Origin of the sequence: Microbulbifer sp. THAF38 (assembly GCF_009363535.1) — a bacterium.
Classification (GTDB): domain Bacteria; phylum Pseudomonadota; class Gammaproteobacteria; order Pseudomonadales; family Cellvibrionaceae; genus Microbulbifer.
The window spans coordinates 2,930,905-3,046,247 of record NZ_CP045369.1; the positions used below are offsets into that span (position 1 = coordinate 2,930,905).

The window sequence follows — 115,343 nt, forward strand, 5'->3', positions numbered from 1 at the left end:
TACCGATTCACCTTCGCTATAGGAAAGCGCATTAATACAAGTTGCATGCAGGTGGCCCGCATCTATATTTTTTTGAATATTATTAAAATCGATTACGTCCCCGAGCAGCTTACGCAAAGGGGAATTATCGAGTAGTGCGAGAGGTTTTTGTCGACCCACCCCCTGGTTGAACAGTGACCGACTGATCGACAACAAGTTACTAAAAAGGCTAAACCAGCTGGTGCGATACACCCGCTCCACACTCAGGCTCATCCACACAGAGCACATGCTCTCAATCGCTTCTTTAAATGTGCCAGGATGGGCCGCCAACATCATGGCATTCATAGCGCCAGCTGATGTACCACAAATGATTCTAAAAGGCCGGGGATTATCTTCGGGCACCACTTCAGCCAAGGCTTTGAGAACACCAGCCTGATAAGCGGCACGGGCGCCGCCACCCGAGAGTACTAACGCACTGTTCTGAACAGGAACCAGGGACTTTTCGCTACCTTTAGACACTGTAATCTTCCAACAGAAACAGGCTATAAATCATGCTATTGGCTTTAAGGCTATTGAAAAGCACAAGCACAGACAAATACCATTACTTATATACAGTGACACAGGACAATCAATCACCCGCCCGGTCGCAGTTATCCAGGAAGCCTCTGAACTATTCCGCAATGTCTCTAAAGAGCCATATTGACAACGTAGCGACCAATACCATGCCCTCGGTGGAGCCGCGCAAGGAATTCCGGCGCCTGCTCTAGTGATATATCCTCAGCAATAAGTTTTAACTTGTCGCCGATATACCAAGGGCCAGCCAACTTTTGCCATACAGCGGATTTATTCTCTATTGGCAGCTCCACACTATCGACGCCCAGTAGGCTGATGCCGCGCAAAATAAAAGGGAATACGTTGGCATGAAACTGAGCACCAGAGGCCATACCACAGGCCGCTACGCCACCACCATACGCCAGAGATTTCACCACATTGAAAAGTGTTTCTCCGCCGACGGTGTCTATTGCCCAAGCCCACAAAGGCTTGGCCATAGCCTTATTGGCAAATGGCGCAAGAGTATCTCGGTCAAGAACCTTCCAGGCACCCAGTTCGGTCAGAAAGTCAGCCGCTTCAAGCTTGCCTGTAACCGCAGCTACACGAAAGCCCAACTTAGTGAGGAGAGCGACCGCAATTGAGCCCACCCCACCAGTAGCGCCCGAGACCAATACCTCACCATCTTCTGGTGTAGCACCGGCTTCCAAGAGACGATCAACACAAAGGGCAGCAGTGAGCCCCGCAGTGCCCAACGCCATTGACTCCCTATTGCTGAGTCCTTTTGGAAGAGGCAGCGCCCATTCGCAAGGGATAGCAATAATTTCCGAGAGCCCACCGGGCGTATTCATGCCCAAATCATAACCTGTGACCAGCAATTCGGCACCTGGGGCAAAAGTACCACTGTGGTCTTCTAGCACCGTGCCAACCGCATCTATCCCAGGAGTATGCGGATACTCTCTGGTAATACTGCGGTTGCCAAATGCAGACATGGCATCCTTATAATTCAAAGAAGAATAAGAAACGCTAAGTAACAAAGGATTGCTCGGTAAATCACGAATGTGTCGATTTACCAGAAACTGGTCAAATTTCCCGGCGGCAACCTCTTCCACACGAATCGCTCGAAACTCCCTGTCCAGAAAGTTTTTCATGCCTGCATTATCCTAATGACAGATATTCCGTTAGGTTGCCCTATCAGCATTCCATTACTGAGCGTGGTGACGCCAAGCGGTTAATTTTGAGAATAGACGTGTCAAGGCCGACTCTACACCTGCCTCAGCTGCCAATCCCATTTTCTTGGCGATATTTTTCTTTTCTTTATATTCCACCTGAAACAGGTCCGCATGTTTTGCACAATCTGTCAGGTATTCATCGGAGGTTTTCAGCTCATCCACTAGCCCCATTGCGAGGGCTTTTTGTCCGAACCAAACCTCTCCTGTCGCCACCTTGGCAACATCGAGTTTGGGGCGATATTCGCTGATAAAGTGCTGGAAAAGTACGTGTATTTCCTCCAGATCACTCTGGAACTTCTCACGTCCCTCTTCGGTATTTTCCCCAAACATAGTGACTGTGCGCTTGAATTCACCTGCAGTGAAAAGCTCATAGTCCACATCGTGGCGTTTGAGCAAGCGATTAAAGTTAGGCAGTTGCGCCAATACACCAATAGACCCGAGCATAGCGAAGGGCGCAGCAAGAATTCTATCTGCCACACAGGCCATCATATAGCCCCCACTGGCCGCAACCTTATCAACCGCAATGGTGAGCTGAATGCCCGCACTTCGGACCCGGGCCAACTGACTTGCCGCTAATCCGTAATTGGCCACCATTCCCCCAGGGCTTTCCAGGCAAAGCAATACTTCATCACCCGCTTCAGCCACTTGTAGAATAGCGGTTATTTCCTCACGCAAGTGCGATAGGCCACTGGCTTTAATGTCACCATTGAAGTGGGTTACAAAAATGCGTTTGCGTTCACCCATCGAGTCGGCAGCTTTTTCAGGCGCTTCAGAAGCTGTATCCGTCTGCGGCTCTTTTGTCTCAGCCACTGAGCCTCCCTTGGACGCTTTCTCTTTCGCCGCTGCCTTATGCCGCTTTACCAGCGCCTTCTCTTCAGCTTTTTTCTCTTTAGCAAGCTGTTTTTTACGCTGATTAAATTCGTGTTTTTCCATCAAAGCTTCGAGCAAAGTCTCTTTAAACTGCTCATAGCGATCATTCAAGCGAGTAACACTGATATGTCCCTGCACCCTTTCCTTCAGTTGCTCACGATTAGCAAAAATAAACCCCACCAATACCATTAGAGCTACGATAACGGTAACAATTTTTGCCAAGAAAAGGCCGTATTCAATTAAAAATTCCACTTATACTCCAGATTGCTGCCATGCAATTTTGATAATTATTAAGCCACCCTACTGCCAACCATCTAAGGCAGAGGTCGCCTGCTGATTTAATGGACGCGCCAATAAGCCACCGTGACTGATACGCACTTCGTAAACTGCACCGTCTTCCATGGGCAGAAAGGTTGCGCTTCCATAAACCGCGTCAACGAAAGGCAGATTTTTATCAAAGCCACGCACAAATTGCCAAATATCGACGCCATAATTGGTGCCATCAATTTGATGTACAGAGCGTTCACGAATTCGTTCATCTTGCAAAGTAAGGTAGCGGCCGCTCAGGCGATCCAATCGGTAAGCAGGCTCAATACCCCAGCGCGCCAAAGGCCCTTGCCACTTCAGCATACGGGCATCCAGCTGCCATTGGTCACCGTATAATTCAAACTTTTGCGAAATACCATCGGCATCAGAAAATTTCACTTCAAACTGCTGCTCAGCAATTTTTCTAAATGACACGATACCAACACTTTGCTCATTGGCTAGGTTTCGATAGCTGTATACATCTGCTGCAACCAAAACGATCCAGAGTGCTAAACCAAAAAAAACCAGCCCAACAGAACCCCGCAAAAACCCCATCACCCAAGTGCCCCCCAACAACACTCTCGCGCCCCAAAAAACGAGGAGCAGTGCCACTATAGCTATTAGGAAGGTAATCACGATATACATGTCGATATTTAACTCCTCTCTGCTAATTCTGTAGGAACAGAAGGTTTACGACTTCTTTCCAGTTGTCATTAAGTTGGAAAAGGTATGGATCAACTGTCCGGATAAAGTTTGCACCGGCGGAATGGCGGGTAGAGAACGATAATGAAACCACTGTGCCTCCTCAATCTCATTCGGATCGGGGCAGAGCTCGCCCCCCTGCCACTCGGCCAAATATCCCAACATCAACTGACCGGGGAAAGGCCAAGGCTGACTGCCGACATACTTAAGGTTTCCAACTTCAAGCCCAACCTCTTCCCTGACTTCCCGCTTCAAAGCTTGTTCAGCGCTCTCCCCCGGCTCGATAAATCCAGCCAGCGCGGTATAAGTGATATTTCTACGATTGGCATGACGGGCCAGCAGGCATTCCTCCCCGCGGGTCACCAACATAATGACGCAGGGAGAAATTCTCGGATAAACCGTCAACTGACAGCTTGAACAGGTCCTAGCGCGATCAATGGAATGGTAATGTGTTGGCGTACCGCAACGTCCACAAAAACGGTGATCGCGATCCCAGTAGGCGACCTGTAGTGCCCGCCCAGCCAGGGCAAATAAATGCTCCTCGGTAGCAGTGAGCAAACTGCGCAGATTGCGCCAGTTGTGCCCCCGAATCTCGAACTGAGCAGATAAAACTCGAACGCCGCAACTGTGGCCGCCTAACTCACCGAGATAGTGGCTTGAGATAACAGCCTCAGGCGGCAGCAGACCTGCCTCGTGAATAAACTGATCTCCAATACAGAGAACCAGACCCTCTGCCACAATAATTTGCTGGGAGAACTCCGGGGCTTCCCAAACATTTGCGGCGGGCTCAAAGCGATCTACCAAAAAGTGACTCCTTTCTCCAACTAGGCCGCTTCTACAGGGCAACCCAGTGCTGCCAAGCTTTCCACCGCAAGATTCAATGATTGAACATCTGCCTGACGATGCAGTTTTACTTCACCGAGATAGTATTCAAGGCTGATAATCGCATCGGCAAAAATATCCAGCAGCTGCTCAACTTCGGGAGCAGCATCATGCCGATCCACTACGGTTTCCACAAAATTCAGCAACCCCTCAACCACTGCTGCAGCACGGCGAAGATTGAGTACGATCAAGCCGCCCCGAACGGAATTCAGAGTGGTGGAGACATTGCGAATATGGCCGTGATCAAAGCCAGAATCCGCATAAGCAGCCAGCGCCCTCTTAATTAGGGCAAGTCCCGCTTCGGCCTCCTTAAGCACCGCAACCTCAGCCTCGGCCAGTTGGCTGTGCTCAAAAGCAATATCGGCGTGACCATATTCATCGAGGTCAATACTGGTGCTATGTTTCAAGGCTCGCACGGTGCTGTCCACCATCAAGACTTGGCCTGTGAGTTTCTGTAGCGCAGCGTCTGCAACAGAACCACCAGCACCGGCTGCACTTTGGTACTCGGCTACGGCGTTGCGCAGGCTCTCCCCAATTCGCCTGAAGTTAAGCATTTGCAATGTTCCGGCGACTCTCTGCAAGGTACTAGTGAGGCCATCATCCTCATCAAGACCTGATACGCCGATCATCTCGATATCATCCAGCATTCGTCGCACGCTGGACAACTCCTCATCCAGAGCACCGGCAACGGCTGAAATAGCAGTAGCACCGGGGCCGCCGAGGCTTGCCCGCTCTCTCTCCAGCTCATCCTCAGTGTAATCAAGCTCTTCCGCTGAGAAGGCTTTAAGCAACTTTTCCCCACTTTCATTGGGTCGAGAAAGGGCCAACCAATAGATACACTCTTTTAACAGGATCGGCGGTGCCGGTTGATCCAAAGCCGTATCACACTCTTTTTGCAATGCGCGCAACCAGCGATCAAACATGCTGAAGACCATTACCCGCGAACGGCTGATACGCATTTCAGCAGCAGCCATGCCGCCGAGGGCCGCACCGGCTACCAGCCATAGACGCCCATTGGGGCGGCCCGTGGTAATACTGGCGATGCGCTCCAGTGCCCGCGCCATCATGGTAAAAGCCGGCCCCCTGGGCTTGCCGCGCAATAGTGCCAGCAAACCCACTTGGTACATATGGCGAAACCTACGCACAAAACTGCGCAAATCCTCGGACATTACTGCCGATGCCCCTAAGCCAGGTAGCGAGGCACTGAGGTTACAGCGGTAAAAATGGCTCTCCGGCACAGGGGGCTGGGAGCGCGCTGCACGTAAATTATTAATAAAAGGTATTAGTAGTTCGGGGCGGGCGATCGCCCGGCTCTGTACAAAATCAAGATAGCGGCCGAGTACATAAAAGCCCGTACCCAGGGCTTCCATCAGTTCTTCCGTAGGCTGTTGGCGCCCCTCTAAAACCTCGGTTAAAGCGGCGATCTTTTCCTGCGTTAGTAATTCACCCGCGTGGAGTTGCACCATCTGCAAGACCCCACTCACTTGCCTGAGAGCAGAAATACACTGCTCCAGCGACTGTTTCTGGGTGGTATCTGCTGCAAATTTATCCAGGTGAGCGGCAGCATTGTCTATCGCAACAACCAGCTCGTCCTTGACTACATTGACAGAAGTGATGTTGATCTTGCGCAATTCACTTTTTGCCTGCACCACTGCATTCTTCCTGTAACCGAACAAAAAACAACCAACTCAAAAAGAGTAGGCCTAATAAACGGCAATTTATACCAATAGTGAAAAGAGTCCACCTTTCCTCAGACAATTTCCACCGAATATTCGACAAAACTTCTGGCAATAAGGCAACGACCCTTAAATTACTTGAATTTTCCAGAAAACCCAGTAGCGTTTGATACTTTGATATTTGCGTCTGTACGCATTTTGTTCTTGCGCACAAAAAACAACCAACACTAGAAATATTGCCGCAAGAGGAAGAGACATGGTAACCGGGCAGATCATTGCCATGCACCATTCCCTCCCAAGACTCCAATTTGGCCCAGAACTGGGTAAACCAGGGAAGTAAAAGATGAATACCTACAACAATGCAATTACGGCTTCCGGAAACGGTTTTGGGAGAGCCTTTGCTGAGAATTTTCTCGGCGAAGCCCCTGACTGGTACAAACTAACCATCGCCGCCTTCCTGCTGTTAAATCCACTCATACTCTATGTCAGCAGTCCCTTTGTCACCGGCTGGGTATTAATCGGAGAATTTATCTTTACCCTAGCCATGGCCTTAAAATGTTACCCGCTGCAACCCGGAGGCCTGCTTGCCATTGAGGCCGTCCTAATGGGTATGACCAGCACCGATGCGGTTTACCACGAAGTGGTAGAGAATATCGAAGTTATTTTGCTGCTGATGTTTATGGTAGCCGGCATCTACTTTATGAAGAGCCTGCTGCTGTTTGTGTTCACCAAGATCCTGATCCATGTAAATTCTAAAAGCCTGCTCTCACTATTATTCTGTGCCGTAGCAGCTGTGCTTTCTGCCTTCCTGGATGCGCTCACCGTAACCGCTGTATTGATTGCCGTTGCCGTGGGCTTTTACTCGGTCTATCACCGGGTTGCATCACAACAACCCCACCACCATCATGGCCACGACCACTCCAACGATGAGCAGGTTGTGGAGTATCACCGCGAGGACCTTGACCAGTTCCGAGCCTACTTGCGCAGCCTGATCATGCACGGTGCCGTAGGCACCGCACTGGGGGGAGTGTGTACTCTGGTAGGCGAACCACAAAACCTCCTGATTGCTGAGAAAGCCAGCTGGGATTTCGTACAGTTTTTCCTGCAAATGGCTCCAGTAACTATCCCCACCTTAATCGCGGGCCTTGTGACCTGTGTGCTTTTGGAAAAGATCAAACGATTTGGTTACGGCGCCCAGCTTCCCCTCGCCGTTAGGGAAGTTTTAGTGAATTTTTCACGAGAAGAAGAAAGCAAGCGTACCAGCGCACAAGTCGCCGAGCTCTGGGTCCAGGGCATTGTTGCCCTGATGCTAGTATTCGCCTTAGCGTTTCACGTTGCTGAAGTCGGTATTATCGGACTGATGATTATTGTTTTACTGACCGCCTTCAATGGAGTGGTTCAGGAAGCTCGTATTGGTCACGCTTTTGAGGAAGCTCTGCCTTTTACCGCGCTTTTAGTGGTGTTCTTTGCGATCGTTGCAGTCATCCATCAGCAGGAGCTGTTTGAGCCAGTGACTCACTTCGTATTGTCGCAAAAGCCGGAACAGCAGCCGGGTTTGTTATTTGTCGCTAATGGTATTTTGTCCATGATCAGCGATAACGTGTTCGTAGCCACGGTATATATCAATGAAGTTAAATCCGCTCTCCTTGCAGGCGAAATTACCCGAGAGCATTTTGACAAACTAGCCATTGCCATTAACACGGGGACCAACTTACCAAGTGTCGCCACTCCCAATGGCCAGGCAGCTTTCCTGTTTCTTCTAACCTCCGCTCTTGCTCCGTTAATTCGCCTTTCTTATGGCCGCATGGTTCTTATGGCTCTACCCTACACACTGGTGCTCAGCACGGTTGCGCTACTTTGTGTGATTTTCGCACTGTAGGGAGTAACTTGCCGGCTAATAACCAGATTAAACCGGCAGCCTCAAGATGGTGGCCCAATGAAGTGAAGACAGCCATCAATAAAAAAGCCCGCAAAGCGGGCTTTTTATATATCACCAGAAATGTTTTCCGGCGGATTTCTGCAATAGCTCAAGCATGGACAAATGTGCCTCCTGTTCTTGTGCCGAAGCTTGGATTACTGTGAGGCGGGGCCGGCTTTGGGATAGCCTGCGGATGACTGCGGACTTGACCTCCCCCTGTGCCTGCTCACCTTCCTCAGAATTCTGTCCATCACCTCCCTGAGCCAAACCTAGATCGGTTTGACCGCCAGTCATCATCAAATAGACGTCGGCGAGTATCTCCGCATCTAGGAGGGCGCCATGCAGATCACGCTGGGAATTATCGACAAAATAGCGCTTACAAAGCGCATCCAGGTTATTCTTTTGTCCTGGATGCTTTTCTCGTGCCAGAGCCAGGGTGTCAAGCACACTGCAATGCGCATTTACATGCTGCCAACGTGGACTGCCCAGCAACTTTAACTCGGCATTGATAAAGCCAACATCAAACGGCGCGTTGTGAATAACGAGTTCAGCGCCCTCACAGAAAGCCATAAAGTCATCGGCAATCTGGGCAAAGACTGGCTTATCAGCAAGAAACTCATTGGTAATGCCGTGAACTTCTATCGCGCCGTCTTCAACCTGCCGCTGCGGATTAATATATTGATGATAGTGGCGCCCAGTGAGCTTGCGATTTTCAAGCTCTACACAGCCAATCTCAATAATCCGGTGACCGTTCTTGGGATCTAGACCGGTAGTTTCAGTATCCAGTACAACCTGGCGCATGGTTCACTCCCCGTTAGAATTACAGCTCATCTATACCGCGGTTGGCCAGCTGGTCAGCCCTCTCATTACCGGGATGGCCCGCATGCCCCTTCACCCAATGCCACTCCACCTGATGCTTGGCAACACCTTCGTCTAACTGCTGCCAGAGATCCGCATTTTTTACTGGCTTTTTACTCGCTGTCTTCCAGCCATTCTTTTTCCAGTTGTTGATCCAACCGGTGATCCCCTGCCTCAGGTATTGAGAGTCGGTATGTAAATCAACCTGACAGGGCTGTTTCAGGGCTTCCAACGCCTTAATCGCAGCCATTAATTCCATGCGATTATTGGTGGTATGAGACTCTCCTCCACATAATTCTTTTTCGTGTTCCCCGTAAACCAGCAGGGCTCCCCAGCCTCCTGGCCCGGGATTGCCGCGGCAGGCGCCGTCGGTGTAGATGGTAATTTGCTTCAAAATCAATGCCAAAAATTGGAACAAAACGACTTCCAGGTGACCTCACCATGGTTATCGCTTCTGATGCTTTTCCCGTGCGGCCACACGAGGGCTTGTAGGTGTTGCCACCAGGGCAGGCTTTCGCTCAGTGCGCCAATCGATCTTGATTGCCCGCACCCGTGCCACTTCTTTGCGCGCGACTATGATGTAAAACCCCCCCCAAGGCAAGCGTAAGCGGGTGGCCAGCCGCTCCATCCAGGCAGTCTTGGCGAGGAGCTCGCGCTGCTGCAATGGCAGGCGAAAAAAGCCTCGATGCAGCTGTTCAGCCTGGAGATCCAGCAAATTCATCCAGTCGGCGACTCTGGCCGCGCGCAGCTGGTTACCCTTTTGATAGGCGCCACGGGAAAACAACAAGCGTGACAGACCCAACAGGGAAAAGGGGTTGAACCCCATCAACAGCATATGGCCACCAGGTATTAAAACCCTGGCCGCCTCGCGTAATACCTGGTGAGGATGAGTAGAGAAGTCCAACAAATGATGCAATACGACCACATCAATCGATTCAGAAGGAAGGGGTAACTGCTCCAACTCAACAATGGCCGCTCCCTTCTGCTCAGGGCTCACCGCCAAGCGGAAACAGTGATTAATCCGACTGGAAGCAGCAAAATCCACTGCATCGGTAACCCCCGCCTGCAACAGATGGTATCCAAAGAACCCCTCGATCAGAGGCTGGGTCAAGGCCAGTTGCTGGGAAAGGATTTCCTGCCCCAGACTGCTTGAAAACCAATGGGATAGAGCTGGACTGGCTTTGCCCAGTTGCGATGCTTCTATTGATACTCGAGATCTGGACTTATCAGTCATTCAGTCTCCTTATTTAATCTCCTTACTGACCAGGTAAAACCAAACTTACAATCCTGGGTTTTTAATAGCCATCTCTTATTAGTGAGTTCTGGGTGTCAGGGAGTTTAACATCACATCGAACTTTCATTTCCAAGTCACGAGGGAAAGCATATAACCTGGTAATTACCCCACTCCACATCTTTTCCTTAATATCCATGGTATCGTTCCAAGATTGAGTTGGCAGGCAGGACTAACATGCTCTCCGTAACCCCTATACCCGCGTTGAGTGATAACTATATCTGGCATCTTGAGAAAGATGGTGAGCACTGGGTTGTCGATCCAGGTGAGGCTGAACCCGTTATCGATGCCTTACAGGGTAAATCCCTTAATGGCATATTAATCACTCACCATCACTTCGATCACACCGGTGGGATTAAAGCGCTACAGAAACACTATGGATGCCCGGTATTCGGGCCCGAATCCATCAAGGGCGTGACCAATCCAATTGCCGGTGGAAATACTTTTTTACTGTTGGGACTCCCGATGGAGGTCTGGGATATCCCCGGCCATACTCTGGACCACCTGGCAATAATTCTGAAAGAAGAGTCTCCTGACGGCAGCCTGCAACCGCACCTCTTCTGCGGCGACACACTTTTTGCCGCCGGCTGTGGTCGCATATTTGAGGGAACCCCAAAGCAGATGCTCAACTCCCTACAAAAGTTAACCGGCCTGCCAGAACATACCCTCGTATATTGTGCGCACGAATACACTCTCGGCAACCTCCGCTTTGCCCATACCGTAGAACCGGGCAATAGCGCCGTTAGTGAACGGCTGGCCCAGAGCCAAATCCTTCGGCAGGCTGGTGAAGCAACTCTACCATCCACCATCGCTAAAGAGCTGGCAACAAACCCCTTCCTGCGCTGCCATATTGCCGAGGTTGCGCAAAGTGGCGCCCACCACCTAGGCCGGAATACACCTGAGCAACTCGATGAAGTCGAAATATTTGCTAGCTTGCGCGACTGGAAAGACCACTTCTAAAGGGGGAAGTAACGCCATCAATAAGGCCTGACAACTTATCAACACAAAAAACTGTCTGTTTTTTATCCATCTGCGTTGACCGAAACTATTTCCGCTAATTAGAATCAGAAGGCTATGATCCAATGCTCAGTGTTAGCAAAAAATAAGCGCCCCCGCGCGTGCTGAGCGGGAATTACAAGAATTACTCGCGGATACCAAACATGGTTCACAAGAATTTTGCCGTGGCATTGCTAGCCGCTACGGTTGGCGCCTGCTCGCAAATACCAGAGACGGGCCCATCTCCCGATAGCGAAAACCATCAGGCACAAGAAGCCAGCCCTGCGAACGACCTTGCGCCCCTCTCAGAGAAATCAGCAGAGGCAGCACTTCCCCCTACAGATATTTGGGATCGCCTACGCAGAGGATTTCGCCTCAACCACCGTATCGAGAACCCCAAGGTACAGGATTACATTGCCTATTTCTCCCGCAATGAAGGCTATATGTCTCGGGTTACCGAGAGATCACGCCGTTATATCTTTCATGTTGCAGAGGAGTTAGAACAGGCAAATATGCCACTCGAGCTCGCCTTGTTACCAATCGTGGAGAGCGCCTACGATCCTTTTGCTTATTCTCATGCCCAAGCTTCTGGAATGTGGCAGTTTATTCCCGCAACCGGCCGCTCTTTTGGCCTTCAGCAAAACTGGTGGTATGACGGCCGCCGAGATGTACACGAATCCACCCGTGCAGCCGTAAAGTACTTTAAATACTTATACGAGCGTTTTGATGGCGACTGGGAACTTACTCTGGCGGCCTACAATGCCGGAGAGGGCACAGTACGCCGTGCAATCGAGCGCAATCGCCGTAAAGGGCGAGGGACTTCCTTCTGGGAGATCAAGCTACCCCGCGAAACAAAACGCTATGTGCCACAACTACTCGCACTTGCCGAGGTAGTATCACGCCCGGACCATTACAAAATTCCTTTACATGATGTCGCCAACGAGCCCTACTACGCTCGAGTAAATGTTGGCAGCCAGATAGACCTTGCCCAGGCCGCAGAGCTCGCCCAGATCGAATTGGATGAGTTATATCTGCTCAACCCCGGCTTTAACCGTTGGGCGACAGACCCCAATGGTGATCACCACTTACTAATCCCGGTTAAAAGCCTTGAGCACTTTGAGGCAGCCCTAAATGACTTGCCGGTAGAACAGCGAGTTACCTGGGAGCGCTACACCATTGCCCGCGGGGATACGCTCTCTACCATCGCGCGACGCTACCAAACCACAATTACAGCCATCCGCGAAGCCAACAAGCTGCGGAGCAATAATATTCGCGCAGGTAAAACCTTGCTGATTCCCAGCGCTTCCGGCCCTTCAGGGCAATATGCGTACACTGTGGATCAGAGGGTAAAACAACGCCAATCCTCAGGCCGAGGACAGAAATCAAACTACACGGTACAGCCCGGTGACAGTCTCTGGGCAATTTCCCGCAAGTTAAAAGTGAGCGTGAAGGAACTTGCTCACTGGAACAGCATGGCACCCGGGGATACCTTACGCCCAGGCCGAACACTGGTCGCCTACAACGGCAGCTCAAGCAGTAGCAACCGTACCACTCGCAAACTCTCTTACCGGGTCAGAAGTGGCGACTCCCTTTACCGGATTGCCAATAAGTTCAGCATCAAAATCGATGATATTTTACGCTGGAACAAAATCCCCAAGTCGAAATATCTACAGCCCGGCCAACGCTTGACTCTATTCGTCGATAGTGCCCACAACAGCTAGCCCAACGATCTTAAGTACTAATAAAAAACCCGGCTTTTGCCGGGTTTTTTATTGGGCTAACTGCCAAATTTCACTCTGCCTGTCCTCACTCTACTCCTCCGTAGAACTAAGCTCCACTTTGGCTTGGTCAGACAGGTAGCGACGAATTGCAGCCAACTCTGCACCACCATTCACAGATGCCAATTGCTGCATCAAGGCCTGGCGCTGTTCCTTACTTTGTTGCGAGAGATCACCCGGGCGCACATCACGCAATGCCAGTACAACCTGATTACCACTACTCACACTAAATACCGCCAGCTCCTCAGAACCCGAAGCAGGCGCAGGCAAAGAGAAGGCCTTGCTATTGATCTCAGCGCGCTCTCCAAACCCTCCTCGGCGGGTCTTGTCGCTGGTCTCCAGGGTCAAGCCCTGCTCTTCAGCCAGCTCAGCGAAATCATTGCCAGAAGCCAGATTTTCTTTCATGCTTTCCGCCTTTTTGGCGAGCTGTTCACTGGCCTTATCGCGCTTCAGAACTTCGACAATCTGTTCACGCACTTCCTCAAGAGGGTAGGTGCCAGCAGGCTTAGACTCAGTCACTCGCAGTACTACGGAATGCTCGTTATTGAGATTCAGCACATCGGAAGTGTTGCCATCCTCCATCACTTCAGGTGAAAAAGCGGCTTCCACCACCTGGCCATTTGCCAGTACACCACTACCGTTTGAGCGAGAGAAAAGACCACTGGTTTGCAGCGGGACTCCCAACTCCTCAGCCGGCCCAGACAAACTCTCGGCATTGTACGCCAGGTCCGCCAAGCGGCTCAGGGCATCGAGAAACTCTCTTTCCGCTGCAGCAGTACGCAATTGATTTTCGATAGCAACCTTACGCTCCTCGAAAGTCGGCGGCTCACTCTCCTCTACCTCTAAGAGCTTGATAAAGTGCGTGCCACTATCGGTAGTAACTGGTGATGAAACCTGCCCCACTTCCAAAGAAGCAAGCGCCTCTTCGAAGGCTTGCGGGAATACATCGCCAGTAGTAAAACCGAGATCCCCACCCTCATCACGAGAACCTAGATCCTCAGAGTAGCTCTTGGCCAGCTCTGAAAAGTCCTCACCAGCATCGAGCTTCGCCTGAATTTCGTCCAGCTTTTCCTGATCCGCTTCTTCTAACAGAATATGCGCTGCACGGCGGCGCAGGTCAGAGCCAAAGTTGGCAAGCTCTAGATCATATTGAGCACGGACATCTTCATCTGAGATATCGATATTGGAAGCAAACACTTTTGGAGTCAGCTCAATATACTCAACCGCTACTTGCTCAGGCCGCTGGTATTGGCTTTGGTTTTCCTGATAGTACTGCTCAACCTCTGCCTCACTCACTTCTGTGGAAGCCAGCAATTCCTGTACAGGTAGCACTACGTAGGAGAAATCCCGCTCTTCCATGGAAGCAGCAACCACCTGCTCAGCATCCACTTTGGTGGTAAAGGCACTGCCGGTAACACTATCCGCATATTGCTGAAGGGACATATCGCCCTCTACAATTTGGGGGAAGCTGGCTGTGCTGTACCCCATGCGGCGTAGGGCATCACGATACAACTGAGTGTTAAAGGTGCCGTCGACCTGGAAAGCCTGAATATCGGTGATCGCTTTATTGACTGCAGCAGTACTCATCACCATACCACTCTCCTGAGCAGCCTGGCGCATTACTGCAGTGGAAATGAGTTGACGCAAAACCGGCTCGCGCAGCTGCTCATCACTGATCATATCCGCCGGAACATTCTCTCCGTATTGGCTCATGATCATACTGCGGCGGTTTTGTATGGCCCGCTGCAAATCCATATTAGTAATTTTTTCACCGTTGACCTCGGCAACCGCATCGGCGGCACCTCCACTGGCCCCGGTAAAAAAATCAATTCCCCCAATGACCATAATGAACCCAAAGAATGCTGCAACAATAATTGCCGCCGTTCCCTTCAGGTTATCGCGCATGGACTGAAGCATGCTCAGCTCCGAAATTTCACTCTAATTGTTCAATTGTTAGCAGATACAAAAAAGGCGCATCCAAAATGACACGCCTCTTTGCACTTCGACTTTTTACAAGGTCTCGAAGTTCACCGGAACTTAGTTCACGGCGTCTTTCAGGGCTTTACCGGCCTTGAAGTTGGGAATTTTTGCCGCAGCGATTTCAATCGGATCGCCAGTACGCGGATTGCGGCCAGTGCGGGCTGCACGCTCTTTAACGGCAAAAGTACCAAAGCCCACCAAGGCAACCTGATCGCCTTTTTTAAGCGCATCAGTAATGCTGTCAACCATTGCGTCCAAAGCACGGCCAGCTGCAGCTTTAGGAATATCTGCAGACGCGGCAATTGCTTCAATCAGTTCGGACTTATTCACGCTTAATCCCTCTGTTCTTTTAAATATGTTTAGGGCTTACCCTCAGGCAAGGTATCCCTACTCGTAATTTTCTAACCACCGACAATTTTAGCGCCGGCCAATAAGGCCCGTTTTATACCAACTGCCCGGTAGCGGGTCAAGGAACCATGCGGGTTTCCGGCCGACTTGACAAAACTCAGGCAGCAAAAATCAACTTTGTGGTTAGGTTTTGGTCTTGTAAATTGTTACGGGGTGACAAGTGTCACCCCGAATAAGATCAATGGGTTTGGATAGATCTTTGTGAGCGCTCTTCCGCCTGCTTTTGCAAGGCAGAATATTCCTCATCAGAGAGAGACTCAGGCTTGTGTTCAAGCGCCAACTCAAGCACTTGGTCGATCCATTTAACCGGCTTCACAACGAGATCCTGAAGAATATTGTCAGGAATATCTTTCAGGTCCCGCTCGTTATCTGCAGGAATCAGTACAGTTTTTATACCGCCTCGATGCGCTGCCAATAACTTCTCTTTGAGACCTCCAATTCGTAAAACTTCTCCCCGCAGGGTGATTTCTCCTGTCATGGCCACATCCGAACGAACCGGAATATTGGTCAACACGGAAACCAGTGCCGTGCACATGGCGATACCTGCAGAGGGTCCATCTTTTGGCGTCGCCCCTTCGGGAACATGAATATGAATATCCCGGGTCTCATGGAAATCAGGTCCAATACCGAGAGCCTGGGAGCGCGAACGCACCACCGTCAGGGCCGCTTGAATAGACTCCTGCATCACATCGCCCAGCGAACCGGTTTTGATCATTCGACCCTTACCAGGTACCGCAGAGGCTTCGATGTTGAGTAGCTCACCGCCAACTTCTGTCCAGGCCAGGCCCGTAACAATCCCGATTTTGTTTTCTTCCTCGGCGCGACCAAAGTCGAATTTGCGCACACCCAGTAACTCTTCCAGTTGCTCAGACTGAACGACAGCCTTTTGGTCAGACGGGTTGCGCACATGTTCGGTGACGACCTTGCGGCAAACTTTGGCAATTTCACGGTCGAGTCCCCGCACACCCGCTTCACGAGTGTAATAACGTACGATATCGCGAATCGTCTGGTCTGAAAGCTCCAACTCATCTTCTTTCAAACCATTCGCTTTACGCTGCTTTGGTACCAAATAGCGCTGAGCAATATTGAGCTTTTCATCCTCGGTGTAACCGGGGATGCGGATAACTTCCATGCGGTCCAGCAAGGGGCCAGGAATGTTCATAGAGTTTGAAGTACACACGAACATTACATCGGAAAGGTCGTAATCGACTTCGAGGTAGTGGTCATTAAACGTCTTGTTTTGCTCTGGGTCCAACACCTCAAGCAGGGCCGATGCGGGATCGCCGCGCTGGTCCATCCCCATTTTGTCGACCTCATCGAGCAAAAATAGGGGATTTTTAACACCGACTTTGGAAATCTTCTGCACCAGCTTACCTGGTAAAGAACCAATATAGGTACGACGGTGACCACGAATTTCCGCTTCATCGCGCACCCCGCCAAGAGCCATACGCACATACTGTCGGTTGGTTGCGCGGGCGATAGACTGCCCTAGTGAGGTCTTACCAACCCCAGGAGGCCCGACCAAACACAGGATCGGCCCCTTAACCTTTTTCACACGTTTTTGTACAGCAAGATATTCGAGAATGCGCTCTTTCACCTCTTCCAGGCCATAGTGCTCCTTCTCGAGAATCTCCTCGGCTTTCTTCAGGTCATGCCGCACGCGGCTCGCCTTTTTCCAGGGGAGACTCAACATCCAGTCGATGTAGCTTCGCAATACCGAGGCTTCTGCCGACATGGGCGACATCATCTTCAGCTTGGCCAGCTCGGCTCGGGTTTTCTTCTCCGCTTCAGCAGACATTCCCGAGTCGGAAATCTTATTTTCCAGCTCTTCAATTTCATTGGGCTCTTCGGTGATTTCGCCCAATTCCTTCTGAATCGCCTTCATCTGCTCATTGAGATAATATTCGCGCTGGCTTTTCTCCATCTGCTTCTTCACGCGGCCGCGAATACGTTTTTCCACCTGTATCAGGTCGATCTCAGAATCCATCAGGCCCAGCAAGTGTTCCAAACGCTCTTTTACATTGGAAGTTTCCAGCAGCTCCTGCTTCTGAGCCAGTTCCAGGGACATATGTGCGGAGATGGTATCTGCCAACCGGCCAGGCTCATCAATGCCAGACAAAGAGGTAATTACCTCGTTGGGCACCTTTTTGCTGATGGAGACATACTGCTCAAACTGAGACATTACCGAGCGAACCAAGGCCTCTGCCTCGCCCTCGGACAAATCAGTAGTCTCTATAGGCTCAACGCTGGCCTCGAAGTGGTTGTCATGCTCGGCAACATCAAGGATATTGACCCTTTCCCCCCCTTCCACTAGCACTTTCACAGTGCCATCTGGAAGTTTGAGAAGTTGCAGAACACTCGCAATGGTGCCAACGCGATAGATGTCCTCGGCGCCAGGGTCATCTTCCGATGCTCTTCTCTGGGCTACGAGTAGAACTTGCTTATCCCTGCGCATGGCTTCTTCCAGAGCCTCAATGGATTTTTCCCTGCCGACAAACAGCGGAATCACCATGTGGGGGTAAACAACAACATCGCGCAATGGCAACAACGGATATTCAAGTTTGGTGTCGGATGACTGATCCATAGAACTCCTCTCGGCCCTATCACTGGGTATTTGGCGCGGCATCATGCTGCTGTTGGATAATGACAGCTTAATTTGGGCCACCGCCCTTCAGTTGCTAGAGATGGGGGGGGAGAGCCCGGAATACAAGTCTAATCTCGCGACCAATTTGTGCCGACTTCAACTGAATACTGGCAAGCCGCTGGCGCTCAAACATGGCAGACAAGCAAAAAAGAAACTTTTAGATAACAATCAGCTATAAAAAAAGCCCCACAAGTGGGGCTTTTAGATAAGGAAGGTTATTCCTCTGGCGCAGCCTTCTGCGGCTGGCTTTCGCTCTCATAAACCAGCAGAGGAGCTGACTCTCCTTTGATGACCGCCTCATCAATAACGACTTTGGCAACATCGTCAGAAGAAGGGATGTCATACATGGTTTCCAGAAGCACCGACTCCATAATAGAGCGGAGCCCACGGGCACCCGTTTTACGCTCCATCGCTTTGGTTGCCACTGCATCCAAGGCATCTGGACGGAAGTCCAGCTCTACATCTTCCATCTCAAAAAGCTTTGCATACTGCTTGGTCAGAGCATTTCGCGGCTCGGTGAGAATCTGCACCAAGGCCTCTCGATCAAGCTCCTCCAGTGTCGCAGTCACCGGCAGGCGCCCCACGAACTCAGGAATAAGCCCGTAGCGGACCAGATCTTCTGGCTCAAGGTCCCGTAGAACCTCACCAAAGTTGCTGGTGCCATCCTTGGATTTCACCTCGGCACTAAAGCCTATGCCACCTTTCTCTGAACGATCGCGGATTACTTTATCCAGGCCAGCAAAGGCACCACCACAGATAAACAGGATGTTGGAGGTATCCACTTGCAGAAATTCCTGCTGTGGGTGTTTCCGGCCACCCTGGGGCGGAACAGAAGCCACAGTACCTTCGATCAGCTTAAGCAGTGCCTGCTGTACGCCCTCTCCGGAGACATCCCGGGTAATGGAAGGGTTGTCAGATTTGCGAGAAATCTTGTCAATCTCGTCGATGTAGACAATTCCCTGCTGAGCCTTCTCGACATCGTAGTCACATTTTTGCAGCAGTTTTTGGATGATATTTTCTACATCCTCACCGACATAGCCAGCCTCTGTAAGAGTGGTCGCATCGGCAATGGTAAAGGGCACATTGAGCAGTCGAGCAAGGGTTTCTGCCAGCAGGGTTTTACCGCTACCGGTAGGCCCTACAAGAAGAATATTGGACTTGCTCAGTTCAACTTCATCTTTCCCTTTAACACCGGCTTTGCTGCGCAGGCGCTTATAGTGGTTGTAAACCGCAACCGCCAGTACGCGCTTGGCTCTCTCCTGGCCAATTACATACTGATCGAGAATCTCAGTAATTTCTCGCGGCGTGGGTAGGCGCCCTTCAGGGCCCTCCGCAGTCTCCTGGACCTCTTCGCGAATGATATCGGTGCAAAGTTCGACACATTCGTCGCAGATAAAGACTGACGGCCCAGCGATCAGCTTCCGCACTTCCTGCTGGCTTTTGCCACAGAAAGAGCAGTACAGCAATTTGCCGCTGTCTTCTCCGCTGCTTTTGTCGGTCATCAAAATACTCCGTGGTCACTGGCCTACCAGGCCCTTTAATTCAGCTATTACAGCAAGATGCTGCCTTTTGGCGTTTATTTCAAGTCCCTCTAACTGAGAAAAGACTCACAAAGAACCCAAGTTCTAATTTCACGCCTTTAGCGAAATAATTTCGTTGAAACTATGACTTTTCCAGGGCCTGACGCCTGGAGAGCACATCATCCACAAGACCATATTCCTTCGCCTCATCGGCACTCAAGAAATGATCGCGTTCAGTATCTCTCTCAATATCACTGACCGGACGGCCGGAGTGGTGGGCCATCAGCTCATTCAGGCGATGGCGGATCTTGAGAATTTCCTGCGCATGGATATGAATGTCGCTGGCCTGCCCCTGGGCACCGCCACTGGGTTGATGAATCATTACCCGGGAGTTGGGAGTGGCAAACCGCTTCCCTTCCGCTCCCGCAGTCAGCAGGAAGGCACCCATGCTGCAAGCCTGACCGATGCACATAGTGCTTACATCGGGTTTGATGAACTGCATGGTGTCATAAATGGACATGCCTGCGGTCACAGACCCACCGGGAGAGTTGATGTAGAGGTGAATATCTTTATCCGGGTTCTCAGCTTCGAGAAACAGCAGCTGAGCTACGACTAAGTTGGCCATATGGTCTTCAACGGGACCAACCAGGAAAATAACCCTCTCCTTTAATAGGCGAGAGTAGATATCAAAAGAGCGCTCGCCCCTGGCGGTTTGCTCCACCACCATGGGTACCAAACCACTCGCCAGGGTGTCGATTGAGGCTTGGGGATAATCAATTCGTGCCATAGGTACCATTGCTTCCTTTTGTGGCGTGTTCGGCAGGCCAGCATACAAGCGCTTGGCGCCCGTGCTGAAAAATTAGGTTTTCAGAGCTTAACCGGTCAGGCGGGATAAAGCCAGCCGGTAAAAAGGAAGGAGATGCAACGACGCCCGACTGAAGCGGGCGCCAATGCATTCTTGTGAGACAGGGATAATCAGCTCTGCTTCTGCGGCTTGATAACGTCGTCGTAAGTGCTTTCAACTTCTTCGACTTTTGCAGATTTAAGAACAAAATCCACAACCTGATCTTCCAGAACTACAGATTCAACACCTGAGAGCAACTCGCGGTTGTTGTAGTAGTATTCAACCACCTCTTCAGGCTGCTGGTAGGTTGAGGCAAGCTCTTCAACCTTAGTTTTCACCAGGTCGGCGTCTACAGACAGCTCGTTCTTTTTAACAATCTCACCAACAACGAGACCGAGAACTACACGGCGCTTAGCCTGCTCCTCGAACATGGTGTCTGGCAGCATGCGCTCAGCATCTTCAGCCTTAATCTGGCCACCAAACTGCTGGATCATTTGCCCGCGCAGAGTGCGAACCTCACCGGCAACCAGAGCAGAAGGCAGCTCGACCGGGTGTTTCTCGAACAGCTGGTCCATTACCTGGGTTTTGACTTTATTCAGCGCAGCATTTTTCAGCTCGCGTTCCATATTGTTGCGAACTTCCTCACGGAACTTCTCTTCTCCACCCTCTTGAACTCCGTAAGCGGCAAAGAACTCTTCATTCAGCTCAGGAAGCTCAGGTTTTTCAGAGAAGGTTACCTTAATGTTGAAGGTTACCGCAGCACCACGCAGCTCTTCAGCCTGATAGTCTTCCGGGAAAGTCAGGTCCAGGTCTTTTTCTTCGCCTGGCTTCATGCCCAGAATGCCTTCTTCAAAGCCGGGGATCATCTGGCCTGAACCGAGAACCAGCTGATGGCCTTCCGCCTTTCCACCCTCAAACTCTTCGCCATCTTTACGGCCAACGAAGTTGATGGTAACTCGGTCACCTTTTTGAGCCTTGCGCTTGGTGTCCTTCCAGGAAGACTGCTGCTTGCGCAGCACATCGATCATATTCTCTACATCGGCATCGGTAACAGTGGCAACCGGACGCTCTACGCTGAGCTCTGCCAGGTCGGCCAACTCAACTTCAGGGTAAACTTCAAAAGTAGCGACGTATTCAAGGTTTTCGCCAGCCGCAGTCTGTTTGGCCTCAATGCTCGGCTGGCCAGCGGGCTTAACCTGCTCCTGCTGTACAGCGTCGTAGAAAGAGCGGCTCATTACCTCGCCGAGTACTTCCTGGCGAACGCCGGCACCAAAACGCTGGCGCACAACCTTCATTGGCACCTTGCCCTTGCGGAAGCCATTGACGCGAACAGTCTTCGCCGCCTGCTGCAGACGCTTGTCCACTTCTTTATCGACGATTTCCGCCGGCAAATTAACCGTTAAGCGACGCTCCAAGCCGGAAGTAGTTTCGATGGAAACCTGCATGTTTATCCTCGTGAGACTATCTCTTTAATCGCGCCGCAGCGCCAACGAATACCGGGCCACCGGGACTTAGCCAGTAACCTCATGGGCACAGCCATCAAAACCACGTAGAACTTTGAGCTGACGCCAAATGCACAAGAAGCCCGCACCCACCCCTCCAGGGCAAGTCACACGGACTTCTAAGCTTTTAATTTGGTGGGGACGGGGAGACTCGAACTCCCACACCTTTCGGCACCAGAACCTAAATCTGGCGTGTCTACCAATTTCACCACGTCCCCAAAATTTTCTTACCGCTAACCCTTTGATAAATATAGGGTTTCAGTCTTTAAAAGACCTCATTGCGACAAGGGGTGCAGATTGTGCCACAGCATTTTGAAGGCATCAACACTTTACTGAAAAAATTAAAAAAGGCGCCACGAGGGCGCCTTTTTTGAGGTGGCAGCTAGGGGTTAAACCCGCTCCACAATAGTGGTAATACCCTGCCCCAAGCCGATACACATGGTGGAAACACCCAGGTTTCCACCCTCGTTTTGCATAACGCTCAGCAAGGTGCCAGTGATACGCACACCGGAACAACCAAATGGGTGACCCAAAGCAATTGCACCGCCATAAAGATTGACCTTCTCGTCCATCTTGTCGAGCAGATCGAGATCTTTCAGTACCGGCAGCGCCTGAGCGGCAAAGGCCTCATTCAGCTCAACCTTGTCGATATCACCAATGGTCAGGCCTGCATTCTTAAGCGCCTTTTTGGTAGAGGGCACAGGGCCGTAACCCATAATGGAGGGGTCAACACCAGCCAGGGCCATTTCTTTCACGCGAGCGATCGGGGTCATACCCAAAGCCTGAGCGCGCTCGGCAGACATTACCAACATAACGGAAGCGCCATCGGTAATCTGCGAAGATGTACCTGCAGTAACTTGACCGTGCTTTGGATCAAATGCCGGTCTCAGCTGAGCCAGACCTTCCACAGTGGTATCTGGACGGATGGTTTGATCCGCCTCAACCAGGAAAGGTACGCCATCATCATCATGACCTTCAATGGCAATAATTTCGCGATTGAACTTGCCTGCTTTGGTAGCTTCTGCGGCACGGTGGTGGGAACGCGCACCAAACTCATCCATTTGCTGACGCTGGATGCCGTGCATCATCGCCAGGTATTCAGCAGTCATACCCATGGAGCCAGCGGCCTTGGCCATATAGCGGCCCAGCATTGGGTTGGGGCTGACGTGCTCCATCATGTTCAGGTGGCCCATGTGCTCAACACCACCCACCACATATACATCGCCAACACCGGCCCGGATATTGGCTGCAGCGGTGTGCAGGGAGGACATGGAGGAACCACACAAACGGTTAACGGTCTGAGCCGGAATGGTATGCGGCAGGCCTGCGCGCAACAGAATAAAGCGCGCTACGTTAAAGCCCTGCTCATCGCGCTGCATTACACAGCCCCAGATCAAGTCATCGATCTCGGCGGGATCCAGTTTGTCATTGCGCTGCATGAATTTTTTCAGCAGCTCAGCAGACATATCGTCGGCACGAACATGGCGGTATACACCATTCTTCGAGCGACCCATCGCCGTACGCGCGTAGTCGACGATTACGGCATCTCTAGGATTTAAACTCATCGCTATTCTCCTTACTTATTGCCGTAGTAGGTTTTGCCACTTGCGGCCATTTCACGCATGCGATCGGTCGGCTTGTACAGCTCGCCCAGGTCGGCGTACTTATCGGCAATCTTCACGAACTCATCCAGGCCAATGCTATCCAGCCATGCGAAGATTCCACCGCGGAACGGAGGGAAACCGATGCCGTAGATCAGGGCCATATCGGCTTCAGCCGGGGAATCAACGATACCCTCTTCCAAGCAGCGAGCCAGCTCGGTTGCCATAGGCACCATCATACGCTCAATAACTTCATCCTTTTCGAACTCGCGACGCTCAGCAACATGCGGCTTGAGCAGCTCGTAGGACTCTTCGGTAGCCACTTTCTTCGGGCGACCTTTTTTATCTTGCTCGTAGTTATAGAAGCCTTTGTCGTTCTTCTGACCGTAACGACCCGCTTCATACATAACATCGGAAGCGGCGGTGAAGGTTTTGCCCATGCGATCGGGGAAGCCTTCAGCCATTACACTCTCTGCGTGAACGCCGGTGTCGATACCAACAACGTCCATCAGGTAGGCGGGACCCATCGGCCAACCCCAGCGCTCCATAACCTTGTCAACGGCCTGGAAGTCAGCGCCATCGCGCACCAACATAGAGAAACCGGCAAAGTATGGGAAAAGAACGCGGTTAACCAGGAATCCAGGGCAGTCGCGCACAACAATGGCTTTTTTGCCCATCTTGTTCGCGTAGGCAACAACGCGGGCCACAGCGGTGTCGGAAGTTTTATCGCCGCGAATCACCTCAACCAGAGGCATTTTATGCACAGGGTTAAAGAAGTGCATGCCGAGGAAGTTTTCCGGACGGGACAGCGGCTCGGCCAGGTGATTAATGGAGATAGTGGAGGTATTAGAGGCGATTACAGTGTCTTCGCTTACCTTGGTCTCCACTTCCTTCAATACTGCGTGCTTCACCTTGGGATTTTCAACCACGGCTTCCACAACAACATCGATATCCTTGAAGCCATCGTAGCTCAAAGTAGGCTCGATACGGTTGAGCACTTCACCCATTTTAACGGGGGTCAGGCGCTTGCGATCAACCAGCTTGGAAAGCAGTTTGTTCGCCTCATTCAGACCAAGGTCGATACCCTTCTGATCGATATCCTTCATCTTGATCGGAGTGCCCTTATAGGCGGACTGGTAGGCGATACCACCCCCCATAATGCCGGCACCCAATACTGCCGCACGCTCAATCGGCTTATCGGCTTTCTTTTCCCAGCCCTTGGCAACCTTGCCGATCGCCTGGTCCGCCAGGAACAGGCCCACCAGGGACTTGGCGGTGCCGGTTTGGGCACAGAAGATAAACTTCTCTTGCTCGATTTTCAGCGCTTCATCGCGGGTCAGCTTGTAACCCTGCTCGATAGACTCAACCGCAGCTACCGGGGATGGATAGTTTTTACCGGCCTGTTGGCCCACAAAAGCCTTGGTGGTAAAGAAGGCCATCAGCGCTTCGGTGTCATTCAAAGGAATCGGAGATTTCTTGATTTCACGAACGGCCTTATAGTCCAGCTCGCCATTGATGGCGCGCTCAAGCAGCTTGATAGCCGCATCTTTGAGCTTGTCGGTGGGAACCACAGCATCAACGGCGTGAGCTTCCAGCGCGGCAGCCGGCTTTTGCTCCTTACCCGCTGCAATCCACTCAGCAGCAACGTCAACACCAACAACACGCGGCAGACGAACGGTGCCACCCCAGCCTGGAATCAGGCCCAGTTTAACTTCCGGAAGACCAACTTTGGCCTCTTCACCCATCAGGCGGAAGTCACAACCCAAGCAGACCTCAAAACCGCCACCGAGGGCATAGCCATTGATGGCTACAGCAGTCGGGACCGGCAGGTCTTCCAGGCGATTGATATTTTCATTGTTCTGATTCATCAGATCAGCAACACCCTCTGCGCCTGCAGAGAAAGCATCGCCAAACTCGGTGATATCTGCACCGACGATAAAGACGCTCTTGCCACTGGTCAGCAGTACACCTTTGATGCCGTCTGCTGCCTCTATAGCATCCAGAGCCTGAGAGAATTCGGAAACCGTCTGGCGGTTGAACTTGTTGACGGATTCGCCTTGCAGGTCGAATTTAAGCTCGGCGATGCCGTTATCCAGCACCTGAACCGTGAGCGCTTTGCCACTAAATAACATTGATTGACCTCTTTTATTCTGGGCCGCAATCCTGGACCCGGGGTCGGAATTTTTTTGCAACCATGGACCGCCCGCAACTGCGGTGACACTTGGGCCCATTACGGTCAGCCGTAGTATAGCCAGATTCAAACGATTGTTTGAATACTATTTCTTCCAAAAGGACTGGCACCAATAGCGCCAAAGTACAGAAAACAACCAGCAACATCTCACCGGCCAGTCGGGGCAGGCCGGGCCAGTCTAACGCGGATTAATCTGCCTGTTCAGCCCCGTGGCGCGATTCACCCTGTATTGCAAGCTCCTGTTGAACTTGCACTGGTAAGGGGGCCACATGAGGTTGAGATGCTGTCACAGCACTGATAACCACGCAGTCAGTACCCCCGGGATTGCGGAAGCGATGAGGACGCCGCGCGCTGAAATAATAACCATCACCAACCTCTAGCAAGGCGAAATCCGATCCCGCGGCAACTTCCAGCTCTCCGGCAATCACAATCCCCCCCACCTCTCCATCGAGAAGCTGTTGTTCAGGCCCGGAATCTTGCCCAGCGGGAAATACTTTGCGAAGAATTGACATGGAGCGCCCCTGCTGAGCACCACCGAGCAGATGACAGAGAACCCGGCCATCACCAATTTCCGGCATTTCACTGGCACGAAAGAAAATCTGCTCTGATTCGGCAAGATTCAAAGAGAAAAACTCAGCCAAGGACATAGGCACGCTATTCAATATTTTTTCAAGCGACCCCACAGATGGACTCACCCTGCCCTGTTCAATAAAGGACACGGTGGCATTGGTAACACCAGCTTGCCGCGCTAATTGCCGCTGGGAAATTCCATGAATTTTTCGCACCAGTTTCAGCCGGGCGCCAAGATCCCCGGCCTCGTTGACTTCACCACAAACATCCATGTCTGCCATTGAATTTTCCATTTAGTTAACAGCCAATAGGCGTTTTTATCACATCCCGCAATCCAAAAGAAAAACAAAACGGCAACGGCTTCCGGTACTTATTCAGTCATATCGGCAAACGGGTTATTAACATCAAGCTCTACCGGAGGAAAACCGGGGAGGACAACTTTATCGACAGCAAGGTCTATTTGATCCTCATCTATAAGCCCCTCACCAAAACGATAAATAGTTTGCAATTCCCCTTTGCTCGCCTTCACGTCGTAAGCCACAGCCTGCTCAACAACAGATTCATTTTTTCTATGGTGAGTGAGCATCGCTTTTTCCCCGTAGCGTTTTTCCAGCATATTACGAGTCACATGAGGAGAGAGCACTGCGGCGGTCGCATTATTGCCGCCAAAACCTTTAGAGTTCAGAAACGCGAGATCCAGAGAAGCGGGATCTCTTTCCACATGCTCGCAAGAGATCTGTAAGTTGTCCTGATGGACGTCGTCGGCCACTTTGTCAATTGTGACGATACCCGGCAATATCCCCCGGTTAAAAATTCCCAGCGCGGAAATTAACTGATCTCCACTGGCCACTGCCACCGTGTGGCCGACATAGGCTTTAACTGCACATACAGGCCATTCCCGCACACCAAAAACACCAGCCAGGCGATCGAGAATTGCGGACTCTGTCACTCGATTTTGTGGCGTACTCGACCCGTGGGCCTGCACAAAGCTGCGCCTCTTCAGGCTCTCGTCCCCGACAATAGCTCTCGACTCTGCCATTGCACGAGCCATCGTCAGATAGTTTCCAGGCCCCGGAGCGGAGATCGATTTCTTATATCCATCGGCATTGATGTAAACACCCGCAACTGAACCATGAATATTGGCCCCCAGCTCAACGGCTAGAGCATCGTCCATAAGGATCGCCCACTGAGTGCCCTCTCCCAGGGTAAAACCGCAGTTATCTCCAAATGGACGACTGGTGCGACGGAAATCCACATCACCCGAAAAGATTTTTCGCAAGTTTTCGGTCGTGGCGAGCGCGCCCATAGTGGAATAACCATCGACAATCTCAGGCACAAGAGGCGCCTCAGTGGCTCCAACTACAGCCACCCTAGCTCGGCCACTACGAATATCCTCAACCCCGGCCCGCAAATTATATAAATAACTGGCGCAGGCTCCGGTCACCGCTCCGGTAGACCCCACATTGCCCAGCACATAGGCATTCACGAAATCCGCGGGCATGCTATTTAAACCAAGCGCCAGCTGCTTGGAGCTTACCCGTGAGCCCCGCAGGCGGGACTGCATCAGTCCCCCATTGCCATAGGGGTCGAGCTGGCTCATGGCTGAAGAGGCATAGACAGAAATATTGCCGGGGCCCGCCGCAGCAACAACCTCATCCCAACCAATCCCCATAGAGAGAACTGCATCAGAGGCACCCAAAACCGCCAGTTGCAATCCCCGTGGGTGAAAGCGGGAGTTGTAGCGCTCACCTGGCTCAAAGCCTGTGGGAAGCTGGCCAGCCGCCCCTACAGGAATCTCGCGAAAGCTGTCCAACATGACAGACAGGCTCGTCGTGGTCACACGTACTCTGCCGCTGCCGATAGTTTCTACCTGCCAATCGCCCGGTAAGGGGTGGGGTAATTGACGGGTGGAAACCTCAAAAGAGATACCGGTGGGGTTAGCCAAATTCGCCGCCTGGTGATAATGACAGCGGTGGTAATCGTAAATACGCGCTTCCAGCTCACGCACCAAGGTACCCTTGAGTACCCTCTCCTCAAGTCCCGGCTCCAACGGGCCTATGGTACCGGTGCGCAACCCCATTAGCGCGGCGAGATCGGAGAGGGTATCAACCCGCTCTCTCTGCCCAAGCTTATCGAACACCATTCGGGCATAGCCACGGTGAAAGGAGCTTCGTCCTGCAGGGTTGAAACCACCAAACGCGGTAATTACGGGAAGGCGCTGCATCCTGACCTCCAGCCAAGCTAAACACTACAAATTTAATATTCGGGAGTGTAGGGGGTGGCGATTCCGCCCAGTTATGGGCATACTGGCCAGCAAAATTGAGTGTTTTGGCCAATGGCGCATATGCGCCTGAGTATGTAATGCGAACGGTTACCTTTCTTCTGATTGATCAAATGCTGGCTACCGGCACCGTACTACCCCTAGAGATGTTACGTGGGGCCGAGAGCCGTGCCCGAGTAGAAGGACTGGCCGAGCCCTTGCGCTTGGTGACGGCAAGCATCGACGGGCAAGCTGTTAAAACCCGCTGCGGCTTTACCTTTCAACCCGATGTGCCTTTGGATGAAGCACCAGACAGCGATTTAATCTATATCCCGGCACTTTGGCGTAACCCTCGACCCGCCTTGAAACGCAGCGGAAAGCTCTTAAACTGGCTGAGGACCCAAGCCGAAGGCGGAGCTGCCATCAATGCAGTGGGCACAGGTGTCTGCTTTCTGGCCGAAGCGGGCTTGCTCGATGGTAAGCCAGCCACCACCCACTGGCATTATTTCGACCAGTTCAGCTCTGACTATCCCAAGGTCAAATTGAAGCGCCAGTACTTTATTACTCAGGCTGATAAGCTTTTTTGCGCGGCCAGTGTGAATGCCCTGGCAGATGTCACCGTCCATATGATCAGGCAACTCTATGGGGCAGCTGTTGCCAGTCACGTTGAACGTAATTTTTCCCATGAGATTCGACGGCCTTTTGAGGAAATTGCCTATTCCGAAGGCGCTGTGCACCTGCATCCAGATGAAGATATTGTCCAGGCTCAAGCGTGGCTGAAAGAACACTGTAATACTGAGGTAAGACTTAGTGAGGTGGCACAAATGTTCGACATGAGCGTACGCTCTTTCAACCGACGCTTTAAATTGGCCACAGGACAGACACCACTGCAATATCTACAGAATGTACGCGTAGACATGGCCCGGGAATTACTTCAGTCCAGCAATCTATCAGTGAATGAAATTGCTGAAAAAGTTGGCTATCAGGATATGGGCCACTTCACTGCCTTGTTCAAAAAGTTTCTAGCCACTACACCAAGTGAATACCGAGCCACTGTCAGAGCCAAACTATTCCGGGTGAACACCTGATTTTTTTAAGAAAATCACATCGTTATCCACGAACATCAATTCAGCACCTAATCTCCGCGCCAGCCACCGGAAGGTTTCAGCACTAAAAAAGGAAATATGTGTTGGGTCGCGGATATAGTGCCAGTTGGCAAATCGCTCTGGGGAAATGACTAACTTAGTCATCAGTGCCATAAGGCCACCAACGCGTAATTGCCCCCATAGCTTTGACAGTTCATCGCCCGGAGAGCTCAAGTGCTCTATTACCTCTGTCGACACGATAAAATCGTAGGTTTTTTCGGAGGAGCGGCTTGCAGGAAAGTAAAAATGATCAAACAGTTCAACCTTATGACCATGCCCCTCTAAAATACTCGCCAACAATGGAGCAGGCCCACAACCAAAGTCCATTCCCTCACTAGCAGGCGGAAGCATTTTTAAAAGTGGGTTGGCACAACGGCTAAGGAAACGACGATAACCTTCATCTTCCATAGAGTTTTCATGAAGGTCGTAATAGGCATGTTCCTCTGCTGCAGTGAGATGATACTCGGAAGGGACAAATACCAAATCGCAGCTATTACATTGGTAATAACTGCGAAACTTATCTCGATGATAGAGCTGTGCCGCACTATGGCGGCACAGAGGACAAGAAAGGGACAACTTAAGCGGCTACCGTGTCAGGTTTTTTTCCTGCCTCGGCTTTTTCAGTCCGATCGTGATTTAGTAAATTACCTTCACTAATCTGGATTTTTCGAGGCTTCATCGCCTCGGGTATTTCTCGCACCAGCTCAATATGGAGCAAGCCATTAGCAAGCTTTGCATCGGTCACCTTAACGTGATCTGCGAGCTGGAAGCGCCGCTCAAAATTTCTCGCTGCGATACCGCGGTGCAGGAAATTTCTCTGCGAGGTATCTTCAGGCTTTTTACTACTTACACTCAAGCGATTTTGCTCAACCTGAATATCTAGTTCAGACTGCTCAAACCCCGCCACAGCCATTGTGATTCTGTAGCTGTCCTCACCGGTAAGCTCTATATCATAGGGAGGGTAAGAGGGTTGCTTCTGCTCGCTGGAGTTCATTGCATCCAACAGGCTAGCCATACGATCAAAGCCGATTGCAGAACGGTATAAGGGAGAAAAATCAAAGTTACGCATTGTTATATCCTCAATTCAGAGCAATATTAAATTTAGCTCGCCAATAAGCCCGAGCCTTTGCCGCGGAGGCGCTTTCATTCAAAGCCACCGCCCGCACACAATAAATATGGGTTACAAACTACTTTTCAAGGCGATTAAGAGGAAAAATGCAAAAAAAAGAAAGTTTGTCGGGGCAATCAACTTGTCGACTATTTATTGGCATACGACCTGACGATGCTTCGCAAATATTCCTAGAGGGCATAACCGATCTTTGCCGTGAGCAGCTTAAAGGAATTAGTGCCAGTCACATTCGTTGGGCTAACCCCGCTAACCGGCACCTAACCCTGGCTTTTCTGGGAGACACCCAAAAAGAAAAGATCCCACACCTGAAGCAAGGAATTATTGAACTCGCACATTCCGTGAATAGCTTTCAGAGCCGCATTCACTCTCTTAACCCGTTCCCGAGACCGCAATCCAGCTGTCTTGCTGTAGGATTGTTACCGAATCCTTACCTGACTGCGCTCAATGAGAAGTGCCAACAACTTATTAGTGAATTAGGTATGGAGCCAGAAAGTAAGCCATATCGGCCACATATCACTCTGGCGCGATGTAAAAAGGGATTTCGACAACTTGCACCACTTAGCTTGGACTTTCCTTTTCTGGCTAAAAATATCATTCTCTACCAGAGCACTCCCCAAGTAGAGCAAAGTCATTACCACCCCTTGCTGGAAGTGAATCTTTACGCTGAATAGCCTGCCACAACCACAAAAAAGCCCGCACAGGGCGGGCTTACGAAATACTATTTAAGAGCATCTAAAGCGTACTCTGGATACATCACCAACCGGGGTCGGGATAAGCGGCGCGCATCAAAAACAAAGACATAGCGCTCACCATCATCTTCGGCAGGAATTGTACGGCGAAACTTCCAGGTATTGATTTTGTAGGTCTGCCGACCCGCCTCAACCGTTGCGACCAGGCGATATTGATTTTTTCCCAGAAACTCAAAAGACTGGTACTCACCACCAGATGGTTTTAGAACTAAATTACGGAAAGTCTGCTTGTTTTCTCCCTCTTTATCGGAGAGCAAATCGTTTAAACGCTTCTGTTCACGCTTAACGTAAGCAAGTAGCTCGGGGTCGATATCCTTTTTGAGGATTGGGGCCGGTTCCGGCTCTACCTGCCGCTTTTGGGGCTTCTCAATTGCAGCCGTCTTCAATTTAGGCGGCTTTGGCTTCACCTCTTCGGCTTTAGCGCGTCTTGCTAAGGCCGCACGCCTTTCGGATGCTTCGGCCTTGGCCAGCATAGAGTCCACCACTTGGCCAATTTTGTCCTGCTGAGCAGAGATCTTTGCCTTGGTTTCAGCAATTACCTTTTTCTCTTCACCCAGTCTAGCCAGCAACTCCTGATGGTTGGTTTGAATAAACTCCAACCGTCGACTGCGGCTGTCCACGCCCCGTTCGGCCATGGCAAAACCGTGCTTAGCCTTGGTTAGACGGCGCTCTGAATCCGAGGTTCCATTGGATTCATGAATCCGACGCGCCTCTTCAAGTTCAACACGGCTCGCTTCATACTCCTTGCGAAGCTCAGCGAGAGACTCCCGTGCACGCTCGAGCTTATATTCATAGGAGAGCAGTTCGTTCTCAATATCTTCCAGCTCAACCTGCCTGTTTTCCAGGGACTGCTCCAGGCGTGCCAGTCGGTTTTTTTCCACTGTGAGGTTTGACTGCGCCTGCGCTGCCACCCCGCCAAAAACTACCAAGCCCGCCAGGAAGAGCGAGCAATACCGCTTTACCGCCATTGTCCAGAACCCGTTTTTCGATTTTTCGACATTCGTAAGATAAAAATGCGGAGGTTAAATTTTGTTCAAAACATTCAAGCCCCTGCCCATTACGGCCAATTTTACGCAGGCCAGCGCTCGCGAGCAATGACCTCGCGTCCACCTCTTGTCCCCATTTTGTTAAAAAATCCCTAAAAACTAAGAGTCAAAGACGCTCTAATGACGCTTCGCCGAATTTTATGTGACATTTTCTAGCGATAGCGCTTGATTTTTTTTTTAGCGGAAGCATTATGGGTAACAGGGAGACGATCGCTGGACACAGCGGAAAACCCGACCCGGACGTAAAACACCCAGAGCTGTACAGACAGCATTATTCGTTGCGCTACCGGCGACTCGGCGATTCAACTGCGGACCCGACCCCTCCCAACTAGGGCGCCCTACCTTCTTTGAATAGCAAACCGCTCAAGCGGCCTGCATGGTTTCCTATAACCGGAGGTATTTATCCATGAAATCTGCGCCTAACGATAACATTGTGTTCCGCGATATCGACAAATCAGCCGCCCTCTCAAACACGGTATCTAAAAAGTTACACAAACTGGAACGTTATTGTGGCGACATCATACATAGTCGTGTAGTTCTGGAAGCTCCCCACCAACACAAAAGCAAAGGCAAGCAATACAAGGCCTCACTTGAACTTGCTATCAGTGGCAATCCCGTGACCATCAGTAATGAAAATGAGTCTATCCACCGGGCCGTGAATGACACATTTGCCTCCGCCGAACGCTGCCTGAAAGAACGCAGCGAGCGCAGAAAAGCGCAGCGCCATCAGGCGCTTTACGAAGTAGTTGAGGAAGAGTAAGGGAGATTAATCCCTCAAAGACAAAAACGGCGCATTTGCGCCGTTTTTGCGTCAATCTGGGGATAAGGAAACTATGTGAATCCGCGTCCCAAACGACTTAAACGTAAGATACGGAAGTAACATCAACCGCCTACTGGTGTACGCATAGTGACAAATTCTTCTGCGGCCGTTGGGTGAATTCCGATAGTCTCATCAAAGACTCTCTTGGTCGCACCCGCCTTCAAAGCCACAGCCAGGCCCTGGATAATCTCACCGGCATCATCACCAACCATGTGCACGCCAATCACCTTGTCGGTATCGGCATCAACCACCAGCTTCATCAGTGTGCGCTCAGTATTTCCACTCACTGTATGGCGCATGGGACGAAACTCCGACTTGTAGACAGTAACCGAAACCCCAGAGTCTCTCGCCTCTTCTTCGGACAGCCCCACAGTACCAATGTTTGGTTGGCAAAATACTGCTGTAGGAATATTGTTGTAATCAATTTCTGCTGTCTTTCCGGTACGCCAATGCTTCACTAGAGCCATCGCTTCTGCAAGGGCCACGGGTGTCAACTGCGGTTCACCAGTGACATCTCCGAGGGCATAAATAGAGTGAATGTTAGTGCGAAAATTATCATCTACTGAAATAGTGCCATCTCTGTGCAGTACCACCCCCTGCTCTTTCAAACCAAGACCTTCGGTATTGGCAACCCTGCCTGTCGCGTAGAGAACCATGTCCACATTCAAACTGGAGCCGTCCTCGGCATGTACTAGGAAGCTGCCATCTTGCAATTTTTCAATGGCGCTCACTTGATGGTTAAATTTCAAATCGATGTTTTTCTTCACCATCTCATCGCGAACAAAGTGGCGAATATCACGATCAAAGCCCCGAAGGAATAAATCACGGCGGTAAGAAAGATGTGCTTCAGCTCCCAAGCCCGCGAAGATGCCTGCAAACTCAACGGCGATATACCCCCCGCCAACAACGAGTACTCTGCTGGGGAAGGTTTCCAGTGCGAATACATCGTTGGAGGTTAAGATGAATTCTTTGCCAGGAATTTCTGGGACAAAAGGCCAGCCGCCTGTCGCCACCAAAATTCTCTGGGCAGTATATTCACGGCCATTCACCAAGACAGTGTTGGGACCTATCACTTTGGCGCGCCCATCAATAACAGTCACATCAGAATTTGCGAGCAAATTGCGGTAAATATCGTTGAGCCGAGACACTTCACGCGCATTATTCTCACGTAAAGTTGGCCAGTGGAATTCAGCGGAGGAGTTTTCCCAACCATAGGCTTTAGCATCGGTAAAATCTTCACTAAAACCACTGGCATAAACGAATAATTTCTTGGGAACGCACCCCACGTTTACGCAGGTGCCCCCCATATAGCGATCTTCAGCCACTGCCACCTTCATTCCTTGCGCAGCGGCCATGCGTGAGGCTCGTACACCACCTGAGCCCGCCCCAATCACAAAAAGGTCAAATTCATATTCAGCCAAAGTAAACCTCAGTCTCTAATTTCAATTCCAGATCAAGCCTATAGCAGACAGCTCTCACAACACACCTTTTGCGTCATAGCTGCCATTATGTACTTAATAACCGTTGACTCCTTTTGGTCGCTTCGATATTCATGTGATAACTATCACAAAAAATACTTCGCCGAACAAAGTGTTAAAACATCCGAGCGGGTTTGGCGGATAGAATAACAGTCACTGGAAAGAGTAACCCATGGGCAAGACAATGAACTCTCCTTCTTTAGCCATTCTCAAAACATTGGGACTTTTGTCTTTGCTAATCACAAGCCACCCAAGCAATGCCAATACCCACCCCGCTTACCTCACTGAAAATTACTGTGACAGTGTGGTGGAGCAATTTGTAGGGTCAGGCATGCGCAGCTTGGACAAGTACGTGAATGAGCACTTCAATCCTGAGTATAAAGGCGGTATTCGCAATACCATCCGTTTTCTAGAGCAGCGCCTAGAGTGGTTAAATGAGTGCAATGCCTATTTGGTGGATACCAATAGCACCTACGTTTTCTACAGCCAGGATGACACTCAAAATATCTTTTCGGCGATCACTGAGTTAACCCGGGAACTGCAACACGTGCGCTCTGGTGTCGAATACCGGGACGATGCCGGAAATAACAACCCTGCCCCCTATATCAAGCGCCGCTTTACCACACTGGCAGAATTGGTTGATCGCCACCATACGCGTCTACTTATGAAAAAGCAGTTCCAATAAGATTCTGCCGCTGTTCACCATAAACTCTAACTCTCGGCCCGCAACGCCTTGCGGGCCCCTTCGATACGTTCAGCGCTTTCGTGAAAACTTCTCTCCAGACTTAGTGGGAGTATGCGCACCCCGACTGCCAAACCCAACCACAGAGAAAACTTCTGGCATACGCTCCTTTAACCCGATGCCAATGCGCTTTATTAACGCAGATAAACGCGGGCGCTGCTTTTCAGCAAAGGGGATAGGCCTACAGCTTTGCATGGCGGCGAGCCCGATCCGCGCCATAAACAGGCTTGCGCCTACACCCTGCCCGAGGCGCGCGGAAACCGTACCAGCGAGACTGTCTCCCACCAAGTCTGGCCACACCTCACTGATAGCGTATTCACTGGCACCACTATAGGCCACCAATGCTAGGACCTTCTTGAAAAGGCGCCAACGCACTACGATTGATGGCTGCACTCCATAAATTTGAGCTACGTCGTCAATCATTCGTAACGACTGGCGCAGAGCTACCAGAATATCGATACTGGCAAAAGGACTGAGGCCCACCAATGCACCCGTTGTCGTTGCATGGCGAACCACACGGCGCTGCGCTTCCTGGTCGAGAGCATTGAGGAAAGTGACTTCAAGGTGTTGCAGTAACTCACTGCTATCATAGTAATCCGGTGCGTCGTCCAATACTCGGTTGAGCAGCACCCCTTGAGGCTTCGCCGAGAAATGCTCCTGCAACTGTCGACGAAAAGATTCCGCCTCCTCGTGGCTGCGGCATTCCCGCATTTCAGCCGCCATGGCCTGTGTTTTTTGCAGCTTGCGCAGCGGCTGCCCAGCACGGAAAAATTCCCACAGAGCGCTGACAATTGCAGCGGCGAAGCTTGCAATCACTACACCGGCGAGAATACCGAGCCCCCAGTGTTTATCCGCGGCCCAGGTATATAACTGGCGTAATTCCCAAGCGAGGACAGCCACGATTAATGCAACAGATGAGAGCAGTGCCGGCTTTAACCATTTAAGGCGAAAAACAGGCAAGCGCAGTTCCGAGAAGGCAATCCTATCGGGTAGGGACTCTCCTGTAGTGATAGATCTTGGAATGTCCCCCTCTTCTTCGTGTAGGCTTTCTACACGGGTTGTATCCCTGTGAGGAGTGTCTCTCTCTGGCTCCTGTAAAGACTCTATTCGGGTAACTCGGCGTGGCGCCTCTTTATTCTCATCGCCCATCAAACCTTATCTCCAAGCAGCAAATTCAAAAGCGCATCGACACGGATATGTGGAATGGAGCCGGCATCCATCCCCTGCGGAGGGCGCAACTGAGGCGGAGCGGCACCGGTGTAATGACTCCAGCCACCCTCTTCACTGGGAAGATGCGAAGATATCTCGGCATTTTCAAAGCCCAAATAACGCCCATTTAGATCATGCCCCACCAGCATGCGCCGCCCATTGCGCTGATCCTCGCGGGAACACCGTACGGCGGCAATCGCTTCACTAAAAATCGGCAAGCCTCGGTGACGCGCTCCGGTAAATGTCTGCTGCAATTGCTGCCCAAGTAGCTGACGTAGGGCGTCGTGATCGGCAGCGAGCACCTGATCAACCTTGGTTGCGGCAAATAACAGACGATTCACTTTTGGTCGCCATAATTTGCTGAGCAGGCCGGACTCTCCGTAGCGAAAGGTATCGGCAATATGGGTAAACGCCAGGCGCATATCCTCCAGGGCCTGCTCGCCTGCAAACAGGGTACCGATCATATCTACCAGTACCAATTGCCGGTCGAGATGCTTGAAGTGACTCTCCAAAAAAGGGGCTACCCTGTCATGTACATAGGTTTCATAGTGGCGACGCAGAACCTGGTAATTACTGCTCTCAGGCAACTGCCTCAACTCATCGGCACTAAAGCCCCTAAGGTCCAGCAGGGGTAATACAAGGTATTCTTCATCATCCAATAGCGCGCGTCCTGGCTGCAAATAGCTGAGTTTGCGCTCACCACGACAGTCCAAGAGAAACTGGCGATAGTCACGCCACAGCGCTGCCAACTCGGACTCCTTTGCCTCAGCCTGAGGAGAAAGCGCAGCCAAACGCTGCAGAAGCTCCGGCGCCAACCCGGCACGCGTGTCGCCCCCAATAACATGGGCCTGATGCCGGCACCAATCGCGAAAATCCATTCGCATCATCGGCAGGTCCATTAACCACTCACCCGGATAGTCCCGCAGCTCCAGAATCAGGGTCTTGTGCCCACTGCCACGAAAACGGCGGTGGCGTCTAAGATGAATATGCAATTCCATTGCCGAAACATCGCGGGTACTCTGCGGCCACCTGGGCGGGTTTGACATCAAGGCCTTCAGGCAGCTTTCATAATCAAATACTGGCAGGCCGGAATCGAGGGCAGGCTTTAACTCCGCGCCCAGTAAGTCTCCGTTTAACGCGGGGGCAAAGCCAGGCAACTGTGCTTTCTGTGGGTGGCTCAGCTGATAAATGAGACTGGTGAGCAGGGTCGACTTACCCGCACCACTCAAGCCCGTCACCCCCACACAGACACGGCGATCCATGAGGCGCTCGGCAACCCAATGAGATTTTTCCTGTGCCCCCCGCCCCCAGTGGCGCAGTTTTTCCTTGAGGCGTCGACTGCGTTTATCTCTTTGATCTGAAGGGTCTTCCAGGCTCACCTGCCCAGTCCCTGTCACCTGCGATTCCATGGGGAGTTCACTTCCAAAATAGAAAATTAGGCCGAAGAAAATGAGGCCCTAAAAAGGTGGGCACTGTCTCATAGACAGTGCCAGCTATGAAGTTTGACGGCGGGGGTTAGTCTACCAGTGCAACGTCGCCCGATCCCATTACGGAAAAAGAATCTTTCTGCGGGCGCTTGAGGACGATATCCCCGGACCCCATCACAGAGCCACTGGCGTTATCTGCACGCAAGCTACGGCCGACAAAGTCACCAGAGCCCATGATTCGAATGTTAACGTCGGCTACACGACCGCCAACTCGCATATCCCCCGAGCCCTTGATCTCTGCTGTGAGCTTCTCTCCGGTGATTCCACCAAGGAAAATATCCCCCGAACCGCTGATACCTATTTCACTGCTGACAGATAATGCCTTATCCAGGATCAGGTCCCCAGAGCCAGTAACATAAGCGCTGAGATTCTCAGCCGCCGCTTTGGCAACGCGCACGGTGCCAGAGCCTGTAACTTTTAAGTCAAGCGTTTCACTTTCGAGGGTCTCCGCCACGGCCTGGCCGGAACCTGTCACCTCGATTCCCTCAACCTTTGGCATGGTAACCGTAAACTGTACCTTCTGATCCAGGTCCCGGGTAATGGTGATCACACCAAACCAGTTCTGAGTGTTGTCATCCACAGACAACTCCAACGTACTGCCTCTCACCTCCGCTTTAGCGTGAGGCATTACATCAGTTGGGCCAGTCGCATTTACGGCAAAATGGTCCCCCTGAATTACTTCAACATGGGAGCTACCCCGCAGGGAAACTCGGGTAAATCCACTGACATCGAAGTTTTTATTTTCCGTTTTTTCTGCCTCAGCGACGGCACTGCTAAAGGCAAAGAAGGCCAGCAGAGCAAACATCGGGGCTAAAAAAGCTTTTCTAGTGGTTGCCATTGTCAAATTCTCATCTTTATCACTGTCACGTATTACTTGACTACCCGAGTATACGAATTGGATGCAGTGCCTCCAGAAAAAATCTGCAGGCACAAAAGGGACTAACCAGTCAGCTTATGAGTCCAGGAAACTCATCAAGCGCACTCCGCCTCCGGACAACCCTGCTGCTTTAGGGCGCTACGGATCTTCTCTGCTTCGGCCGCTAGCTGCTCAGGTGTTGCACTCCTTTGCAAGGAGAAGTCGAAGTCAGTCAGCTCATTGACGGGAATCAGATGAATATGAGTATGTGGTACTTCCAAACCGGCAATCATTACTCCGACGCGCTTAGGGGAATACACTGCCTTCAGTCCTTTGGCGACTTTTTGTGCAACCAACATCAGGTGCGCAGCAAGCTCTGCAGGTACTTCGTCCCAATGATTAATTTCTTCAACCGGGATTACCAGACAATGCCCCGGTTTGATGGGGGAAATGGTCATAATTGCAATCGCTTTTTCATCCCTCCAAATAAAGTGTCCCGGTAAGTCCCCATTCAAAATTTGTGTAAAAATGCTTGCCATAATTCAATCCAATCAGTTGCAATTTTTTATTTGGTTCAATCGTGCAGTCTAACACCTGCCCTGAAAAACTCAGAATAAAGAGATAAAAAACACTAACATAAATAGCGTTTTTTTATTTGGCGTAGTTAAAAGCACGATGGGTAACTACCTGTCGAACAGAATGACAATTTTCTTAACGTACGTTGGCAGTCCAAGAGAATATGACTTACGCTGCACAGCAATTAATGTTGTACCGTATTTGAGCCAATGCATTCTGTGCATTTTTTCTATCACAATATTTTTTCGGCTCTGCGGAATTTTATATTTCAGTACCAACTGCTCACCGGGGGGAGAGATATGAACAGCCTGTTAGAACAGGTCGGTGGTGCTAAATTTGTCTGTCAAACAGTCAATGAATTTTACGAAACCATAGGCCGCCACCTTTCCAGTTACGAAACCTGTGATCACCGCAAACAACAAAGTCGCCAGGCACAATTTCTAAACCACGCCTTCTCTGAACAACCCGAGCCCGACCGCAGTAGTCGCGCCAGTTTTCTAGCCCGCGGTCTGAATCCAGCCCTGTTTGATGCCCTACTCGAATACCTCGAGGCCCGCTTTGAAGAGCTGGAGTTTCCATGGCAGCTTAGTACAAATCTCATACAGGCAGCGAGCAGTCTTTATGGCGGCTGCGAACAAGACCTCTCCATCGCTTGTTGATACTCCTTGCGCCGCACAAGTTGCGGCGTGTGTAACCTCTCAATACAATTACTCCCTCACAGCCTTTACCTACCGTTTTCCAGCGCAGCGGTAAGCGCTACTTCACTCACTCTTCAATCAGAGACTATCCATGAAGATTGCCAACCACACAGTTGTGGAAATCAACTACACCCTGAAAGATGCAGACGGAACAGTCATCGACTCCTCCGCCAATGGGGAGCCACTCAAGTACCTGCAGGGCGTGGGCAACATTATTCCTGGCCTCGAGCGGGAAATGCTGGAAAAGGCACCTGGAGACAAGTTCACTGCCGTGATCTCTCCTGAAGAGGGCTACGGTCAACAAAACCCTGAACTGATCCAAACCATGCCACGCAGTGCCTTTGGCGGCGTAGAAGAGCTGGAGGTCGGTATGGCTTTCCATGCCCAAAGCACCGATGGCCACCCTATCGAAGTCGAAATTATCGATATCGATGGCGATGAAGTCACCATTAATGGCAACCACCCTCTTGCCGGAGTAGAGCTGCACTTTGAGATCGAAGTCATCTCCGTACGCGAAGCGACTGCAGAAGAGATCGACCACGGCCACGTGCACTAAGCCGTTCGGCGGCCCTCTGGGTCGCCAGCTCCTCCCCGATGGCCCCTATACCCCCTTCTACACCAGAGAAAATCGTTCTTTTCGATAGCCAGTGCAATCTCTGCAACGGCTGGAGTCGCCTACTCCTTAAGTATGATCCGCATTGTCGCTTTACTCTCTGCCGTGTGCAGTCTCAAGCAGGTCAGTATTACTTGAGGAAGCTAGGTTTACCCCTACAAACCTATGAGAGTGTGATCCTGTTGGAGCGCCAGGGGAGCGCCTTCTTGCAATTTCATAAGAGCGAGGCGGCCCTGCGTATCTCCGCAGGCCTTGATGGCTACTGGCGTTACCTTACATTTTTACGCTACATTCCGCGCCCAGTGCGGGACTGGCTGTACGATCTTGTAGCGCGCAATCGCTACCGCTGGTTTGGTCGGCGCGATAGCTGCCTGTTGCCATCTGCAGCACAAAAACACCGTTTTCTGGAAGAAGTATCGGAAAAGAATCCCAATGAGTCTGTCTGAACAATACCTGCAACGCTTTGGCGGTATCGGCCGCCTATACGGTAATCATGCCCTGGAGATACTGAACCAGGCCCATATGGTAGTCATCGGTATCGGCGGAGTGGGTACCTGGGTCGCAGAGGCACTAGCCCGCAGTGGTGTAGGTGCCCTGACAATAATCGACCTCGACGATGTTTGTATCACCAACACAAACCGCCAGTGTCATGCCCTATCCTCTACCGTTGGGCAGATGAAAGTCGAGGTTATGGCCGACCGACTCAGGCAGATCAACCCCGAAATTAACATCTCTACTATCGACGACTTTATCGCTACGGACAATCTGGCCGAGTTGATAAACCCGGATAAAGCTCAGATTGATATTGTGATCGACGCCATCGACAATGCACGAGTGAAGGCCGCCCTGGTAGCCTACTGCAAGGCGCGCAAGTTGCGCCTGATAACCGTTGGCTCCGCCGGCGGAAAGCGCTCTCCACAGGCTATTGAGTGTGCAGATCTCGGCCGCACCATCAACGACCCCATGCTGGCCAAAGTGCGCCAGCACCTCTACCGCTTTCACAACTTTCAAAAAAGCAGCAAACGTCAATTCGGCGTGGACGCCATTTTTTCTCGCGAAGCGATGGTTTATCCAAAACCCGATGGTGAAGTTTGCCAGCAGAAAAGTGCCATGCAAGACGGGGTCAAATTAGACTGCAGTGGTGGTTTTGGTGCAGCCACCATGGTTACCGGCACTTTTGGCTTTGTGGCAGCCTCCCGAGCCATAGAGCGACTTTTACAGGCAAAAGGTTCGAGCTAATTCGGCTTAAGCCGAGCCTTGAGCAAATCCCTATAGCGTCGACTCACAGGGATTTGCTGACCACCTTTCAGGCAAATACGCGCATCCCCACTTTCAAGGGGAGTTATCTCGGCAATTGAATCCAAACGCACAATATAGGAGCGATGCACTCGCACAAACTCAACTGGGTCCAAACGTTCCAGTAACTTTGCCATAGTATCGCGAAGGGGATAAATTCTGTCTCCCAGGTGTAAATTTACATAATTCCCCGCAGCTTCCACCCACTCAATATCTCGCACATTCACCAAAAATTCTTTACCAAGTTTCTTTATTAAAAGGCGTTCGGGGCGCTCAACCGAGTCTGTTAGCCGCCCGTCATGCGAGCGTGGAACCGGCTCACTTTGCATACGACGCAGGAGAAAACGATAGAAATAGACAGAACCCAGTAGAAAGCCATAAGTACGGAAATCTTTCAGGTACTCATAGAAAAACTCGATTCCCCAATGACCAAAATTGTAAGAACCACCTTCGAGAGAGTAGATCACCGTACGCAGTGCCACCATGGCAACAACATGTAAAAGCGACCAAGGCAGAGTCAATAGTAGGTGAATAATTAAATGGCGAGCGAGTGTTTCCTTATTTAGGGGAAAGCGACGATCCCAGAATAAAATCAACGGGAATAATAACCCCACCACAAAAATGCTGGTCCCTTCCCAAACCAGAAACTCCCAGGGCTGAAACCTGGACTCCCCTCCGAGATGCTCCAGATACACCACTGTGAATTGCACCAGCCAAAGCACAATTAAAAACAGAATCCAGAGCACTATTTCAATCTGCCGTCTGCGCGCCAGGTACATCTGTACCGTCATTTATTCCTTCCCCATGCAGTTTCGCCTGTAGCATAGCCTCAACTCATCCCTGAAAACCACCATTCACACCTTTAGCAGTGCATCTCACGTCTTTTAGCTGGCTGGCAGGGCAATTCCCCACTGAACATAGCGGGACTCGATTCAAATCCAAATGAAGGAAGCTATGCAAAAAGTCATCCACCGCCGCCATGACATCGATGCCCTCCGCGTGTTGGCCTTTGGCCTACTGATTCTGTATCACCTGGGAATGGCCTACGTGGCCGAATGGGGCTGGCACGTAAAGAGCACTCACCAGAGTGAGTCTCTTCAGATCCTGATGTTGGCAGTCAATCAGTGGCGTATGCCACTGCTGTTTCTCATTTCTGGGGCCGCAACTTACTTCCTACTTGGTAGACTGGGGAGCGCTCGGTTTTTACTCCAGCGGTTGCGCCAACTGCTTATCCCACTTCTCTTCGGCATTTTAGTTGTAGTGCCACCACAAGCCTATTATGAGGCACTCTCCAATGGCGTTATAGAGCCAGGATACCTGAGCTTCCTCTGGCAATACTTTACGTTTCAACCCTGGCCGGCGGATAGCTTTGCAGGCAGCCATGTCGGCTTCACCTGGAATCACCTGTGGTATTTACCCTACCTGCTCTGCTACACGCTAGTCATTATCCCAGTGGCTTATTTTCTGCGAGCCTACCAAGCGAAAATGGACAACTGGATAGCTGGTCTCAAGGTATGGCAGCTTCTATTCATACCACTACTGCCCCTCACCTTATACGGTCTCTACCTCTTCCCACTTTTTGGTGGGATTAACTACGCCGTTGTTGGTGATTGGTATACCCATGCACAGTTTTTTACCTTCTTTTTACTTGGCTATCTGCTGGTAAGTAATAAAGACCCATGGAAGCTGCTCGTGCGCCTGCGCTTCTTCCTGCTGGTTGCGGCTCCGCTTTGTTTTTGCCTGTTCCTGCTGTTCGATCGGGGGTTGGAGGGGGATATATTTCCTGGGCAACCTTTAATTCAGTTGATTGTTATTTATGCAAACCGCTGGTTTTGGTTGCTGGCAGTATTAGCGTGGGGGCACTATTACCTGAACCGCCCCTTTAGATGGTTGCCCTATGCCACAGAGGCAGTTTACCCCTGGTATATCCTGCATCAGACCATTACTGTTACCGCACTCTTTGAGCTCAAAGGGTTATCCTTGGGGCCCGTTATTGAGCCACTACTGGTCTTTTTAATAACGGTGATAGGTTGTTTCACTATTCACGAATTTATAATTCGTCGGGTGTCTTTGTTGCGCTTACTGTTTGGCCTGAAAGCCAAAACTCTTAGTAAGCCCCCGATCCTGAGCCCGATTAACCAAAACTAATAACCCTATCACAATCGATTTTCACCGCTCTCTACCTGGTGAAAAGCTCGGCGCATTAAGGCGTAAAAGCCATTGCTGCGAGACTGACTCAAGTGCTTACTAAGCCCCAGCTCTTTAAACAGCAGGGGCAGATCCAGCGCTTCAATTTCCTCCGTAGTGCAACCATCTATCTGCGAGAGCAGTAATGCTCCGAGCCCTTTTACCACCCGGCTATCGCTATCGAGCCCAAAGAAATGACGCCCATCAATCTCCCGGTGTACCAACCAGGCTTCCGATTCACAGCCGCGCACGAGATTCTCGGGATTACGGATCTCCGGCTTGCGGGAAACCACTTTGCTCCACAGTAATAGCTCTCGATAACGCCCCTGCCAATTTCGATGGGAAGCCAGGCGCTCGAGTTGCAGCAGGGAGAAATCATCTCTGGTCCAGCTAGTGGGTTCTACTTCCTCATCTGATATGGCCGACTGCTGAACTTCGCAGTAATCATCTAAAGCCTGCAAAAAATCCCTGACGTCACTGTCCGTGTTGTAGGCAGCCACGGAAGCGCGCACCGTAACCTGATTACCACTAGTTCGCCCCAGTATTTGCGCACAATGATGCCCCACTCGCACAGCAATATCCCGTTCGTCCAGCCAATGCATTAAATCTGTAGCACTACCATGGACCGGTACAAATGCAATGATTCCCAGGTTGTGGTGAACCTGGCTGATCAGGCGAAAGTTTGGGGAGGCACTTAGCTCCCGGTGCAGCATGCGTGTCAGCCGTTGTTCGTGTTCGGCCATGGCGACACGATCCTGGCGGGAGAGAAAGTCCAGGGCAGCACCCAGCCCGGCAATAGCAGCGAGTGGTGATGTGCCCGCTTCAAACTTATGCGGTAATTCGGCGTAGCGGCTCTGCTGGAACTCTACCTCGGCTATCATCTCACCCCCACCGAGCCAGGGTGGCATCGACTCCAAAAGGATTTCCCGGCCATAGAGAAAACCTATCCCGCTGGGGCCGTAAAATTTATGCGCAGAACAAACAAAGAAGTCACAGCCAATTTTCTGCACATCAATTTCTTCATGAGCGGCTAACTGTGCTCCATCCACGACCCACATTATGTGCATGCGACGCAGTAATTGGCGTATTAACGAGAGATCAGGACGCAAGCCTATTGAGTTGGAACCCCCTGTCAGAGATACCACTCGGGTACGTTCATTTAACACTTCCCCCAATCGATCAAACTGGGGAACTCCAGCAGTATGTGGTACATAACGCAGAATCAGATTATGCCGCTTCGCCGCCATCTGCCAGGGTACGATATTGGCGTGATGCTCAGCCGTAGAAATCACTATTTCATCGCCGGGCTCTAACTCACTGCAAAGACAGTGAGCGAGTAGGTTCAGGGCCTCGGTCGCACCGCGACAGAAAATGATTTCTTTTCCACTCGCAGCATTCACAAACTGCCTGGCTTTATCACGCACCTGCTCAACCATTTCAGTAGACTTGCGCGCGAGTCGATGGCTGGACCTATGAGTATTGGCACTACTATGAATATAGTAATCCCGCATCGTATTAATGACCGAAAGCGGTTTTTGTGTGGTGGCCGCATTATCCAGATAGACAAGACCCGCATTTTCCTCCTGGGCAAAAAGTGGAAACTGCTGTTTGAATTGTTCTGCGGAAAAACTCATAGGGAAAATAACATCTCAGTATTTTTTCGGGTTGCAGTGGCAACTTCCTGCAGGGAAATATCTCGCAAGGCTGCTAGCTCAGCAGCTATTAATGGTAGATTTTCCGGGCTGTTTCGCTGCCCTTGCCGGCCTGACAACGGCATATCCGGCGCATCGGATTCTAGTATCAAACTCTCCAATGGTACCCGTGCAACCGTTCGACGGGTTTTCGCCGCGCGGCTATAAGTGATAGTGCCACCAACGCCCAGATAAAAGCCCATCTTCCAATACTCCATGGCCATCTGTTCACTACCGCTAAAAGCATGCACCACTCCTCCCCGAGGGAGGTGATATTGCTTCAATAGCTTGAGCACTTCGTTGTGCGCTCGATGCACATGTAGAATCAGCGGTAATTGTAAATCGCTGGCAACTTCCAACTGAATTTTAAATACAGCCATCTGACTTTCCAGGGGAGTCGCTATAGCCGCATCCAGGCCGCACTCCCCGACGGCAACACACTGGTTTTGCTTTAGGTGCTCAGCCAGCACCCTGCCCAGTTCGGCCTCGCCCCTATAATCTCGCTCTTCCTCACAATTTTTTGAGACCCACCATGGATGGACACCTGCAGCTGCATGCCATTGCGGCTGATTGTCGACCAAATGCGCAAGCCTTTGCCATTGCGATATACAAACACCGGGAATGATCAGTTGATTAATTCCTGCATCAGTACAGCGCTGCCAAACCTGGGCCCGATCCGGCTCAAAAATATCAAAATCAAAATGACAGTGGCTGTCGATCAATTTCACTTGTGCTTCTCTGGTTTTGCTCGCATTTTAGCATGATGCCCACAATGGAACCCGAGACCTCTTAATAGAAACGCTGTTGCCCATTGCCCTTTTTGTCTTTTCCATCAGTATCCCCCTGGCCCCAATAACTTAATGATTATGTCATCGGGGCTTAATCACGGTGCCAGCCGCTCATTGCAGTGGGGCTAAGGCTCAGCTCGCTATTCAGCCAGTTTCCCATTCCTCATGAAATTATCCGATGGATCGGCATAAGCTACCTACTTTATCTAGCTTGGCTTATCGCCTCCACTCGTGAGATAGACTCCAGCCGTTATCTTTTTTTCAAGCCATCGCCTTTCAATGGGTCAACCCCAAGGGCTGGATTATGGCTATAGGCGCACTCGCAGCATTTACCAGCCCAAATGGAGAAGTATGGAAAGACATTGTGCGGATCGCTTTGTCTTTTATTGCCATTGGCGGTCCCTGTGTCGCTATTTGGCTGTTCTTTGGGATAGGGCTAAAGCGATTCCAGACAGAGTCCAATCACCTACGGCGGTTTAATATCCTCATGGGCCTACTACTGGCGGCCAGCGTGGTTCCTTTGGGGCTAGAAGGTCTATATTGAGCCAGCGCTCTTTGGGAGAGAAAACAACGCAGGAACAAGGGACTACAAGTGCCAACTTGGAGTCCCCATCATTCTAGGAAAAGAAGTCGAAAAATTTAGCGCGATGCAGTCTGGGTAGCAGTCGCAGCCCGCAAGGCCGCAGAGTCCTCTAGCCAAACGATATCACTGGCATCGATCTGGCTTTCGGTGACATCGGATAAGGTTTGCCCGAGGCTCTGTAGGGTCTTCTCTTCGGAGGTGAAAGTTTCTATCGGCATCTCAACCCAGGCCTGCCCCTCTACGTCGGTTACCTGACGCACTTCGCCTCCGTCCAGGCTACTGACGTGACGGTCGATTACGGAGCTACTGCCCGGCGGTAAATAAATGGTGCCATTTGTGATATCCACCGCAAAAGCTACCACTCCGGGAATAATGCCAAACAGTAGTGCCGCCCCATCCAGTATCAATATGGCGGGGTCAACTCTCCCACCACTCTGCCCTTTGCGCTCAGGGTATAAAAAATAACCACAAGCACTCATATTGATCACCACGGTCAACAGACCGCTGAATACGATGCCACGCTTGAGATTTCTATTCATGGCCTACCTCTATTATTGACTTTGAAAATAGTATCCAGGCGGGTATATCCCCCTGAAATGAGTTCCGCCAAGCCTTTGAGCTTCCCCCAGTACACCTCAATCAACCCATTATCGGCGGGGCGAAAGATAAGTAAATTTACGCCTATCTGCACCAACGTACAACAATTGCTCAATGGTACTGCCTAAACTTTAACCAGCACTTGTTGCGGGATGTTAAGGAGAAGTATTCGATTTCTGACAGTGTGGAGTGACGCACTTGTGATCAGGCCGGGCAGTGAGCAGTCGCCAGGGGTCCGACACCGGAAATTTCAAGGAGCAGTAGTCGTAGCGGGTGCCGCCATGGAATGGCTAAAGCACGGTATCGAATGCGGTACCGTGCTTTTTTAATTTCAGAGAGCGCAAAATTGCACCCTCAAGTGGCGAAATCCCCCACTCTCCCCCTGAAAAAATCCCTCCAGAGCTGTATCCTGCGCCCAACAACAAGAGTGGAGCTCACTACATGTACATAACCAGTGCCTTTGACAGCGGCAATATCGAAGTGATCAACGCTGAAAGCAGCCCGATTGAGCTGGCTATACGCCAGGATAACAACTCCGATTTCTACCAGTGGTTTCACTTTCGGCTAGAAGGTGAGGTGGGCGCCAGCTATCCACTGAGTATTGTCAATGCAGGCAAATCCGCCTACCCGGAAGGTTGGGAGAACTACCGGGTATGCGCATCCTATGACCGCCAGAACTGGTTCCGTATCGGAGCCAACTACGATGGCAAAACCCTCGACTTTACCGTAACCCTGGATGAGCCCAGCATCTATTTGGCTTACTTCGCACCCTACTCCTGGGAGCGCCACCTTGACCTGCTGGCCTGGGCCCAGAGTAATGAGCGGGTGAAGATCCAAACCCTCGGTAAAACTCTCGATCAACGCGATATGACCATGCTCACAATCGGAGATGCTGAGAGTGCCAAACACCGTGTATGGATGATCGCACGCCAACACCCCGGGGAAACCATGGCGGAGTGGTTTGTGGAAGGCTTCCTCGAAGCACTGCTGGATGATGCCAACCCCCAGGCCCAGAAACTCCTCGCGGATACTGTTTTCTACGTGGTTCCCAACATGAACCCCGACGGCAGCGTTCGCGGTCACCTGCGCACCAACGCCGCTGGGGCCAACCTGAACCGTGAGTGGCTCAATCCAACCATGGAGCGCAGCCCAGAAGTGTTCCTGGTTAGAGAAAAAATGCTGAAACTCGGCGGGGATATCTTCCTGGATATTCACGGTGATGAGGCGCTCCCCTACAACTTTGTCGCCGCTTGTGAGGGTATTCCCGGCTATGACGAGCGCCACGCAAAACTGGAAGAAACCTTTAAACAGGCCTACGAGGCTATCAGCCCCGACTTCCAAACCGAGCACGGTTATGAGCTGGATAAACCCGGCGAGGCCAATCTCACTATTGGCACCGCATGGGCCGGCCACCAGTTCCGCACCCTAGCGTTGACCTTGGAAATGCCGTTCAAGGATAACGACAACCTACCGGACCCAGTGGAAGGTTGGTCTCCTGCACGAAGCCAGCAATTGGCTCGCGATATTCTCTTCCCTATCCGCGAAGTGCTGGAAACTCTGAAATAGCCTCAACCTCACTCGAAACATCCCGGCAAATTTTGCCGGGATGTTTTTAGAGCAATCAACAGCAAAGAGACAGGTAAAATTGTTAGGTGATTGTGCTGGCCTTTCAATGTACCAAGTCAATTTAACGGGTGTACAAGTTGCCCGATGACTTAGTTCACTCTAAACAAATATGCCTACCCCAAGAAGCGCGCTATTAAATCAGCCAGCCCTTTATTAGTATATTTATTTAATTCTATTATTCGTACACGACGACTATATTTAGTGGCATCAAAGGTAAAACTAAAAAGCGTGAGAGCGCTGTGCTTTTAGTAACAACAACGCTACTGCCACTAATAAAAGAAAGGTAAATACCACCAAGCCCCACATGACCGATTGGAATGCTTGAGCAAAAGAACGATCGAACATTTCGACTACTTGAGTATGCAACTGAACAGATACGCCCGCCGCACTGTAATCCACTCGCTCAGGGTTCATTAACATAGAGTTGATATATTTTTCAAATAACTTTGTGGTTTCCAGGCCCGCCTGTTTAATCTGCAACAATAGATTGTGCTTTTCCAATAGTCTAAAAACCGTACCGGTTACAGCCAACCCTAAGGCAGCGCCAATATTCTGAATACCCCACAACATTCCCGTGGCAATACCAGCACTATTCGCCGGCAGGGCACCAATAGCAATGGGCGCAGTGGCACTAAAGACAAAACCCCAGGCAATACCAAAAGGGACAAAAGCTAATAACAACGTAACAAGATTTGTATCAGTGGAAAATTGAGTCATCACAATAGCGGCGATCAAAATACATATCACACCAATCAAGATGGGTACCGCCGGTCTGGGGCTTGTCGCCATTCGCCCCGCTACAGGAGAAACTAGAGCCATCACCAGAGTGATCGGCAGCAAAATCAGGCCAGACATTACCGTGGTATCCTGACGCACAACATGCAGGTAGAAAGGTAGTAGAAAGAAAGCGGAAATCAGGAAAACCAGCAGGCTGAAATTAGTGAGTACACAGGCAGAAAAAAGCGGATTTTTAAAATAGGAGAAATGGATGAGCGGCTGTTCCAGCTTGACTTCAATCCGGTAAAGTAACCAAAAGCTAAGCACTGAGACCCCTAACAGAACCAGAATAGGCCAACTCAACCATCCAATTTGTGGTCCTTCTATCACCAGTAAAACCAGAGACCCCACGCTGAGTGCGAGTAAAATCATACCACGCCAATCGATATAGCTCTTTTCCCTATCCAGGTTCTGAGGACTCTTCATGACAAAGAGCCCTATTGCGGCACTAGCCAATACAAAGGGGATGTTGATATAAAAAATCGAGCGCCAAGAAAAGAAATGGCACATGAAGCCACCAATTACCGGGCCAAGGGCGAAGCCAATTGCCAAAATAGACATCCACCACCCCATGGCAAAGCCGGCTTCTTTTTCTACAAAGCTGTGGGATAACAGGGCAATATTATTCGGCACAATGATCGCAATCGCTACGCCTTGAAGGCCTCGCCAAACGATCAACCACAAAGGGTCATTTGACAGTCCCGCGAGTAGGGAACCAAGCGCGAGCAGTAGCCAGCCAATATTAAGCATCTTCAATGAGCCAACAATATCTCCAAGGCGCCCCATACTCGCCATCAGGATACACAGCATTAGCATGAAAATGTTGATAATCCATTGGGTCTGGATAAACGTAGCCGCAAGGCTCTGCTGAATTGTAGGAAGGGCAATACTGACAATGGTGTAATCCAGGCCCAGAATAAAGGTGGCGGGAAAGGAACCCAGTAAAATGGTCCACTTATTGAGTCTTTGCATGGTTCGCGACTCCTATCACTTACCTCACCCCCAAAAAGGGAGCACTGACCAACCAACCCCTAAAATATCTACTGGTGTTTGAATAAGTGTAGAGCTTATTTTTTTAGAAGAACCTCATCGCTTTCAACAAAGCTTTCAAGCTAAAGCCACCTCAACCAATCCTCGAGCAGGATAAATCACGCCAAAAACTATTACTCTGCGGCGCAATACGCCCCATGAAAACTAAAGGAGGCAATACAATCAGAGAAATAAAGTGGCGCAGACAAAAATCGAAACCTTCTACTACTAAACTCACAAGAAGGGGAATATTTTTTGCTTTAGCAGAAACATAAAAAAGAGAGTAAACCTCCACACAAAACATTCCCAACTCAATATTTGAACTTTCTATCCATCCAGACTGACCTTTAGACCAAAAACAATCGCAAAAACAAATAACATGCTCCACCCTCTATAGACAGAAGAACCTATCCATAGTAAAAAATAAAAAACAATAAAAACCCCACCCAACAATGCACCACCAATAATAATTAAATCAATAAAAATCAATAAAGCTTTTCCCTCATTTCAAATCACCAAACTAAAGGGAAAGGTTACTTACATTCAAAAAAAACCTGCGGAGAATAATAATGAAGCATACTATCAGGCAGTTTATTCAGGCGGTAATCTCTATCATTCTATTTGTCAGCACTCCACTTTGGGCGGATAGCATTTCCGATTTTCAAAATAGTTGGACCGGCCGGGCACTGGACCTGCAACGACAGATCGACAACCATACGCCCATGAGTGAAAACAATATCCTAGGCACCCATAATTCTTATAATTCAGAAGTCTATCGGGCTTGTAACTTTTCTGTAGGTTGTCGCTATCTCGATCCCCAACAGGAATATTCCATCAAAGATCAGTTGCGATTGGGGGCAAGATTTATTGAGCTGGACGTTCACTGGACAGCAAAGATGGAGAGTCTTTTCTCCTACCCCAAACGCCTGCTGCTCTGTCACGGGTTCTGCAGCCTGAATGACAAGTACGCTACCGAAGGCTTCAACGAGGTGAGGGACTGGCTAAATGACAGCGCCAACCAGGATGAGGTGATTATCCTGTATATCGAAGACCACTCCGATGGCCGCCACCAGGATCTCTACGATCAGTTAACCAGCAGATTCGGTGACAAAATCTATTACAGCGGCGGTTGCCACAGCATCCCCAGCACCCTCACCAAGAACCAGGTGCTCGCTGCCGGCAAACAGGTAGTACTCTGGAAGGATGGTGGCTGCTCTGGAAACACCAGCATGCAGAATATGGCCTTTACCGGACTCGGCGAAATCGGACGCGTCTGGGAGGACAGCACTACTATTGGCACTATTGGCGAAATCTTCAGTGGCGGCATCGAGAGAATTACCACTAACGATGTGCGCAATGGCTTCGCCCTGGGTCACAACATTATCAACCTGGATAATATGAACACCAGTGACGGCCGTATCGCCGCTGCCATCTGGTCCTGGGATCAAAACGAACCCAATAACCTCAATAATGAAGACTGTGCAATGCAGTGGGGTAATGGTCGCTGGAACGACTCCAACTGCAGTAATCAATACAGCTTCGCCTGCAAGAATATGAATGATGGCAGCTGGGTGGCTACCGCCTCTATCGGCCCCTGGGCTTACGGAAGCGCCAACTGCCAAGCCCTCGGCAGCCAGTATGTCTTTGAGGTGCCCACCAACAGTAAAGACAATCAAGCCTTGAAGGCGGCGAAGGAAGCCACAGGCTACGACAAGGTCTGGATTAACTATCAAGACCAATCGAATGAAGGGCAGTGGCTGCGCAGCGAGTAAACCCCACTCCAACCACTCCCAAATAAATGCTTATTCGGGCCCGTGTGAATCACGCGGGCTCTTCTCTCCTGCCAACTACCCCAACCTTTCAATACTCCCTAGCGTCTTTGAGAACTGTCGTTAGTTTGCTTTATATCGTGCATAATCCCCATCTGAGCAAGACTCACAGGACATAATTATGCAAATCCCTACTCTCTGGCGCCGCCTCGGCTTGGCCATTGCCGTCGGCAGTGCTCTGACCGCTTGTGGCAAAGGCACCACCGAAGCAGCCAAGCCGCACGCTGATCACGGCGCAGCCCATACTGATCACCAGCAAGCAACAGACACCAAGCTATCTCTCAGTGAAGCCGAACAGGCTCAGGTTGATGCGATTGCCGCAGACCTACACAAACATATTGCGATCCTCGCCTCCGACAAGTTCGAAGGGCGCGCACCTGCCACCAAAGGTGAAGAACTCACTGTCAATTACCTGGCGGATCAGTTCAAGGCCCTTGGGCTGGAGCCTGGGGCTATGGACGCTGCCGGCAAACCCAGCTGGTTCCAACAAGTCCCTATCGTGGAAATGGAGATAGAAACTACCCCCCTAACATTCAAGGGCGATGGTTTTGAGCAATTGCTGCAACCGATCGACGATATGGTGGCCTTCACCCAGAGACAAACCGCGGGCTCCTCCCTGGAGAGCAGCGAGCTGGTATTTGTCGGTTACGGCATTGTCGCTCCAGAGAATAACTGGAATGACTACGCCGGCCTGGATATGAAAGGCAAAACCGCAGTCATTTTGGTGAATGACCCCGGTTACGCGACCAAAGACGAAGCTCTGTTCAATGGCAATGCCATGACCTATTACGGTCGCTGGAGCTACAAGTTCGAGGAAGCCGCACGCCAAGGTGCCGATGGTGCGATCATCATTCACGAAACCGGTGCTGCCGGTTATCCCTGGGAAGTGGTCAGTGGCTCTTGGTCTGGGGCACAAGTCAGCCTCGAAGCCGAGAACAAAAACGCTGACCGGGTTGCCATTGAAGCCTGGATGACCAACCAAGCCGCCAACGCACTATTCCGTTCAGCAGGCCTGGATCTACAAAAGGAAATGGACGCAGCCAAAACCCAGGGCTTCAAACCCAAGGCTCTCGGGGTTACTGCTAGCGTAGAGCTGAAAAACAGCCTGCAGAAATCCAACTCCCGTAATGTGGTCGCCAAACTGCCAGGCAACAAGCATCCCGATGAGGTGGTTGTCTACACCGCGCACTGGGACCACCTGGGCGTTAACAAAAATGCGGAAGGTGAAGACCAGATCTTTAACGGTGCCGTAGATAACGCCACTGGCACTGCCGGCCTGTTGGCTATGGCCGCTGAGGCAGTAAAGCTGGATCGCCCGGAGCGCTCACTGCTGTTCGTTGCGGTAACCGCTGAAGAGTCCGGCTTGCTCGGTTCCAAGTACTACGCAGAAAAGCCCGTTGCCCCCTTAGAAAAAACCGTCGCCGGCATCAATTTTGACGCCATGAACGTATTGGGCCCGACCCGTGACATTACCGTCATCGGTTACGGCAGCAGTGAGCTGGAACAACTGCTGGAAGTTTCAGCCAAGGGACAGGGCCGCTACCTGGCTGCGGAAGAGCACCCGGAGCGCGGCTACTTCTATCGCTCAGATCACTTCAGCCTGGCGAAAAAAGGCGTACCCATGCTGTACTTTGACTCCGGCACAGACGATTTTGAGCATGGCCGCGAGTGGGCCCAGGCAAAAGGGGCAGAGTATGTCAGCCAGCATTACCATAAACCCGGCGACGAGTATGATCCCTCCTGGAACCTGAAAGGCTCAGCCATGGATCTGCAGCTTGGTCTCAAATTGGGTCTGCAGCTAGCCAATAGCCGCGACTGGCCAAACTGGTATGAGGGCAACGAGTTCCGCGCGATTCGCGACGCGAGTTCCGAAGCCCGCAAATAAATACCCCGTCGAATCTTCTACTGCGGCGATAACCCCAGCATCGCCGCAGTAGAAGCCCAATCTCTTTTTATCGATATCGCCTCTTGCCCTGAATATCCCGATTAATCTTTTTACTTTCCCTCCGTCGGTAAACGAATATCTCGATTGCGAGTAAAACAAGCCAAAGAAAAAAGCCCCACTGTTTTCAGCGGAGCTTTTGGGTAGCCCTCATACATGCACAGGGAAATCGCTCACCCGGCAATCAGTGAATAGATCTTTTTCGATGAGATAGTCGCCGAGGAATTGCTGACGCAGACAGGGGGAGTTTGTGGGGGATTTTAATGGACCAGGGCCGCTCAATTGACCGACAGCAACACATCCTTGTGTCGCAATAACCTGCCAAATATTTACAGGCTAACTATCGGTCAAGCGCCGACTGCATCCTTCTTCTTCAATTCTTCTTCGCGCAATTCACGGCGCAGAATCTTGCCAACATTCGTCTTCGGCAGATCTTCGCGGAATTCGACCGATCTCGGCACCTTGTAAGCCGTCATATTTTCGCGACAGAAAGCGATAACCTCTTTCTCAGTCAGAGAGGGGTCCGCCTTAATCACAAAAAGCTTAACCAGCTCGCCGCTCTTCTCATCGGGAATACCAATGGCCGCGGCTTCGGTCACCTTTGGATGGGCACTGACAATATCCTCAATCTCATTGGGATACACGTTGAAGCCAGACACAATAATCATGTCCTTCTTGCGATCCACAATTTTGATGTAACCATCGTCCTGGATCACCGCCATATCACCGGTATTCAACCAGCCTTCGCTATCGAGAGTGTCAGCGGTGGCCTCTGGGCGCTGCCAGTAGCCTTTCATTACCTGAGGACCACGTACACAGAGTTCACCGGGAGAATTGTTCGGCAAGTCGTTACCGTTCTCGTCCACAACTTTGACTTCGGTTCCCGGAACCGGGATACCCACGGTACCCAGCTGCACGCCATCAGTGGGGTTGAAAGACACAACAGGAGAGGTTTCCGTCATCCCGTAACCTTCCATCACCACACAGCCGGTCAGCTCTTCCCAACGCTTGGCGGTATCTCTCGTCAGCGCCATACCACCGGAAGCTGTTGAGTGCAGTTTACTGAAATCCAGCTCTGCAAAATCCTTATTCAGCATCAGGCCATTAAACAGGGTATTGAGACCCACAAAGCCCGTGAAGCGCTGTCCTTTCAGGGTTTTCACAAAGCCGGGAATATCGCGCGGATTGGGAATCAGCAGGGAGTGGTTGCCGGTGGAGAACAGACACATGCAATGAATGGTAAAAGCGTAAATATGGTAGAGCGGCAACGGAGCAATATAGAACTCCTCACCTTCTTTCATACCGCTGCCAAATGCTTCGAGCACCTGCTGCATATTAGCAACCAGGTTGCGATTGGTCAGCATTGCACCCTTGGCAACGCCGGTGGTGCCGCCAGTGTATTGCAACACCGCGATATCTTCTGGTGCGCGTTCAATATCTTCGCTGGCCTGTTGTGCACCGAGGGAGAGAGCCTCACGGAAATCCACCTGCTGGGAAAAGGAGAACTCCGGCACCATTTTTTTGATGTGCTTGGCTACGCCGTTAATCAAAACCCGCTTTAAAGGGCTGTGCAGGTCGGCGATCTCGGTAACGATCACTTTCTCGACGCTGGTTTCATCTACAACTACAGAAGCGGTATCGGCGATATTAGCCAGTACTACCAGCGCCTTGGCACCGGAATCATTCAGCTGATGCTTTAACTCTCGCGGCGTATACAGCGGGTTAGTGTTGACGACCACAAGTCCGGCACGCAGAGCACCAAAAACAACCACAGGATACTGCAGTACATTGGGCAGCTGGATAGCAATGCGATCGCCGGGCTTTAAATTAGTTTGGTTTTGTAAATAGGAGGCAAACTTTGCGCTCAGGGTATCGATATCACCAACGGTCAGGGTTCGCCCCAGGCAGGTGAAAGCCGGTCGGTCACTAAATTTGGCGCATGCGCCCTTAAATACATCGAGAATGCTGCGATCAATGTCCAACTCTCTTCTCCCATTCCTGATTGTTGTTATCGCTTGCTCACTTCTCCCGTCCTTATAGACGAAACCTGCCATCTTTCGGAGCCAGCGAGAAATTATTTATTGTTTGTAGTATGTTGCGAGACAATAAAAAAGAGGCTCATTCATGCCCCTCAAAGCCCGCTTACCTCTTTACTCTGCGCAGGAAACAAACCTGCCAGTGCAGCGGCCAACTCTGTATTTCCAGAGTATTGGACATCTCCCAACAAAAAGGCATGCCTAGCGTTTAAATGGCCATCCAAAATTGCACTCAAAGTGTGATTAGCCATTACCAATATTAGTGCCGGTTCTTCCGTTTGCCCGAACTCGGAAACCACTTCGAGATCATTCGGAGCTCCTTTTACGTAAACATAAAAGTCACAGGCATCCGGCAGGCTGAACTGTACCCGAGCAAGTGGGTATGAACAAGCTATGCGCCGCAGGCGCTCCTGAACTGAATCCGGCAATTGCATCGGAATCTCTCCGTCATTGGCCACTTCGGCGCCGGTAAAAAAAACCGCCGGTGAAAACCGGCGGTTTTTTGCTGAGGTTGGATTTAGAACGCGAAATGCTCTGCGTCCAGGTCCATCAGGTTGGCCGCGCCACTCTGCATAGTTTCAGCATGGCTAGCGGTACGCGGAAGGATGCGCTCGAAATAGAAGCGGGCAGTCTTCAGCTTGGCATTATAGAAATCTGCTTCAGCAGTGCCTTCAGCCAGCTTGTCGTTAGCGATTTTAGCCGCACGTGCCCATAGGTAACCCAGCACGGTGTAACCGGAGAACATCAGGTAATCCACGGAAGCCGCACCGACTTCGTCCGGATTTTCCATCGCTTTACCGCCTACATGCAGGGTCAGATCGCCCCACTGCTTGTTCAGCTCCTGCAGCTTGGTAACGAAAGGTGCAAGCGCTTCGTTGTCGATTTCCGCCTGGCAGAACTTGTGCACTTTCTTGGTGAAGCGACGCAGCAGTTCGCCCTGGCTCATCAATACCTTGCGGCCCAGCAGGTCGAGAGCCTGAACGCCAGTAGTGCCTTCGTAGATGGTGGAGATACGCGCGTCGCGAACATTCTGCTCCATGCCCCACTCGGCGATGTAGCCGTGGCCACCGAAGCACTGCAGGCCCAGGTTAGCGGATTCAAGACCGGCTTCGGTGATAAATGCCTTGGCGATTGGAGTCAGGAAAGCCAGCAGGTCATTCGCTTCCTTCTTCGCTTCGTCGTCACCTTTATGAGTGATATCTACCAGCTGCGCACAGGTAACAACCAGCATGCGGCTGCCTTCAGAGATAGCCTTCTGGGTCATCAGCATGCGACGTACATCGGGGTGCACGATAATCGGGTCAGCGGGACCCTCAGGATTCTTGGCACCGGACAGGGAGCGCATTTGCAGGCGGTCCTTGGCGTATGCCAGGGATTTCTGGAAGCCAATTTCTGAGTGGGCCAGGCCCTGCAGAGCGGTGCCCAGGCGCGCGGTATTCATAAAGGTGAACATGTAGTTCAGGCCTTTGTTCGGCTCGCCAATCAGGAAGCCTTTAGCGCCGTCAAAGTTTAATACTGCAGTGGCATTACCATGAATACCCATTTTGTGCTCGAGGGAGCCACACACAACACCATTGCGCTCGCCCAGGGAGCCATCGGCATTGGGTACAAACTTGGGTACGATAAACAGGGAAATGCCCTTGGTGCCCGCAGGGGCATCCGGGAGGCGCGCCAGAACGATATGCACGATGTTCTCGGTCATGTCGTGCTCGCCGGCGGAGATAAAGATTTTGGTGCCGGTAATCGCGTAGGAGCCATCCGCATTGGGCTCAGCCTTGGTGCGCAGGATACCCAGGTCGGTGCCACAGTGCGGCTCGGTCAGACACATAGTGCCAGTCCAGCTACCTTCAACCAGCTTGGTCAGGTAAACGCTCTTCTGCTCGTCGGTACCGTGCTCTTCCAGGGTGTTCATGGCACCGTGGGACAGGCCGGGGTACATACCCCAGGACCAGTTAGCGATACCCACCATCTCACTCATGATGGTGCCCAGAGAGGGCGGCAGGCCCTGACCGCCGTATTCGGGGTCGTGGGGAAGCGCCGGCCAACCGGCCTCTACAAACTGCTGATAAGCTTCTTTAAAGCCTTCTGGAGTGGTGACTTCGCCATCTTTCCAGGTGCAGCCCTGCTGGTCGCCGATCTGATTCAGCGGAGCCAGTACGTTTTCACAGAACTTGGCACCCTCTTCCAGGATGGCATCCACGACATCAGGAGTTGCCTCCTCAAAACCCAGAGACTCGTAATGCTTATCTGAGTCCAGCATCTCGCGCATTACGAAACGCATCTCACGCAGTGGCACTTTGATATCGGTCATCCTGATACCCTCAATTCGGTTATGTTAAGACCAGCCAGAAACTGCCTGGTCATAGTTGTGACTAATTACTAAGATTGGTTCATCATAGTAGTAAGGCTGCGGCCCCCTCTATGGCTAAATCCGTCCAAAGCGGTGACAAATCGAGGCGGGAATTCGAAAAAATGTGACCAGCCCAGTCAAATATCCAAGCCGGCAGCGGCGCGGCCGCCACGGCGATACTCGCCTGGCGTAATCCCAGTCCACTTTTTAAAAGCGCGGAAAAAGGCGCTGGATTCATCGAATCCAAGCATCTCGGCAATTTGCCCATTAGACAGATCCGGGCAGCTCAGATAATGGAAGGCGGCTTCCATACGGCACTCATCTTTCAACTTCTGGTAGGAAGTGCCCTCTTGCTGCAGGCGGCGGCGCAAAGTTGTCACCGACATATTGAGCCGATCCGCCACAGCTTCGGCGGCGGGCATAGATTCACTCACATCCCGATTGAGGATGGTTTTAACCTTGGTTTTGATACTGTTGGCACTGCCGTCGCTGATCACCAGGTGATAGGGCGCTGTGCGAATAAAATCCTCCACCATCTGGGGGCTCTGCACCACCGGATAGTCGAGATAGCGCGCGTCGTACTCGAGGGCATTGAAGGGCTGCTCAAAAGACAGCTCGTCCGCTTCGCTCTGAGCGAGGCTGCGGAACTCTTCCGGGCAGGGAAAAGAAAAATGTAAGCGTGCCAGCGGGATTTCACGCCCCGCCAGCCAGCAGTAAAAACGGTGCCAAACTGCCAAGGTGGTACGCACCACGCTGGGGCTTGTGGAGGCCAGCAGCCGGTCAAATTCCCCCGCTTCCAGGGAGCTGATACCGTGGATTTCCACTCGAACGCGGCCGGCTTCATCGCCCTGTAATTCCGGCTTTACCTTAAAACCACGGCAGATTTCCATAAACTCGGCACAGAGCGTAATGGCTTGGCGCAAAGTTGCGCAATTGACCACCGCCATACACAACAAACGGAAGGAGCCCGAGCGCACCCGCCCCCCGCTGAGCATGCCAAACCACTCATTTTGAGCCAGCCACATAACCCGCTGGTAAAGACGGCCGTATTTGATAGCCGAAAATGCGGCCACGCCCTCCAGCTCCTGCTCATCGATACCGACCGACTCAAGCAACTCCGCACGATCACAGCCGTGGCGAGTCGCCTCCTCTAGCAGTCGCTCCAGGTAGGCAATGGGTATACGAATGTCCTCTTCTGATGCCGCCATCTGTTTACTTTCGCCTGCGCAACCAGCTCAATACGGCCCCAAAACCCATCGCAGCTGCAATAATGACAAACAGCGCTGCCAGCAATAGGACCAGGTAATAAAGAACATCCTTGACAGGCAGGTCCCAGCTATAGATCGCCGCCGCAATAAATGCGACACAGGCGAGCACACTGGTAATAAAGGAGCGGCGACTTTTATTGGCCATGGTGATCTAGATACATTGATTTCAAAACAGGTGAGATAGCCACGTCTTGTGGCGCTACCATTATATTGTCAGTACCGTGGAGCCTCTGAAAGCCTCTCAGAAACATTACAAAATTAATCAAATGTTCCCTAGGTACCGACGCGGCGTCGAATCGTGAGGGATCGGCAGGTATCTGTCAACGCCGCAGGAGGCGCGAATGCCCAGAAGAATGCTGGAACCTGAAGATCAGGCCACCCTGCTGCGCCTCTTTCGCTGGATGATGCTCATGACATTGATTATTACCCTGATACTGTTGGGCATCGGCATCTTTGCCTGATTTTCCTGATCTAAAGAGGGGCTATTCGCCCACTATCCCTCCCTTGGCCAAGTGTGCAGGGTCCAGCAGCTCCTCTAAAGCCTTACGGTCCAGATCGGTCATTTCCAGCGCTACATCCATCACTGGTCGACCACTTTTATAGGCCGCCTTGGCAATTTCTGCGGCTTTCAGATAGCCGATGACCGGATTCAGGGCGGTAACCAGGATGGGGTTACGCCCCAGGGTTTCCTCTATATGAGGGCGGTTTACAGTGAAACTCGCGATCGCCCGATCCGCCAGCAGCTGTGCGGCGTTGGCGAGTAAGTGGATACTCTCCAGCAATGTGCTGGCTACTAGAGGCAACATGACATTCAGCTGGAAGTTGCCACTCTGCCCAGCCACTGTGATTGTTGCGTCATTGCCCATCACCCTGGCTGCCACCATTGCGGCCGACTCGGCAATTACCGGATTCACCTTGCCGGGCATTATGCTGCTACCCGGCTGCAGCGCCTTAAGCTCAATTTCCTTGAGACCGGCCAGGGGACCGCTGTTCATCCAGCGCAGGTCATTGGCGATTTTCATCGTCGCCACAGCCAAGACCTTGAGCTGCCCAGACAGCTCCACGGAAGTATCCTGGCTGGAAATCGCTTCAAAAAAATTATCCGCAGGACGGAATTGCTGGGAGGTGTGCGCACTCAACTTTTGCGCGAAAAGCTCGGCAAAGTCGGTGTGCGCATTGAGACCAGTGCCCACCGCCGTGCCGCCCTGGGCCAACTGAGCCAAGCGAGGCATACAACCGCGAATACGCTCTCGACAGGCTTCCACCTGTGCTGCCCAACCACTTAGCTCTTGGGCCATAGTGATGGGAACCGCATCCATCAAGTGGGTTCGCCCCGTTTTGACCACGTTTTCCAGTTCAGCGCTCTTATCGCATATCCCGGTATGAAGATTGCGCAGTGCCGGCAGCAGCTTGTCGCGCACTGCGAGCAGAGCCGATACATGTATCGCCGTGGGAACCACGTCATTACTGCTCTGGCTCATATTGACATGATCATTGGGACTGATGGACAGATCATTCCCCTCTGCGGCAAGGTGCGCCAGCACCTCGTTCACATTCATATTGGAACTGGTGCCGGAACCGGTTTGGTAAATATCCACAGGAAAATGGTGCACATATTCCTCATCGCCAAGACGGTCACAGGCAGCGATTATCGCGGTTGCCCGCGCTTTATCGAGCAACCCCAGATCCCTGTTGGCCTCGGCCGCAGACTTTTTAATTAGCACTATGGCCTGGAGAAATTCAGTGGGCAGGGGCTTGCCACTGACTGGGAAATTCTCTACGGCGCGCTGGGTCTGAGCCCCATAAAGCGCCTCCTGTGGCACTTGAATTTCGCCGAGACTGTCCTTTTCAATGCGGTATTTGTCGCCCATTTATATCTCTCAGGGTGCACTCCTGTGCACCATTCAGAAAAGTGGAATTTGCCGGTGATTACTCGACGACTACAGTAATTTTCTTCGACACTATCGGGTTTTCATGCGGCACGTGCATGTAGTTACCTAACACCAGTTGTAGCGTATGCTTGCCAGGCGGCAAGGTCACCTGAGTTTCTGTCTGCCCGCCACCGAAGTGGATAATTTTATCAGTCGCCGGCAGGGGCTTACTCAGATCAGGCATATCATCCACATCGATCAGCAGATGGTGATGGCCGGTGTTATCGCGCTGCACGCCCGCTGGAGCGACGCCCATACCAGACAGGCCAAACCTCACAGTAAATGTCTGCGGCACCTTTTCACCATCTTTCGGGGAGATAATATAGAGCTTGGCTTGTTGTGGAGCCTTTTCCGCGGCTTCGGTCTTGCTGCCATGTTCTGCAGCCTGCAGCAGCGGCGACAACATCAAGGCACTGGCGAAAAGTAGAGAGTTCGCTTTGAACATAATATTTCCTTCCTGATAAGGCGCCTGCAGCGCCAATTCTTATCATCTGGCTGAACAGCCCGCCAAACCCACATTCTGCGGTGGGATGGCAAACAGCACTTTACCAGACCAAAGTCCCACTGAAAGGGGGTTTCAGGGAATATAGTTGTCGAACTGGAACAAGGGCCCGAAATCTGTGACTGATGCCTCGCGAAAAGGCTGGTGCACAGGAGAAGACGATGAGAAGAAAACTATAAAGAAGCCTTAGAGAGTGCGGGAAGCACTATGGGAGGGGATTAGTATGCAGGGGGCTGCCCCCCCCCAAGAGCGAGCCCTGCTAGACACTCACCCGCCCCTCCTGAGTCCACTCGCAGCGCACCTGCATATCACCACTGCCGGGCTCGTGGTAGAGACCCGCGGCCTCCCAACTAAAGGAATGCACCCCGGAGAGCTCGGTCTCTAAATGTACCGTGGCGGAAACCCAGTACATGCTCCTCAGCAATTCCTCAAACTTCTGAATCCACATATCCCATTCATACTCTACAGCACGGTAGGAGGCACCAAAATGGATGACATCCGTTTGGTATTGGGACTGCTTCATCTTGATGGTGGGAATGGAGAACATGTCGCGACAGAGAAAAGGCCACTCGTCTGCACTGGGTAGCGCCAATACTGCATTGCGATTGATACGACGGCGTTCGCTGCCGCCGGCAAGGCTATTACTGTCCTTGATACAACCGTAGACTATGGATTCCTGATCGCCCTGAAGCATTAATTCCATTCCTTACCACAGCGCCGCCGGACATCAGGTACCCAGGGCAAAAAAGATCTAGAAGATGCACTTTAACGGCGAAGCGACCAGAAAGCCATAACTCCACAGACGTTCATTAGCGTTGCCCTAAGCTTCGCCGATTTATTTATTCAGGGTTTGTGCGGTTTAACGGAAAGTGCGAGCACTGCTTCACAGTGCCCGCGTACCTAACGTTAAATTTCAAAGCCCCGCTGACGCAACATTTCCATCAGCCCCTCTTCATCCATCACCGGAATATCCAACTCCCGCGCTTTATTCAATTTTGAACCGGCGCCGGGGCCCGCGACAACATGATGGGTTTTTGCAGAGACACTACCGGCCACCTTGGCACCGAGACGCTGCAGGTAGTCTTTGGCCTCGCTGCGGGAAAGGGTTTCCAGCTTTCCGGTCAGCACCCAGGTCTGGCCCGCCAGGGGTTGTTCTTCAACACCAGTTTCTTCCACCGCCCAGTGCACACCGGCCTGGCGCAGGGCTTCTATCTCCTCCTGAGCATGGGATTGCTGGAAGAACTCGGCAACAAAATGAGCAACAACAGGCCCCACATCTTCCACCTCCTGCAACGCCTCTTCACTGGCCGCCATTAACGATTCAAGGGAGCCGAAGTGACGTGCCAGGTTACGCGCAGTCGCCTCCCCCACTTCGCGAATACCCAGGGCGTAAAGGAATTTAGGCAGGGTGGTATCTTTGCTGCGCTCCAGGGCATCGAGTAGGTTTTGTGCGGACTTTTGTCCCATGCGCTCGAGCCCGGCAACCTGTTCGAGATCCAGGTGATAGAGGCCGGAAACCGAGTGCAGCAGCCCCTCATCCACCAACTGCTCCACCAATTTGTCCCCCAGGCCATCGATATCCATCGCCTTGCGCGAAGCGAAGTGTTTGATCGCCTGCTTGCGCTGGGCGCTGCAAATCAAACCACCACTGCAGCGTGCAACCGCCTCTCCGGGAGTGGACTCCACGGGCGAATCACACACCGGGCAGTGCGCTGGAAACTCAATGACACGGGCATCTTTCGGACGCTTGCTCTCCACAACCGAAACCACCTGTGGAATCACATCCCCAGCGCGGCGAATCACCACAGTATCGCCGATCATCACGCCGAGGCGCTGGATTTCATCGCGATTGTGCAAAGTGGCATTGGAGACAGTCACCCCGCCGACAAACACCGGTTTGAGACGGGCCACCGGGGTCACGGCACCGGTGCGCCCCACCTGAAACTCCACATCCAGAAGCTCGGTCATTTCTTCCTGTGCGGGAAATTTGTAGGCCATGGCCCAGCGCGGCGCCCTGGCGACAAAGCCCAGGCGGCGCTGCAGGGGAATGCTATTCACCTTAAACACAATGCCATCGATATCGTAGGGCAAGCCCTCGCGCTTCTCGCCGAGTTCGCGGTGGTATTCAATGCAGGCCTGGATATCCGCTGCCACACGCATTTCGCTATTCACCCGAAACCCCCACTGCCCCAGCAGCTCGAGCGTTGCCAGGTGCTCTTCCGGCAGAGAGGCCCCCTCGACCAGCCCAGTGCCATAGACACAAAGCTCAAGCGGGCGCCGTGCGGTAATGCGGGAATCGAGCTGCCTAAGACTGCCCGCCGCCGCGTTGCGTGGATTGACGAACAGCTTCTCCCCTGCGGCCGCAGCCTTGCGGTTTAACTCGGCAAAGCCCGCCTTGGGCATATAGATTTCACCACGCACTTCCAGCACAGCCGGGTAGTTTGCAATCCCCTTCCCTACCCGCAAACGCAGCGGCACCGAGCCCACGGTGCGCACATTCTGGGTAATATCTTCACCGGTGGTGCCATCACCACGGGTCGCCGCACGCTCTAAAATGCCATCGCGGTAGAGCAGACTGATAGCGATACCATCCAGCTTGGGTTCGCAGGCATATTCGATTGCGCCCTTGCTATTCAGGCGGTCTCTCACCCGGCGATCAAACTCCAGCAGCTCCTCATCACTGAAGGCATTGTCCAGAGAAAGCATGGGCACTTCATGGCGCACTTCAGTAAAAGAAGACAGCGGCTCTGCGCCGACCCGCTGAGTAGGTGAGTCCGGGCTCAGTAACTCCGGGTATTGCCGCTCTATATCCTGCAGCTCTCTCAGGCGGCGGTCGTACTCCGCATCGGGCAATTCGGGGTTATCCAACACATAATATTGATAGTTGGCCTTGAGGAGCAGCTCGTGCAGGGCCTGCACCCGCTCGCGCATCGACTGGGGAATGGTTTGATTGGTCATCGACTATTCGAGTGAAAATAAATCAGAAAAATTGAATTCCAATGCAACAACGGCCCCAGGCCGCGGTTGAGCCCGAGGGCTTTCCGCGAGCTGGAGCCGCGCTGTTACAAAGTAAGAATTGTAAAAACTATGCGAACTAATAGCGCAGCAGGCTATCAGCCCTGCGCCTTATTCAGGGCGCGACGGCGTTGGTATTCCACTACGCGCTGGCGATAGTGCTCAGCGGTCTGGGCAGTGAAAACACTGCGATTTTCATCCTTCAGCTCACCACCGAGTAGTTCGGCAATTTTATGGGCGGTCGAAAGCATCTGGTTGAAAGCTTTAATCGCCTCGCCTTCAACCGGCAGCGCCAGGAACATACTGACTCCCGGAGTGGCAAACTCCTCCATTTGCGCCAGGTCAAAAACGCCCGGTACAACAATATTGGCCAGACTGAAAATCACAGCGCCATCGGCACCGCCATCCTCGTGGTAATGGAAGATATTCATCTCACCAAAACGCATACCCGAGGCCACCATTACCCGCAAAAGGTCGTTACCCTCAAAGTAATCCCCCTCAGGGGCCATCACATTAATCACCAACACCTCATCGCGGGCCGAGCTTTTCTCGGCAGAGGCGTCTTTGCTGACCGACACACGCGTATCGGCTTCACGGGGTTGGGGCTCTGCCCGTTGGGACGTGAGCTCTGCGCGCTCTTCGGTGAGCGCACTGAAGCTCTCAGACTCGTCCAGCGCCGGCTCAAAGCGCTGCTCCTCGCCCACAGAGTCCATCAACGTGGGGACCTGCTCCTCCAGATCCAGCACCCCTTGCTCATGGGCACTGCGCTGCGGCGTACTGCCAGCCAGAGGTTTACGTGAGGAAATAAAACTCTCCTGCACCTGGCGGTTCACATGCAGAGCGTCTTCCATAGCGCGTCTCTGCACGACACGCACCTGGCCGGGCAACTCACTGGTTGCCGGTCGCGGCTTTGCCTCTTCCTGGGATTCATCGGAAAACTCACCCACTTCCGGTGGGCGAGCCTCCTCCTGCACAAGCGGGTCCACATGGCCCCCCACTTCGGATTGCATCGCTTTGGACAGATTCCGCGATACCTTCACCGCGGCTTTTTGTCGCAAAATTGCGCGGCGTACACCATCCAGCACCACTACAAGCAGCACAATAACGAGGATCGTAACCAGCCAGTTATCCATTTAAACGCCCCTCCTTTTACGCCTTATGCAGAAGCCAGCTCAGCAGCTTCTTCCACATTCACCGACACCAGGCGAGATACACCCGGCTCATGCATGGTCACACCCAACAGCTGATCTGCCATCTCCATCGCAATCTTGTTGTGGGTAATATAGATGAACTGAACGTGTTCTGACATTTCTTTAACCATTCGTGCGTAGCGACCTACGTTAGCGTCATCGAGAGGAGCGTCCACTTCGTCCAACATACAGAAAGGTGCTGGATTCAAGCGGAAAATAGAGAAAACCAGGGCGATTGCCGTCAACGCCTTCTCCCCACCGGAGAGCAGGTGAATCGTACTGTTGCGCTTGCCCGGTGGGCGCGCCATGATCGCGATCCCGGTATCGAGCAGGTCCTCGCCGGTCAGCTCCAGATAAGCGTTACCGCCTCCGAAAACTTTCGGGAAGAGTTCCTGCAAACCCGCATTGACCTGATCGAAGGTCTCCTTAAAGCGGCTTCTCGTCTCTTTGTCGATTTTCTTAATTGCATTTTCCAGAGTCTCCAGCGCATCCATCAGGTCGCCATACTGGCGATCCAGATAATGTTTACGCTCAGACTCCTGTTTGTATTCATCAATAGCAGCGAGGTTGATCGGACCCAGGCGTGAGATACGCGCGGCCACCAACTCCAGATCTTCCTGCACCTGGGCAATCGTCAAATCCCCAGGCAGTAGCTCGAGCAGCTGATCCAAATCCTGTTCGTCTTCGCGCAGCTGTTCTACCAGGCCATTGCGCTGTACTTCGAGAGTTTGTGCGGAGAGGCGCTCCTGCTCCAACTGGGCGCGCACGCCCTGTAAAGCCGCCTCAACTTTATGCCGCTCCTGCTCCTGCTCACGCAGGCCGGTCTCCACCTCTTCGAGCTTTTTACGCGCTTCTGCCAGCTCAGCTTCCACCTCGATACGCTCACCCAGCTTCTCCTCCAGCTCCATCTGGAAATCCTGGGAGGGGTCTTGGGTTTCAGCCATCTGTTCCTGCAGCTGGGCGCGGCGGCTGCGCAAGCGCTCCAATTGCTCGCTCATCACCTGCAATGTGCGCTCCAGAGAAACCATCTGGGTGCGCACCGATTGCTCGCGCATAGCCAGCTCGTGAGCGCGATCCTTGTCTTCGCGAGCACGCTGTCTGGCGGCATCCAGAGCTTCGCGCAGGGCCTCGCGGCGCTCCATGAGCATTTCACGACGATCGGTGTCATCGCTCATGGCCTCCACGGCTTCCTGCAGCATCAGGCGTGCCTCGGAAAGTGACTCGCCCTCAATCTCCTGCTGCTCGCGCACCTCGGCGATTTCCTGCTCGATACGATGGCGACGCTCGCTCATCTGTTCCGCGCGGGCGCGGCGGGCGGAGAGCTGACTGCGCAATTCGGCCTCACGTCGCCCGAGCTGCTCGGAATCGTTGCGGGCCTGTTCAATCGCCCGCTCAACACCGGTAACTTGCTCGCGCAAAGATTCACGCTGCTCACTGCACTGTTCAATCTGCTCTTCACACAGAGATATCTCTGCGGACAGCGCTTCCAGATCCTGCTTGCGGGCGAGCACCCCGGTCTCAGCATCGCTGGCACGGCTCACTCGCAACCAGTTCGGACCGAGCCAAAGCCCATCGCGAGTCACTATGGATTCATGGGGTTGCAGGCCAGCGCGCTGTGTCAGCGCTTCATTAAGAGTGTCCGCGGTATAGATTCCGGCGAGCAAACCGGTGAGAGACGATGGCCCCTGTACAACGCTCGCCAAAGTGGGTAACTGCCCAACGGCTGCTGCCCCCACCGCAGTACCATCGATAAAGACGGCCTGACCACTTTGCAGTTGCTCCAGGCCCTCGGTCAGACTTTCCAACTGCTCAACACAGACCGCCTGTAACTGCTGGCCGAGTACGGTTTCCACCGCAGTTTCCCAGCCCGCTTGCGCCTGTATTTGGTCGGCAAGGCGCGGGCGATCACTCAGGGATTGCTGCTGCAACCAATTTTCCACCGCCTTGCCCTGCCCCAGCGCAGCCTGTTGCAGCGCCTCTAGAGAAGCCTGGCGGCCCCGGCTGGTTTGCAACTGCAGACGCAGCTGGTCCAGTTCCGTCGCCAGCTCCCGCTCGCGATTGCGCAGTTCCTGTAGGGATTCTGTGCGCTCGGCAGTTTCCTCGCGACGCTCCTGCACCTGCATCTCCAGCTCAGCGAGCTGTTCATTCAACTGCAGGGTTTCCTCGTCATCCTCGGAAACTTGTAGGCCAGCCTGCTCTGCGATGAGCTTGTTAATACGCTCCAGCAGTCGCTGCCCGGAAGTCTCCAGATGCTGGATGCGGGACTGCTGCACCTCGGCTTTCTGGCGAGAGCCGGAAGCACCCTGGTTAAACTGGTCCCACTCGTTTTGCCAGTTACGCATCTGCTCTTCGGCTTCGAGCAGCCCGGTGGCGGAATCTTCCTCCGCGGCGAGCACCATCTCCAGATCTGGAACAATCACTTCCAGCTCTTCTTCGAACTGGGCTGCCTTCTCGCGATCCACTTCCAGGTTGGTCTCCGCTTCGCGGAATTCCTGCTCGGTCTGGGCTAAGTCGGATTGCAGGCGCGTGGAGCGCTCGCGGGCATGGGCAATACTCTGTTCCAGGCGGGCAATATCCGCGCCCACGGCATAGAAGCGCCCCTGCACCTCATTAAAACCATCGGATAACTCGTGATAGCCAACGCGCTTTTGCTCGATGCCGGTATCACAATTCACCTGCCGGGTTACCAACTCCTCAACGGTGAGCTCCAGTTCACCAATTTGTTGCTGTTTGGCCACGGCCTGTTCATTGAGTTCACGGTATTTCAGGGCCTGTAAATTTGCCTTATGACTGCGCTCTTCCTCTTTAAAGCGGCTATATTTTTCTGCCGCGGCGGATTGGCGCTCCAAGCGCGACAACTGCCGATCCAGTTCATCGCGGATATCGGTAAGGCGCTCCAGGTTTTCCGAGGTGCGGCGCATACGGTTTTCCGTATCGCGGCGACGCTCCTTGTATTTGGAAATGCCGGCGGCCTCTTCGATATAAACCCTGAGTTCCTCAGGCTTGGCCTCGATCAACTTCGAAATCATGCCCTGCTCGATAATCGCGTAGCTGCGCGGACCGAGACCGGTCCCCAGGAACAGATCGGTTACATCGCGGCGGCGGCACTTCTCCCCATTCAGGTAGTAGTTATTCTGCCCTTCTCGGGTAACTTTGCGCTTTACAGAGACTTCGGAGAAAGCGGCGTAGGCGCCGGTCAATTTGCCAGCGGAGTTATCGAATACCAGCTCAATAGAGGCTTGGCCAACAGGCTTGCGGCCACTGGAGCCATTGAAGATAACGTCTGTCATAGAATCGCCGCGCAGGTTTTTCGCGGACGATTCCCCCATTACCCAACGCACAGCATCGATCGTATTCGACTTGCCGCAGCCGTTAGGGCCAACCACCGAGTTGAGGTTTGTTGGGAAATAAACAGTGGTGGGGTCAACAAAGGATTTGAAACCCGCAAGCTTGATGCACTTCAGACGCATGTATTCTTAAACTCGGTATTTTTATCTTTGCCGGCCCGATCACCAAACACTCAATTGTACATGGCGCCACCGGGGCTTTCAGCGCGGCTTTTCACAGTATCTTTTCACGCGGATTATCGGCCTGAATGGCCAGTGGTCAAGTCATGATCGCGCATCGACTTTAACTGGTACCCAACGCCAACATTTCAAGCAATACAAAATCAGTAGAAACGGCAGGATAAAATCTTATTAACTGCCGGCGCGGCTGTGACCGCTCGGGCGTCAAATAGTTCTCAGGCCACGACACTCAAAAGAGCATCGCGGCCTGCCGACGGAATGCTTGAATACCGAATAAATTTACAGCTCTCGGTCGATTACGATGGACTGTGACTCACCCCAATCGGATTTCGGCAGGGTCTTAATTGAGCCCTGCCAGTCGCCCGCTGCAGGGCGCGCATCGCCACGTAAAGCCAGGCGCGCGATCAGCTGCACCGTATCCACGGTGGAGATGGAACGCCCCGGCATCATTGCCCGGGATTCATCCAACACCACTTCGGCAGGCAGCTGACCCGCGGTCAGGCGCACAATCGCCAGGGGCATGGGACTATCAGTGCTGCGGGCGTAAACAAACACTGGGGTCGATGGATCTGCATTGACTTGATCACTCAAGCTCACCTGCACACGGATTTCCGCTGCGGCCTTGCCCTCAGCTGCGGAATTTTCCTCTACAGCGGCCTGAACGATCTCGACCGCACCATCTTTACCATCTTCAGCCAGGGCCTTTTCTGCGCGGGCCACACCCGCCGCCAGCGCTTCTGCCGCGGCAGACCCAGGCGCCAACTGTGCCAGCGCACCCTGCCAGTGATCCCGCGCCTTGCGGTAATCCTTATCCTCATAAGCAGCAATTCCCGCCAAACCCAGCGCCGTACCATTACTCGGCTGAGCCTGCAGTACTTGACCAACCAGAATGCGAATTTCATCGGTTATTTTAGAGCCGCCAGCAAAAAACAACGCTTGCGCCAACTCAGCCTTGACCATAACCGCTTCGGGTTCCCGCGACAGCACATAGCGATAGGCACTCACCGCACCGTCGATATCACCACTGACCAGAAGCCTCTGAGCCAGGACGAAGCGACTGCTCAAATCCTCTGGATGTGTCTCGGCCCGCTGCTTCAACTGGTTAGTGATTCGCTCTTCAGCTGAGGGGTCGGTTTGCCCCTGCTGACTGGCCAACATCTCACGGTACAGGGCTACTTCCTGCGGGCGTTCAGACAAGACATAGGCCCCCACTGCAACCACAGGCACCAGAACCGCCAAGCCAATCAGCAATCCGGAACCGCGCCGTGAAGGAGTTACCGCATCAGCGCCTTCTTTGGCGCTCAACAGCTCCCGGGCCATCTCCGCTTCAAGCTGGGTAAATTGCTGCTCATCCATAGCGCCACTTTCTACGGCTGCGCGAAGCTCTCGTGTGCGCTCTCGGTACAACTGCGCCAGGGCTTCACGCTTGTCGCCACCCGAGCGTCGGGCTCCCGCCCCACGAAGCCCAGGCAAAAGGAAGACAAAAGCTAACAGCAATAGCAGGATCGCCAAACCAAACCAAATATCAGTCATTTGCTCTTCTTCCCAGGGTCAGTCAAATCTTCCAGGTCATCACCCAGCAGTTTCTTCAGACGGTGCCTCTCTTCAGCGGTCAACTCACCAGAGCCATCTTCCTGACTGGCACCGGTACCACTGCGAGAACGCACCACAATCACAATCAAAGCCAGCAGGCCCACCAGGGCAAAGATGCCGGGAGCCAACCAAAGCGCCAGGGTATTGCGCTGCACCGGAGGCCTATAGAGAACAAAGTCCCCATAACGGGCCACCATATAGTCAACAATTTCTTTATCCGTGAACCCTTCTTCCAGTAGCCGGCGAATTTCCCGGCGCAAATCGGCAGAAATCGACGCATCCGAGTCGGCCAGATTTTGGTTCTGGCACTTTGGACAACGCATTTCTTCGATCAGCACCCGGTAGCGTGCCTCCAATTCCGGAGAGGACAACTTCTCCGTCTCCACCACCGCCTGCGCCACAAGCGAAAGGCACAGCACACCAAACGCAAGTAGAAATTGCCCTAGCCAGCTTTTCTGTTTCACGGTTTGTCTCACGCTCATACCCTGGAAATTTATGCGATTATAACAGTGTCGCCACTTGCCGGACACGCCCACCATCTCACTGTTAAATGCCTTAACTCATTGAAAGACAAAAAAAAATTCAAAAAAGGCGTTGACGCCGCGGGGAATATCATTAAGATACGCAGCTCCTGACGAGGGGTGGTTAGCTCAGTTGGGAGAGCGACGGCCTTACAAGCCGTAGGTCACAGGTTCGACCCCTGTACCACCCACCACTTCTCTTACTCTTGCCCGGCAAGAGCAACAAAGAGAAGCAGGAATGCGGACCGGTAGTTCAGTTGGTTAGAATGCCGGCCTGTCACGCCGGAGGTCGCGGGTTCGAGTCCCGTCCGGTCCGCCATATACAAAAAAGCCCTGCTCGCAAGAGCGGGGCTTTTTTGTATGCGCTCGCAACTGCAGCTACAACTGTTAAAAACATTTCGTGATTAATTGCACCACATTTCTGAATCCGCTCCTGAACAAAGGTACAGCGTACAGCAGTTCAATATGGTGCGAGATGTAACCCTCACCCCAATCAGCTCGACACACAAAAATACTTGTCAGTGACCTTCTCTGCGTGCGTACAACATCGCCCCCAATAAAATACACTCACAATCTCCAAGCTCACTACCAGCCTACAAAAAGCTTCCTAGACTGTTTTTGATGACTAATGGGATACATAAATAGCAGGCTATTGCCCATGAAAATATTTAGCGGGCAGACACGAGAAAAAACCGCTCTTTAATTGATGGATTTTCATCCCAAATCAAATTTTTAGAATTTTTTTGCCATAGCTGTTGACCACCAAAAAAATATCATTAAGATACGCAGCTCCTGACGAGGGGTGGTTAGCTCAGTTGGGAGAGCGACGGCCTTACAAGCCGTAGGTCACAGGTTCGACCCCTGTACCACCCACCACTTCTCTTACTCTTGCTAGGCAAGAGGCGTAAAGAGAAGCAGGAATGCGGACCGGTAGTTCAGTTGGTTAGAATGCCGGCCTGTCACGCCGGAGGTCGCGGGTTCGAGTCCCGTCCGGTCCGCCATATACAAAAAAGCCCTGCTCGAAAGAGCGGGGCTTTTTTGTATATGCACACATCAGCAACTCTCACGAGCCTCCCGCAAAAAGTTGCACCAACCCCTACAATCTCTGCCTGAAGCTCAGCACGAAAACTTAATGTGATCGCGCGATATGATCTGGCTCGCAGCCAACGCCCAACTCAGAAGCAACTATTTCGCTGTAGCAATTTTTCAGTAGGAATCTCCCTGCCCGAGCACGACGAGAACCCGCTGTGTTCGATAAAATACTCAGCAAACACACCAAAAAAATTCTCAGGCTGCATTTAATTATTGAACAGCATACATAGCTAAAATCAGTTTTATTTTCTATAAAAACTCTCAAAGAATAGATTCAAAAAACCCACCTGCGAACTGATTATTTTTCACTCTAAATTAATTATTTATTTAATTTTTTCTGCTAAAGCTATTTACCGCAGGAAAAATATCATTAAGATACGCAGCTCCTGACGAGGGGTGGTTAGCTCAGTTGGGAGAGCGACGGCCTTACAAGCCGTAGGTCACAGGTTCGACCCCTGTACCACCCACCACTTCTCTTACTCTTGCCCGGCAAGAGCAACAAAGAGAAGCAGGAATGCGGACCGGTAGTTCAGTTGGTTAGAATGCCGGCCTGTCACGCCGGAGGTCGCGGGTTCGAGTCCCGTCCGGTCCGCCATATACAAAAAAGCCCTGCTCGAAAGAGCGGGGCTTTTTTGTATATGCCTTTGTATACGTCAATGTATACGCCAATAACCAACTGACCAGAAGTGGTTAAATAATTTTTTGAAGTCCGCTCTGATTCAAGTTTCCAGAAGCTCACTCTCTTCTTTTTCAATTTCTTCGTGCAGCAGCCTGCTCAGCTCTTCCAGCTCCGGCATCTCCGAAAAGTGCTCTGCCTGACCACCAATCTCATCCCAATGCGCCTTGGAATCAACATACAAGTGAGCCATCACCTTACCGCGAAAATCACTATCGAGCAGGCCCGCAGGAACCCAGAAATGCGTGGTATTACTCATCAAGTGAGGAACAGAGCTGCCGCAGTGGCTGCAGAAATCGGAGCGGTAGCCGCTGGGTTTTCGATAGGAGGAGATTTTGTCCAGCCCCCTTACCCAGCGAAACTGATCGCGACCAATAAACATGGCGGCATCAGATGCAGAACCACTCAGCTTGCGGCAGAGTGAACAGTGGCATTGATATAGGCCGGGTAGTGGCTCATCCAACTGAAACTCAACAGCGCCACAAAGGCACTTTCCATTCATACTGTCCTCCTTCCCTTATCTTTGTTATTCAAAAATTTGTGTGAAATTGGATTGAAACCCAACCCCTTTGCAATCCTGCAACTCAAAGGCTCACAACAAGAGTGAGTGAGCTCTAACAATCCCACCTGGCAGGTTTGGCGGTAAGAATGGGCATTATGGAATTTTTAAAGGTTCCTTAGGGTAGCAACATTATCCGTCCCCCACACAAGCCTCCTACAGGCTAGGGAGGAAGTAAATGCCAATTATCGGGATTTTCCCTACACCCATGGGCCGACCACGCTTCCGATTTCATAAGCTCCATCTTCCAGTGGAATGTTACCCGGTGAGTCACCAACTCCCTACGAGCTCCCGGGCTTTGTTGAAGCCGCCTCATCCACCGGATCACTCAGAAACCGCCTGCCAAGCTCGCCCCCAATCTCATAGCCCCTCTCAAGCAACCCAATCTCCTGGGTAAAGCGCTTTACCGGGAAGTCTGCTGGAGGTGCAATCACCGATACCCGACAGTCCGAGGGTGGCGCCGTGATAAAGTCCAAGGCACGGTTATAGCGCTCTCCACGCTCCAGAACCGCCTCAAACAGGCGGGAGTGGTCGTGGAAAAACTGCTTGATAAACCTTGGTGCGGAACCCACGGGCTTCCTATAGCCCAGAGGACGCGAAAGAATCACAGTAATATCCCGCGCCCCCTGTTCATAAGCCCGAATAACCGGGATTGAGTCCGCCAGGCCACCATCGGTCATAGGCTCTCCGGCCACTGGCGGAAACTCTCGGTAAGCCATGGGGATTGCACAGGATGCAGGGAATACCTCATGCATATTCTCGGGAGTCACGCACACATAGTGGGGCTGCCCGCTGGTGATGCTGGTTGTCACCGCATAGAGGGGAACGCCATTTTTCGTATAGCGCTCAATGCTTAAGGGCACATCATTATAGGAGGCGTGCCACAGCCAGTTGATATCGCAAAAGTGCCCTCCCCTTAGATAGCGCCGCCAATCAATGAAGTCTGCTCGCGTTGCATGATCCAACAAAATCTGGCGACTGCGACCATGGTCACCCGCCAGGTAACCAATCAGGTTAGTGGACCCTGCTGAAACGCCAATAGCAAAGTCAAAGGGGCAGAAATCCTTCTCGATAAAGGCGTCCAAGACGCCCGCTGCGAAAATGCCACGCATAGCGCCGCCCTCTACAACCAGGGCAGATTTCTGGTTTAGCTCTTCAATCCCGCTTGTCATCGTTAATCCGATATTGAAATCAATATTGTTCAAAGGCTACTTTCTAAAAACTATGCCTTGATCGGCTTGCTCCGCTTTCCTTTAGGCTAATTACCGATAAATTGGACAGTGGTTTTGCCAAGCCGATTCCATCAGCACTATGATTGAGCCATTCAGACTGTTCATTGCCTATTGAGTAATTTATGCCTCTTGTTGTTTTTCAAGCCCCCTGGAGCCGCCAACTAAAAATTATCAGCTTGCTGAGCGCTGCTCTGCTTCTGGCGATACCTTTTATCCTGATAGGAAAGTCCCAGCAGAGCCCCTCCCTCCTCTATAGCATTGCCATTGCTCTACCGCCGTTCATTTTGCTGCTGGGCGCCGCATTTGCTATCCGCGGCTACAGCTTGGTAAACAACAACCTGCAAATACTGAGGCCCGGCTGGAAAACCTCTATCTCCCTGGAAGGGCTGAAAGAGGTCAAAGTTGATCCTAAAGCCATGCAAGGATCGGTCCGCATCTTTGGCAATTCAGGTCTCTTTGGCTACATCGGCCTTTTTCAAAACCAACAACTAGGCCGTTACCGGGCCTTCGTTACAGACCAAGAGAAGGCTCTGGTTTTGTATTTCCCCGGCAAGACCCTGGTAATCACCCCGAATAAACCCGAGCACATGGCTGAAATGCTGCGCCAACACATCAGATAATAAGCGGCGGTAAACTCTCTATCATGACCACCCTCCTCCTCAGCTGACGCCTTGGTTTTTTACAAACCTAGCCGCATACTGCGGTCGCCAGAGTCACTATTGAAAGAGCATCAATGAAGAAACTTGTTCTCACCCTGTCGCTATACCTTGGGCCAATATTCCTGGCCGCCTTGTCAGTAAATGCCCACTCTGGCTGCGTGATACTGCTGCATGGCCTCGCCAAGTCAGATGGCTCCATGGCCAAGTTGGAGCAAGCCATCAGCGCCGCCGGCTACAAAACCGTCAATGTGGATTATCCCTCCACCCGCTTTCCCATTGAGGAACTGGCCGGCAGGGCCATAGCTCCGGCACTAGACAGCTGTGCTGGCCACGGAGAAATCAATTTCGTCACCCACTCCATGGGGGGCATATTGGTTCGCCAATATTTAAGCCAGGTAGAAGTTGAGAACCTCAATCGCGTGGTTATGTTGGGCCCACCCAATAAAGGTAGTGAAGTGGTGGACAAGCTCGGCAATTTCCCAGGGTTTGAATTTGCCTTTGGAGATGCCGGCCTGCAACTGGGCACCGGGGAGCTGAGTATCCCCAATAAATTAGGCAAGGCGAATTTTGATGTGGGTATTATCGCGGGCACTCGTAGTATCAACCTGATACTGTCACGACTGATTCCAGAAACCGATGACGGCAAGGTCTCGGTTTCCAGTACCAAGCTGGAAGGCATGAATGATCACTTGGAAATGCCGGTAACCCATGTCTTTATGATGAAGGATAAAAAAGTCATCGCCCAGGTACTGCATTATCTCGAGCACGGCTCCTTTGAAAGAGGCACCCAGGTAGCTCCTGCCAACTGAACAACGCACACCAACCACTGGGCTTTTGCGAAAGATCAAGGGCCCACTCCATTCCAGCTTTTTTTACCCCTCAAGTCGGTTTAACATCCGGGCTACCCCTTACAAAATCACCTATAAAAACACAGGTAATATATAGTGCAGTGGCAGTGGTGTAGCTTTCAACAACTCTCTATCGATCAGCTTTATGAAATCTTGCGGGCACGCCAGGAGGTTTTTACTGTAGAGCAGGATTGCCCTTATCAAGATGCCGATGGAAAAGATCAAGAAGCCTGGCACCTAATCTGCTGGGACAAGGAGAGCCAATCGCCCCAATTGGTGGCTTACCTACGCGTAGTATTTCCGGGCAAAAAATATTCCGAGCCCTCAATAGGCCGCGTGCTTACCGCAGAGTCTAGCCGCGGCACGGGATTGGGCAGAGAACTGATACGCCGCGCGGTTGAGCAAACCCAGGCGGAGTATCCAGGTTCGGGGATTCGCATTTCTGCCCAGGAGCACCTGCGCAGGTTTTATGGAGAGTTTGGATTTGAGCAAGTATCCGCCCCCTACGACGAAGACGGCATACCCCACATAGAGATGTTGCGCCCGGCATCGGAATAGATACCGGGCAATGCCAGCTTAGTTACTTCCAACAACTGGCCGACCAACGGTGGAAGCAAAAGCGCCATCCCGTTGGCGCACCCAGGTATACAGGCAGGAGGCCGCGATACCCGCAGCAATCAACAGCCACACCGCATTGGCAACCAGTGAGGCTCTCACAAAGGAATCCGCCCCATACAGGGAGACGTGAACCACCACTGCCAGAATACAGGCTGCGATGGTTGCTCCGCGGAGCAACATAGACCAACCGGCAACAGTCCCCACAAAAGCAGCTACCACACTCAAAACAACTGTGGTCAGCCAGAATACCTGGGCGGCAGGCATGGCAAAGGCCAGGTAAGTCACAGCACTCAATGCAATAGCAAAAGGAATTCCCCAGACCTGAGCCATCCAGATACGCTCAAGGCGCACTGCCGACTGCCCCCGCTGGCGCTTGCGCACCAACCAGATATTAATACCAGACACCACCAGCACGCACATAGCGATACCCAGCAAGAAATAGGCAATTTTTACTGGGAAACCTGAAAAATGCCCGAAGTGCAGACGGAATGTGGAGAGGTATACCTGCTTGGCGGCATCCCCTTCAGACCACCCCTCTTTTTCTATCAGGCTGCCATCCCCATTAAAGTGGTAACGCTCACCCCAAACCAGCTTCTCAGGTACCCGTGTCCAAATCTCCACAACCTGCCCTTCGCGGCCAGGAAAGGCAACCTCAAGCTTAGTGCGCTCCTCACCCGGTGCGATCTGCTCCATTTGGGCAAGAATCGCGGCAAAATCCGGGAGAGGTACCTGTGCGGCATTCTCTTCCATCACCGGATGCTCACGATACAGAATATGCTCAACCCTCTCGGTATCCCCAGCAAAGAAAACACCGGCAATTGCAAAGGCCGCCACCTGAGAAAGGCCGATAAAAGCACCAGTAATAGCGATCGCCAAGTGAAAAGGTGCTGCCCAGACACCCAGCCGGTTGTGCAAGTCCACCTGCTGCAAACGCTTGGAGCCCGCCAAGCGCAGAGAGAAAGCATCCTTAATGATCTTCGGGTGTGCCAATAATCCAGAAATAATCAGTGCTGTCATCAATACACCGATCAAGCCTACAAGAGGAACCCCAAACCCTAAGGGCAGATTTAATGCAAAATGCAAATAAGCAAGGAAGTGCGTCCATTCGTGTGCTACCTCACCCAGTAGAGAACCGTCCTCGGCGACATAGCGCTCAATATCCCCCACTTCCACGGTCAACCTGGGCATATCTGTATTGGGAATGGTAAATTTTACCGATTCAAATTCTTCGTTCTGCTCTTTCGCCAGGGCAACTGCCTGCTCGGTGGCAAGCTGGTATACAGCGGGGCTGACATCGAGGTTTTCCAGCTCTGAAGCCTGCTCCCAGCGCTCAAATTCATTGTAAAAAACGGCAAGCGTTCCACTGACACAAACGATATAGAGCAGAGTGGAGATGGCCAAACCGAGAACCGAATGTCCATCCGTCATATCGCGCACAAAGGCGGGAGTTGGCTTTAGGGAAAATTTCACGTTGAATTCCTAGTGAGGTCTCTTTGATCTCAAAATCATTATTAGCTTATGCCGCTGGCATTACGGCAAAGCCACTCGCCAGTGAAAAAACCACTAGCGCCGCGCTGGGGCGAAGCAGCTTCTTATCCGCACTACACCAAACCATTGCCAGGGTCCAAACAATAACGGCAACAAAGGCCGCCCCCACAAGACGGGCGCTCTCACCAAAACCGGTAAAGCCAAAATAAAGAAGGCCGGCCAAAAGACCACTAGCCGTTGGTAACAATGCGATAGCCAGGAAACGTAAAACGCCTCGCAGCCATAATTGCCACAAGGCCTCCTTCGGTGCCGCTCCACCCGACCTCTGCTTTTCCTGCCTGGGGGGACCGCTCGGCCAATCGCCTTTTAAGGCAAGCAAGGTCAGGGCGGCCAGCATAACCAGGAGTGTGGCAATACTCACACCATATTCCACCCCCACCACTGCACTCCAGGCGAATGCCGATAACAACAACAGGCCCCAACCCATCCAACGACGCAACGGTTGAGAGCCGCTACGTAGCCAGGCTGAGTAGAGACCAAAAATACCGGCAATGGCAAAAATAGTGGCCAGTCCGGCGATGATGTAGAAGGAACTTGGCATAAATATCACACCGGGAGATTTAGGCTCCCGCCCGATGGTGAAACGCAAAAAAGGGAGTTTGCCCACAGACTCCCCCTGCGGACAAACTCCCAGTCTACTCTAACTTAAAAAGTGTAACGTGCCTCAGCAGTCACGTAACGGCGCTCGCCGTAGAAGCAATCACCACGGCTCAAACAAGAGGTGGTGTGAACCTCATCGGTCAGGTTTTTCACATTCAGCTGGAATTTCCAGCTTTCCAGGGTGTAACCGATAGTTGCGTCATATAAGGTGTAAGATGGATTCTCTGTGGGGAAATCCGCAAAAACATAATCGTAATAAGCAGCATTTTTAGAATCAAAAGCTACCAAGGCTGCATGAACGTTATCAATACCGGTATAACTCTCACCAACATGGCGAGCACCTACCCCAACACTTAGACCAGAAACCCATTCACTAAAGTCATAGTTGCCCCAGAGAGAGAATTGCTCCTCAGGGACAGTCTCGATTTCACTGCCAACTTCAAGTGGATTACTACTTTCTAGCACTTCTGTGTCTATTTGGCTGTAATTCGCCACTAACGTCAAATTACCCCACTGCCCACTGGCCTCAAGCTCAAACCCATCAATCTGCGCCTCACCGATTTGCCGGAAAGATCCATCGAGACCGTAAGTTAAGCGATTTTTCTGCTTAATCTCAAAAGCAGAAGCAGTCATCAGGATATTAGTACCTTCTGGCTGGTATTTAATACCGGCTTCAACTTGCTCCCCTTTAACAGGCTCGTAGGTACCGCCCTGGCTATTCGGATCTGCTAAGACAGCCTCAAAAGATTCTGAATAGCTAATATAAGGAGATACACCACTATCAAAGGCATACATTAAGCCAAATCTTTTAGTGACTTCCGTCTCTCTCTGCTTGCCACTTACATTTTTAGCAACATTACTTTGTGTTCTTGAAGACAATCTATCTTCACGCAAGCCCAAATTAAAAATAAGGCTGCCAAGGCTAACTTGATCTTGGAGGTAAATACCTACTTGCTCAGCATTGACATCGGTATTCTCTCTATCCCGCTCTTCCAGCCCTTCTGGTACAAAACCATAAACCGGATCAAAAATATCAACGACACCACCGAGGCCACGCACTCTCAAAATACTGTTATCGATTTCTGCATTCTGGCTATCAATACCTGCAGAAATCTGATGCTCAAAAGCACCAGTAGTCAGTTCGCCTGACAAGCGCAGGTCAAAAATCAAAAGATCGCTTTTCGCGTCTTTCATATAGACCGTCCGCGATACTTGACGGAGATCTTTTTGTAAGCGCAGTTCACGACTGTAATCAGCATACATCGAGTTGTAGTCGACATCCCCTTTTGAATAACGAAGGCCTGCATTGATGCCCCAGCTATCATTTAAGCGATGATCAACCCACAAGCTATAAGCGGTTTGTTCCGTGTCGTACTTATCCCAACCTGGCTCACTAATAAAGGTATCGGTCGGGATTTCACCGTTTACGTTATCAACAATGGTGCCACCCCAGGGCAGGAAGGCCGCAGTGGTACCTGTGTTTTCTTCTTGATGGTTCACCAAGAAAGTAATTTCGGTATCCGCACTGGGACGCCAGGAAATGGAAGGCATAAACAGAATGCTGTCGTCATCGACATGATCAACCTGAGCATCGGCATCTCGGGCGTAACCCGTCACGCGATAGAGCCACTCGCCATTACTATCCAAGGCCCCGGTAACATCGCCAGCAATTACTTTGCGATCATAGTCACCGCCCTGCACCATCAGCTCACCACCAAACTCCTCTTTGGGGCGCTTGGAAACGAGGTTCACGATACCTCCAGTAGAACCTTGCCCATAGAGAACAGAAGAAGGCCCCTTGAGGATTTCAACACGTTCGAAGGCATAGAGGTTTGCACGTGAGCCGGTATAGCTACCGAAGGTTGTTTTTAGTCCATCGACAAACATGACTGGGTCAACAGCACGCACGGTAGACCAATCGCCTCGAGCATCAACACCAAACAAGCCGCCATTCACACCGGCAGAATATTGCAGGATATCCTGCACAGTCTTAGAGCCAGTAACATCAAAGAAATCCTTATCGCGCAGTGAGATTGAGAACGGCGTCTCATCCACCGGGATATCCAACTTACCAATAGAGGTCTGGCGATCCAGGTTGAGCTCGCCGGTTACGTTAACCTCTTCAAGAACTTCATTTTTATCATCGGCAGCAACAGCTGCAGAGCTGCCTGCGGCAACAGCCAGCGCCAGCAGGGAACGGCTAAGGCCGGAGATAACAGGAGAGGAGTTTTGACGTGAACCTTGGAAACGAGCGGTGCCCATGGGGATCCCTCAACAATCATTGGAAGTTTTGTTGTCGCAGCAGCCGCTGCCAACATTTAATGACGCGGATCTTAATAGGAATCGTTATCACTTACAACATTATTAGAACATTTTTTTACTAATGCAACTCACCAAATAGCCAAGGGCATGTAAACAATCAGACCCAAACCAGGGGTACAAACGTAACTGGCGCAGTAAAAGAGATATGCAGAGGGCCTTAGGCCCGATGGAGGTGATTAATACAGGCAGTCAGTAAAAAGCTGAAATTAGCCAATATTTTTATACTTAGGCGAGGACTTATAACGCGAGCTTGAACAGATTAGGCCAAATTTTAACCGGCTCTTGAGGGAAGTTGAGGCGCCCCGAGTTTCGGGCACCTCTGAAGGTAAAATAATTTTATGCTCCAGCGAGGATTAAACCTCACCGGAGCCAACTGCTAAGGCGTCGGATAGGTATAGCTCGCCTGCAAACCCAAAGGCATGCCCAAGTTCCAGTAAAGAACGAGGAACAGGGTCCAGCAGATCAGGAATACCACCGAGTAAGGCAGCATGATAGATACCAGAGTACCTATACCCGTACTCTTCACATAGCGCTGACAGTAGACAACCACCAATGGGAAGTAAGGCATCAATGGGGTAATGATGTTGGTAGAGGAATCACCGACTCGGTAGGCCGCCTGGGTCAGGTCTGGGGAGAAGCCAATCTGCATCAACATAGGCACAAAAATCGGAGAGAGCAGCGCCCACTTGGCAGAGGCAGACCCCACAAACAGATTGATGAACGCCACCAGTACAATGATCCCCATCAGGGTGATCGGGCCCGGTAGGTTCATAGCCGCCAGCAAACCACCTCCCTCTATCGACAACAGGGTGCCAAGGCCGGAGCGGGCAAACTCGGAAATAAACAGCGCGCAGAAAAAGGCCATCACGATGTAATACGCCATGGAACCCATGGTCTTAGACATCGCATCGATTACGTCCTTACTCTTTTTAAAGGTCCCTGCCGCAAAGCCAAAAACCACACCAGGAATAATAAACAGCAGGAAGATCAGCGGTACAATAGACTTCATCACCGGTGCAGCAAAGGAGGCAAGCTGCCCCTGGGAATCGCGCAGTGCGGAGGTCTCCGGCAACATCCAGGCGATAAGGCCGACAATACCGGCGACCATTACGGTAACCGCCAGGTACATGGCCTTTTTCTCACGGGCTCCCAGCTCCTGCATTACCGGCATATCTTCTTTATCGCCATCGATGGCAACATTCTTCAGGCGGGGCTCAATCACCTTATCGGTCAGCCACCAACCCAACATGGTGACCACCAAGCAGGACGCCGAGGTGAAGAACCAGTTGTTAAGCGGGTTGACCTGAATTTCCGGGTCAACAATCTGTGCCGCAGTTTGGGTAAAGCCCTGAAGCAAAGGGTCAATTGCCGAGGGCACAAAGTTTGCCGAGAAACCACCCGAGACACCGGCAAAGGCGGCGGCAATACCCGCCAGCGGGTGACGACCGGCCGCATAGAAAATCACACCGCCCAGGGGGATCACCAGTACATAACCGGCATCCACTGCGGTGTGACTGACAATCGCCACCAGAATCAACATGGGGGTCAGCAGCATTTGAGGCGTTACCGCCAACAGCTTTTTCAGCACTGCATTGATAAAGCCACTCTGTTCCGCCACACCCACACCCAGCATCGCCACCAACACTACGCCGAGAGGCGCAAAGCCGGTAAAGGTGGTCACCATACTGGAGAGGAAGCGGGCCAATTCACTGCTGGAAAGAAGGTTGGTTACCTGAATTGCTTCCCCCGTGGCTGGATGCAAAGTATCGAAGCTCACACCAGATAGCAGCCAGGACAGCACCCAGATGGCCACCATCAATACCAGGAAGAGTACGGCGGGGTCGGGTAGCTTGTTACCTACTACCTCAATAAAATTCAGTGCCCGGTTGATCCAACCATTTTTGTTATTGGCATTATCGCCCCCTGCGGGGCTTGCCTGAACGTTTTCCATATCGAAACCTGTACTTTTGTTATTTGTTATTAGAGTGAAAGGCGTGGGAAGAACCTTTTAACAGTAACTTCCCACGTTGTAAAAAAGGCTACTGGCCAATCTTGCGAATACCCACAGCGTGACGCAACTTCTCGATAAACGGTGCCGAGTAGGCACGGGCCTTGGCTGCGCCCTTCTCCAACTCCTCTTCAATTTGGGAGGGATTCTCTAGCAGAGTGTTATAGCGCTCACGCGCCTCGCCAATCTGGCCATTGACCAGCTCGAATAGCTGCTTCTTGGCCTCGCCCCAGGCGATACCCTCTTCGAACGCCTTGCGCATTTCCGCGGTCTGCTCCTGGGTAGCAAAGGCCTGCCAAATTTGGAAAACCGTAGAAGTATCTGGGTCTTTGGGCTCGCCCGGCTCCAGGAGGTTGGTCTTGATCTTATTAATATGCTTTTTCAGCTTTTTCTCTGGTAGGAATAAGGGGATGGTATTGCCGTAGCTCTTGCTCATTTTGCGACCATCCAGCCCCTGCAGCACCGCCACATGGTCGTCCACTACCGCCTCTGGCAGGGCAAAATGCTCGCCATAGTGGTGGTTGAAGCGCTGAGCGATATCGCGGGCCATCTCAATATGCTGCACTTGGTCCTTACCCACTGGTACCTTGTTGGCATTGAACATGAGGATGTCTGCAGCCATCAGGATCGGGTAACTATAAAGTCCCATGGTGACGCCAAAATCAGAATCCTCACCATCTGCACGATTGGCATCCACGGCGGCCTTATAAGCGTGAGCACGATTCATCAAGCCTTTGCCGGTCATGCAGGTGAGTAGCCAGGTCAGCTCGGGGATTTCATGAATATCGGATTGACGATAGAAAATCACATTGTCAGTGTTGAGGCCCAGGGCCAGCCAGGTCGCAGCAATTTCCAGGGTGGATTGATGTACCTGTTCCGGGTCCTGGCACTTGATCAACGCGTGGTAATCCGCCAGGAAATAAAAAGACTGATTGTTCTCATCCTGGCTTGCCGCGATAGCCGGGCGGATCGCACCAACATAGTTACCCAGGTGGGGAGTACCGGTGGTCGTGATACCGGTCAATACGCGCTGTTTGCTCATAAATCCTTCGTTTTCCGTACTGAGTTCAGGCAATAAAAGGAAGAATCATAACCTGTTCGCGCCTGGGGTTGTATCAGCCGAGGGCATCCTCTTCCAGACCTTTGCCCGCCTCTCTAGTGCTCCAACTGTGGTCGGCATGGCTCAGTGGCTATCCACAGAGGGGCCAGCTCCACCAGAGAACTGCCTGCGATACTGACTGGGAGAGATCCCAAAGGTTCTGCGAAAGTGGTGGCGCAGAGTGGTGCTACTCTCAAAACCCGCCATGTGGGCAGCACCATCGACTGTCAGCTCGCCAGATTCCAGTGATTTCTGTACCACCCGCAAACGCTGCTGGATCAGCCACTCCTTTGGTGAGGTCCCCATTGATTGGCGAAACTTTCGATCAAAACTGCGGCGGGAAAGATGCGCCTGGTTGGCCCAATCATCCACCGTAAATGATCCCTGCAGATTGGCCAGAGCCCAATCTAGCGCACCGGCAAAGTAATCCGGTCGCTTGGCCACCGGGGCCTCAATAAATTGAGCCTGCCCCCCCTGCCGGTGAGGGGCCATCACCAAGCGCCTGGCTATTGCGTTAGCCAATTCAAAACCATAGGTGCGCCGCAGAAACTCGATACCCAGATCAATAGCTGCAGAACTGCCGGCGGCGCAAGCCAATTGATCATGCCAAACGTAGAGCACATCGCCCACATACTCCACGCTCGGGAAACGCTGCCGAAAAGACTCCGCATAGCGCCAGTGCGTTGTGGCCTTCCTACCCGCTAGCAGACCGAGTTCCGCGGGAAGAAAAGCACCGGAGCAAAAGGTCAGGATTTGGCGCCCAGCCGCGGCAAACTCCGTAACCGCTCGGTGAACGCGCGCCACATAGGCATCTCTTGGGAGCGACACTGTCGGCCAGTTGGGAATCACAAGCAGATCAAATTCCATCAAACTATTTACCTGACGGCACTGCAGTGCAAGCCCTCCACTCGTTGCAGGGGCAGCCTCAGCAAAAGTAACCACCTCACCACTATAGAGCTCTTCTGTCTCAGGGCGGCTTAGGCAGAACAGCTCTGTAGCACACCCCAGTTCAAACAGTGCAACTTGGCTGTGCGCCAATATGGCCACACGCATAGCTTCCTGCTTTATTGTCATAGGGTTATCCAATTCGTACCACATCCAGCAAACGGCAAAGAAAATTGTGAATGGCGTAAAGTTAGCGTTTATTGGCTTTCAAGCCAATCGCTATAAATGGCAATTGTGGGCAAACTATTGTTCAGGCAGTGAAATTGGGAGGATATTCTCTAGATAGGTATCTAACCTAAACTCACTGAACTTTTAAGCACTCATAAGCACTCATAAGCACTCATAAGCACTCAGCACCGGAAAATACCTATAGAGGAAGCCTATGTATCAATTATTTATTGGAAATAAAAACTATTCTTCCTGGTCTCTCAGGCCCTGGTTATTAATGCACCAGCTGGAAATACCGTTTAACGAAAAACTGGTTACTTTTGAGGAAGGCGGCAGCTGGGAAAAGTTTCACAGTTTCTCACCAAGCGGACAGGTGCCCTGCCTGAAAACGGAAGAAACCACGATTTGGGACTCTCTGGCGATCACCGAATATATCGCTGAAGACTTCCCTCAAGTCTGGGCTAGCGATCGAATAACCCGAGCCTGGTCTCGTAGCGCTTCGGCAGAAATGCACTCTGGTTTTTCCGCCCTAAGGAATATCTGCCCAATGAATTGCGGCCTGAAAGTAGAATTGTATGAGGTCTCAGCTCCCCTGCAAAAAGATATTCATCGGATTAACGAGCTATGGACTGAAGGTCTTCAGAAATTTGGAGGCCCATTTCTCGCTGGGAAAGAATTTACTGCAGTCGATGCCTTCTTCGCTCCAGTTACAATAAGGGCAGAAAATTACAACTTACCCTTCAGCGAAGACGCAAAGCAATATATTAAATTGATTCACAGCCTTCCCTCGATGCAAAAATGGATAGCCGATGCCATCAAGGAGCCATGGAGAGAGTCAGCCCATGAGGAAGAGGTACGGAGCTCTGGAACAATAATAACGGATTTGCGCCAACAATAAATGATAACGGCTCACTATATTAGATGCCTTTATTCTTAACATGAAACCACCTGCATTTAGCACTAAAATTCGATACCCAGCGTGACAACCCCGGTGCAGCAAAGTAAAGCTGCGCCGGCAATTACTCTATGGCAGAATATCCTCTAGAAAAAAAGCCCTTTAGAGCTTCCCCTTAAGAATTTCTTCCTTAAAAAATACAGACAGTAACTGCTAGCACTGAAGACCATAATGTTGCAAACAAAGCAAGATACACCGTTAAACAGTACACCTGGATTTATAACAGGCACCCAACCTATAGAATTCTTCGAATTTTCAGGCCTGATACTAGAATGCCAGTTCAGCCAGGAAAGCTATCAGGACAGCCTGTTCACCACACTCGCCATCCATTTCCCAGATAAAATCACTAAGGCTTGCCAAAAGCGTAAAGCCGAGTTTCTAGCGGGCAGATACTGTGCACATCTTGCGCTCCAGCAATTTGGACATATTGAGACACATGTACCCATTGGCCCCAATCGAAGCCCCCAATGGCCAACAGATACACCAGGCTCTATTACTCACACCCATGACCTTGCCATTTGTGCACTCAACAACAAGCCCAAAGCTATTGGTATTGATTACGAGCCCACAATATCTACAGAAACTGCGAGAGAAATAAAAAATCTTATCGTTAATCAAGCAGAAGAAACTCGCCTATCTCAAACAGATTTACCACTTGAGCAATGGTTGACTATTGCTTTTTCCGTCAAAGAGAGTTTATTTAAGGCCCTCTATCCCACAGCCAAACAATACTTCGATTTTCTCGATGCAGAGATCCAAGATATCGACTGCAAAAACAAAAAAATAGCATTAACATTAAGTCGTGATTTATGCCCCGAGGCCATAAAAGGCCAGCGATTTTTGGGGGCCTACAATTCCCACAAGAAAGGTTTTATTACACTGTTTGAATGTTAAAGGTTTCTGAAACTATTCCTACCTGTGAAAGTTAATACCCGGCTTTCTCATAAGGCCCAAGGTTCCGACGATAAACCAAGAGCTTCCGTTCAAAGGAGCAGACACAGGCCCCGTCTTGATTGAGAGCCTGGGAACTAATATGTAAAAGCCCCTGATCCGGGCGCGATTTGGACTTTCGCTTACCCAGAATTTCTGATTCCAAATACAGGGTATCTCCCGCGTAAACAGCTTTAACTTTACATTCTGTCATACTCAGGTTGGCCACGACCTTACCGAAGGTACGGGTTGTTAATGCCATTGCGCTCAGCACAAAAGTCTCTGGCACTCTTACCCTATCACCATAAACTCTACGCGCATAACGTTGGTCCGCATATCCAGGACTTAAGTCGAAAGAGTGGCGCGCATAATTTAAACAGCTGGCCTCAGAGAAAGTATGACCCGGACGGTGCTCAAATATCTGGCCTACTTCAAAGTCCTCATAGTCGACACCACAGGTTTCGATATAGGTATTTGGCTCAACTTCCCTTAGGAAATGTAAGGAATCCTTCACAGACCTCTCCCACTTGCAACAGAAGCTAATAGTTTTTTGCCGAAAATGGCAGATGATCTCGCTTGTAAATCAGCATACTACATCGCATCTCACAAGTTATTTGTTGATCTTGATTAGAGCTGCGAAGTGCAACCTCAATCAAACCGGATTCTGAATCCTTCAAATTTGCACCAACAAACAGTACTTCAGTCCCTACATACAAAGTGTCCCCACCAAACACAGGGGCCAACATGTCTATACAGCTCCACTCCACTATACGCTTGCGACGATAATAAGTTTTCCAAGTCAGCCCCATTAAGCGTTGAATAATCAAGGTGGTATCGACAAGAGGACGCTTAAATTCTGTCTGTTTGGCGTAATGCGCATCGAAATGGATCATCGCCTGATTAAACGTATTAATACACTCTTCCACATTATCCTGCTGGCTAATTGTTACACCTGGCCGATGGCGAAAAACCTGACCCACTTTGAAATCTTCGAAATCCAGTCCATAACGCTCACGGTAGCGATTATTGCCAAGCTGAATATAAGCGGGAAAACGAAACCGATCCATAGAACCCTCTTGAGGTTTTTATACAGTCAAATGCTCAAAAACTACTACTTTTCGATGGGAGAGACTAATTTTAGGGCTCGCTCTATCACTGGCAAATCCACCATACGCCCATCAACCACCAATACCCTATTGGAATTTGCTTTAAAGGCCTGAACTATTTTATGAGCACTCTGTAAAGATTCTTCTGTAGGGGAAAATCCTTGATGAATTGGATCAATCTGCCTTGGGTTTAAAGCCACTTTCCCGCTAAACCCCAAAGCGGCTACACGTTGAGCCTCACGCAATAATCCCTCAGTGTCTTCCAAATCAAAACATGGACCATCTATCGCGCCGATATTTGCGTAGGTTGCCGCCTGTAGAATACGGCTCCTGGCATAGAACAAAGAGTCCCAGCTCATATCAACGCCAATTTCTGTGCATAAACCTACGGAACCAAAAGCAATAGCCAACACATTCTTAGAAGTGGCTATTTCTCTACTATTTTGCAGACCTTTAGCCGTTTCAATTAGGGGTAACAAACCAATTGGTTGTTCGACTGGCTCTATTAATTGGTTTAACCAAGCTATTTCCTCAGCAGACTCCACCTTAGGGAGCAGAATAATATCGGGCTTTGATACCTGCTCCAGTAACAACAACACATCCCTGAGCCCAGATTCAGAGCTCAGTGGATTAATCTTCAATACCCGCAGACCGTCAGAGGACGTGAAAAGATTCCTTACATTCTGCCAGGCAGCCACTTTGATCCCCGGTGTGATGACATCTTCCAAATCCACACAAGCTATATCCGCGCCACCAGCAACTGCTTTCCGATATCGACTGGGGCGACTGGCAGGCACAAATAAAATACTGCGACAATGAAATTTATTCTTTAAGTGCATGGCATTAATCTTCACCTGTCCGGCTTTTACTCCCTTACCACTTCCATATCCATGCATAGTAGCAGCCAGTTACACCCTTAAATAAAGGGATTGAATTAAATATGCTATTAATACCCCACAAGCATAGAAGTTAATTTTCAGAGACTGAAAATGCATACGCATGAGGCACTTTACTCAAAAGACCTCGCGCTTAGCCACCCTAAGATTCCACCCATCAATAGCAAAAATAATTAAAATGTCACTGTATGCTTCCCTCTAACGAGGTACTGGTAGTTATTGTGGAAAAACTTGGAACAGACTCAATTGGCACTCTTTACCCGGCCAATTTAAGTGCAGAAATTATTAAGGTGGAAGATATTCCCAATGGAAGAAATATTGCCAGAGGAGTTGTCCAGCAATCTTGTAGACTTCAAAACACACTAAAAAATTAAAAGATTGGCCCAAGATACCTACTCAACAAGCTCCTACTGACCTAGCTGTAATGTAAAGCAGGTATTAAAACTCCTTTTACTACTGATACCTGACGGATTCCTTTTGTATCCATAGATAGCGGACGCGAGATAAGAATCTTAGCGTAGGCGATACACTGCAATGATGAGATAGTGAAATTCAGGCGGGCCCACTTCTGGGCAAGGATAATCAATACACCCCAAAGAAATGAATTACTTTGTAACGGAAATAGGCCGACTAGTTCAGCAGGCAGTTATTAAAGAGTAAAAATTTTGGATACGCTGTAATGCAGAAAAATATGGTAAGTACGTAAGCTACCCTTGAAGCTCAAACCCTTCTGACAATAACAACTCCCTCAAGGGATTCCACTGATCTTGTGGCAGTGAAATGGACATTGTCACCTTGCTGGCATAACCCGCCTGCCCACAATTCCCCTGGTAACGAGCCACTAAATAGCGAAGGCGGGATTCCTGGGCAAAATCACAGCTCACGGAAACTTCCTGTAACGGTACAAAAGCCTCCAGGTTCACTGCCTGCAAAGCGGCACCCACCGATCCCCGATAGGCACGCATCAGGCCACCAACACCTAACTTGGTTCCACCAAAATAGCGAGTCACAATAGCCCCTACATTGCCAATCCCCTGCTTGAGGAGCAATTCCAGCATCGGGCGCCCCGCACTGCCTCCGGGCTCACCATCATCATCGGCTTGCATCGTGTCGGGATTGGCCGGATTGCCGATAACAAGCGCCGTGCAGTGATGGCTGGCATCCGGGTATTGTTTGCGAATCTGGCTGAGCTGAAATTGAAAAGCCGCCTTATCTGTTACTGGCCCAAGCCAACAAATAAAACGGCTTTTCTTTTCTTCGGTCTCACTGACAACGGGAGACGAGGGAATCTGATAGGTCACCGGCAAAGGCATCCCAAGGCTGGTTTTTTAATTTTTCAAATAGGGGCTGTAATTTGGTCTGCCACACTTTGTCGTCCACCACACCAACATGTTTACAGCGGATAGTGCCCTCTGCATCCACCAGGAAGGTTTCAGGAGCACCGAACACCCCCAAATCCAGCGCCAAGCGCCCATCCCTGTCGGCAACACTAAAGAGGTAGGGATTGTGGAATTTATCCAACCATTTGAGAGCCGCCGAATCATCATCTTTGAGGTTCACACCAACAATTGGCACACCCTGCTCTGCCAGAGCATTCAGGTAGGGATGCTCAACCCGGCAGGCCACACACCAGGTGGCCCAAACATTAAGCAGGTGCGGCCCCTTGGGCAGGTCTCCCTTTTGCACCACCTGATTGTTATCGGCAACCTTTTCCAAGGAAAACTCTGGCACCGGCTTGTTTAGCAGTGCCGAAGGCATTTCCTGCGGGTTCAAGAACAAGCCACGCCAGAACAGCAACGCCAGGGCGACAAAAATAATCAGAGGCAAAAAGAGTTTTAATCTCGACATTTTATCCTTCTCGAAAATTAAGCCGTTGCCAAATTACCACTGAGCGGTACTTGGCGCGCCGCCTTGGCTTTACGATAACGCTTATCCGCTACGGCAATGCTGCCACCGATGGCCATTAACAGGGCACCCAGCCAGATCCATACCACAAAGGCCTTGTACTGCAGGCGCACTGCCCAATCACCACTGGGATTGCTGCGATCTATCGGCTCACCCAGAGCAACATAGATATCACGGAACAAGCCGGTGTCGATAGCCGCTTCGGTCATGGTATTTCCGCCAGAGAAATAATTGCGCTTCTGCGGGTGCAACTCTGCAACCGGCTTGCCGTTTTTGCTAACGTGGACCACTCCCTCGAAAGCGCGGTAATTTGGCCCCTGTGCCAGCCGCACCCCTCCGAAGTCAAAGTCATAGCCAGCTACCTGATAGCTGTCACCAGCACCCATACGCAGATCTTCTTCTACGCTGTACACGGTCGTTAATACAACCCCCAGCACTGCCACCGCCAAGCCTATATGGGCGAGATGCATACCGTAGTAACTGGCGCGCTGACGCTTGAGACCGGCGAAAAAAGATTTGGCATTGCGAGTTTTGGAAACAATATCCGCAAGGCTCGCACAAAAAACCCAGGCGCCGATAAAAATACCGAGCACCGCACCCCAGTGATAGTGATCAAATGCCAGAGGCCAGACCAATGCCACCACCAGAGCAGCCAGGAATGGCAATCGCCAAGTACTGAGGAGTTTGTCCCAGCGGCTGTCCTTCCAGTTCGCATGCACCCCCATGCCCAGCAGCAGGCAAAGCACCACCATCAAGGGTACAAAGAAGAGGTTGAAGAAGGGAGGACCAACACTGATTTTGCCCATGTTCAAGGCATCGGCCACCAGCGGATATAAAGTGCCGGTCAACACCATCGCCATAATCAGGATGAGCAATACATTGTTGCCGAGCAGGAAGGTCTCCAATGAACGGAAAGAGAACACGCTGCGGGCGCTGACTGATGGCGCGCGCAGGGCAAATAATAAGAGGGAGAAGCCCACAATCACAGCTAAGAAGCCAAGGATAAAGCTACCCCTCAATGGATCGGTAGCGAAGGCATGTACTGAAGTAATCACCCCGGAACGCACCAGGAAGGTACCCAATAGGCTTAAGCTAAAGGCGAAAATCGCCAACAAAATAGTCCAGCTCTTGAACAAGCCGCGCTTTTCCGTAACCGCCAAAGAATGCATCAGTGCAGTGCCCACCAACCAAGGCATGAGCGAGGCATTTTCAACCGGGTCCCAGAACCACCAGCCGCCCCAACCCAGCTCGTAATAGGCCCACCAGCTACCCAGGGCTATACCAAGAGTGAGAAAAGCCCAGGCGACTACCGTCCAGGGTCTGGCCCAACGGGCCCAAACCGCATCCAAATGCCCGCCCAACAACGCGGCTATGGCAAAGGCAAAGGCGACAGAGAATCCCACGTAACCCATATACAGCAGCGGCGGATGGAAAATCATCCCTGGATCCTGCAGAAGCGGATTCAGGTCGGAACCCTCCACCGGCGGGAATGGCAAAGTGCGATCGAAGGGATTAGACGTCAATATAATAAAGAGGAAGAAGCCGATCAGTACCACACCCAGCACTGAAAGCACTCGCGCTAACAGCTCCGGCGGCAACTGGCGGCCAAATAGCGCCACAGCCGCAGCCCAGCCTGCCTGGATCAACAGCCACAGCAGAATAGAGCCCTCGTGACCACCCCACACCGCGGTGACCTTATAGTAAATCGGGAGAATACTGTTGGAGTTCTGCGCTACATAGTTAACGGTAAAGTCGCTCTGGATAAAAGCGACTGTCAGGCAGACATAAGCGATAAAAACAAACGCAAAAACGCCCAAGGCCAATGGCCTGGCGGCCTCCATCCACAGGGGGCGCGCACTATAACTACCTGCTATTGGCAATATCGAAAGCGCAAGAGCCAGCAGCAGGCCGACTATCAGCGCAAAATGGCCCAGTTCAGGGATCATATTTTCGCTCCATCGGTGCAGCCTTCGTGGGAAACCATGCTTTCCGCAACTTCAGGAGGCGTGTAGTTTTCATCGTGCTTGGCCAACACCTGATCGGCACGCAAGACACCACTGGGCATCAGCTGCCCGCTAATCACCGCGGCCTCACCTTCAGCAAACAGGTCCGGCAGTATTTTATCGAACACCACCGCCAGCTCTGCCTCACCATCGGTAATAACAAACTGTACATCCAGGCTGTCTTCCGTGCGCTGTACACTACCCGGCACGACACAACCACCGGCGCGAATGCGTTTCTCAAACGGCACTTCTCCAGCGGCAAAGGCGCTGGGAGCATAGAAATAATCCATATTTTCTCGCATCGCATAGGTGACAAAACCCACTGCGGCACTGGACAGAGCGACCAGAACAAGTACCAGGATCAGACGTTGCTTGCGTACGGGATGCATTGTTTAGTGAACTCCATAAGTTTTTGATCTTATCTGCCCAGTCGCAGTAGCCACCGGGCGAAAAACCCTATCGATTACTGCAAGGCCCGAGCCTATGCAGGCTCTTCCATATCCGCTTGTTGCGCTCTGGCCCTACGGCGGCGCTGCTCAATACGCTGTTGGTTGTGTAGTTCCCGCTGCAGGCGACGTCGTGCCAAACGCGGGTAGAGAGCCAGGGAGGCCAGGGCGGCAAAAGTGACAGCGTAGGAAACCCACACATAAATACCGTGGCCATCCATCGCTAAAAATTCTGCAAAGTTGGCGAATTGAAACTGCACTTTACTTCTCCCCAACTAATTCCTGCTGCACCCATTGGGTTTTCATATCGCGGCGTAGTATCAAGGCGCGAGTATGCGTAAGCAGGGTCCAGGCATAGGTACAATAAAAACCGGCAATCATTACCAGCAGCGGGTAGAACATACTGGGATCAATACTACTGGATTCCGTCAGGCGGATAGTCGCCGGCTGATGCAAGGTAAACCACCAATCCACCGACTTGTAGATAATCGGAATATTCACCGTGCCCACCAGGGCCAAGAGCGCGCTGGCCTTATCGGCCACCTGCTCGCGACTGACCGCCTGCGACAAGGCCATCACACCGATATATAAAAACAGCAGGATCAGCATTGAGGTAATCCTGGCATCCCAAACCCAGTAGGTACCCCAAGTGGGCTTGCCCCAGACCGCGCCAGTAAAGAGGGATATAAAGGTAAGTACCGCGCCGATTGGAGCTGCTGCGCGCATCACCGCGAAGGAGAGCTTCATCTTCCAGATAAGGCCTATGGCGCCGCTGATCGCCATAATGTAGTAGCCAGCCAGCGCCAAAAAGGCCGCCGGCACATGGATAAAGATGATGCGGTAACTATTGCCCTGCTTGGCATCCTCGGGCGCAAACCCCAGGCCCCATACCGACCCCGTCACCAGCAAAACAACGCTGGCCAGTGCCAGCCAGGGTAACCAACCACTGGTTTTTTGATAGAACCAACGGGGTGACCCCAAACGGTGAAACCATTGCCAAGCCAAGAAGACCTCCGAATCAATTATCCAGGCTGATACGTATTGCCCCCGCAGCAGCCAGTGGTGCCAGGGCTGCCGCAGCGGCCAGCAGAGCAGCCAGAATCGCCAGCTGCGCACTATAGGCATAGCCATCAATTGCCGCCTGCACCGCGCCGGTGCCGAAGATTAGCACGGGCACATACAGTGGCATAACAATTAGCGCCAGCAACAGCCCCGGGCGACGCAGGGCCACAGTGAGCGCCGCACCGATGGCGCCGATCAAACTGAGGCTCGCAGTCCCCAGAAATAGCGACACAAATAGGCACAGATAGCCCTCAGTGGGCAAATTCAGCATCAACGCCAGTAGCGGCGATAACAGTGCCAGCGGTAAGCCAGTTGCAATCCAGTGCACCAGGGATTTAGCCAATACGGCGAAATACAGGGGCTGGGGCAACAGTGCCAACTGCTCCAAAGTGCCATCTTCAAAATCCCCGCGGAACAAGCTCTCCTGGGAGAGCATGGTGGCTAGCAGCGCCATTACCCAAATCATGCCTGGCGCCATTTTCGCTAACAGTTCGGGCTCTGGTCCCACACCTAAAGGCAAAAGAGCGAGGACCGTTACAAAAAATAATAGTGGGTTGGCAATATCTGCTCGCTTGCGCAGTGCGAGGAGCATTTCAATTTTAAAGAGCGCCGCGAAACCAGGGGTTGCGCGGGCTCCAACAACTGGTGATTGGACATCAGTTAAAGACATGCTCTCCCCCCATATCGCTAAAAGATTCCTCGACCAAAAAGTCAGACAGGTCGACGAAATTCAGCCCTGGCAGATTCAAAGGCTGGTGGGAGGTTAGAAGGAGAGATCCACCGCTCTCGAGGTGGTTGGCCATTTGTTTTTCCAGTGCCGCAACACCGGTGACATCCAAAGCGGTCAGGGGCTCATCGAGAATCCACAAACAGGGCGACTGGGGAAGAAATAGTCGCGCCAGGGCCACACGACGGTTCTGGCCCGCCGATAAGCTGCTGCACAGAGACCCTTCGAAACCGAAAAGATCTACCTTATCCAGGGCCTCCATCGCCGAGGCCTCTGTAGCCCCATACCAGGCGAGGTTCTCTAGAGGGGTAAGCCCCCCCCGTACCCCGCCGCGATGACCGATATACACCAGGGATTCACGCATAGCGCGTAAACCTTTAGGAAAGGGATTATCGCGCCAGAGGATCTCTCCACTGAAGTCACTGGTACTGCCAATCAAAGTGCGCAGCAGTGTGGTCTTGCCCGCACCATTGCTTCCTTTAACCTGGATTGCCCCGCCGGCATTCAGTGAGAAATCAAGGCCCTCAAACAAGCGTCGGCCATCCCGCTCACAGGCGAGGTCGCGCACTTGCAATACAACTGGGGACTTGGTAGTCACAGACATTGCTTGGATAAAACCGCTCTGACGAAAATCTGAACGGCATTATACCGGCACTTGTGCTAATTGCATGATATTCAACACCCCCGATCTTCTCTAATTTGATCTCAAACAGAAATCCTAGGGAATTCAGCTGGTTTTTGTACGCCAGTATTGGCGCCATGCCCAAGCTCTGATATTTTCGTGAGGGTTGTGAGTTGGTACCCAGTACCTAACCCCCGTATGGATTCGGGGACTCAGTAGTCGACATCAACAGAAACTTTTGATGTGACTCGGTGTTTAACGAAAACGCCGAACCTGCCTGTAAGGACGCACAATAATGACTAGCCTTGCTGTGGACGCCCGTCGTTGGCTCGATGCCAGCGCCATAAGCGGTGAAGATACCCTGATCAATCGCCAACCTTTCCCATTTTTTGTTGCCCGCGACGTTTTAACCACAGAGATGATGCCCTCATTTCTGAAGGACTTCCCCCACCTCAAAGGAGCCGGCTACCTACCCTATGAAAAGCACGAGTGTGGCGATTCCATCAACACTCTGATCGAAGAATTCACCCATCCAGAATTCGCCGATGCCATTGGGGAGAACCTGGGCATAGAAAAACTCTCCCAATACCCAACTTATGTCTCCATCAGCCGCTCCTTGAAAAAACGTCACGGCAGAATTCATACCGATGGAAAATCGAAAATAGCCACTGCCCTGCTCTACCTCAATCCAGAGTGGACGCTTGATGGCAACGGCTGCCTACGCTTTCTAAGGCGCATCGATGACTTTGAGGATACCGTCGCACCAGAAATCCCCCCATCTTATGGAACACTCGCCGCCTTTAAGCGCGCGGACAACTCCTTCCACGGCCACCTCCCCTATGAAGGCCAGCGTCTGGTTATCCAGGTTGCCTGGCTGGTGAGCGCTGCCGACAAGGAGCGTAAGGCTAAACGAGGAAAGTTCTCTTACAAACTCAAGCAATTAATGGGCTGGCTTGGCGGTAAGCAGAAAGAAGATAAGGAAGATACCATTACCCAAATGTGAATTTTGCAGACTATTGAATATTGGCCTAGATATTCAGGCTGCTTATAAATTACACACCGCACCGGCCATTGGCTGGTGCACCTCCTCCAATCCCGCCGAACACTTACTCTTTGCCAGTTTCAAAAAACGAACACAAGAGAGGATTTGGGGAATCTAGAGTTTCTAAAATTTCTATTGATGAATTTTCTTCGCTCAAAAAAGTAATTGGCAGACTTACTATGAGGGACTCAAAGAAATATTTACAAAGCTGGTCTTACCCTTGTAACCACTCTAAAAAGGGTAAATCGAGCGCTACTAATAAGAAAAAAGAAGCTTCTGATTTGGCTGTGCGGTGTGCGGTGTGCGGTGTGCGCCAGCTGACATCTGTAAACCATCTGCATCAGCCTGACAAACACCGCACTATTCTAAGACTATTGGTTATTTATTTTAAAATTAGGCATCAAAGTCGTAATCCATTAATTCGCGACTTAAGCGTCTTTCCTCCAGTTTATCCTCCACCATGCGACGCGCATCGCGAGGTGGCTGGGATGTGGCTTGCCTTAGTACTTCTGTTGCAATTTGTGGAATATCCACATTATCAAAAACCATGTGCTTTTCGTTTACGTTAACGCCCATACGAAACTCCATAATCTTGATCCGTGAAAGCAGAAACATCCTTATCGCACTTTACGGTGCAGTTGCAGATTAGCGATGCCGAACAATCCTGGTCAAGCAGAAATTTACAAGGGAACTATGACAGATTTACTGCAGACTCTTAGAAAATTCCGCCAAGCAAAACCATCCCTGAATTACCCAGCTCAAGGTTACGAACCTAACAATATTCAAGAAAAAGATTAGGAAGAGTTATCAAAATGAATACATAGAAGAAGAGCGGGAAATGCAGTAACTCTGCCGATGGCATGTTACTTCAGGTGACAAGAAGCAATGCCTAGGGAGGCTTAGAGAAAAATGAGGGAGTCCCTAGAAATTGCCAGAAGCTAAAACACGACATGACATTTGTTGCTGTAACGGATAGAATGGCCGCCCTTTGCAGCTAGCTGCAACCCGCCCCCGTCGGTTAACAGGATAAACCACGGACCTCCTAAGTCCGGACTGGTGGTTCGAGTCCACCCGGGGGCGCCATTGATAACCCCTTCTATCTCAACCAAGCCCTTTCGTGCTTCTACCAATTTATAAAGCAAACGCTTTAGCCGAATGCATAAACAGCGCCAGAAAAAGTCCCGCCAGAAGAAGAAGACCCCAAATCATTCTGGCCGAGCGGTTAATATTCCTGCCCCGCTTCGCATGATCCCTCGCCACTTTCGCCATAACTCAACTCCCTTTATTCCGCGCTATCGGGCAACAATAGCAGTTTCACTCCCAAGCAGCATAAAAAATCAACACTATACATAGAAGCTAGCCTGAGCTTCGCTCAAAACAAACAAAGCCCGAGTAGAGCCGGGCTTTGTTTGTTTTATTTGACCCGCAGCAGCTACTGGTTCTGTTGTTGCTTCTGCATATTATTGTTGTCGCTGCCGTCATTAGTACCACTAGGGGCTGTGCCTGGATTAGTCGTACCGCTCGGGCTGGTACCTGTATTATTAGTACCACTACCCCCCTGCATATTCATCATCTTATCGGACTTGTCCTTGCCGTGATGACGCCCCATTTTGTGCCACTCATCCTTAAATTTGGTCCAGAAGGACTCTTTGGGCGCTTTGGTGCAAGCCGTAATAATCATCGGCGTCACCTTTTCAGTGCCATCGATATCCAACATATCCCCTTCTTCCTTACCGCGCTTTGAATAAGCCGCAGCCCAGTACACCGCTTTTGGCTTGAACTCGTCGTCGATGGCCAGGAAATCTGCACAGGTCCAGTCCTTTGCCGGCTTCTTGGGGTGTTTATCCGCCAAGGCAGCAGAAGCAGCAAGACTGGCAATTACCAAAGGAAGGATGTAATGCGTGCTTTTCACAGTAAAATCTCCAAGGTTTTCAGGGGCATTACCCCACGAATTGACTCCAGGTAATATGCAATCCGCTCGCTTCCCAGGAGCTAGCGAAACAAGACCAATTGGTCACCGAAAGTAATCTCTCAGCTGGGCCCAACTCGACTAACTGGCCAATGCTTAAACCGGCCTCTATACAGCTCCCTTACAGCGGAAACGCTAGCCAGCTGTCCCTTCAAAAGACTACCTGACCCAATGAAAGAATAGACGCATTTTTCATTTTTGGCGTATTTTTCAAAATATTGGTATCACCAGCCCTCAGCCCATCGACGATGGCTTTACTACCGCTTGGCCACCACTGCGCCCCCCCAATCCTTGCTCTCATTTTCTCGCCCAAGCAAAGAAGAACCGATCCAGATAAACCAGACTATCTGGCTAATTCCGAATATTTCCGTAAAGATTTCACTGGGATAAATAGTGGCAACCCCTGCAATACCGACGAAGATGCCAAGACAATTCAGGTACTTTGAGAATACCCCCAACTGCAAAGCCACGATGCTAACCACCAGCACCCAGAGCCCACCGACCAGCTCATTACCCCCACCCAGGCTTTCAACCATCAGATAAATAATTCCCCAGACATCAAAGGCCTTCTCTGGATTGACCTCCATTAGACCGATAGCATAAGCAAGCCCAATATTTGCAATCATGCCGCTAGCAATTACAAGCCCAACCCAGATTGCTCCAAACAAAGTACCTACCGCGATTAATCCTTCACTTTTTACTTTTAACCTCTGATACAAGCCAACCACCAGAAAACTGAGGAAAACAGCAAAAACCAGATACATCAAGGTGTAAATAACATTAAAGGAAAACTGATGTTCAGCTAGGAAAGTCATTTTTTCAGCGGGGCTACCATCAGAAGGGTATGACCAAAAAACACCAAAGAAAACAAAGGCGATAACATACAATAGCGCCATACTTATTGCTGAGATGCCAGCGGCTCTACTTAGAGTCTTCATTTGATTTTCCTATTACATAAATTGATATTGTTTTATACAAAACATGACCGGTCGTAACCTCAAACAAGGCAATTCCAAAATTTTAATTATGACTCTTAAACGACCTTACCAATCGACATTCTGCCTTATCAACTGGTCTGATTAACGCAAGAATTAGCAACTAACTTTTTGATTGACTGAAAAACATCCCTAGCACCATTCCTACCAAGGGGATATACACTCCTGGACACTGGTCTAGCCACCTATACAGGTAACTTCCAAAGCGCTAGAGGCTTCGAGAAGTAAACCATCAAAGCACTTTGACTTGAGCCAAGTTACCCAGGCTCATCCGGAAAATACCCAAGTGGCAGGCTTGACATGTAGGACCATGGTATTGACCGTTTCAACAACAGCTCGTATCACATTGACATAAGGGGGCCTGGAGCAAAATAGACATCAGAGGTAAATCTTGGACTATTCCAGGCGAAAGAAAGAGCGATCGCAGCCAAAAATGTCCCTGGCCATAGCATTGTATCGAATGGAGCGAGAAGGCCTAAACGTTTACGAGTCCCAATTAATTTTCACAACCGTCAGGGAGGATCACCTACTAATGCAGCGATGTCTTTGAAAAGCAAAACCTACATATAGTTGGCTGGGCAAATTATGCAACCTCAAGCCTGCACAAGGAAAACTTCATAAAGGCATCTATATACTGCAGAATTGGTCGCTAGAGACCTCCAAGTCTCATAGCTGCCGGTACCTAAGGTAATAACCGCCTGAAAAATACACCAATTTTCTCTTTATTTTTGCACCATATAATTCAGCAGACTAAGTATGTATATTTGGAATATAAGATTACTACCGCACAGTAAATCATGCGATGTATTTTTGCCTCAACTATCTAGAATTAATTTTGTGCTAGCACTGAATCAGATGGCACAGGACTATAATATAATAATGTAAAAATTCGTTACACCACGCTTCAGCATACCCTAAACACTATCAAGCTTAACCTTATGGAGACTATTATGATGAAATATTTGGGGCTGGTCACTCTTACCCTGGTGGTAGTTTTAACGGGTTGCTCTCCAGAAAACTCAGAGGACCCAAGCCCTGATGCCTCCGTAGGCTCAGGCAAGGATAAACATGGATGTATAGCTTCTGCTGGCTACCGTTGGTGTGCCAAAACAAAAACATGCGAGCGCCCATGGGAACTGGCAGAGAAAGCCGGCTTTCCTAACACCCCGGATGATTTTGAGGAATATTGTGGCAAATAAAAATGGCAGTGGAATCTTCGCTGCCCCTCAATGCCAAGCCAAGTAATATTTTCATTCTCTCAAGTCACCACTCTAGAAGCTGCTTCATAACTTGAAACCAGCTGTTCCTGCAACCTCATGGAATTACAAGAATAGAACGATTGAGTAAATTTAAATCAGAATTAACTGACGCTCAGTAAAAATTGATTGAACCTTGCACCCCTAACTAAAGCGCTGAAAAGGTGACCCCAAACCCATTGATAATCATACGTGTTTTGAAGATATCTTATGGGTTTTGCACTCAAGGGCACGAAGGAAGGATCTCCCTCCATCTTACCTATCGCCGAGCACTTGCTGGAGTAGGCTCCCATTTTGGGAAGAGCAAGGCGCGTAGCTGAAGGCTTGGAGAAAGTTTATCGGACAGCTTGAAAGATCCCTACTTAACTGGGAAGAAGTCTCTTCGAATGGCAGCTTTGCATTAGCAAAAGAAAAAAGGGGGGGGCAGAAGTTATAAAAAGCAAGCGGAGCAAAGGTACAAAGTGGATGATGGTGGTCGATGGCAAAGATATTCTGTTAGGTTACACCTATCCTTCAGCATCACCAGCAGAAGTAAATTTATTACACCCACAACTCGAGGTTACTAAGGAACTTCACACTTATCCCAGCATGGGGTTTTAAGTAGTTCTGACACAGAGAAAATCAAGGGCTTTCAATTTTCCAATATGGCGCTGCATTAATTTTTGTCTATTATTAGTCTGCCAGTTTAAGTTTATCGCTTGATATATTTAGCGAAAATCATACCACCTCCTATAACACCGTGTTGTGGTCAAGTCTAACCGGACACCTCTTTAAGCACATTTTTCAAATTCGATAGGGGTTATATACTCCAGTGATGAATGTATCCTGCGTGAGTTGTAATAAGCAATATAGGCCCTCACATCGGCTATCGCATCTTCCCTTGTCGGATAGATATTTCCCGTCAGCCATTCTCGTTTTAGGCTGCTAAAAAAGCGTTCAGTCGGTGCATTGTCCCAACAATTTCCCTTGCGGCTCATTGAGCACACCATACCATGCTGTTTCAACTGCGCTTGGTAGGTATGGCTGGCATACTGACTGCCTCGATCAGAGTGGTGTAGAAGACCCTTTGGCGGTGTACGCAAATTAACAGCCATCATCAATGCACGACTTACCAGGGCCGTTTCCATCTGGCGATCTAGATGCCAACCAACAATCCTACGTGAATAGAGATCAATCACTACCGCCAAATACAGCCAGCCCTGTGCAGTCCAGATGTACGTGATATCAGTAGTCCAAACTTGATTTTTAACACTTGGTGAGAACTCCCTATTCAAAAGGTTTTCCGCGGTAGGTAGTTGGTGTTTGCTGTCTGTCGTCAGTGTAAATCGCTTCTTGCGTTTTACTCTCAAACCTAGCTTTTTCATTAGTTTGCGGACACGATAGCGACCAATTTTAAAGCCTTCTTTGCGTAACAGTTTCATTAACCGACGGCTTCCGAGACTCTGTCGAGATTCAGAAAATAAGGCCTTCAAACGATGGCATAGTTTCCATGTCTGGCTATCTATTGAGCTATTACTACGCTGATACCACCCGTAATAGCTACTCTTATTTACCTGCATCACTCGGCAGAGTGTCCTAACTGGAAAGCTGCCTTGCTGTTCTTTAATAAAGTTGTACTTTACTTCATTTCTTTCGCAAAGAAAGCGCTGGCCTTTTTTAGGATTTCTTTCTCCATCCGCAACTGCTTGTTTTCGCGTCGTAACCGGTCCAATTCTGCGCGCTCGCCGACATCCAGCCTTTCTCCGCTCTCTTCCTGCTTCAGCTCTTTTATCCAGCGTCGCAGATTGTTGGCAGTGGTTCCTACAGCCTCTGCGGCTTTAGAAATAGAATATCCCTGCTCAGAGACCAGGGCTACGGCGTCTTTCTTGAACTCCGGCTTGAATTGCCGGCGTGTACCTTTCGTTGTCATACATCACCTCGCTTGGTGTTTTTACCATCTTAGCGAAGTGTCCGGAAGTATTAGACCACTACACCGTTTACTCAAAAAATGGAGAGAACCAATGAAGGCCTACTCGATAATTTTTGTATCAATTATTAATTTGCTTTCTTTAAACGACACCCTCGCCAATGAAAGCATGAATAATGTATTAGAGGACTCGAACTATAATTCGCTAAAATCCATATCCGAACGCTCAATAGTCAACGAAAGCATTTCTCATTCAGACATAGTTCAACTCACAAAAAGAGCAAGTTTTAAAGTAATAAAATCTAGCATATCTATACAAACAATTTTATCTGTTGATGGTAAATCAGTAACATTTATTACAGAAAAATCTCGGAGCAATCCAGGATTTCTTAATATAACCATCAGGGTTGCTAACGCGAACTACAACATGGAATTAGACCCTAAAGAGTCTGAGTTTGTATTGTCAGGGTATGGCTCAAAACTTGGCGCCGAGGGTAAACTACTTATGGCCACTATAACCGCAAAAATGGAAGAAAATAACTGGCATAAATCTGAAAACTTATACAAATCCAACTCATACTGGATTGCCAACTGGTTCACCGAAATGCCAGCAGGAATGATAATGCATACTATTATTCAAGAATCAAGCCCGAAAAGGGCGAACCAGACTCTTATAATAGACAATCCATTGCACCGAAAACATACTAGTGGGGCTGAAATAATCAATACTCACCGCATCGTTTAAAGCTTGTATGCATGCTCTGAAAAAGCCTAAAGGTATTGATTGTGCCTGCCTCCGTAGTAAGTATTAGCTGGATTAGTTCAGACTTGATCTGACAGTTACCAGTTTTTCAAGAGGTGCCCTATCAGGTTAGGCTTGAACTACTTCAGATGAGCGAATATTAGTATGAAAAGTTCTGTGTCCATTTTATCGGGGCAAGATCACTGTTGAAGAAGTATAACCGGCATGGGATTTTTATAGAGTTCTGACATAGAGGGGATCAACCTTATTCACCCCCTCATTTTGAAAAAATTATTAATCAATCCCAAAAAAATTACATGCTACCTTAGATCCAGCCTATGAAAAATGCCATTGTTTAAAGCACTTGTTGTCCCATTACCCGCCCAAATCTGAGTATGAGTAAGGAGTGAAGTCGTGAAAGAGGTTACCAAACTCACTTCTCCGTTTTTATCAAAAACGCCTGAGGTTAGTACTGAAATATCCCAAATCGTACTATCGTAAAAAGAATGAGTAGTCGCAGAATTTATCCCATCCGCATTATAAATCTTAACGTCCCCACTCGACTCATGCCTAAATGCCGTGACCAAGGAGGGCACCACCGAATTATTGTAACGATTAGCTTCCATGTCACTAACGGTCCACTGGGAACTTGAGTAGAAATACCCATAATTAACAACGGAGCTTGTACCTTCACCTCGGTAGATCCTTGTCCCAAATGAAGACTTATAAGCCGTAATAACCTGATCTCTACCAACACCAGAAAAATCACCGGATGTCATTGCAGTTACATCCCAGTTATTGATACTGTAGAGACTACCTAAATTTAATATACTTCTAACCCCATCGCCTCGAAAAACCTTAGTTTCATCAGAGCTCACCTTCAAAGCAGTCACAACCTCTGAAACACCATCACCATCAAAATCACCAGAGGTCATCGCGGATACTTTCACTCGCTCACTCGAGTAAATGAGGCCATAGTTCATCAAGCTAGATTCACCATCCCCACAAAAAACAATCGTGTATCCAGAGCCGTCAAGCTCAAATGCAGTTATGACCTCATCCTTACCTCTTTCCGAAAAATTTCCAACAGCAAAATCGGTAACATTCAGGTAAGGCGATATGTAAAGGACGTCTTTTAGATACTTACCCTGCCCGCCTATTGCTCTTACAACCTTACTAAAAGTGCCATAATTAAAGGCAACCAGCAATTCATCTACCCCATCTCCATCAAAGTCACCCGCGGCAGTAGCGACAACCTCCTCGCTATCAATCTGGGCCCCATGAAAGTATTTTTGCCCTTCATCAACAAAAGTACTTTCATCCCTACTCCCACCCAGATTTGCTGTCAGATCGATATTTTCAGATGTTGTATATGGAAAGGTTACAATGTTATTTTCAACAACATTGTTATATGAAGCCTGCTCACCATTAACAGAATTGTGCCAGCTAGATAAAAATGCCCTCTGCCCAACTCTATCTGCGTAATTATCATATATACGATTATCACTACTCCGATCTCTAACTCTGATCGGATCACCAGAAACCAAGTAAAAATAGTTGTCATAAACTTTATTGCCTACACTATCATGGGCGAGATAGACCGCATGAAGCAAGAAGTCCTGAGAAGATATATTTTCCGCCCTATAAAATACATTGTTATATATTGAATTATTATCTGAATTTACAAAATCGACTACGCCATACCCTTTGCAGTCACCAGGGCAATTAGATACATCAAAAAGAGTCCCAATCTCTATAAAATGGTTATCATGTATATGATTACACCCATTCCAAGTTGTTGATCTATTATCCCTCCCACCATTGAGAAGAATTGCATAGCTAGCGTAGTGACTTATGGTTAGACGGCTTATCTCTACATTAGTGCACTCTCCAACTCCCACTTCCAGCCTAAAAAATACAGTATTTCCCTCCCCTTCAAAAACCGGCTTTTCATCACCGTAAGCAGTTAATTTCAACTTAAATTCACGCGATGTTTTAGTCCAAGAAATAGTCTCACCATAATAGACTCCCCCCCTAATGAAAACAGTAGTGTCTCCGCCACTGAAATCGACTAGATAATGCACCCTGCTCAAGGTTTTGACGGGCTCAGAAAGAGAAAGCCCTGAATTTTCATCATCCCCATCCGTCGCCATGTAAATAATCTTTGAGAAACCAATCAAAGGGAAACTAATAAATACCCAAAAGACCGCAACCTGAAAAAGAAAAAAAATTTTCACAATAGCACCCTAGTGTTATCTTTAACTTTATTAACACATACTTCCATTCCGCTTAATTGATTTATCTGCCAACAGTCTCACATCAAGAATGATAGCAACAAAGTTACACTCGAAATTAAACATCCACATTAGATACAAAATTGGATTTGACGCCGTTTTTAAGGAAGTAGCTAAAAATGGGCAAGTGCTCGACACAATTAAGGGTCAAGCAATCTATCTTGCCAACCCCAAATCCTACGACACTCTCGACCCCACTGCCCTTTATTACACCTTAGCAAATGCCGCTCCTGACGAAGATTAATTCGTCTCCCTGCTGCACCACACAAAGTTGAAGGCGGCATACCCAGCATGTCAGCGATTGGTATGCCACGAGAACAACAGTTACCCACCTATAAAATACTTGGCGCTATCGCTTGCTGCCCCAATTTGCAATATGTAGAGTGGATTAGATTTGTCTATGGCGTGAGCAATACAAATTAATATGATGAAAGATGTGTAATGTGATCAGCCTTAATATCTAGGCAATCTCTTAGTATACCTCGCTGACATAAAGCCAAACGATTCACAGACTATAAACGCAGTAGTATTTATCGAATGATTAAAGAAAAAAGCTTTCCTCGTCAGCGACAAATAGACCCGGGAGTGATGAGCTTGGATAGCCAGGAGGTCGTGGCTTGGAATAGATGAAAGGCTTGATGGCGCAACATAATGCTAGAAGGTGGCCAAGAAGATTTCTCATGCGGCCACAATTAGATAATTGCCCATCAAAAAAGTAGGGGACCAGGTGGCAGACAGAGAAATTCAGAAATAAAAAAAGCCCGGCATAAGCCGGGCTTTTAAAATATGGCGGTGAGGGAGTCCGCCTCTATGGTTTCCATCCCAACCCCATAACCTCCCTCAAACCCTAGTGTTTACTGGGGTTGCAGGTTATATTTCTTCCAAAGCCACCCAGCCCTCACCTATAGAATCCGCTGCAAAGTGGGGGACTGAGTGGGGGACCAGAAAGCAGTAGGAAGCGCATGGGAAAGCTAACAGCAAAGGAAGTTGAGAACATAACAGCCGCCGGGAAGTACGATGACGGTGATGGCTTGCGATTAGTCGTAGGAGCCTCAGGGGCCAAGAAGTGGGTTCTCCGCTACCAGCTCCACGGGAAGCGTCGTGAAATGGGACTGGGTAGCCTAGGCGATGTAAGTCTAAAGCAAGCGAGATTGGAGGTAGGGGCTCAAAAGCGACTGATTCTCGATGGCATAGACCCTATCACCGAACGCCAGCGTATCCAGCAAGAGCAGAAAGCCAGCACCAAGAGCGAGGAAGCGAAGGCCGCTACTTTCAGTGATATGGCCGATGAATATATAAAAGTACATCGCAAAGGCTGGAAGAACGCCAAACATGCACAGCAGTGGAAGAACACCCTCCAGCAATATGCTTACCCCGTTATAGGTGAGAAAGCCCCCTGTGAAATCACCACCGATAATTTATTAGAGATATTAAAACCTATCTGGTTCGAGAAGCCTGAAACAGCCAACAGGGTTCGCAACCGGGTAGAACTGATTCTGGATGCCGCAAAAGCAAGAGGATTGCGGGAAGGCGAGAACCCTGCCCGCTGGCGTGGCCATCTGGATAAGCTGCTCCCCAAGCGCTCAAAGGTCCGCCAGGTGAAACACCACAACGCATTACCCTGGGTCGAGCTGCCCGAATTTATGCGGGAGATTTCCAAGCGCAACGGATTAGCTTTCACGGCCATGGAGTTGACCATCCTGACCGCAACCCGTACCAAAGAAGTCTTAGGGGCGACCTGGAGTGAAATAGACTTTAAAGCTAAATCGTGGACCATCCCAGGCGAGAGAATGAAAGCAAGTAAGGAGCACCGAGTCCCCCTAGCACCGCCCGTGATAGCTTTGCTTGAGTCGATACCGCGAATTGACGATAGCCCATACATCTTCCCCGGCCAAAGAAGTGGGCGACCACTCTCAAATATGTCCATGCTCATGGCGTTACGCAGAATGGGACGGGACGACCTAACCGTTCACGGGTTTAGGTCAACCTTCCGGGATTGGGCTGGAGAGGCCACTCCACACCCCCGCGATGTATGCGAGCAAGCTTTAGCTCACAGCTTGGGGGATTCGGTAGAGGCCGCCTACCGGCGCGGCGACCTATTTGAAAAGCGCAGATTACTCATGGCCGACTGGGCCGACTATGCAACTACCTTAACAGCTCACGAAGCTGTTCTTGCTTCTCGTTGAGAGCATTTAGCTCATCGACCAGGGTGTTGGTAGCTGCATCCAGGTTGTTTATCTGCACTTTTAGCATATCCCTGATTTTCGGGTCGGCAGTGTCTGCGGTTATCTCAATAGTGTTCAAGCAAGCTCGTATTTCGGCTTCAACATCTATAAATGTCATGGTCCAACTCCTTCTTTCCGACGACACAGAGGCAATCTATCAAAATACTGTATGGATATACAGTATGCGAAGCAGAATGAAGCAAACGCCTATTTTTCATACTCAGGAAGTCAGGATATGCAGGAAATAAGAGTTTTCAGGGGGGGGGAGTTACTCACCCAGCCAAAAGGGTCAACAATCAGGTAGAACTGGTTAATAAATGGCATCCGCCTGCCTTAATGATTGTCATCGGCGCTCAGGCTTCAGCCGTCACCTTTCAAACATACGGATTACATAAAAGTACACCCTAGTGCTCCTCACCGAGTAAAAATTGATAATAAACAAGCCTTCATTTAGCAAGGATTAGCTGAATTTTATCCAATTTCTATGGCATAAAGTTCCACTGTATATTTACGATCAAATTTTACCAGGACAGAAAGCATTACAAGGATTTTGTTATGTCAATAGAGCACCTCTTCGACTATCACCCCTATCGTGGAGGAAACAATCCGAACCACACTGGCGCAAGCGCACAACTGCTCAAGTTTAAAAATGGCGACCCACAAGCTGTTCAGTTCTTTACAGATCATGTAGCAACAAAACTAAGAGCAACAATACCCTCAAGCACAGGTTTCAGTGTCGCAACAGTGCCATCCTCAACCGCAGGCAAGGCTCACAAGGGCTTTGGGCCAATGATTAGACTTCTAAAAGGAAGCTTTCCAGAAATTCGAAACAGCGGAAACCTGCTTCAGAGAATATCTAGCATCCCCTCTCTCCATAAGGGCGGAAATCGTGCTGCAAGTGTTCACCAGAGCTCCTTGGTGGCTGCCAATTCGATAGTGTCAGGTGAAATAGTGGTATTATTAGATGATGTGACTACCACCGGAAATTCACTGCAAGTTGCCGAAAGGCTACTCCAACAGGCTGGTGCAAACGTAGTTCTAACACTAGCGCTCTGCAAAACGGTTTAGTAATGGAAATAGTTGAGATCCAACGTGGCAACCCGGCTTATCCAGCCAGCCTGGAAGAAGCTCCCAATCCGCCAGCAACACTGTACGCTCGTGGCAATGTCAGTTTGCTCAATCGGCCTGGCGTTGCGATAGTTGGCTCTCGAGATGCCTCACCTAACGGCCTGGAGATTGCGCGAAGAATCGCGGGCTATGTTGTCTCCAAAGGTAATGTTGTCATAAGTGGACTTGCTCTGGGGATTGATGCCGCAGCCCATGAGGGCGCCCTGGCAGCCGGGGGTGACACCATCGCTGTGCTTGCCCATGGCCTGCACACTGCAAACCCTCGGGCAAACTATAAGCTAGCGATGAGAATACTCGATGCTGGCGGCCTCTGGGTGTCCGAGCACCCTGAAGGTGTATCTCCGCAAAGGCACTTCTTTGTAGCAAGAAACAGGATTCAAGTTGGCCTGTCTCAATCCTCGGTCATCGTGGAGTCTGCGGCATCGAGCGGGACTATGAAGCATGTAGATTTCTGCCTGCAGGCTCGCCACCGACTCTTTGCCGTTGCCCCTCATAACCCTGAGAATTCACTTGGCCTAAACTGTCAGGGTCCCATGAAACTCATCAATGAAGGAAAGGCAACAGCCCTAAGAACGAAGTCAGACTACGATCTCCTAGAGCTGTAACTACCCTACTCCTCTAAGAGAGCCAGCAACTGGGCTGACTCCTTCTGCGAGAACTTCAGCCCATACTTCTCCACTATCGCCATAAACCGCTGCACATAGATGGCCTGGACGGGCTTATAGGGTGGCATCCACTGGTCTGGGCCTTTGTCACCCTTGCTCTGATTCCGGCCGTCATCGACCAGCCACAGATTTTCAGGGTCCTCTGCAAACTGCCTCTTTAACTCAACAGTCCAATTGGCACCACCGTGCTCATGCGCCCATGAAAGCGGTACGATGTGTTCAACATCCAGGTCGGAAGCCAGGGTATAGAAGTTGCCGGTGTATGGGTCCAGCCACAGGCCAGTGTCTACTGTGCAACCTTTCTCGTTGGTAAAGCTAACCGGGGCCAGGGAGAATTGAACCAGAAGCTCATGACGGGTGCTTTGGCAATCGCCGTCAGAGTCGGACCACTTCGGTAGCCATTCATGGCGGTCATAGCCGCGCTCTTCTTTGGCTTCGACTTCGAGACAGCCCGCCAAAGCGGCAGATAGGAGAATAGGCAGTAAAAGGCGCATGACGACCCCTCATAGTTGTTTTGAGGGATCGTACATGACGAAAATTAAGAGGACAAATACAAGTCTTTACACTTTTTATCCTAGCCTGGGAGGGCAATCGAGAATTTTTTCTCCTGTGTATTGCCCTGAATTAATATCGAAGACATCAAAGCTCTTAACATGCGAGTTCCAGACTCCAAACATGGGAAATGAAGTACTTCCATCACCATGTTGTCGATATGCAATTGTGATCTCATTATACTTAGCCCGTTTTTCAGCAGTTAGAATATCTTTGTAATGAAAAGCGTTTTCAGCTAAGCGCTCGTGGTCCTCTTGAGTTACCATACGAGTACCAAAATTAGGCGCGCCTTTTTCTTTAATTTTCCTGCCCAACCCATACTTAAGCTTTTCCCCTAACTTCGGTGAAGAAGAGCGTCGATCAAATGCAGTCATTTGCGCACCAATATCATTTTCATAGGCCAATTTTATGCGCGTCATTTTACTTCTATACTCTCTAAACAAAGAGCAAAGAGGTGATTCTGGATACTTTTTAACTATATGGTCAACAGCATGGAGTAAATACATATCTTCAGGCTCAGGAAGTGGCATAAAAACAGCTACAGCACCATGCTTCCCCTGGTCTAGAGCTAGAAACAACTGCTCAGAGATAGGTTTTCCTGGAGTCAATAAGGAGGCACTAAGATCATGCAGGCCATACTTATATTTTAAACTTTGAGACCCAGGACCATTATAAAAAAAGCTCGGCTTCGTTCGAGCCAAAACTCCATTACCGCTTACATCGTACTTGTAAGTGTATTTCCTTGAGTTAGATTCCCCAAATGGCGTAGCCATAGTGCTATCATATATTGAATGCCATTTGGAGGAGCCATCAATTCCCTCCCAATTATTGTACACACGAATAGATAATCGCGATTCATGGAAAGCTTTAGATACAGAATCGCTACATTCCCATTTCTTAAACTCACTCCACCACAATTTGGCATGAGAAACGATGACAAACTCTGGCCTTCCCTCTGCCACTTCTAGCGCATCTATAAATCTATCACGTGCCTCTATAAGATTCATAAAATCCCTACTTATTCATTGTAACTAAAAGGTTTCATTTGATACCAAAACCAAAAGCTCAATCATTAAAAATGATCGCAAAGAGAATATCACAGTAAAAAACTTAAAGAATCAACAAAAACGATACATTCAAAAAGTCCAACTAGGGAAATCACCAAAAATTAAAAGCAATAAAAAAGCACAGTATCCATCCTTAAATTCAAATTTTCCACTGCTTGCTCTAGTGGCTTAAGGTATACTGATTTCATGAGCAAGAAAGACAAACAACTAATCGAAGAAATTATCTTTGCATTTGGCTTGGCGGCTATTTTTATAGCACCTTTTGTGAAAGACTGGCATTTCTCATAACCGCTACTAATTAACAGCATCCAAAGCCCCAACCAAAGGTGCGAGCGACTTACCTGATTCCCTTGTTGGGATTACTGGCATGTCTATAATCTCGGCATCTAAAACCCCCTTAGCGCGTCGCCCCCTGTATCCAAGTTCAAGCAGCTTCAGACTTGCCCGCTCAATAATACCAAGGCTTTCTTTTAAGGAATTCACCGCTACACTTGTCGGTCCATCACCCAAAGCTGTCCCTGGAACAGGAATACGCAACTCACCTACCTTTGCAATTTTCTCCAGCGCTTCAAGCTCTTCGGCAGACAGGATTTGCCTTAGCTTCGGCTTACCAATTCCCTCAATAGCTTTGCGGAACTCACCCCCATTGAAGGTCCGATCACCCCGTTGATTTGTGGCAAGCGCTTTTGTTGCTCGGTCCCTTAGGTGCATCAATGTCTGAGCCCGAAGGTCATTCCAGGCTGCCTTGCTAGCCTCTCCGCCACCGCTGTTTAAGTAATTCTTTAAAAGCTTTATATCATCAACTTTGCCACTCTTGCCCACTACCAATCGATTGAAAATATCCTCGGGTGCAACTCTTCCTTCCAGTATCTGCTTCACTACGGACTTTTCGTTCTTCCAGAATTTGTGCTTTTTAACTGCCTCCAGCGATTTCCGGGAATGCTCGAAAGCGGCGCGAGCCTCTTTGTAAAAGTCGTCACCGGTAGATGTAAAGACATCTTTGTCGACCGCGTCTTTCAGCTGACTCAATATGCGACGCCCCACGCCGCTGGTGGAATCCCAGTACTCATTGATTACCTGTCGGACTTCCCGC

General features: G+C 50.7%; 106 protein-coding genes, 8 tRNA genes and 2 pseudogenes (2 of these 116 only partly in view). 39 read left to right on the forward strand and 77 right to left on the reverse strand.

The window, feature by feature from the left end; translation table 11 throughout:
• The 6 genes from FIU95_RS12395 to FIU95_RS12420 all read right to left on the reverse strand — a co-directional run.
• Nucleotides 1-498, reverse strand: partial view of a patatin-like phospholipase family protein gene (locus FIU95_RS12395; protein ID WP_152454076.1) — the 5' end (the start) only. 765 nt of this gene lie to the left of the window's left edge; only the first 498 of its 1,263 coding nucleotides appear in the window; its start codon is at nt 496-498; its stop codon lies off the left edge, out of view.
• Nucleotides 499-665: 167 nt separating this feature from the next.
• Entirely contained in the window at nt 666-1,679 is a 1,014-nt protein-coding gene (locus FIU95_RS12400; protein WP_152454077.1) for a YhdH/YhfP family quinone oxidoreductase, read from the reverse strand.
• Nucleotides 1,680-1,733: 54 nt separating this feature from the next.
• Nucleotides 1,734-2,882: a protease SohB gene (gene sohB, locus FIU95_RS12405; protein ID WP_152454078.1), complete on the reverse strand. Its 1,149-nt coding sequence runs from the start codon at nt 2,880-2,882 to the stop codon at nt 1,734-1,736.
• A gap of 48 nt (nt 2,883-2,930) precedes the next feature.
• Nucleotides 2,931-3,581, reverse strand: coding sequence for a cation/multidrug efflux pump (locus FIU95_RS12410; protein WP_152454079.1), 651 nt, complete (start codon nt 3,579-3,581; stop codon nt 2,931-2,933).
• A gap of 45 nt (nt 3,582-3,626) precedes the next feature.
• Nucleotides 3,627-4,442, reverse strand: a complete 816-nt coding sequence (gene nudC, locus FIU95_RS12415; protein ID WP_152454080.1) for an NAD(+) diphosphatase — start codon at nt 4,440-4,442, stop codon at nt 3,627-3,629.
• A 20-nt stretch (nt 4,443-4,462) separates the two neighbouring features.
• Complete coding sequence (locus tag FIU95_RS12420) at nt 4,463-6,172, reverse strand: hypothetical protein (RefSeq protein ID WP_253868609.1); 1,710 nt, start codon at nt 6,170-6,172, stop codon at nt 4,463-4,465.
• Nucleotides 6,173-6,539: 367 nt separating this feature from the next.
• Here FIU95_RS12420 and nhaB point away from each other — a divergent pair, with 367 nt between their 5' ends.
• Complete coding sequence (gene nhaB, locus FIU95_RS12425) at nt 6,540-8,075, forward strand: sodium/proton antiporter NhaB (RefSeq protein WP_152454081.1); 1,536 nt, start codon at nt 6,540-6,542, stop codon at nt 8,073-8,075.
• A gap of 111 nt (nt 8,076-8,186) precedes the next feature.
• Here nhaB and dnaQ read toward each other — a convergent pair whose 3' ends face one another.
• From dnaQ to FIU95_RS12440, 3 genes are read right to left on the reverse strand one after another with little or no spacing between them, the layout of a single operon-like run.
• Nucleotides 8,187-8,915, reverse strand: coding sequence for a DNA polymerase III subunit epsilon (gene dnaQ, locus FIU95_RS12430; protein WP_152454082.1), 729 nt, complete (start codon nt 8,913-8,915; stop codon nt 8,187-8,189).
• 19 nt (nt 8,916-8,934) lie between these two features.
• The gene (rnhA, locus tag FIU95_RS12435) at nt 8,935-9,366 is read right to left on the reverse strand and encodes a ribonuclease HI (RefSeq protein WP_152456337.1); all 432 of its coding nucleotides are present in this window, start codon (nt 9,364-9,366) and stop codon (nt 8,935-8,937) included.
• A gap of 51 nt (nt 9,367-9,417) precedes the next feature.
• Entirely contained in the window at nt 9,418-10,206 is a 789-nt protein-coding gene (locus tag FIU95_RS12440; RefSeq protein ID WP_152454083.1) for a class I SAM-dependent methyltransferase, read from the reverse strand.
• Nucleotides 10,207-10,440: 234 nt separating this feature from the next.
• Here FIU95_RS12440 and gloB point away from each other — a divergent pair, with 234 nt between their 5' ends.
• Both gloB and FIU95_RS12450 read left to right on the forward strand, forming a co-directional pair.
• Nucleotides 10,441-11,223 carry a hydroxyacylglutathione hydrolase gene (gloB, locus tag FIU95_RS12445; RefSeq protein ID WP_152454084.1) on the forward strand — a complete coding sequence of 261 codons (783 nt, stop codon included), beginning with the start codon at nt 10,441-10,443 and terminating at the stop codon, nt 11,221-11,223.
• Nucleotides 11,224-11,423: 200 nt separating this feature from the next.
• The gene (locus tag FIU95_RS12450; protein ID WP_152454085.1) at nt 11,424-12,980 is read left to right on the forward strand and encodes a LysM peptidoglycan-binding domain-containing protein; all 1,557 of its coding nucleotides are present in this window, start codon (nt 11,424-11,426) and stop codon (nt 12,978-12,980) included.
• A gap of 90 nt (nt 12,981-13,070) precedes the next feature.
• Here FIU95_RS12450 and FIU95_RS12455 read toward each other — a convergent pair whose 3' ends face one another.
• The 3 genes from FIU95_RS12455 to lon form a co-directional block, all read right to left on the reverse strand.
• Entirely contained in the window at nt 13,071-14,954 is a 1,884-nt protein-coding gene (locus FIU95_RS12455) for a SurA N-terminal domain-containing protein (RefSeq protein ID WP_152454086.1), read from the reverse strand.
• A 120-nt stretch (nt 14,955-15,074) separates the two neighbouring features.
• Complete coding sequence (locus tag FIU95_RS12460) at nt 15,075-15,347, reverse strand: HU family DNA-binding protein (RefSeq protein ID WP_010132873.1); 273 nt, start codon at nt 15,345-15,347, stop codon at nt 15,075-15,077.
• 256 nt (nt 15,348-15,603) lie between these two features.
• The gene (gene lon / locus FIU95_RS12465; protein WP_152454087.1) at nt 15,604-18,009 is read right to left on the reverse strand and encodes an endopeptidase La; all 2,406 of its coding nucleotides are present in this window, start codon (nt 18,007-18,009) and stop codon (nt 15,604-15,606) included.
• 43 nt (nt 18,010-18,052) lie between these two features.
• Here lon and FIU95_RS12470 point away from each other — a divergent pair, with 43 nt between their 5' ends.
• Nucleotides 18,053-18,247 (forward strand): hypothetical protein, encoded by a 195-nt coding sequence (locus FIU95_RS12470; protein WP_152454088.1) that lies wholly within the window; start codon nt 18,053-18,055, stop codon nt 18,245-18,247.
• 37 nt (nt 18,248-18,284) lie between these two features.
• Here the strand turns inward: FIU95_RS12470 and clpX are convergent, their stop codons facing one another.
• The 8 genes from clpX to FIU95_RS12510 all read right to left on the reverse strand — a co-directional run bounded on the left by clpX (nt 18,285) and on the right by FIU95_RS12510 (nt 28,521).
• On the reverse strand, nt 18,285-19,571 hold the full coding sequence (gene clpX / locus FIU95_RS12475) for an ATP-dependent Clp protease ATP-binding subunit ClpX (RefSeq protein ID WP_152454089.1): 1,287 nt from the start codon (nt 19,569-19,571) through the stop codon (nt 18,285-18,287).
• A 160-nt stretch (nt 19,572-19,731) separates the two neighbouring features.
• On the reverse strand, nt 19,732-20,376 hold the full coding sequence (clpP, locus tag FIU95_RS12480) for an ATP-dependent Clp endopeptidase proteolytic subunit ClpP (RefSeq protein ID WP_152454090.1): 645 nt from the start codon (nt 20,374-20,376) through the stop codon (nt 19,732-19,734).
• 188 nt (nt 20,377-20,564) lie between these two features.
• Complete coding sequence (gene tig / locus FIU95_RS12485) at nt 20,565-21,878, reverse strand: trigger factor (protein ID WP_152454091.1); 1,314 nt, start codon at nt 21,876-21,878, stop codon at nt 20,565-20,567.
• Between the two features lie 190 nt (nt 21,879-22,068).
• Nucleotides 22,069-22,153, reverse strand: a tRNA-Leu gene (locus FIU95_RS12490).
• 171 nt (nt 22,154-22,324) lie between these two features.
• Entirely contained in the window at nt 22,325-23,500 is a 1,176-nt protein-coding gene (fadA, locus tag FIU95_RS12495; protein ID WP_152454092.1) for an acetyl-CoA C-acyltransferase FadA, read from the reverse strand.
• Between the two features lie 11 nt (nt 23,501-23,511).
• The gene (fadB, locus tag FIU95_RS12500) at nt 23,512-25,668 is read right to left on the reverse strand and encodes a fatty acid oxidation complex subunit alpha FadB (protein WP_152454093.1); all 2,157 of its coding nucleotides are present in this window, start codon (nt 25,666-25,668) and stop codon (nt 23,512-23,514) included.
• A 247-nt stretch (nt 25,669-25,915) separates the two neighbouring features.
• Nucleotides 25,916-26,578 (reverse strand): helix-turn-helix domain-containing protein, encoded by a 663-nt coding sequence (locus tag FIU95_RS12505; RefSeq protein ID WP_152454094.1) that lies wholly within the window; start codon nt 26,576-26,578, stop codon nt 25,916-25,918.
• 89 nt (nt 26,579-26,667) lie between these two features.
• Complete coding sequence (locus FIU95_RS12510; RefSeq protein WP_152454095.1) at nt 26,668-28,521, reverse strand: beta-ketoacyl synthase; 1,854 nt, start codon at nt 28,519-28,521, stop codon at nt 26,668-26,670.
• A gap of 137 nt (nt 28,522-28,658) precedes the next feature.
• Here FIU95_RS12510 and FIU95_RS12515 point away from each other — a divergent pair, with 137 nt between their 5' ends.
• On the forward strand, nt 28,659-29,645 hold the full coding sequence (locus tag FIU95_RS12515; protein ID WP_152454096.1) for a GlxA family transcriptional regulator: 987 nt from the start codon (nt 28,659-28,661) through the stop codon (nt 29,643-29,645).
• Here the strand turns inward: FIU95_RS12515 and FIU95_RS12520 are convergent.
• Together FIU95_RS12520 and FIU95_RS12525 are read right to left on the reverse strand one after the other, a co-directional pair.
• Nucleotides 29,625-30,110, reverse strand: coding sequence for a class I SAM-dependent methyltransferase (locus FIU95_RS12520; protein WP_253868611.1), 486 nt, complete (start codon nt 30,108-30,110; stop codon nt 29,625-29,627). The two genes, FIU95_RS12515 and FIU95_RS12520, sit on opposite strands and share 21 nt — an antisense overlap.
• Nucleotides 30,111-30,279: 169 nt before the next feature.
• Nucleotides 30,280-30,771 carry an Hsp20 family protein gene (locus tag FIU95_RS12525; protein ID WP_152454098.1) on the reverse strand — a complete coding sequence of 164 codons (492 nt, stop codon included), beginning with the start codon at nt 30,769-30,771 and terminating at the stop codon, nt 30,280-30,282.
• 146 nt (nt 30,772-30,917) lie between these two features.
• Between FIU95_RS12525 and thpR the strand changes: the two genes are divergently transcribed.
• The gene (gene thpR / locus FIU95_RS12530) at nt 30,918-31,502 is read left to right on the forward strand and encodes an RNA 2',3'-cyclic phosphodiesterase (protein WP_152454099.1); all 585 of its coding nucleotides are present in this window, start codon (nt 30,918-30,920) and stop codon (nt 31,500-31,502) included.
• Between the two features lie 47 nt (nt 31,503-31,549).
• Here thpR and FIU95_RS12535 read toward each other — a convergent pair whose 3' ends face one another.
• A complete protein-coding gene (locus tag FIU95_RS12535) occupies nt 31,550-32,548 on the reverse strand; it encodes a hypothetical protein (protein WP_152454100.1) in 999 nt (332 codons plus the stop codon).
• 484 nt (nt 32,549-33,032) lie between these two features.
• Here FIU95_RS12535 and FIU95_RS12540 point away from each other — a divergent pair, with 484 nt between their 5' ends.
• The gene (locus FIU95_RS12540) at nt 33,033-33,386 is read left to right on the forward strand and encodes an HPF/RaiA family ribosome-associated protein (RefSeq protein WP_152454101.1); all 354 of its coding nucleotides are present in this window, start codon (nt 33,033-33,035) and stop codon (nt 33,384-33,386) included.
• A 122-nt stretch (nt 33,387-33,508) separates the two neighbouring features.
• On the opposite strand, the gene gorA is transcribed toward FIU95_RS12540, so the two are convergent.
• Complete coding sequence (gorA, locus tag FIU95_RS12545) at nt 33,509-34,867, reverse strand: glutathione-disulfide reductase (RefSeq protein WP_152454102.1); 1,359 nt, start codon at nt 34,865-34,867, stop codon at nt 33,509-33,511.
• A 229-nt stretch (nt 34,868-35,096) separates the two neighbouring features.
• Here gorA and FIU95_RS12550 point away from each other — a divergent pair, with 229 nt between their 5' ends.
• The gene (locus tag FIU95_RS12550) at nt 35,097-35,609 is read left to right on the forward strand and encodes a hypothetical protein (protein ID WP_152454103.1); all 513 of its coding nucleotides are present in this window, start codon (nt 35,097-35,099) and stop codon (nt 35,607-35,609) included.
• Between the two features lie 69 nt (nt 35,610-35,678).
• Here the strand turns inward: FIU95_RS12550 and FIU95_RS12555 are convergent, their stop codons facing one another.
• The 4 genes from FIU95_RS12555 to FIU95_RS12570 form a co-directional block, all read right to left on the reverse strand.
• A complete protein-coding gene (locus FIU95_RS12555) occupies nt 35,679-36,815 on the reverse strand; it encodes a TIGR01620 family protein (RefSeq protein ID WP_152454104.1) in 1,137 nt (378 codons plus the stop codon).
• Entirely contained in the window at nt 36,815-38,284 is a 1,470-nt protein-coding gene (locus FIU95_RS12560) for a YcjX family protein (RefSeq protein WP_152454105.1), read from the reverse strand. The genes FIU95_RS12555 and FIU95_RS12560 overlap by 1 nt, the downstream gene beginning before the upstream one ends.
• A 106-nt stretch (nt 38,285-38,390) precedes the next feature.
• The gene (locus tag FIU95_RS12565; RefSeq protein WP_152454106.1) at nt 38,391-39,200 is read right to left on the reverse strand and encodes a GIN domain-containing protein; all 810 of its coding nucleotides are present in this window, start codon (nt 39,198-39,200) and stop codon (nt 38,391-38,393) included.
• 134 nt (nt 39,201-39,334) lie between these two features.
• Entirely contained in the window at nt 39,335-39,757 is a 423-nt protein-coding gene (locus FIU95_RS12570) for an HIT family protein (protein WP_152454107.1), read from the reverse strand.
• Nucleotides 39,758-40,093: 336 nt separating this feature from the next.
• Between FIU95_RS12570 and FIU95_RS12575 the strand changes: the two genes are divergently transcribed.
• The 4 genes from FIU95_RS12575 to tcdA all read left to right on the forward strand — a co-directional run bounded on the left by FIU95_RS12575 (nt 40,094) and on the right by tcdA (nt 42,344).
• The gene (locus tag FIU95_RS12575) at nt 40,094-40,453 is read left to right on the forward strand and encodes a hypothetical protein (protein ID WP_152454108.1); all 360 of its coding nucleotides are present in this window, start codon (nt 40,094-40,096) and stop codon (nt 40,451-40,453) included.
• A gap of 130 nt (nt 40,454-40,583) precedes the next feature.
• Nucleotides 40,584-41,048: a peptidylprolyl isomerase gene (locus FIU95_RS12580; RefSeq protein WP_152454109.1), complete on the forward strand. Its 465-nt coding sequence runs from the start codon at nt 40,584-40,586 to the stop codon at nt 41,046-41,048.
• Between the two features lie 38 nt (nt 41,049-41,086).
• Nucleotides 41,087-41,551, forward strand: coding sequence for a thiol-disulfide oxidoreductase DCC family protein (locus FIU95_RS12585; protein ID WP_152454110.1), 465 nt, complete (start codon nt 41,087-41,089; stop codon nt 41,549-41,551).
• Nucleotides 41,538-42,344, forward strand: a complete 807-nt coding sequence (gene tcdA / locus FIU95_RS12590; protein ID WP_152454111.1) for a tRNA cyclic N6-threonylcarbamoyladenosine(37) synthase TcdA — start codon at nt 41,538-41,540, stop codon at nt 42,342-42,344. The genes FIU95_RS12585 and tcdA overlap by 14 nt, the downstream gene beginning before the upstream one ends.
• Here the strand turns inward: tcdA and FIU95_RS12595 are convergent.
• Nucleotides 42,341-43,192 carry a LytTR family DNA-binding domain-containing protein gene (locus FIU95_RS12595; protein ID WP_152454112.1) on the reverse strand — a complete coding sequence of 284 codons (852 nt, stop codon included), beginning with the start codon at nt 43,190-43,192 and terminating at the stop codon, nt 42,341-42,343. The genes tcdA and FIU95_RS12595 overlap by 4 nt on opposite strands.
• A gap of 163 nt (nt 43,193-43,355) precedes the next feature.
• Here FIU95_RS12595 and FIU95_RS12600 point away from each other — a divergent pair, with 163 nt between their 5' ends.
• Nucleotides 43,356-44,549 carry an acyltransferase family protein gene (locus FIU95_RS12600; RefSeq protein WP_216646240.1) on the forward strand — a complete coding sequence of 398 codons (1,194 nt, stop codon included), beginning with the start codon at nt 43,356-43,358 and terminating at the stop codon, nt 44,547-44,549.
• An 8-nt stretch (nt 44,550-44,557) separates the two neighbouring features.
• On the opposite strand, the gene FIU95_RS12605 is transcribed toward FIU95_RS12600, so the two are convergent.
• Nucleotides 44,558-46,222 carry an aminotransferase class V-fold PLP-dependent enzyme gene (locus FIU95_RS12605; RefSeq protein ID WP_152454113.1) on the reverse strand — a complete coding sequence of 555 codons (1,665 nt, stop codon included), beginning with the start codon at nt 46,220-46,222 and terminating at the stop codon, nt 44,558-44,560.
• Entirely contained in the window at nt 46,219-47,007 is a 789-nt protein-coding gene (locus FIU95_RS12610; RefSeq protein WP_152454114.1) for a TatD family hydrolase, read from the reverse strand. Before FIU95_RS12610 ends, FIU95_RS12605 begins: the two co-directional genes overlap by 4 nt.
• A gap of 364 nt (nt 47,008-47,371) precedes the next feature.
• On the opposite strand from FIU95_RS12610, the gene FIU95_RS21490 reads away from it, so the two are divergent.
• Nucleotides 47,372-47,611 (forward strand): hypothetical protein, encoded by a 240-nt coding sequence (locus tag FIU95_RS21490; protein ID WP_253868613.1) that lies wholly within the window; start codon nt 47,372-47,374, stop codon nt 47,609-47,611.
• Between the two features lie 95 nt (nt 47,612-47,706).
• Here FIU95_RS21490 and FIU95_RS12620 read toward each other — a convergent pair whose 3' ends face one another.
• A complete protein-coding gene (locus FIU95_RS12620) occupies nt 47,707-48,189 on the reverse strand; it encodes a hypothetical protein (RefSeq protein WP_152454115.1) in 483 nt (160 codons plus the stop codon).
• 499 nt (nt 48,190-48,688) lie between these two features.
• Here FIU95_RS12620 and FIU95_RS12625 point away from each other — a divergent pair, with 499 nt between their 5' ends.
• Nucleotides 48,689-49,813, forward strand: coding sequence for a M14-type cytosolic carboxypeptidase (locus FIU95_RS12625; RefSeq protein WP_152454116.1), 1,125 nt, complete (start codon nt 48,689-48,691; stop codon nt 49,811-49,813).
• A gap of 279 nt (nt 49,814-50,092) precedes the next feature.
• Here the strand turns inward: FIU95_RS12625 and FIU95_RS12630 are convergent, their stop codons facing one another.
• The 3 genes from FIU95_RS12630 to FIU95_RS21160 all read right to left on the reverse strand — a co-directional run bounded on the left by FIU95_RS12630 (nt 50,093) and on the right by FIU95_RS21160 (nt 52,168).
• Nucleotides 50,093-51,622, reverse strand: a complete 1,530-nt coding sequence (locus FIU95_RS12630; RefSeq protein WP_152454117.1) for an MFS transporter — start codon at nt 51,620-51,622, stop codon at nt 50,093-50,095.
• Between the two features lie 151 nt (nt 51,623-51,773).
• Nucleotides 51,774-51,974: a hypothetical protein gene (locus FIU95_RS12635; protein ID WP_152454118.1), complete on the reverse strand. Its 201-nt coding sequence runs from the start codon at nt 51,972-51,974 to the stop codon at nt 51,774-51,776.
• Between the two features lie 32 nt (nt 51,975-52,006).
• Complete coding sequence (locus FIU95_RS21160) at nt 52,007-52,168, reverse strand: hypothetical protein (RefSeq protein ID WP_172975392.1); 162 nt, start codon at nt 52,166-52,168, stop codon at nt 52,007-52,009.
• Nucleotides 52,169-52,248: 80 nt separating this feature from the next.
• Here FIU95_RS21160 and FIU95_RS12640 point away from each other — a divergent pair, with 80 nt between their 5' ends.
• Both FIU95_RS12640 and FIU95_RS12645 read left to right on the forward strand, forming a co-directional pair.
• A complete protein-coding gene (locus FIU95_RS12640; protein ID WP_152454119.1) occupies nt 52,249-53,451 on the forward strand; it encodes a phosphatidylinositol-specific phospholipase C domain-containing protein in 1,203 nt (400 codons plus the stop codon).
• Between the two features lie 178 nt (nt 53,452-53,629).
• Nucleotides 53,630-55,393, forward strand: a complete 1,764-nt coding sequence (locus FIU95_RS12645; RefSeq protein ID WP_152454120.1) for a M28 family metallopeptidase — start codon at nt 53,630-53,632, stop codon at nt 55,391-55,393.
• A gap of 404 nt (nt 55,394-55,797) precedes the next feature.
• On the opposite strand, the gene FIU95_RS12650 is transcribed toward FIU95_RS12645, so the two are convergent.
• The 13 genes from FIU95_RS12650 to FIU95_RS12710 all read right to left on the reverse strand — a co-directional run bounded on the left by FIU95_RS12650 (nt 55,798) and on the right by FIU95_RS12710 (nt 73,326).
• The gene (locus FIU95_RS12650) at nt 55,798-57,432 is read right to left on the reverse strand and encodes an AMP-binding protein (RefSeq protein ID WP_152454121.1); all 1,635 of its coding nucleotides are present in this window, start codon (nt 57,430-57,432) and stop codon (nt 55,798-55,800) included.
• Nucleotides 57,433-57,581: 149 nt separating this feature from the next.
• Entirely contained in the window at nt 57,582-57,920 is a 339-nt protein-coding gene (locus tag FIU95_RS12655) for an SCP2 sterol-binding domain-containing protein (RefSeq protein WP_152454122.1), read from the reverse strand.
• An 83-nt stretch (nt 57,921-58,003) separates the two neighbouring features.
• Nucleotides 58,004-59,797 (reverse strand): acyl-CoA dehydrogenase C-terminal domain-containing protein, encoded by a 1,794-nt coding sequence (locus FIU95_RS12660; protein WP_152454123.1) that lies wholly within the window; start codon nt 59,795-59,797, stop codon nt 58,004-58,006.
• Between the two features lie 176 nt (nt 59,798-59,973).
• Nucleotides 59,974-61,044: an AraC family transcriptional regulator gene (locus tag FIU95_RS12665; RefSeq protein ID WP_152454124.1), complete on the reverse strand. Its 1,071-nt coding sequence runs from the start codon at nt 61,042-61,044 to the stop codon at nt 59,974-59,976.
• Between the two features lie 4 nt (nt 61,045-61,048).
• Nucleotides 61,049-61,249, reverse strand: coding sequence for a hypothetical protein (locus tag FIU95_RS12670; protein WP_152454125.1), 201 nt, complete (start codon nt 61,247-61,249; stop codon nt 61,049-61,051).
• 337 nt (nt 61,250-61,586) lie between these two features.
• A complete protein-coding gene (locus tag FIU95_RS12675; RefSeq protein WP_152454126.1) occupies nt 61,587-62,975 on the reverse strand; it encodes an aspartate ammonia-lyase in 1,389 nt (462 codons plus the stop codon).
• 58 nt (nt 62,976-63,033) lie between these two features.
• Nucleotides 63,034-63,480, reverse strand: coding sequence for a DUF4399 domain-containing protein (locus FIU95_RS12680; RefSeq protein WP_172975393.1), 447 nt, complete (start codon nt 63,478-63,480; stop codon nt 63,034-63,036).
• A 316-nt stretch (nt 63,481-63,796) separates the two neighbouring features.
• On the reverse strand, nt 63,797-64,231 hold the full coding sequence (locus FIU95_RS12685) for a hypothetical protein (protein WP_152456343.1): 435 nt from the start codon (nt 64,229-64,231) through the stop codon (nt 63,797-63,799).
• Between the two features lie 212 nt (nt 64,232-64,443).
• Nucleotides 64,444-66,495 carry an NAD-dependent DNA ligase LigA gene (gene ligA / locus FIU95_RS12690; RefSeq protein WP_152454127.1) on the reverse strand — a complete coding sequence of 684 codons (2,052 nt, stop codon included), beginning with the start codon at nt 66,493-66,495 and terminating at the stop codon, nt 64,444-64,446.
• 155 nt (nt 66,496-66,650) lie between these two features.
• Nucleotides 66,651-67,685 (reverse strand): cell division protein ZipA, encoded by a 1,035-nt coding sequence (gene zipA, locus FIU95_RS12695; RefSeq protein WP_152454128.1) that lies wholly within the window; start codon nt 67,683-67,685, stop codon nt 66,651-66,653.
• 23 nt (nt 67,686-67,708) lie between these two features.
• A complete protein-coding gene (gene smc, locus FIU95_RS12700; protein WP_152454129.1) occupies nt 67,709-71,212 on the reverse strand; it encodes a chromosome segregation protein SMC in 3,504 nt (1,167 codons plus the stop codon).
• Between the two features lie 336 nt (nt 71,213-71,548).
• A complete protein-coding gene (ccmI, locus tag FIU95_RS12705) occupies nt 71,549-72,802 on the reverse strand; it encodes a c-type cytochrome biogenesis protein CcmI (RefSeq protein WP_152454130.1) in 1,254 nt (417 codons plus the stop codon).
• Nucleotides 72,799-73,326: a cytochrome c-type biogenesis protein gene (locus FIU95_RS12710; RefSeq protein ID WP_253868615.1), complete on the reverse strand. Its 528-nt coding sequence runs from the start codon at nt 73,324-73,326 to the stop codon at nt 72,799-72,801. Before FIU95_RS12710 ends, ccmI begins: the two co-directional genes overlap by 4 nt.
• Nucleotides 73,327-73,501: 175 nt before the next feature.
• Between FIU95_RS12710 and FIU95_RS12715 the strand changes: the two genes are divergently transcribed.
• The 6 genes from FIU95_RS12715 to FIU95_RS12740 all read left to right on the forward strand — a co-directional run bounded on the left by FIU95_RS12715 (nt 73,502) and on the right by FIU95_RS12740 (nt 75,070).
• Nucleotides 73,502-73,577: transfer RNA gene (locus FIU95_RS12715), tRNA-Val, on the forward strand.
• A gap of 48 nt (nt 73,578-73,625) precedes the next feature.
• Nucleotides 73,626-73,702: transfer RNA gene (locus FIU95_RS12720), tRNA-Asp, on the forward strand.
• Nucleotides 73,703-74,183: 481 nt separating this feature from the next.
• Nucleotides 74,184-74,259, forward strand: a tRNA-Val gene (locus FIU95_RS12725).
• Between the two features lie 48 nt (nt 74,260-74,307).
• Nucleotides 74,308-74,384, forward strand: a tRNA-Asp gene (locus FIU95_RS12730).
• Nucleotides 74,385-74,869: 485 nt separating this feature from the next.
• A tRNA-Val gene (locus FIU95_RS12735) sits at nt 74,870-74,945 on the forward strand.
• Nucleotides 74,946-74,993: 48 nt separating this feature from the next.
• A tRNA-Asp gene (locus tag FIU95_RS12740) sits at nt 74,994-75,070 on the forward strand.
• Nucleotides 75,071-75,194: 124 nt separating this feature from the next.
• On the opposite strand, the gene FIU95_RS12745 is transcribed toward FIU95_RS12740, so the two are convergent.
• Both FIU95_RS12745 and FIU95_RS12750 read right to left on the reverse strand, forming a co-directional pair.
• A complete protein-coding gene (locus FIU95_RS12745) occupies nt 75,195-75,653 on the reverse strand; it encodes a GFA family protein (protein WP_152454132.1) in 459 nt (152 codons plus the stop codon).
• A 338-nt stretch (nt 75,654-75,991) separates the two neighbouring features.
• Complete coding sequence (locus tag FIU95_RS12750; RefSeq protein WP_152454133.1) at nt 75,992-76,882, reverse strand: patatin family protein; 891 nt, start codon at nt 76,880-76,882, stop codon at nt 75,992-75,994.
• 182 nt (nt 76,883-77,064) lie between these two features.
• On the opposite strand from FIU95_RS12750, the gene FIU95_RS12755 reads away from it, so the two are divergent.
• The 3 genes from FIU95_RS12755 to FIU95_RS12765 all read left to right on the forward strand — a co-directional run bounded on the left by FIU95_RS12755 (nt 77,065) and on the right by FIU95_RS12765 (nt 79,007).
• Nucleotides 77,065-77,562, forward strand: coding sequence for a PH domain-containing protein (locus tag FIU95_RS12755; RefSeq protein ID WP_152454134.1), 498 nt, complete (start codon nt 77,065-77,067; stop codon nt 77,560-77,562).
• 113 nt (nt 77,563-77,675) lie between these two features.
• Nucleotides 77,676-78,410, forward strand: coding sequence for a triacylglycerol lipase (locus FIU95_RS12760; protein WP_152454135.1), 735 nt, complete (start codon nt 77,676-77,678; stop codon nt 78,408-78,410).
• A 135-nt stretch (nt 78,411-78,545) separates the two neighbouring features.
• Nucleotides 78,546-79,007, forward strand: coding sequence for a GNAT family N-acetyltransferase (locus tag FIU95_RS12765; RefSeq protein ID WP_253868617.1), 462 nt, complete (start codon nt 78,546-78,548; stop codon nt 79,005-79,007).
• Nucleotides 79,008-79,025: 18 nt separating this feature from the next.
• Here FIU95_RS12765 and FIU95_RS12770 read toward each other — a convergent pair whose 3' ends face one another.
• From FIU95_RS12770 to FIU95_RS12795, 6 genes are all read right to left on the reverse strand, one after another.
• Entirely contained in the window at nt 79,026-80,537 is a 1,512-nt protein-coding gene (locus tag FIU95_RS12770; RefSeq protein ID WP_152454137.1) for a PepSY domain-containing protein, read from the reverse strand.
• A 46-nt stretch (nt 80,538-80,583) separates the two neighbouring features.
• Nucleotides 80,584-81,222, reverse strand: coding sequence for a hypothetical protein (locus FIU95_RS12775; protein WP_152454138.1), 639 nt, complete (start codon nt 81,220-81,222; stop codon nt 80,584-80,586).
• Nucleotides 81,223-81,260: 38 nt separating this feature from the next.
• Nucleotides 81,261-83,477 carry a TonB-dependent siderophore receptor gene (locus tag FIU95_RS12780; protein WP_152454139.1) on the reverse strand — a complete coding sequence of 739 codons (2,217 nt, stop codon included), beginning with the start codon at nt 83,475-83,477 and terminating at the stop codon, nt 81,261-81,263.
• Between the two features lie 436 nt (nt 83,478-83,913).
• Nucleotides 83,914-85,488, reverse strand: a complete 1,575-nt coding sequence (locus FIU95_RS12785) for an AbgT family transporter (RefSeq protein WP_152454140.1) — start codon at nt 85,486-85,488, stop codon at nt 83,914-83,916.
• 88 nt (nt 85,489-85,576) lie between these two features.
• Nucleotides 85,577-86,587, reverse strand: coding sequence for a tryptophan--tRNA ligase (locus tag FIU95_RS12790; protein ID WP_152454141.1), 1,011 nt, complete (start codon nt 86,585-86,587; stop codon nt 85,577-85,579).
• Nucleotides 86,588-86,728: 141 nt separating this feature from the next.
• Nucleotides 86,729-87,718: a helix-turn-helix domain-containing protein gene (locus FIU95_RS12795; protein WP_253868619.1), complete on the reverse strand. Its 990-nt coding sequence runs from the start codon at nt 87,716-87,718 to the stop codon at nt 86,729-86,731.
• Between the two features lie 253 nt (nt 87,719-87,971).
• On the opposite strand from FIU95_RS12795, the gene FIU95_RS12800 reads away from it, so the two are divergent.
• Together FIU95_RS12800 and FIU95_RS12805 are read left to right on the forward strand one after the other, a co-directional pair.
• Entirely contained in the window at nt 87,972-88,655 is a 684-nt protein-coding gene (locus tag FIU95_RS12800; RefSeq protein WP_152454142.1) for a glutathione S-transferase family protein, read from the forward strand.
• A 228-nt stretch (nt 88,656-88,883) separates the two neighbouring features.
• Nucleotides 88,884-89,606: a 4'-phosphopantetheinyl transferase gene (locus FIU95_RS12805; protein ID WP_152454143.1), complete on the forward strand. Its 723-nt coding sequence runs from the start codon at nt 88,884-88,886 to the stop codon at nt 89,604-89,606.
• A 31-nt stretch (nt 89,607-89,637) separates the two neighbouring features.
• Here FIU95_RS12805 and FIU95_RS12810 read toward each other — a convergent pair whose 3' ends face one another.
• From FIU95_RS12810 to FIU95_RS12820, 3 genes are read right to left on the reverse strand one after another with little or no spacing between them, the layout of a single operon-like run.
• Nucleotides 89,638-90,156, reverse strand: a complete 519-nt coding sequence (locus FIU95_RS12810) for a MaoC family dehydratase (RefSeq protein WP_172975394.1) — start codon at nt 90,154-90,156, stop codon at nt 89,638-89,640.
• A gap of 25 nt (nt 90,157-90,181) precedes the next feature.
• Nucleotides 90,182-90,709: a MaoC family dehydratase gene (locus FIU95_RS12815; RefSeq protein ID WP_152454145.1), complete on the reverse strand. Its 528-nt coding sequence runs from the start codon at nt 90,707-90,709 to the stop codon at nt 90,182-90,184.
• A 44-nt stretch (nt 90,710-90,753) separates the two neighbouring features.
• Nucleotides 90,754-91,644, reverse strand: coding sequence for a CoA ester lyase (locus tag FIU95_RS12820; protein WP_152454146.1), 891 nt, complete (start codon nt 91,642-91,644; stop codon nt 90,754-90,756).
• 221 nt (nt 91,645-91,865) lie between these two features.
• On the opposite strand from FIU95_RS12820, the gene FIU95_RS21165 reads away from it, so the two are divergent.
• Entirely contained in the window at nt 91,866-92,018 is a 153-nt protein-coding gene (locus FIU95_RS21165; protein ID WP_172975395.1) for a hypothetical protein, read from the forward strand.
• A gap of 333 nt (nt 92,019-92,351) precedes the next feature.
• On the opposite strand, the gene FIU95_RS12825 is transcribed toward FIU95_RS21165, so the two are convergent.
• From FIU95_RS12825 to ccmA, 8 genes are all read right to left on the reverse strand, one after another.
• Nucleotides 92,352-92,945, reverse strand: coding sequence for a YigZ family protein (locus tag FIU95_RS12825; protein ID WP_253868622.1), 594 nt, complete (start codon nt 92,943-92,945; stop codon nt 92,352-92,354).
• Nucleotides 92,908-93,492 (reverse strand): DsbE family thiol:disulfide interchange protein, encoded by a 585-nt coding sequence (locus tag FIU95_RS12830; protein ID WP_152454148.1) that lies wholly within the window; start codon nt 93,490-93,492, stop codon nt 92,908-92,910. Before FIU95_RS12830 ends, FIU95_RS12825 begins: the two co-directional genes overlap by 38 nt.
• 17 nt (nt 93,493-93,509) lie before the next feature.
• Entirely contained in the window at nt 93,510-95,495 is a 1,986-nt protein-coding gene (locus FIU95_RS12835) for a heme lyase CcmF/NrfE family subunit (protein WP_152454149.1), read from the reverse strand.
• Nucleotides 95,492-95,941, reverse strand: a complete 450-nt coding sequence (gene ccmE / locus FIU95_RS12840) for a cytochrome c maturation protein CcmE (RefSeq protein WP_152454150.1) — start codon at nt 95,939-95,941, stop codon at nt 95,492-95,494. The genes FIU95_RS12835 and ccmE overlap by 4 nt, the downstream gene beginning before the upstream one ends.
• A 92-nt stretch (nt 95,942-96,033) precedes the next feature.
• Nucleotides 96,034-96,258 carry a heme exporter protein CcmD gene (gene ccmD, locus FIU95_RS12845; protein WP_152454151.1) on the reverse strand — a complete coding sequence of 75 codons (225 nt, stop codon included), beginning with the start codon at nt 96,256-96,258 and terminating at the stop codon, nt 96,034-96,036.
• Between the two features lies 1 nt (nt 96,259).
• Entirely contained in the window at nt 96,260-97,003 is a 744-nt protein-coding gene (locus FIU95_RS12850; protein ID WP_152454152.1) for a heme ABC transporter permease, read from the reverse strand.
• A gap of 13 nt (nt 97,004-97,016) precedes the next feature.
• Nucleotides 97,017-97,730, reverse strand: coding sequence for a heme exporter protein CcmB (ccmB, locus tag FIU95_RS12855; protein WP_152454153.1), 714 nt, complete (start codon nt 97,728-97,730; stop codon nt 97,017-97,019).
• Nucleotides 97,717-98,385, reverse strand: coding sequence for a cytochrome c biogenesis heme-transporting ATPase CcmA (ccmA, locus tag FIU95_RS12860; RefSeq protein WP_152454154.1), 669 nt, complete (start codon nt 98,383-98,385; stop codon nt 97,717-97,719). The genes ccmB and ccmA overlap by 14 nt, the downstream gene beginning before the upstream one ends.
• A gap of 319 nt (nt 98,386-98,704) precedes the next feature.
• On the opposite strand from ccmA, the gene FIU95_RS12865 reads away from it, so the two are divergent.
• Nucleotides 98,705-99,412, forward strand: a complete 708-nt coding sequence (locus FIU95_RS12865) for a 2OG-Fe(II) oxygenase (protein WP_152454155.1) — start codon at nt 98,705-98,707, stop codon at nt 99,410-99,412.
• A 432-nt stretch (nt 99,413-99,844) separates the two neighbouring features.
• Here the strand turns inward: FIU95_RS12865 and FIU95_RS12870 are convergent, their stop codons facing one another.
• Nucleotides 99,845-100,027 (reverse strand): PA3496 family putative envelope integrity protein, encoded by a 183-nt coding sequence (locus FIU95_RS12870; protein ID WP_152454156.1) that lies wholly within the window; start codon nt 100,025-100,027, stop codon nt 99,845-99,847.
• A 75-nt stretch (nt 100,028-100,102) separates the two neighbouring features.
• Here FIU95_RS12870 and FIU95_RS21170 point away from each other — a divergent pair, with 75 nt between their 5' ends.
• Nucleotides 100,103-100,249 carry a hypothetical protein gene (locus FIU95_RS21170; RefSeq protein WP_172975397.1) on the forward strand — a complete coding sequence of 49 codons (147 nt, stop codon included), beginning with the start codon at nt 100,103-100,105 and terminating at the stop codon, nt 100,247-100,249.
• A gap of 209 nt (nt 100,250-100,458) precedes the next feature.
• A tRNA-Arg gene (locus FIU95_RS12875) sits at nt 100,459-100,534 on the forward strand.
• A gap of 48 nt (nt 100,535-100,582) precedes the next feature.
• Here the strand turns inward: FIU95_RS12875 and FIU95_RS21175 are convergent.
• The 3 genes from FIU95_RS21175 to FIU95_RS12885 form a co-directional block, all read right to left on the reverse strand.
• Nucleotides 100,583-100,720: a hypothetical protein gene (locus FIU95_RS21175; RefSeq protein ID WP_172975398.1), complete on the reverse strand. Its 138-nt coding sequence runs from the start codon at nt 100,718-100,720 to the stop codon at nt 100,583-100,585.
• Nucleotides 100,721-100,883: 163 nt separating this feature from the next.
• Nucleotides 100,884-101,363: an acid-activated periplasmic chaperone HdeA gene (hdeA, locus tag FIU95_RS12880; protein ID WP_216646242.1), complete on the reverse strand. Its 480-nt coding sequence runs from the start codon at nt 101,361-101,363 to the stop codon at nt 100,884-100,886.
• A gap of 314 nt (nt 101,364-101,677) precedes the next feature.
• On the reverse strand, nt 101,678-102,358 hold the full coding sequence (locus tag FIU95_RS12885) for a hypothetical protein (RefSeq protein ID WP_152454157.1): 681 nt from the start codon (nt 102,356-102,358) through the stop codon (nt 101,678-101,680).
• A 1,007-nt stretch (nt 102,359-103,365) separates the two neighbouring features.
• On the opposite strand from FIU95_RS12885, the gene FIU95_RS12890 reads away from it, so the two are divergent.
• Together FIU95_RS12890 and FIU95_RS21755 are read left to right on the forward strand one after the other, a co-directional pair.
• A complete protein-coding gene (locus tag FIU95_RS12890; protein ID WP_216646243.1) occupies nt 103,366-103,614 on the forward strand; it encodes a hypothetical protein in 249 nt (82 codons plus the stop codon).
• Nucleotides 103,615-103,846: 232 nt separating this feature from the next.
• Nucleotides 103,847-103,987: pseudogene (locus FIU95_RS21755) on the forward strand (IS5/IS1182 family transposase); the annotation flags it as partial.
• A gap of 454 nt (nt 103,988-104,441) precedes the next feature.
• Here FIU95_RS21755 and FIU95_RS12900 read toward each other — a convergent pair.
• Nucleotides 104,442-105,580, reverse strand: a protein-coding gene (locus FIU95_RS12900) for an IS3 family transposase (protein WP_152453787.1) whose coding sequence is annotated in 2 segments (ribosomal slippage) — nt 104,442-105,331 and nt 105,331-105,580 — 1,140 coding nt in all. Because the reading frame shifts where the segments join, the coding sequence is not laid out codon by codon here.
• Between the two features lie 91 nt (nt 105,581-105,671).
• On the opposite strand from FIU95_RS12900, the gene FIU95_RS12905 reads away from it, so the two are divergent.
• Entirely contained in the window at nt 105,672-106,322 is a 651-nt protein-coding gene (locus tag FIU95_RS12905) for a hypothetical protein (RefSeq protein ID WP_152454158.1), read from the forward strand.
• Nucleotides 106,323-106,639: 317 nt separating this feature from the next.
• Here FIU95_RS12905 and FIU95_RS12910 read toward each other — a convergent pair whose 3' ends face one another.
• Nucleotides 106,640-108,472 (reverse strand): hypothetical protein, encoded by a 1,833-nt coding sequence (locus tag FIU95_RS12910; RefSeq protein WP_152454159.1) that lies wholly within the window; start codon nt 108,470-108,472, stop codon nt 106,640-106,642.
• Nucleotides 108,473-109,123: 651 nt separating this feature from the next.
• On the opposite strand from FIU95_RS12910, the pseudogene FIU95_RS21760 reads away from it, so the two are divergent.
• Together FIU95_RS21760 and FIU95_RS12920 are read left to right on the forward strand one after the other, a co-directional pair.
• Nucleotides 109,124-109,243, forward strand: a pseudogene (locus FIU95_RS21760) (AlpA family phage regulatory protein); the annotation flags it as partial.
• 332 nt (nt 109,244-109,575) lie between these two features.
• Nucleotides 109,576-110,799 (forward strand): site-specific integrase, encoded by a 1,224-nt coding sequence (locus FIU95_RS12920; protein WP_152454161.1) that lies wholly within the window; start codon nt 109,576-109,578, stop codon nt 110,797-110,799.
• On the opposite strand, the gene FIU95_RS12925 is transcribed toward FIU95_RS12920, so the two are convergent.
• Nucleotides 110,759-110,956: a hypothetical protein gene (locus FIU95_RS12925; protein ID WP_152454162.1), complete on the reverse strand. Its 198-nt coding sequence runs from the start codon at nt 110,954-110,956 to the stop codon at nt 110,759-110,761. The genes FIU95_RS12920 and FIU95_RS12925 overlap by 41 nt on opposite strands.
• Nucleotides 110,957-111,393: 437 nt before the next feature.
• Here FIU95_RS12925 and FIU95_RS12930 point away from each other — a divergent pair, with 437 nt between their 5' ends.
• Nucleotides 111,394-111,906, forward strand: a complete 513-nt coding sequence (locus FIU95_RS12930) for a ComF family protein (protein WP_152454163.1) — start codon at nt 111,394-111,396, stop codon at nt 111,904-111,906.
• A gap of 2 nt (nt 111,907-111,908) precedes the next feature.
• Nucleotides 111,909-112,571, forward strand: coding sequence for a DNA-processing protein DprA (locus FIU95_RS12935; protein WP_152454164.1), 663 nt, complete (start codon nt 111,909-111,911; stop codon nt 112,569-112,571).
• 5 nt (nt 112,572-112,576) lie between these two features.
• Here FIU95_RS12935 and FIU95_RS21495 read toward each other — a convergent pair whose 3' ends face one another.
• The 3 genes from FIU95_RS21495 to FIU95_RS12950 all read right to left on the reverse strand — a co-directional run.
• On the reverse strand, nt 112,577-113,125 hold the full coding sequence (locus FIU95_RS21495; protein WP_253868625.1) for an HNH endonuclease family protein: 549 nt from the start codon (nt 113,123-113,125) through the stop codon (nt 112,577-112,579).
• Nucleotides 113,126-113,200: 75 nt separating this feature from the next.
• Nucleotides 113,201-114,190, reverse strand: a complete 990-nt coding sequence (locus FIU95_RS12945; protein ID WP_152454165.1) for a hypothetical protein — start codon at nt 114,188-114,190, stop codon at nt 113,201-113,203.
• 354 nt (nt 114,191-114,544) lie between these two features.
• Nucleotides 114,545-115,343, reverse strand: partial view of a hypothetical protein gene (locus FIU95_RS12950; RefSeq protein WP_152454166.1) — the 3' portion only. The gene runs 1,253 nt beyond the window's last position; 799 of the gene's 2,052 nt are visible here — the last part of the coding sequence; its start codon lies off the right edge, out of view; the stop codon is at nt 114,545-114,547.

What these genes read in the sequence shown, in the direction of transcription:
- FIU95_RS12675 (WP_152454126.1), bottom strand. Translation starts at nt 62,975, where the DNA reads ATGGGCGACAAATACCGCATTGAAAAGGACAGTCTCGGCGAAATTCAA.
- FIU95_RS12755 (WP_152454134.1), top strand. Translation starts at nt 77,065, where the DNA reads ATGCCTCTTGTTGTTTTTCAAGCCCCCTGGAGCCGCCAACTAAAAATT.
- FIU95_RS12550 (WP_152454103.1), top strand. Translation starts at nt 35,097, where the DNA reads ATGGGCAAGACAATGAACTCTCCTTCTTTAGCCATTCTCAAAACATTG.
- FIU95_RS12510 (WP_152454095.1), bottom strand. Translation starts at nt 28,521, where the DNA reads ATGCAGCGCCTTCCCGTAATTACCGCGTTTGGTGGTTTCAACCCTGCA.
- FIU95_RS12830 (WP_152454148.1), bottom strand. Translation starts at nt 93,492, where the DNA reads ATGTCGAGATTAAAACTCTTTTTGCCTCTGATTATTTTTGTCGCCCTG.
- FIU95_RS12670 (WP_152454125.1), bottom strand. Translation starts at nt 61,249, where the DNA reads ATGGCCAATAAAAGTCGCCGCTCCTTTATTACCAGTGTGCTCGCCTGT.
- FIU95_RS12795 (WP_253868619.1), bottom strand. Translation starts at nt 87,718, where the DNA reads ATGACAATAAAGCAGGAAGCTATGCGTGTGGCCATATTGGCGCACAGC.
- fadA (WP_152454092.1), bottom strand. Translation starts at nt 23,500, where the DNA reads ATGAGTTTAAATCCTAGAGATGCCGTAATCGTCGACTACGCGCGTACG.
- FIU95_RS12680 (WP_172975393.1), bottom strand. Translation starts at nt 63,480, where the DNA reads ATGTTCAAAGCGAACTCTCTACTTTTCGCCAGTGCCTTGATGTTGTCG.
- FIU95_RS12600 (WP_216646240.1), top strand. Translation starts at nt 43,356, where the DNA reads ATGCAAAAAGTCATCCACCGCCGCCATGACATCGATGCCCTCCGCGTG.
- FIU95_RS12570 (WP_152454107.1), bottom strand. Translation starts at nt 39,757, where the DNA reads ATGGCAAGCATTTTTACACAAATTTTGAATGGGGACTTACCGGGACAC.
- FIU95_RS12440 (WP_152454083.1), bottom strand. Translation starts at nt 10,206, where the DNA reads ATGACTGATAAGTCCAGATCTCGAGTATCAATAGAAGCATCGCAACTG.
- ccmI (WP_152454130.1), bottom strand. Translation starts at nt 72,802, where the DNA reads ATGACTGATATTTGGTTTGGTTTGGCGATCCTGCTATTGCTGTTAGCT.
- clpP (WP_152454090.1), bottom strand. Translation starts at nt 20,376, where the DNA reads ATGGCACGAATTGATTATCCCCAAGCCTCAATCGACACCCTGGCGAGT.
- FIU95_RS12760 (WP_152454135.1), top strand. Translation starts at nt 77,676, where the DNA reads ATGAAGAAACTTGTTCTCACCCTGTCGCTATACCTTGGGCCAATATTC.
- FIU95_RS12520 (WP_253868611.1), bottom strand. Translation starts at nt 30,110, where the DNA reads ATGGAAGATGAAGGTTATCGTCGTTTCCTTAGCCGTTGTGCCAACCCA.
- FIU95_RS12575 (WP_152454108.1), top strand. Translation starts at nt 40,094, where the DNA reads ATGAACAGCCTGTTAGAACAGGTCGGTGGTGCTAAATTTGTCTGTCAA.
- FIU95_RS12630 (WP_152454117.1), bottom strand. Translation starts at nt 51,622, where the DNA reads ATGCAAAGACTCAATAAGTGGACCATTTTACTGGGTTCCTTTCCCGCC.
- FIU95_RS12560 (WP_152454105.1), bottom strand. Translation starts at nt 38,284, where the DNA reads ATGGAATCGCAGGTGACAGGGACTGGGCAGGTGAGCCTGGAAGACCCT.
- FIU95_RS12580 (WP_152454109.1), top strand. Translation starts at nt 40,584, where the DNA reads ATGAAGATTGCCAACCACACAGTTGTGGAAATCAACTACACCCTGAAA.
- FIU95_RS12645 (WP_152454120.1), top strand. Translation starts at nt 53,630, where the DNA reads ATGCAAATCCCTACTCTCTGGCGCCGCCTCGGCTTGGCCATTGCCGTC.
- FIU95_RS12655 (WP_152454122.1), bottom strand. Translation starts at nt 57,920, where the DNA reads ATGCAATTGCCGGATTCAGTTCAGGAGCGCCTGCGGCGCATAGCTTGT.
- FIU95_RS12410 (WP_152454079.1), bottom strand. Translation starts at nt 3,581, where the DNA reads ATGTATATCGTGATTACCTTCCTAATAGCTATAGTGGCACTGCTCCTC.
- FIU95_RS12540 (WP_152454101.1), top strand. Translation starts at nt 33,033, where the DNA reads ATGAAATCTGCGCCTAACGATAACATTGTGTTCCGCGATATCGACAAA.
- FIU95_RS12925 (WP_152454162.1), bottom strand. Translation starts at nt 110,956, where the DNA reads ATGACATTTATAGATGTTGAAGCCGAAATACGAGCTTGCTTGAACACT.
- FIU95_RS12585 (WP_152454110.1), top strand. Translation starts at nt 41,087, where the DNA reads ATGGCCCCTATACCCCCTTCTACACCAGAGAAAATCGTTCTTTTCGAT.
- FIU95_RS12885 (WP_152454157.1), bottom strand. Translation starts at nt 102,358, where the DNA reads ATGAAGACTCTAAGTAGAGCCGCTGGCATCTCAGCAATAAGTATGGCG.
- clpX (WP_152454089.1), bottom strand. Translation starts at nt 19,571, where the DNA reads ATGACCGACAAAAGCAGCGGAGAAGACAGCGGCAAATTGCTGTACTGC.
- ligA (WP_152454127.1), bottom strand. Translation starts at nt 66,495, where the DNA reads ATGACCAATCAAACCATTCCCCAGTCGATGCGCGAGCGGGTGCAGGCC.
- dnaQ (WP_152454082.1), bottom strand. Translation starts at nt 8,915, where the DNA reads ATGCGCCAGGTTGTACTGGATACTGAAACTACCGGTCTAGATCCCAAG.
- thpR (WP_152454099.1), top strand. Translation starts at nt 30,918, where the DNA reads ATGCAAAAAAAAGAAAGTTTGTCGGGGCAATCAACTTGTCGACTATTT.
- FIU95_RS21170 (WP_172975397.1), top strand. Translation starts at nt 100,103, where the DNA reads ATGCCGAACAATCCTGGTCAAGCAGAAATTTACAAGGGAACTATGACA.
- tcdA (WP_152454111.1), top strand. Translation starts at nt 41,538, where the DNA reads ATGAGTCTGTCTGAACAATACCTGCAACGCTTTGGCGGTATCGGCCGC.
- FIU95_RS12565 (WP_152454106.1), bottom strand. Translation starts at nt 39,200, where the DNA reads ATGGCAACCACTAGAAAAGCTTTTTTAGCCCCGATGTTTGCTCTGCTG.
- FIU95_RS12450 (WP_152454085.1), top strand. Translation starts at nt 11,424, where the DNA reads ATGGTTCACAAGAATTTTGCCGTGGCATTGCTAGCCGCTACGGTTGGC.
- FIU95_RS12780 (WP_152454139.1), bottom strand. Translation starts at nt 83,477, where the DNA reads ATGGGCACCGCTCGTTTCCAAGGTTCACGTCAAAACTCCTCTCCTGTT.
- FIU95_RS12920 (WP_152454161.1), top strand. Translation starts at nt 109,576, where the DNA reads ATGGGAAAGCTAACAGCAAAGGAAGTTGAGAACATAACAGCCGCCGGG.
- FIU95_RS12525 (WP_152454098.1), bottom strand. Translation starts at nt 30,771, where the DNA reads ATGCGTAACTTTGATTTTTCTCCCTTATACCGTTCTGCAATCGGCTTT.
- FIU95_RS12935 (WP_152454164.1), top strand. Translation starts at nt 111,909, where the DNA reads ATGGAAATAGTTGAGATCCAACGTGGCAACCCGGCTTATCCAGCCAGC.
- FIU95_RS12605 (WP_152454113.1), bottom strand. Translation starts at nt 46,222, where the DNA reads ATGAGTTTTTCCGCAGAACAATTCAAACAGCAGTTTCCACTTTTTGCC.
- FIU95_RS12785 (WP_152454140.1), bottom strand. Translation starts at nt 85,488, where the DNA reads ATGGAAAACGTTCAGGCAAGCCCCGCAGGGGGCGATAATGCCAATAAC.
- FIU95_RS12800 (WP_152454142.1), top strand. Translation starts at nt 87,972, where the DNA reads ATGTATCAATTATTTATTGGAAATAAAAACTATTCTTCCTGGTCTCTC.
- FIU95_RS12665 (WP_152454124.1), bottom strand. Translation starts at nt 61,044, where the DNA reads ATGGCGGCATCAGAAGAGGACATTCGTATACCCATTGCCTACCTGGAG.
- FIU95_RS12455 (WP_152454086.1), bottom strand. Translation starts at nt 14,954, where the DNA reads ATGCTTCAGTCCATGCGCGATAACCTGAAGGGAACGGCGGCAATTATT.
- FIU95_RS12470 (WP_152454088.1), top strand. Translation starts at nt 18,053, where the DNA reads ATGCTGCTGTTGGATAATGACAGCTTAATTTGGGCCACCGCCCTTCAG.
- FIU95_RS12595 (WP_152454112.1), bottom strand. Translation starts at nt 43,192, where the DNA reads ATGACGGTACAGATGTACCTGGCGCGCAGACGGCAGATTGAAATAGTG.
- FIU95_RS12640 (WP_152454119.1), top strand. Translation starts at nt 52,249, where the DNA reads ATGAAGCATACTATCAGGCAGTTTATTCAGGCGGTAATCTCTATCATT.
- FIU95_RS21175 (WP_172975398.1), bottom strand. Translation starts at nt 100,720, where the DNA reads ATGGCGAAAGTGGCGAGGGATCATGCGAAGCGGGGCAGGAATATTAAC.
- fadB (WP_152454093.1), bottom strand. Translation starts at nt 25,668, where the DNA reads ATGTTATTTAGTGGCAAAGCGCTCACGGTTCAGGTGCTGGATAACGGC.
- ccmB (WP_152454153.1), bottom strand. Translation starts at nt 97,730, where the DNA reads ATGTCTTTAACTGATGTCCAATCACCAGTTGTTGGAGCCCGCGCAACC.
- FIU95_RS12890 (WP_216646243.1), top strand. Translation starts at nt 103,366, where the DNA reads ATGATGAAATATTTGGGGCTGGTCACTCTTACCCTGGTGGTAGTTTTA.
- gloB (WP_152454084.1), top strand. Translation starts at nt 10,441, where the DNA reads ATGCTCTCCGTAACCCCTATACCCGCGTTGAGTGATAACTATATCTGG.
- zipA (WP_152454128.1), bottom strand. Translation starts at nt 67,685, where the DNA reads ATGGATAACTGGCTGGTTACGATCCTCGTTATTGTGCTGCTTGTAGTG.
- FIU95_RS12870 (WP_152454156.1), bottom strand. Translation starts at nt 100,027, where the DNA reads ATGGGCGTTAACGTAAACGAAAAGCACATGGTTTTTGATAATGTGGAT.
- FIU95_RS21495 (WP_253868625.1), bottom strand. Translation starts at nt 113,125, where the DNA reads ATGCGCCTTTTACTGCCTATTCTCCTATCTGCCGCTTTGGCGGGCTGT.
- FIU95_RS12400 (WP_152454077.1), bottom strand. Translation starts at nt 1,679, where the DNA reads ATGAAAAACTTTCTGGACAGGGAGTTTCGAGCGATTCGTGTGGAAGAG.
- FIU95_RS12815 (WP_152454145.1), bottom strand. Translation starts at nt 90,709, where the DNA reads ATGGATCGGTTTCGTTTTCCCGCTTATATTCAGCTTGGCAATAATCGC.
- FIU95_RS12535 (WP_152454100.1), bottom strand. Translation starts at nt 32,548, where the DNA reads ATGGCGGTAAAGCGGTATTGCTCGCTCTTCCTGGCGGGCTTGGTAGTT.
- ccmE (WP_152454150.1), bottom strand. Translation starts at nt 95,941, where the DNA reads ATGCATCCCGTACGCAAGCAACGTCTGATCCTGGTACTTGTTCTGGTC.
- FIU95_RS12865 (WP_152454155.1), top strand. Translation starts at nt 98,705, where the DNA reads ATGACTAGCCTTGCTGTGGACGCCCGTCGTTGGCTCGATGCCAGCGCC.
- FIU95_RS12660 (WP_152454123.1), bottom strand. Translation starts at nt 59,797, where the DNA reads ATGACCGATATCAAAGTGCCACTGCGTGAGATGCGTTTCGTAATGCGC.
- FIU95_RS12930 (WP_152454163.1), top strand. Translation starts at nt 111,394, where the DNA reads ATGTCAATAGAGCACCTCTTCGACTATCACCCCTATCGTGGAGGAAAC.
- FIU95_RS12790 (WP_152454141.1), bottom strand. Translation starts at nt 86,587, where the DNA reads ATGAGCAAACAGCGCGTATTGACCGGTATCACGACCACCGGTACTCCC.
- FIU95_RS12820 (WP_152454146.1), bottom strand. Translation starts at nt 91,644, where the DNA reads ATGCATGGATATGGAAGTGGTAAGGGAGTAAAAGCCGGACAGGTGAAG.
- FIU95_RS12910 (WP_152454159.1), bottom strand. Translation starts at nt 108,472, where the DNA reads ATGGCGACGGATGGGGATGATGAAAATTCAGGGCTTTCTCTTTCTGAG.
- FIU95_RS12835 (WP_152454149.1), bottom strand. Translation starts at nt 95,495, where the DNA reads ATGATCCCTGAACTGGGCCATTTTGCGCTGATAGTCGGCCTGCTGCTG.
- FIU95_RS12745 (WP_152454132.1), bottom strand. Translation starts at nt 75,653, where the DNA reads ATGAATGGAAAGTGCCTTTGTGGCGCTGTTGAGTTTCAGTTGGATGAG.
- lon (WP_152454087.1), bottom strand. Translation starts at nt 18,009, where the DNA reads ATGGATCAGTCATCCGACACCAAACTTGAATATCCGTTGTTGCCATTG.
- FIU95_RS21490 (WP_253868613.1), top strand. Translation starts at nt 47,372, where the DNA reads ATGGCTATAGGCGCACTCGCAGCATTTACCAGCCCAAATGGAGAAGTA.
- nhaB (WP_152454081.1), top strand. Translation starts at nt 6,540, where the DNA reads ATGAATACCTACAACAATGCAATTACGGCTTCCGGAAACGGTTTTGGG.
- FIU95_RS12515 (WP_152454096.1), top strand. Translation starts at nt 28,659, where the DNA reads ATGCGAACGGTTACCTTTCTTCTGATTGATCAAATGCTGGCTACCGGC.
- FIU95_RS12505 (WP_152454094.1), bottom strand. Translation starts at nt 26,578, where the DNA reads ATGGCAGACATGGATGTTTGTGGTGAAGTCAACGAGGCCGGGGATCTT.
- FIU95_RS12555 (WP_152454104.1), bottom strand. Translation starts at nt 36,815, where the DNA reads ATGGGCGATGAGAATAAAGAGGCGCCACGCCGAGTTACCCGAATAGAG.
- FIU95_RS12620 (WP_152454115.1), bottom strand. Translation starts at nt 48,189, where the DNA reads ATGAATAGAAATCTCAAGCGTGGCATCGTATTCAGCGGTCTGTTGACC.
- FIU95_RS12625 (WP_152454116.1), top strand. Translation starts at nt 48,689, where the DNA reads ATGTACATAACCAGTGCCTTTGACAGCGGCAATATCGAAGTGATCAAC.
- FIU95_RS12805 (WP_152454143.1), top strand. Translation starts at nt 88,884, where the DNA reads ATGTTGCAAACAAAGCAAGATACACCGTTAAACAGTACACCTGGATTT.
- FIU95_RS12750 (WP_152454133.1), bottom strand. Translation starts at nt 76,882, where the DNA reads ATGACAAGCGGGATTGAAGAGCTAAACCAGAAATCTGCCCTGGTTGTA.
- FIU95_RS12685 (WP_152456343.1), bottom strand. Translation starts at nt 64,231, where the DNA reads ATGCTTCAGGGCGATCAGGAATCCATAGTCTACGGTTGTATCAAGGAC.
- tig (WP_152454091.1), bottom strand. Translation starts at nt 21,878, where the DNA reads ATGCAGGTTTCCATCGAAACTACTTCCGGCTTGGAGCGTCGCTTAACG.
- FIU95_RS12905 (WP_152454158.1), top strand. Translation starts at nt 105,672, where the DNA reads ATGAAGGCCTACTCGATAATTTTTGTATCAATTATTAATTTGCTTTCT.
- FIU95_RS12945 (WP_152454165.1), bottom strand. Translation starts at nt 114,190, where the DNA reads ATGAATCTTATAGAGGCACGTGATAGATTTATAGATGCGCTAGAAGTG.
- smc (WP_152454129.1), bottom strand. Translation starts at nt 71,212, where the DNA reads ATGCGTCTGAAGTGCATCAAGCTTGCGGGTTTCAAATCCTTTGTTGAC.